108 protein-coding genes and 1 tRNA gene are annotated in these 99,733 nt (G+C 63.1%); 49 read left to right on the top strand and 60 right to left on the bottom strand.

Going from position 1 to position 99,733, the window contains the following annotated elements; translation table 11 throughout:
* Positions 1–108, top strand: a 108-nt coding sequence (locus tag ACQUQO_RS10660) for an aldehyde dehydrogenase family protein (RefSeq protein ID WP_435076700.1), incomplete at its 5' end; no start/stop codon positions are given.
* 438 nt (positions 109–546) lie between these two features.
* Here ACQUQO_RS10660 and ACQUQO_RS10655 read toward each other — a convergent pair.
* Complete coding sequence (locus ACQUQO_RS10655) at positions 547–831, bottom strand: 2Fe-2S iron-sulfur cluster-binding protein (protein WP_435077983.1); 285 nt, start codon at positions 829–831, stop codon at positions 547–549.
* Positions 832–833: 2 nt separating this feature from the next.
* Complete coding sequence (locus ACQUQO_RS10650) at positions 834–1,316, bottom strand: GNAT family N-acetyltransferase (RefSeq protein WP_435077982.1); 483 nt, start codon at positions 1,314–1,316, stop codon at positions 834–836.
* A gap of 173 nt (positions 1,317–1,489) precedes the next feature.
* Between ACQUQO_RS10650 and ACQUQO_RS10645 the strand changes: the two genes are divergently transcribed.
* The 6 genes from ACQUQO_RS10645 to ACQUQO_RS10620 all read left to right on the top strand — a co-directional run bounded on the left by ACQUQO_RS10645 (position 1,490) and on the right by ACQUQO_RS10620 (position 5,069).
* Positions 1,490–2,410: a Phenylacetic acid catabolic protein gene (locus ACQUQO_RS10645; RefSeq protein WP_435077981.1), complete on the top strand. Its 921-nt coding sequence runs from the start codon at positions 1,490–1,492 to the stop codon at positions 2,408–2,410.
* On the top strand, positions 2,407–2,778 hold the full coding sequence (locus ACQUQO_RS10640) for a metal-sulfur cluster assembly factor (RefSeq protein WP_435077980.1): 372 nt from the start codon (positions 2,407–2,409) through the stop codon (positions 2,776–2,778). The genes ACQUQO_RS10645 and ACQUQO_RS10640 overlap by 4 nt, the downstream gene beginning before the upstream one ends.
* Complete coding sequence (locus ACQUQO_RS10635) at positions 2,775–2,984, top strand: phenylacetic acid degradation PaaB family protein (protein WP_435077979.1); 210 nt, start codon at positions 2,775–2,777, stop codon at positions 2,982–2,984. The genes ACQUQO_RS10640 and ACQUQO_RS10635 overlap by 4 nt, the downstream gene beginning before the upstream one ends.
* The gene (locus ACQUQO_RS10630) at positions 2,981–3,748 is read left to right on the top strand and encodes a Phenylacetic acid catabolic protein (RefSeq protein ID WP_435077978.1); all 768 of its coding nucleotides are present in this window, start codon (positions 2,981–2,983) and stop codon (positions 3,746–3,748) included. The genes ACQUQO_RS10635 and ACQUQO_RS10630 overlap by 4 nt, the downstream gene beginning before the upstream one ends.
* The gene (locus ACQUQO_RS10625; RefSeq protein WP_435077977.1) at positions 3,745–3,933 is read left to right on the top strand and encodes a PaaD-like zinc ribbon domain-containing protein; all 189 of its coding nucleotides are present in this window, start codon (positions 3,745–3,747) and stop codon (positions 3,931–3,933) included. The genes ACQUQO_RS10630 and ACQUQO_RS10625 overlap by 4 nt, the downstream gene beginning before the upstream one ends.
* A gap of 296 nt (positions 3,934–4,229) precedes the next feature.
* Positions 4,230–5,069: an enoyl-CoA hydratase/isomerase family protein gene (locus ACQUQO_RS10620; protein WP_435077976.1), complete on the top strand. Its 840-nt coding sequence runs from the start codon at positions 4,230–4,232 to the stop codon at positions 5,067–5,069.
* Positions 5,070–5,281: 212 nt separating this feature from the next.
* Here ACQUQO_RS10620 and ACQUQO_RS10615 read toward each other — a convergent pair whose 3' ends face one another.
* Both ACQUQO_RS10615 and ACQUQO_RS10610 read right to left on the bottom strand, forming a co-directional pair.
* Positions 5,282–6,052, bottom strand: coding sequence for a hypothetical protein (locus tag ACQUQO_RS10615; RefSeq protein ID WP_435077975.1), 771 nt, complete (start codon positions 6,050–6,052; stop codon positions 5,282–5,284).
* 1 nt (position 6,053) lies between these two features.
* On the bottom strand, positions 6,054–6,740 hold the full coding sequence (locus ACQUQO_RS10610; RefSeq protein ID WP_435077984.1) for a DUF5058 family protein: 687 nt from the start codon (positions 6,738–6,740) through the stop codon (positions 6,054–6,056).
* Between the two features lie 309 nt (positions 6,741–7,049).
* On the opposite strand from ACQUQO_RS10610, the gene ACQUQO_RS10605 reads away from it, so the two are divergent.
* Positions 7,050–8,315 carry an amidohydrolase gene (locus ACQUQO_RS10605; protein WP_435077973.1) on the top strand — a complete coding sequence of 422 codons (1,266 nt, stop codon included), beginning with the start codon at positions 7,050–7,052 and terminating at the stop codon, positions 8,313–8,315.
* Between the two features lie 231 nt (positions 8,316–8,546).
* Here the strand turns inward: ACQUQO_RS10605 and ACQUQO_RS10600 are convergent, their stop codons facing one another.
* The 4 genes from ACQUQO_RS10600 to rdfA form a co-directional block, all read right to left on the bottom strand.
* Complete coding sequence (locus tag ACQUQO_RS10600) at positions 8,547–9,218, bottom strand: trimeric intracellular cation channel family protein (RefSeq protein ID WP_435077972.1); 672 nt, start codon at positions 9,216–9,218, stop codon at positions 8,547–8,549.
* Positions 9,219–9,442: 224 nt separating this feature from the next.
* Positions 9,443–10,597 (bottom strand): acyl-CoA dehydrogenase family protein, encoded by a 1,155-nt coding sequence (locus ACQUQO_RS10595; protein WP_435077971.1) that lies wholly within the window; start codon positions 10,595–10,597, stop codon positions 9,443–9,445.
* Between the two features lie 39 nt (positions 10,598–10,636).
* Positions 10,637–12,421, bottom strand: coding sequence for an archaea-specific SMC-related protein (locus tag ACQUQO_RS10590; RefSeq protein WP_435077970.1), 1,785 nt, complete (start codon positions 12,419–12,421; stop codon positions 10,637–10,639).
* Positions 12,422–12,459: 38 nt separating this feature from the next.
* On the bottom strand, positions 12,460–13,113 hold the full coding sequence (gene rdfA / locus ACQUQO_RS10585; RefSeq protein WP_435077969.1) for a rod-determining factor RdfA: 654 nt from the start codon (positions 13,111–13,113) through the stop codon (positions 12,460–12,462).
* Positions 13,114–13,236: 123 nt separating this feature from the next.
* Here rdfA and ACQUQO_RS10580 point away from each other — a divergent pair, with 123 nt between their 5' ends.
* From ACQUQO_RS10580 to ACQUQO_RS10565, 4 genes are read left to right on the top strand one after another with little or no spacing between them, the layout of a single operon-like run.
* The gene (locus ACQUQO_RS10580; protein WP_435077968.1) at positions 13,237–13,734 is read left to right on the top strand and encodes a hypothetical protein; all 498 of its coding nucleotides are present in this window, start codon (positions 13,237–13,239) and stop codon (positions 13,732–13,734) included.
* Positions 13,731–15,218, top strand: coding sequence for a UbiD family decarboxylase (locus ACQUQO_RS10575; RefSeq protein ID WP_435077967.1), 1,488 nt, complete (start codon positions 13,731–13,733; stop codon positions 15,216–15,218). Before ACQUQO_RS10580 ends, ACQUQO_RS10575 begins: the two co-directional genes overlap by 4 nt.
* Positions 15,215–16,600 carry a UbiD family decarboxylase domain-containing protein gene (locus tag ACQUQO_RS10570; RefSeq protein WP_435077966.1) on the top strand — a complete coding sequence of 462 codons (1,386 nt, stop codon included), beginning with the start codon at positions 15,215–15,217 and terminating at the stop codon, positions 16,598–16,600. The genes ACQUQO_RS10575 and ACQUQO_RS10570 overlap by 4 nt, the downstream gene beginning before the upstream one ends.
* Entirely contained in the window at positions 16,597–17,508 is a 912-nt protein-coding gene (locus ACQUQO_RS10565) for an MBL fold metallo-hydrolase (RefSeq protein ID WP_435077965.1), read from the top strand. The genes ACQUQO_RS10570 and ACQUQO_RS10565 overlap by 4 nt, the downstream gene beginning before the upstream one ends.
* A gap of 133 nt (positions 17,509–17,641) precedes the next feature.
* On the opposite strand, the gene ACQUQO_RS10560 is transcribed toward ACQUQO_RS10565, so the two are convergent.
* Genes ACQUQO_RS10560 through ACQUQO_RS10550 form a run of 3 tightly spaced genes read right to left on the bottom strand, consistent with a single transcriptional unit; the run spans position 17,642 to position 20,233 of the window.
* Positions 17,642–18,445, bottom strand: a complete 804-nt coding sequence (locus ACQUQO_RS10560) for an ABC transporter permease subunit (RefSeq protein ID WP_435077964.1) — start codon at positions 18,443–18,445, stop codon at positions 17,642–17,644.
* Positions 18,442–19,227 carry an ABC transporter permease gene (locus ACQUQO_RS10555; protein ID WP_435077963.1) on the bottom strand — a complete coding sequence of 262 codons (786 nt, stop codon included), beginning with the start codon at positions 19,225–19,227 and terminating at the stop codon, positions 18,442–18,444. Before ACQUQO_RS10555 ends, ACQUQO_RS10560 begins: the two co-directional genes overlap by 4 nt.
* Positions 19,220–20,233, bottom strand: coding sequence for an ABC transporter ATP-binding protein (locus tag ACQUQO_RS10550; protein ID WP_435077962.1), 1,014 nt, complete (start codon positions 20,231–20,233; stop codon positions 19,220–19,222). Before ACQUQO_RS10550 ends, ACQUQO_RS10555 begins: the two co-directional genes overlap by 8 nt.
* A gap of 97 nt (positions 20,234–20,330) precedes the next feature.
* Between ACQUQO_RS10550 and ACQUQO_RS10545 the strand changes: the two genes are divergently transcribed.
* On the top strand, positions 20,331–20,969 hold the full coding sequence (locus ACQUQO_RS10545; RefSeq protein ID WP_435077961.1) for a TetR/AcrR family transcriptional regulator: 639 nt from the start codon (positions 20,331–20,333) through the stop codon (positions 20,967–20,969).
* A 146-nt stretch (positions 20,970–21,115) separates the two neighbouring features.
* Here the strand turns inward: ACQUQO_RS10545 and ACQUQO_RS10540 are convergent, their stop codons facing one another.
* From ACQUQO_RS10540 to ACQUQO_RS10510, 7 genes are all read right to left on the bottom strand, one after another.
* Entirely contained in the window at positions 21,116–22,258 is a 1,143-nt protein-coding gene (locus ACQUQO_RS10540; RefSeq protein ID WP_435077960.1) for an XdhC family protein, read from the bottom strand.
* Positions 22,255–23,544: a VWA domain-containing protein gene (locus ACQUQO_RS10535; protein ID WP_435077959.1), complete on the bottom strand. Its 1,290-nt coding sequence runs from the start codon at positions 23,542–23,544 to the stop codon at positions 22,255–22,257. The genes ACQUQO_RS10540 and ACQUQO_RS10535 overlap by 4 nt, the downstream gene beginning before the upstream one ends.
* Positions 23,544–24,446: an AAA family ATPase gene (locus ACQUQO_RS10530; protein WP_435077958.1), complete on the bottom strand. Its 903-nt coding sequence runs from the start codon at positions 24,444–24,446 to the stop codon at positions 23,544–23,546. The genes ACQUQO_RS10535 and ACQUQO_RS10530 overlap by 1 nt, the downstream gene beginning before the upstream one ends.
* 195 nt (positions 24,447–24,641) lie before the next feature.
* Positions 24,642–25,520: an FAD binding domain-containing protein gene (locus ACQUQO_RS10525; RefSeq protein ID WP_435077957.1), complete on the bottom strand. Its 879-nt coding sequence runs from the start codon at positions 25,518–25,520 to the stop codon at positions 24,642–24,644.
* Positions 25,520–28,033: a xanthine dehydrogenase family protein molybdopterin-binding subunit gene (locus ACQUQO_RS10520; RefSeq protein ID WP_435077956.1), complete on the bottom strand. Its 2,514-nt coding sequence runs from the start codon at positions 28,031–28,033 to the stop codon at positions 25,520–25,522. Before ACQUQO_RS10520 ends, ACQUQO_RS10525 begins: the two co-directional genes overlap by 1 nt.
* Positions 28,034–28,035: 2 nt before the next feature.
* Positions 28,036–28,551, bottom strand: a complete 516-nt coding sequence (locus ACQUQO_RS10515) for a (2Fe-2S)-binding protein (RefSeq protein ID WP_435077955.1) — start codon at positions 28,549–28,551, stop codon at positions 28,036–28,038.
* 3 nt (positions 28,552–28,554) lie between these two features.
* A complete protein-coding gene (locus tag ACQUQO_RS10510; RefSeq protein WP_435077954.1) occupies positions 28,555–29,190 on the bottom strand; it encodes a CoxG family protein in 636 nt (211 codons plus the stop codon).
* A gap of 147 nt (positions 29,191–29,337) precedes the next feature.
* Between ACQUQO_RS10510 and ACQUQO_RS10505 the strand changes: the two genes are divergently transcribed.
* Together ACQUQO_RS10505 and ACQUQO_RS10500 are read left to right on the top strand one after the other, a co-directional pair.
* Complete coding sequence (locus tag ACQUQO_RS10505) at positions 29,338–29,796, top strand: ferritin-like domain-containing protein (protein ID WP_435077953.1); 459 nt, start codon at positions 29,338–29,340, stop codon at positions 29,794–29,796.
* Positions 29,797–29,859: 63 nt separating this feature from the next.
* Positions 29,860–31,128, top strand: a complete 1,269-nt coding sequence (locus tag ACQUQO_RS10500; protein ID WP_435077952.1) for a digeranylgeranylglycerophospholipid reductase — start codon at positions 29,860–29,862, stop codon at positions 31,126–31,128.
* 22 nt (positions 31,129–31,150) lie between these two features.
* Here the strand turns inward: ACQUQO_RS10500 and ACQUQO_RS10495 are convergent, their stop codons facing one another.
* On the bottom strand, positions 31,151–31,867 hold the full coding sequence (locus ACQUQO_RS10495; protein WP_435077951.1) for a TOBE domain-containing protein: 717 nt from the start codon (positions 31,865–31,867) through the stop codon (positions 31,151–31,153).
* Between the two features lie 64 nt (positions 31,868–31,931).
* Between ACQUQO_RS10495 and ACQUQO_RS10490 the strand changes: the two genes are divergently transcribed.
* The 3 genes from ACQUQO_RS10490 to ACQUQO_RS10480 are packed head-to-tail and all read left to right on the top strand — an operon-like array spanning position 31,932 to position 34,867.
* Positions 31,932–32,981, top strand: a complete 1,050-nt coding sequence (locus ACQUQO_RS10490; RefSeq protein WP_435077950.1) for an extracellular solute-binding protein — start codon at positions 31,932–31,934, stop codon at positions 32,979–32,981.
* Positions 32,982–32,987: 6 nt separating this feature from the next.
* Positions 32,988–33,803, top strand: a complete 816-nt coding sequence (locus ACQUQO_RS10485; RefSeq protein WP_435077949.1) for an ABC transporter permease — start codon at positions 32,988–32,990, stop codon at positions 33,801–33,803.
* The gene (locus tag ACQUQO_RS10480) at positions 33,800–34,867 is read left to right on the top strand and encodes an ABC transporter ATP-binding protein (RefSeq protein ID WP_435077948.1); all 1,068 of its coding nucleotides are present in this window, start codon (positions 33,800–33,802) and stop codon (positions 34,865–34,867) included. Before ACQUQO_RS10485 ends, ACQUQO_RS10480 begins: the two co-directional genes overlap by 4 nt.
* A 53-nt stretch (positions 34,868–34,920) precedes the next feature.
* Here ACQUQO_RS10480 and eif1A read toward each other — a convergent pair whose 3' ends face one another.
* The 3 genes from eif1A to ACQUQO_RS10465 form a co-directional block, all read right to left on the bottom strand.
* Positions 34,921–35,205, bottom strand: coding sequence for a translation initiation factor eIF-1A (gene eif1A, locus ACQUQO_RS10475; RefSeq protein WP_244699394.1), 285 nt, complete (start codon positions 35,203–35,205; stop codon positions 34,921–34,923).
* Positions 35,206–35,254: 49 nt separating this feature from the next.
* Positions 35,255–35,722, bottom strand: coding sequence for a VOC family protein (locus tag ACQUQO_RS10470; protein WP_435077947.1), 468 nt, complete (start codon positions 35,720–35,722; stop codon positions 35,255–35,257).
* A 69-nt stretch (positions 35,723–35,791) separates the two neighbouring features.
* On the bottom strand, positions 35,792–36,274 hold the full coding sequence (locus ACQUQO_RS10465) for a GNAT family N-acetyltransferase (protein WP_435077946.1): 483 nt from the start codon (positions 36,272–36,274) through the stop codon (positions 35,792–35,794).
* Between the two features lie 130 nt (positions 36,275–36,404).
* Here ACQUQO_RS10465 and ACQUQO_RS10460 point away from each other — a divergent pair, with 130 nt between their 5' ends.
* Positions 36,405–36,593 carry a hypothetical protein gene (locus ACQUQO_RS10460; protein WP_435077945.1) on the top strand — a complete coding sequence of 63 codons (189 nt, stop codon included), beginning with the start codon at positions 36,405–36,407 and terminating at the stop codon, positions 36,591–36,593.
* Positions 36,590–37,678: a hypothetical protein gene (locus ACQUQO_RS10455; protein WP_435077944.1), complete on the top strand. Its 1,089-nt coding sequence runs from the start codon at positions 36,590–36,592 to the stop codon at positions 37,676–37,678. Before ACQUQO_RS10460 ends, ACQUQO_RS10455 begins: the two co-directional genes overlap by 4 nt.
* 17 nt (positions 37,679–37,695) lie before the next feature.
* On the opposite strand, the gene ACQUQO_RS10450 is transcribed toward ACQUQO_RS10455, so the two are convergent.
* Positions 37,696–38,094 (bottom strand): hypothetical protein, encoded by a 399-nt coding sequence (locus tag ACQUQO_RS10450; RefSeq protein WP_435077943.1) that lies wholly within the window; start codon positions 38,092–38,094, stop codon positions 37,696–37,698.
* Between the two features lie 87 nt (positions 38,095–38,181).
* Between ACQUQO_RS10450 and ACQUQO_RS10445 the strand changes: the two genes are divergently transcribed.
* Together ACQUQO_RS10445 and ACQUQO_RS10440 are read left to right on the top strand one after the other, a co-directional pair.
* Positions 38,182–38,364 carry a hypothetical protein gene (locus ACQUQO_RS10445; protein WP_435077942.1) on the top strand — a complete coding sequence of 61 codons (183 nt, stop codon included), beginning with the start codon at positions 38,182–38,184 and terminating at the stop codon, positions 38,362–38,364.
* Positions 38,365–38,417: 53 nt separating this feature from the next.
* A complete protein-coding gene (locus ACQUQO_RS10440) occupies positions 38,418–39,077 on the top strand; it encodes a helix-turn-helix domain-containing protein (protein WP_435077941.1) in 660 nt (219 codons plus the stop codon).
* A 1-nt stretch (position 39,078) separates the two neighbouring features.
* On the opposite strand, the gene ACQUQO_RS10435 is transcribed toward ACQUQO_RS10440, so the two are convergent.
* Both ACQUQO_RS10435 and ACQUQO_RS10430 read right to left on the bottom strand, forming a co-directional pair.
* Positions 39,079–39,465: a DUF2267 domain-containing protein gene (locus tag ACQUQO_RS10435; protein ID WP_435077940.1), complete on the bottom strand. Its 387-nt coding sequence runs from the start codon at positions 39,463–39,465 to the stop codon at positions 39,079–39,081.
* A 55-nt stretch (positions 39,466–39,520) separates the two neighbouring features.
* Entirely contained in the window at positions 39,521–40,393 is an 873-nt protein-coding gene (locus ACQUQO_RS10430) for an amidohydrolase family protein (RefSeq protein WP_435077939.1), read from the bottom strand.
* Positions 40,394–40,474: 81 nt separating this feature from the next.
* Here ACQUQO_RS10430 and ACQUQO_RS10425 point away from each other — a divergent pair, with 81 nt between their 5' ends.
* Together ACQUQO_RS10425 and ACQUQO_RS10420 are read left to right on the top strand one after the other, a co-directional pair.
* On the top strand, positions 40,475–40,909 hold the full coding sequence (locus ACQUQO_RS10425) for a DNA adenine methylase (protein ID WP_435077937.1): 435 nt from the start codon (positions 40,475–40,477) through the stop codon (positions 40,907–40,909).
* 241 nt (positions 40,910–41,150) lie between these two features.
* Positions 41,151–41,366 carry a PadR family transcriptional regulator gene (locus ACQUQO_RS10420; protein ID WP_435077936.1) on the top strand — a complete coding sequence of 72 codons (216 nt, stop codon included), beginning with the start codon at positions 41,151–41,153 and terminating at the stop codon, positions 41,364–41,366.
* A 51-nt stretch (positions 41,367–41,417) separates the two neighbouring features.
* Here the strand turns inward: ACQUQO_RS10420 and ACQUQO_RS10415 are convergent, their stop codons facing one another.
* Together ACQUQO_RS10415 and ACQUQO_RS10410 are read right to left on the bottom strand one after the other, a co-directional pair.
* Positions 41,418–41,879, bottom strand: a complete 462-nt coding sequence (locus ACQUQO_RS10415; protein ID WP_435077935.1) for a MaoC/PaaZ C-terminal domain-containing protein — start codon at positions 41,877–41,879, stop codon at positions 41,418–41,420.
* Positions 41,880–42,241: 362 nt separating this feature from the next.
* Entirely contained in the window at positions 42,242–43,801 is a 1,560-nt protein-coding gene (locus tag ACQUQO_RS10410) for an O-antigen ligase family protein (protein WP_435077934.1), read from the bottom strand.
* 114 nt (positions 43,802–43,915) lie between these two features.
* Here ACQUQO_RS10410 and ACQUQO_RS10405 point away from each other — a divergent pair, with 114 nt between their 5' ends.
* Positions 43,916–44,731, top strand: coding sequence for an undecaprenyl-diphosphate phosphatase (locus ACQUQO_RS10405; RefSeq protein ID WP_435077933.1), 816 nt, complete (start codon positions 43,916–43,918; stop codon positions 44,729–44,731).
* Positions 44,732–44,760: 29 nt separating this feature from the next.
* Here ACQUQO_RS10405 and ACQUQO_RS10400 read toward each other — a convergent pair whose 3' ends face one another.
* Positions 44,761–45,909, bottom strand: coding sequence for an acyl-CoA dehydrogenase family protein (locus ACQUQO_RS10400; protein WP_435077932.1), 1,149 nt, complete (start codon positions 45,907–45,909; stop codon positions 44,761–44,763).
* Between the two features lie 68 nt (positions 45,910–45,977).
* A complete protein-coding gene (locus ACQUQO_RS10395; RefSeq protein WP_435077931.1) occupies positions 45,978–47,624 on the bottom strand; it encodes a long-chain fatty acid--CoA ligase in 1,647 nt (548 codons plus the stop codon).
* A 133-nt stretch (positions 47,625–47,757) separates the two neighbouring features.
* Between ACQUQO_RS10395 and ACQUQO_RS10390 the strand changes: the two genes are divergently transcribed.
* Both ACQUQO_RS10390 and ACQUQO_RS10385 read left to right on the top strand, forming a co-directional pair.
* A complete protein-coding gene (locus ACQUQO_RS10390; protein WP_435077930.1) occupies positions 47,758–49,038 on the top strand; it encodes an RNB domain-containing ribonuclease in 1,281 nt (426 codons plus the stop codon).
* Positions 49,039–49,660: 622 nt separating this feature from the next.
* Complete coding sequence (locus ACQUQO_RS10385; RefSeq protein ID WP_435077929.1) at positions 49,661–52,054, top strand: HsdM family class I SAM-dependent methyltransferase; 2,394 nt, start codon at positions 49,661–49,663, stop codon at positions 52,052–52,054.
* 22 nt (positions 52,055–52,076) lie between these two features.
* On the opposite strand, the gene ACQUQO_RS10380 is transcribed toward ACQUQO_RS10385, so the two are convergent.
* The 7 genes from ACQUQO_RS10380 to ACQUQO_RS10350 form a co-directional block, all read right to left on the bottom strand.
* Positions 52,077–52,412: a DUF433 domain-containing protein gene (locus ACQUQO_RS10380; RefSeq protein WP_435077928.1), complete on the bottom strand. Its 336-nt coding sequence runs from the start codon at positions 52,410–52,412 to the stop codon at positions 52,077–52,079.
* 118 nt (positions 52,413–52,530) lie between these two features.
* Complete coding sequence (locus tag ACQUQO_RS10375) at positions 52,531–52,854, bottom strand: DUF5615 family PIN-like protein (protein WP_435077927.1); 324 nt, start codon at positions 52,852–52,854, stop codon at positions 52,531–52,533.
* Positions 52,855–52,856: 2 nt separating this feature from the next.
* The gene (locus ACQUQO_RS10370; RefSeq protein ID WP_435077926.1) at positions 52,857–53,171 is read right to left on the bottom strand and encodes a DUF433 domain-containing protein; all 315 of its coding nucleotides are present in this window, start codon (positions 53,169–53,171) and stop codon (positions 52,857–52,859) included.
* Positions 53,172–53,237: 66 nt separating this feature from the next.
* Positions 53,238–54,545: an acetamidase/formamidase family protein gene (locus ACQUQO_RS10365; protein WP_435077925.1), complete on the bottom strand. Its 1,308-nt coding sequence runs from the start codon at positions 54,543–54,545 to the stop codon at positions 53,238–53,240.
* 92 nt (positions 54,546–54,637) lie between these two features.
* Entirely contained in the window at positions 54,638–54,805 is a 168-nt protein-coding gene (locus ACQUQO_RS10360; RefSeq protein WP_435077924.1) for a hypothetical protein, read from the bottom strand.
* Positions 54,806–54,887: 82 nt separating this feature from the next.
* Positions 54,888–55,640, bottom strand: coding sequence for a CehA/McbA family metallohydrolase (locus ACQUQO_RS10355; RefSeq protein WP_435077923.1), 753 nt, complete (start codon positions 55,638–55,640; stop codon positions 54,888–54,890).
* 888 nt (positions 55,641–56,528) lie between these two features.
* Positions 56,529–56,600, bottom strand: a tRNA-Ala gene (locus tag ACQUQO_RS10350).
* Positions 56,601–56,778: 178 nt separating this feature from the next.
* Between ACQUQO_RS10350 and ACQUQO_RS10345 the strand changes: the two genes are divergently transcribed.
* The 4 genes from ACQUQO_RS10345 to ACQUQO_RS10330 are packed head-to-tail and all read left to right on the top strand — an operon-like array spanning position 56,779 to position 59,221.
* On the top strand, positions 56,779–57,240 hold the full coding sequence (locus ACQUQO_RS10345) for a 30S ribosomal protein S15 (RefSeq protein WP_435077922.1): 462 nt from the start codon (positions 56,779–56,781) through the stop codon (positions 57,238–57,240).
* On the top strand, positions 57,241–58,347 hold the full coding sequence (locus ACQUQO_RS10340) for an exonuclease RecJ (RefSeq protein WP_435077921.1): 1,107 nt from the start codon (positions 57,241–57,243) through the stop codon (positions 58,345–58,347). It begins immediately after the preceding gene.
* On the top strand, positions 58,344–58,589 hold the full coding sequence (locus ACQUQO_RS10335; RefSeq protein ID WP_435077920.1) for a KEOPS complex subunit Pcc1: 246 nt from the start codon (positions 58,344–58,346) through the stop codon (positions 58,587–58,589). Before ACQUQO_RS10340 ends, ACQUQO_RS10335 begins: the two co-directional genes overlap by 4 nt.
* Complete coding sequence (locus ACQUQO_RS10330) at positions 58,586–59,221, top strand: 30S ribosomal protein S3ae (protein ID WP_435077919.1); 636 nt, start codon at positions 58,586–58,588, stop codon at positions 59,219–59,221. Before ACQUQO_RS10335 ends, ACQUQO_RS10330 begins: the two co-directional genes overlap by 4 nt.
* Before the next feature lies 1 nt (position 59,222).
* On the opposite strand, the gene ACQUQO_RS10325 is transcribed toward ACQUQO_RS10330, so the two are convergent.
* Positions 59,223–59,642, bottom strand: a complete 420-nt coding sequence (locus ACQUQO_RS10325; protein ID WP_435077918.1) for a cupredoxin domain-containing protein — start codon at positions 59,640–59,642, stop codon at positions 59,223–59,225.
* Positions 59,643–60,056: 414 nt separating this feature from the next.
* Here ACQUQO_RS10325 and ACQUQO_RS10320 point away from each other — a divergent pair, with 414 nt between their 5' ends.
* Genes ACQUQO_RS10320 through ACQUQO_RS10310 form a run of 3 tightly spaced genes read left to right on the top strand, consistent with a single transcriptional unit; the run spans position 60,057 to position 63,814 of the window.
* Positions 60,057–60,761 (top strand): protein sorting system archaetidylserine synthase, encoded by a 705-nt coding sequence (locus tag ACQUQO_RS10320; RefSeq protein WP_435077917.1) that lies wholly within the window; start codon positions 60,057–60,059, stop codon positions 60,759–60,761.
* Between the two features lie 23 nt (positions 60,762–60,784).
* The gene (locus tag ACQUQO_RS10315) at positions 60,785–62,125 is read left to right on the top strand and encodes a HEAT repeat domain-containing protein (protein ID WP_435077916.1); all 1,341 of its coding nucleotides are present in this window, start codon (positions 60,785–60,787) and stop codon (positions 62,123–62,125) included.
* Positions 62,126–62,182: 57 nt separating this feature from the next.
* The gene (locus tag ACQUQO_RS10310) at positions 62,183–63,814 is read left to right on the top strand and encodes a phospholipase D-like domain-containing protein (RefSeq protein ID WP_435077915.1); all 1,632 of its coding nucleotides are present in this window, start codon (positions 62,183–62,185) and stop codon (positions 63,812–63,814) included.
* On the opposite strand, the gene ACQUQO_RS10305 is transcribed toward ACQUQO_RS10310, so the two are convergent.
* Positions 63,815–65,707: a DHH family phosphoesterase gene (locus ACQUQO_RS10305; RefSeq protein WP_435077914.1), complete on the bottom strand. Its 1,893-nt coding sequence runs from the start codon at positions 65,705–65,707 to the stop codon at positions 63,815–63,817.
* 96 nt (positions 65,708–65,803) lie between these two features.
* Here ACQUQO_RS10305 and ACQUQO_RS10300 point away from each other — a divergent pair, with 96 nt between their 5' ends.
* The 3 genes from ACQUQO_RS10300 to ACQUQO_RS10290 are packed head-to-tail and all read left to right on the top strand — an operon-like array spanning position 65,804 to position 67,077.
* Positions 65,804–66,286, top strand: a complete 483-nt coding sequence (locus ACQUQO_RS10300) for a Mov34/MPN/PAD-1 family protein (RefSeq protein WP_435077913.1) — start codon at positions 65,804–65,806, stop codon at positions 66,284–66,286.
* Positions 66,283–66,723, top strand: coding sequence for an adenylyltransferase/cytidyltransferase family protein (locus ACQUQO_RS10295; protein WP_435077912.1), 441 nt, complete (start codon positions 66,283–66,285; stop codon positions 66,721–66,723). Before ACQUQO_RS10300 ends, ACQUQO_RS10295 begins: the two co-directional genes overlap by 4 nt.
* Before the next feature lie 54 nt (positions 66,724–66,777).
* Entirely contained in the window at positions 66,778–67,077 is a 300-nt protein-coding gene (locus tag ACQUQO_RS10290) for a hypothetical protein (protein WP_435077911.1), read from the top strand.
* Positions 67,078–67,112: 35 nt separating this feature from the next.
* Here the strand turns inward: ACQUQO_RS10290 and ACQUQO_RS10285 are convergent, their stop codons facing one another.
* Genes ACQUQO_RS10285 through ACQUQO_RS10275 form a run of 3 tightly spaced genes read right to left on the bottom strand, consistent with a single transcriptional unit; the run spans position 67,113 to position 72,944 of the window.
* Positions 67,113–68,807, bottom strand: coding sequence for a hypothetical protein (locus ACQUQO_RS10285; protein ID WP_435077910.1), 1,695 nt, complete (start codon positions 68,805–68,807; stop codon positions 67,113–67,115).
* A gap of 37 nt (positions 68,808–68,844) precedes the next feature.
* Positions 68,845–70,848, bottom strand: a complete 2,004-nt coding sequence (locus ACQUQO_RS10280; RefSeq protein ID WP_435077909.1) for a type II secretion system F family protein — start codon at positions 70,846–70,848, stop codon at positions 68,845–68,847.
* Complete coding sequence (locus ACQUQO_RS10275) at positions 70,845–72,944, bottom strand: type II/IV secretion system ATPase subunit (protein WP_435077908.1); 2,100 nt, start codon at positions 72,942–72,944, stop codon at positions 70,845–70,847. The genes ACQUQO_RS10280 and ACQUQO_RS10275 overlap by 4 nt, the downstream gene beginning before the upstream one ends.
* Positions 72,945–73,032: 88 nt before the next feature.
* Between ACQUQO_RS10275 and ACQUQO_RS10270 the strand changes: the two genes are divergently transcribed.
* Positions 73,033–74,262 (top strand): anion permease, encoded by a 1,230-nt coding sequence (locus tag ACQUQO_RS10270; RefSeq protein ID WP_435077907.1) that lies wholly within the window; start codon positions 73,033–73,035, stop codon positions 74,260–74,262.
* A gap of 13 nt (positions 74,263–74,275) precedes the next feature.
* Here ACQUQO_RS10270 and ACQUQO_RS10265 read toward each other — a convergent pair whose 3' ends face one another.
* The 4 genes from ACQUQO_RS10265 to ACQUQO_RS10250 all read right to left on the bottom strand — a co-directional run bounded on the left by ACQUQO_RS10265 (position 74,276) and on the right by ACQUQO_RS10250 (position 81,124).
* On the bottom strand, positions 74,276–75,415 hold the full coding sequence (locus tag ACQUQO_RS10265) for a pyridoxal phosphate-dependent aminotransferase (RefSeq protein ID WP_435077906.1): 1,140 nt from the start codon (positions 75,413–75,415) through the stop codon (positions 74,276–74,278).
* Positions 75,416–75,470: 55 nt separating this feature from the next.
* Entirely contained in the window at positions 75,471–75,959 is a 489-nt protein-coding gene (locus ACQUQO_RS10260) for an Lrp/AsnC family transcriptional regulator (protein ID WP_435077905.1), read from the bottom strand.
* 40 nt (positions 75,960–75,999) lie between these two features.
* Positions 76,000–77,589 carry a bacterio-opsin activator domain-containing protein gene (locus ACQUQO_RS10255; protein ID WP_435077904.1) on the bottom strand — a complete coding sequence of 530 codons (1,590 nt, stop codon included), beginning with the start codon at positions 77,587–77,589 and terminating at the stop codon, positions 76,000–76,002.
* Between the two features lie 70 nt (positions 77,590–77,659).
* Positions 77,660–81,124 (bottom strand): PAS domain S-box protein, encoded by a 3,465-nt coding sequence (locus ACQUQO_RS10250; protein WP_435077903.1) that lies wholly within the window; start codon positions 81,122–81,124, stop codon positions 77,660–77,662.
* Positions 81,125–81,261: 137 nt separating this feature from the next.
* Here ACQUQO_RS10250 and ACQUQO_RS10245 point away from each other — a divergent pair, with 137 nt between their 5' ends.
* Positions 81,262–81,828, top strand: coding sequence for a thioredoxin family protein (locus tag ACQUQO_RS10245; RefSeq protein WP_435077902.1), 567 nt, complete (start codon positions 81,262–81,264; stop codon positions 81,826–81,828).
* Between the two features lie 67 nt (positions 81,829–81,895).
* Here ACQUQO_RS10245 and ACQUQO_RS10240 read toward each other — a convergent pair whose 3' ends face one another.
* Genes ACQUQO_RS10240 through ACQUQO_RS10220 form a run of 5 tightly spaced genes read right to left on the bottom strand, consistent with a single transcriptional unit; the run spans position 81,896 to position 85,054 of the window.
* Positions 81,896–82,648: a DUF5803 family protein gene (locus ACQUQO_RS10240; protein ID WP_435077901.1), complete on the bottom strand. Its 753-nt coding sequence runs from the start codon at positions 82,646–82,648 to the stop codon at positions 81,896–81,898.
* On the bottom strand, positions 82,645–83,310 hold the full coding sequence (locus ACQUQO_RS10235) for a DUF2110 family protein (RefSeq protein WP_435077900.1): 666 nt from the start codon (positions 83,308–83,310) through the stop codon (positions 82,645–82,647). The genes ACQUQO_RS10240 and ACQUQO_RS10235 overlap by 4 nt, the downstream gene beginning before the upstream one ends.
* A complete protein-coding gene (locus ACQUQO_RS10230; RefSeq protein ID WP_435077898.1) occupies positions 83,310–83,825 on the bottom strand; it encodes a transcription factor in 516 nt (171 codons plus the stop codon). Before ACQUQO_RS10230 ends, ACQUQO_RS10235 begins: the two co-directional genes overlap by 1 nt.
* A 39-nt stretch (positions 83,826–83,864) precedes the next feature.
* Positions 83,865–84,404, bottom strand: coding sequence for a tRNA (cytidine(56)-2'-O)-methyltransferase (locus ACQUQO_RS10225; protein WP_435077897.1), 540 nt, complete (start codon positions 84,402–84,404; stop codon positions 83,865–83,867).
* Positions 84,404–85,054: a DsbA family protein gene (locus ACQUQO_RS10220; RefSeq protein ID WP_435077896.1), complete on the bottom strand. Its 651-nt coding sequence runs from the start codon at positions 85,052–85,054 to the stop codon at positions 84,404–84,406. The genes ACQUQO_RS10225 and ACQUQO_RS10220 overlap by 1 nt, the downstream gene beginning before the upstream one ends.
* Positions 85,055–85,166: 112 nt before the next feature.
* Between ACQUQO_RS10220 and ACQUQO_RS10215 the strand changes: the two genes are divergently transcribed.
* Positions 85,167–86,096, top strand: coding sequence for an NAD-dependent epimerase/dehydratase family protein (locus tag ACQUQO_RS10215; protein WP_435077894.1), 930 nt, complete (start codon positions 85,167–85,169; stop codon positions 86,094–86,096).
* Between the two features lies 1 nt (position 86,097).
* On the opposite strand, the gene ACQUQO_RS10210 is transcribed toward ACQUQO_RS10215, so the two are convergent.
* Positions 86,098–86,430 carry a BsuPI-related putative proteinase inhibitor gene (locus tag ACQUQO_RS10210; protein ID WP_435077893.1) on the bottom strand — a complete coding sequence of 111 codons (333 nt, stop codon included), beginning with the start codon at positions 86,428–86,430 and terminating at the stop codon, positions 86,098–86,100.
* An 80-nt stretch (positions 86,431–86,510) separates the two neighbouring features.
* Here ACQUQO_RS10210 and ACQUQO_RS10205 point away from each other — a divergent pair, with 80 nt between their 5' ends.
* The 3 genes from ACQUQO_RS10205 to ACQUQO_RS10195 are packed head-to-tail and all read left to right on the top strand — an operon-like array spanning position 86,511 to position 88,209.
* Positions 86,511–87,239 carry a DUF2797 domain-containing protein gene (locus tag ACQUQO_RS10205; protein ID WP_435077892.1) on the top strand — a complete coding sequence of 243 codons (729 nt, stop codon included), beginning with the start codon at positions 86,511–86,513 and terminating at the stop codon, positions 87,237–87,239.
* Positions 87,240–87,288: 49 nt separating this feature from the next.
* Positions 87,289–87,720 (top strand): hypothetical protein, encoded by a 432-nt coding sequence (locus ACQUQO_RS10200; RefSeq protein WP_435077891.1) that lies wholly within the window; start codon positions 87,289–87,291, stop codon positions 87,718–87,720.
* A gap of 21 nt (positions 87,721–87,741) precedes the next feature.
* Complete coding sequence (locus ACQUQO_RS10195; protein WP_435077889.1) at positions 87,742–88,209, top strand: hypothetical protein; 468 nt, start codon at positions 87,742–87,744, stop codon at positions 88,207–88,209.
* Positions 88,210–88,217: 8 nt separating this feature from the next.
* Here ACQUQO_RS10195 and cysE read toward each other — a convergent pair whose 3' ends face one another.
* The gene (gene cysE / locus ACQUQO_RS10190) at positions 88,218–88,784 is read right to left on the bottom strand and encodes a serine O-acetyltransferase (RefSeq protein WP_435077888.1); all 567 of its coding nucleotides are present in this window, start codon (positions 88,782–88,784) and stop codon (positions 88,218–88,220) included.
* Between the two features lie 84 nt (positions 88,785–88,868).
* Between cysE and ACQUQO_RS10185 the strand changes: the two genes are divergently transcribed.
* A complete protein-coding gene (locus tag ACQUQO_RS10185; RefSeq protein ID WP_435077887.1) occupies positions 88,869–90,011 on the top strand; it encodes an acyl-CoA dehydrogenase in 1,143 nt (380 codons plus the stop codon).
* 116 nt (positions 90,012–90,127) lie between these two features.
* The gene (locus ACQUQO_RS10180; protein WP_435077885.1) at positions 90,128–90,907 is read left to right on the top strand and encodes a hypothetical protein; all 780 of its coding nucleotides are present in this window, start codon (positions 90,128–90,130) and stop codon (positions 90,905–90,907) included.
* 60 nt (positions 90,908–90,967) lie between these two features.
* On the opposite strand, the gene ACQUQO_RS10175 is transcribed toward ACQUQO_RS10180, so the two are convergent.
* Together ACQUQO_RS10175 and ACQUQO_RS10170 are read right to left on the bottom strand one after the other, a co-directional pair.
* Entirely contained in the window at positions 90,968–91,282 is a 315-nt protein-coding gene (locus ACQUQO_RS10175; protein WP_435077884.1) for an AzlD family protein, read from the bottom strand.
* A complete protein-coding gene (locus tag ACQUQO_RS10170; RefSeq protein WP_435077883.1) occupies positions 91,275–92,030 on the bottom strand; it encodes an AzlC family ABC transporter permease in 756 nt (251 codons plus the stop codon). Before ACQUQO_RS10170 ends, ACQUQO_RS10175 begins: the two co-directional genes overlap by 8 nt.
* Positions 92,031–92,174: 144 nt before the next feature.
* Between ACQUQO_RS10170 and ACQUQO_RS10165 the strand changes: the two genes are divergently transcribed.
* Complete coding sequence (locus ACQUQO_RS10165) at positions 92,175–92,450, top strand: DUF7111 family protein (RefSeq protein WP_435077882.1); 276 nt, start codon at positions 92,175–92,177, stop codon at positions 92,448–92,450.
* Between the two features lies 1 nt (position 92,451).
* Here the strand turns inward: ACQUQO_RS10165 and ACQUQO_RS10160 are convergent, their stop codons facing one another.
* Positions 92,452–92,586: a hypothetical protein gene (locus ACQUQO_RS10160; protein ID WP_435077881.1), complete on the bottom strand. Its 135-nt coding sequence runs from the start codon at positions 92,584–92,586 to the stop codon at positions 92,452–92,454.
* A 35-nt stretch (positions 92,587–92,621) separates the two neighbouring features.
* Positions 92,622–92,819, bottom strand: coding sequence for a DUF5800 family protein (locus ACQUQO_RS10155; protein ID WP_435077880.1), 198 nt, complete (start codon positions 92,817–92,819; stop codon positions 92,622–92,624).
* Between the two features lie 86 nt (positions 92,820–92,905).
* Here ACQUQO_RS10155 and ACQUQO_RS10150 point away from each other — a divergent pair, with 86 nt between their 5' ends.
* From ACQUQO_RS10150 to ACQUQO_RS10140, 3 genes are read left to right on the top strand one after another with little or no spacing between them, the layout of a single operon-like run.
* Positions 92,906–93,904 carry a polymer-forming cytoskeletal protein gene (locus tag ACQUQO_RS10150; protein WP_435077879.1) on the top strand — a complete coding sequence of 333 codons (999 nt, stop codon included), beginning with the start codon at positions 92,906–92,908 and terminating at the stop codon, positions 93,902–93,904.
* Positions 93,905–93,911: 7 nt separating this feature from the next.
* On the top strand, positions 93,912–95,090 hold the full coding sequence (locus tag ACQUQO_RS10145) for a redox-regulated ATPase YchF (RefSeq protein WP_435077878.1): 1,179 nt from the start codon (positions 93,912–93,914) through the stop codon (positions 95,088–95,090).
* Positions 95,090–95,476 carry a histone acetyltransferase gene (locus ACQUQO_RS10140; RefSeq protein WP_435077877.1) on the top strand — a complete coding sequence of 129 codons (387 nt, stop codon included), beginning with the start codon at positions 95,090–95,092 and terminating at the stop codon, positions 95,474–95,476. The genes ACQUQO_RS10145 and ACQUQO_RS10140 overlap by 1 nt, the downstream gene beginning before the upstream one ends.
* Here the strand turns inward: ACQUQO_RS10140 and ACQUQO_RS10135 are convergent.
* The 4 genes from ACQUQO_RS10135 to pstA all read right to left on the bottom strand — a co-directional run.
* Entirely contained in the window at positions 95,473–95,904 is a 432-nt protein-coding gene (locus ACQUQO_RS10135) for a hypothetical protein (protein ID WP_435077876.1), read from the bottom strand. The two genes, ACQUQO_RS10140 and ACQUQO_RS10135, sit on opposite strands and share 4 nt — an antisense overlap.
* Before the next feature lie 73 nt (positions 95,905–95,977).
* A complete protein-coding gene (locus tag ACQUQO_RS10130) occupies positions 95,978–96,829 on the bottom strand; it encodes a UbiA family prenyltransferase (RefSeq protein WP_435077875.1) in 852 nt (283 codons plus the stop codon).
* Positions 96,830–96,877: 48 nt separating this feature from the next.
* Complete coding sequence (locus ACQUQO_RS10125; protein WP_435077874.1) at positions 96,878–98,314, bottom strand: sugar porter family MFS transporter; 1,437 nt, start codon at positions 98,312–98,314, stop codon at positions 96,878–96,880.
* Positions 98,315–98,602: 288 nt separating this feature from the next.
* The coding region (pstA, locus tag ACQUQO_RS10120; protein ID WP_435077873.1) for a phosphate ABC transporter permease PstA at positions 98,603–99,733 on the bottom strand (1,131 nt) is incomplete at its 5' end.

The raw sequence follows: 99,733 nt of genomic DNA, 5'->3' as shown, positions 1-99,733 counted from the left end.
GCGGGCCAGCCCTTCGGCGGCTACAAACAGTCAGGTATCGGCCGCGAGCAGGCCGAGGAGACCCTCGACCACTACTCCCAGACCAAGACTATCAACATGAATCTCTGAGGGCGTCGCAGCTTATCGGGCTATCGGCCCGGAACGAGAGCGAGCCGTTCCACAGTTTTGCGGATTCAGTGATTCGTTCGAGTGAAACTGCCCATCTCCATCTCTGTAAACAGTATCGTTTTCAAGGAATGTTTACACCTCGCCATCGCCATATCGAGCGCGAACACGGTTTTGTGAGTGAAGCAACAGTCAATGAACGGCCGTTGCAGGAAATATAGCGTTGTTCTCTTCAGCCACCACGAAAGGCAAGTCTCTGATAACACACCCTTAGACTGTGTTGGAAATACCGACACACGCTAAGCTTGTGTTAGATAACGCATCTTGTTTACAATTGATGTAAACAGCAGTGGCCCGAGCCAGTGACTGCGGTATGGTCTGTCGTGGATCACATGCCAGTGGCTGGCGACGCCAACCACGACCGAAAATCAGAAGATGCCGTTACGGGCTGGAGTTGGTCTCGATTTCCAAATCCGAGAGCGGACGCCCGATACACGTCAGGGCGTACCCCTCCTCTTTCTCGCTGTCCGAGAGGAACATTCCCTCGATCTGTTCGATATCGCCCTCATCGACTAGCTTGCCACAGCAGACGCCGCAGACGCCCATCCGGCACTGATAGGGAAGGTCGAGACCCGCCTCCTCGCCCGCCTCCAAGATGGATTCGTCTTCGGAGACCTCAAGGGTAACATCCTCGTCAACGAACTCGACCTCGTGTGTCTCCGACATCGTTAGTCGAGCCGTCTTTCGTAGACGTGTTCGACCGGCACACACCCGTTCTCCCGATAGACTTCTTCAGCGGCTTCGTCTCCGTCCATGGCGGTGATGCGGAAGAAGTCGATCTCTCGCGGTGGTTCGGTGAGCCACTCGACGGCTTCGTCGAGGAGGGCGCTTGCGATGCCGTGTCCGCGGTGTTCCTCGACGACGTACAGACCGTGAATCTGTCCATGATTCTCCAGCCGAAAGAGGGGGTGGTTTCCCATCACGCGCGCTTCGAGCACGCCAACAGGTTCATCGTCGGCTTCAGCAACGATGACGGTACCATACTTCGAATCGAGCAGTTGGTTTTCGAAATACGAGACCCATCGCTCGTCGGCGCTGTCTTCGTGACTATAGCGCTCGTCGTACTCCGAGAGATGGGCAGTAAACCCGTGCCAGAGTTCGAGAAGCCGTTCGCCATCATCGCGGTTGGCCTGCCTTATATCGACGTCCATACCCTACGTTTGAGCACGATGATTTAAAGCTTGTTCCGATATCACGTTCGTCGTGACATCAAGACGTTCCAAGGGAGGGAGGTCGACGAAGGCCTCAGTCGGTATCCGTGTTCATGCAAACGGAGTAAAGCTTTTACCCACCGAACCGCAAGAACCGGGTGTGAGATCGAGCCATGGTTAGCGAAAAACAGTTCAAAGAGTCCCTTCAGGACGGCAAGATGATCGAGTCGGTCGACGAGATGACCGAGGGCTACAAGGATGCGCTCACGACGATACTCATCAGTTCCGGCGATACCGAGTACATGAGCGCGCCGGCGTACTACGAGCAGTCGATGCAGGCACCGAGCCTCAACGCGCGCACGTCCTGCGTCAGCGTCATTCAGGACGAGCTCGGCCACGGCCACATCGCCTACCGCCTGCTCGAAGACCTCGGCGTCAGCCGCGAGGAACTCATCTACGGGCGCGAACCCCACGAGTTCAGGAACACGTACGGGTTCGACCAACCCATCGAGAACTTCGCCGAACTCGTGACCGCCCACGGTCTCTGGGACCGCGCCGGTATCGTGCTGTTGGGAGACATCCACGAGAACACCTCGTATGCCCCGTGGAAGCGTGCACTGACGAAGGTGAGCAAGGAAGAGCAGTTCCACCTCCGCCACGGCAAGACGTGGATGAGCCGTCTGGCGAACAAAGGCGGGAAGACGAAACAGGCGATGCAGGAGGCGGTCGACTGGATGTTCCCCATCGGCGTCGAGTGGTTCGGGATGCCCGACGACCAGAAAGAACACGACGACCAGCTCGAATACCGTATCAAGGGCAAGAGCAACGACGAACTCCGGCAGGACTGGCTCTCGCGAACGGTACCGATGCTGGAGGAGATCGGTCTCGACGCCCCGGCTCACTACGACGAGGAGAGCGACGAGTACGTCCCCGAATACGATTGGCCCGTCGCGTTCGTCGAAGAGGACAAGGACTGGCGGTTCGACGACCCCATCTCTGGGTCCGACATGATCGACCGCTGGCGCAGCCGCGGTCCCGCCAACGAAAAGTACGTGAACATGCTCCAATCCGGTGAGGTGAACGTTCCCGCATGAGCACGACTCGATCCGTACTCGGCGACGGAACCCCGTTCGGTCCCGACGAGAACACCTCGGCGTCCGAACAACGCTACTGGAAACTCATCGACGAGATTCCGGACCCGCACATCCCGGTGAGCCTCGTCGAGATGGGGATGATCTACGACATCGAAGCGGACGGCGGCGATGTCACGGTGGAAATGACGTTCCCGTGCATGGGCTGTCCGGCCTACGACATGATTCAGGGCGACATCGAAGGGATGTTGACCGTCGAAGAGGACGTGGATACCGTCGAAATCGACATCGTCTGGGACCCGGTCTGGTCGAAGGAGATGCTCACCCCTGAGGTGCGCGAGAAGATGCGTGAGGCGGGTATCAGTCTATGAAATACGAGGTGTTCGCGCGGCTCAACGCGGGCGACGAGACCATCCACGTCGGGCGGGTCGAGGCCGACACGGACACGCTGGCGCGGTCGTTCGCCCGGACGGCCTACGACGAGGAGGACTGGGACTACATGGCCGTCGTGCGCCGCGAACACGTCCTCGAAGTCGAACAGGACCGAGTCGCTCCGTCGACGGGAGGCTCCTCGTGAGCGACGAGTGGTCCGATTCGACCGTGGAGTTCGTCCAAGCCATCACCGACACGAAACTCGTCCTCTCACACCGCTACGCCGAGTGGATGTTGAACGGCCCATCGCTAGAGGACGACATCGGCGGTGCGAGCGCGGCACAGGACGAGGTGGGTCACGTCCGCCAGTTGATTCGGCTCCTCGAAGGTCAGGGCCGCGAGAGCGACTGGCTCGAAGGCAATCGTGCCCCCGAGGAGTTCCGGAACGCCGCCTGCCTCGACGACACCAGCGAGTCGTGGGTCGAATTTCTGGGTTCGGCCGCCGCGGCCGACCGCGCGACGTGGTATCTGCTGGATTCGATCACCCACGAGGAGTTCGAGGGAATGGTCCAGAAGATCGGTGAGGACGAGTTCTTCCATCTGGAGTACCTCGACGCGCGATTGGAAACGCTCGCCGAGGAGAACCCCGAGGAGTTACAGGACGTGTTGGAGTCCACGATACCGGACGCGCTCGCGTTCATCGGCCCGGCGGACCACGACGAGGAGACGGACCCGCTCGTCGAATCGGGATTCACCGACCGTTCGGCCGCCGACCTCCGCGAGGCGTTCCTCTCGTACTTCGACGAGCGCCTTGATCCGACGGCGGTGTCGCTCGATGGAATCGACCGGGACGCGCCAGCAGCCGAAGAATGGGACGCAACACGACGGCGCGTCGGGAGCGGTGCCATCTCCCAGTCGGTGGTCGATTCGCTCACGGGCGTGGAAAACGAGATGTTCAGGATCCAATGAGTGCCATGACCGAAGAACGGAACGACACGCCACAGCCGGCCTGTCCGTTCTGTGAATCGACCGACGTCACCAGAGAGTCGGCGTTCGGATCAGAAATCTCGAAGAGCAAGTACTACTGTCACAACTGTCGGACGGTGTTCGAGCGGCTGAAATACGACGGCAAACGCCCCGGCACCGGGCGCTAATTCGGGTTTTCGACTCTCTTGGGCTTCGGTAGCGGCGGTTCCTTATCCTGAGACCGCAAATCATGGTACAAATGAGAACCGCAGGCCACACCCTCCCCAGCCGATTCCTTCGCGTCGTTCGCTTCGCTCACTCCGCTCAGTCATCCCTCGCGCGAGTCGCACGCTCCGCGTGCTCCCGCGCGCCACCGCCTTGTGAACGAATTTCGGATTGATAGTAGCGACAACTGTTCTCCGTTGCAGTACCGAGTGGCTTCAACAGGAAGGTTTTTGTAGTAACGTGCTGATTTTCCTCATGCATGGAATCGTTTAGCGAGCTCGACCTAGAGAACTTCAGTGCTAGCATGGACGGGCACGTCGGCATCCTTCGGCTCGACCGAGCGCCCGTGAACGCCCACAACCTCGACATGATCCTCGAACTGCAGCGCGCAGTCGAGGCCGTTCGGTTCGACGACGAGGTTCGCGTCGCCGTCCTCGCGAGCGCCAACGAGGACTTCTTCTCGACGGGCTACGACATCCAAGCCCTGCAGGACGAGACCGGCCGCCACATCGGGAAGGCCAGCCAGACGAGCAAGGAAGTCATCATGAAGATGCGGACGACGGACACCATCTTCATCGCCGCCGTCGACGGCCACTGCATGGGCGGCGGTCTCGAATTCGCCCTCGCCTGTGACTTCCGGTTCGTCGGCGACGATGCGGACTACAACATCGGCATCCCGGAGGTCGACCTCGGTCTCATCCCGGGCGAGGCGGGTACACAACTCCTTCCGCGCACCATCGGTCGGTCGAAAGCCATGCGGATGATGGTCTCTGGCGAGCCGATTGCACCGGAAGAAGCCACGGACGAGGGTCTCTTCGACGAACTGCACCCACCGGAAGAACTCGAAGACGCCGCGCTCGATTTCGCCGAGCAGCTCGTCGAGAAGCCGAATCGCGCAATCGGCTTCAACAAGCTCGCGGTCAACGAGGGCATGGAACTCCCGCTCTGGGACGCCCTCGCCCACGAGCGCGAACTCCAGAACCAGCTCTTCGAAACGCCCGGTGCCGAGGAGGGAATCGGCGCGTTCCTCGAAGACCGCGACCCGGACTTCGTCGAGGCCGAACTCGGCGAGGACGCGAAACCGGAAGACGAGCGCTGACGAGCGACTGAGCAGTGCGGGAAGACATCCGCGTCGTCCCCGCTGTGTTTGGATTGTGGTTTACTGGCCGATATCGTTCGACCGATTTGTCAGTCTCACTCGCCACAGGGGGGGGGGGGGAGGCCGCCCGGACTACAACGTGTTTTTGCGTCTCAACCGGTCTCGATACCCAACGAGGTGGTCAAGGACCTAGACAGTACTGAGCGACAGTATCAGGAGGAGTCGATCATACCGTTCAGCCACATCCAGCGAGCGACGAATATCGTTCCAAACACGGAGACGATGATTATCGCATACAGCGGCACACCAGGGAGGAACGACAGCAGCCCGAATTCCATCAGCAGCGTCATCGCCAATGCGAACGTGAATCCAACACCCGCCACTTTCGGATAGTCTCGTGCGAACTGTGCGAAAATCGCACCGAATATCGACGGCACCAAATAGGATTCGAGTGCGTTTCGCCACAGCTCCGGCAGTGCTTGGAAGGCAGACACGAGGGCAAGCGCCCCCACCGTCAGGATGGTTATATTGACAGCGACTGATGCAGCGATTGCTATCGTCGAGATGACTGACCCCTGTCGTGTCCCGGTCTCGACGCCGGCACTCTCCTGCGCTGCAGCAGCGCACGGCAACCGCAGATTCGAGATATTGCCGGACAGAAACGCCATGTACGTCCCCGGAATCCCCAAGACGGGATAGTACGAAATCGGTTCGACGAACCACATCAGACCGAACGTGACTGCCACTGAGATGAACGCACCGACGATTGCGCCGACGGGAGGATTGATATCGAAAACCGTGAGCAAGACCACTCCAGGAACGAGGGACAACACCACCGCGAGGAGATTGGTTCTCCGCCCCCACTTGTTGATATATGGTATGAAGCTGTTCTCGTAAGCCCCACTACCATCTTCCGTCGTTTCCGCTATCCCACCAGTTTCCGTCGTTTCCGCTATCCCACCAGTTTCCGTCGTTTCTCCCATCTTACCACCAACTCCCAATCGTCAGTTGGATCGCCAGCCCGACGAACAGGCCAACCACCATCGCCGTTCCCAATGCCCACTCCCGAAGCCACTGAATGTCCCGTTCATCAGCGAGACGGAGCAGTCCGAGCATCACCAATCCGCCAGCGGCAACGGAACCGGTCTCCGGAGTACCTGCCGGGATTTCTCCGGTGAGGAAGTAGGCAAAGGCTCCGAGCATCGCTGCGGAACTGATGATTGGAATGAGGTTTTCGTTGTTGCCGCCGATCTTCTGTCTGGCCGTTTCCATATACGGCGTTCCGAGCGCCGAGACGAGCAACCAGCCCGTTCCGCCGAGAATCATCGACCAGACTGCGGTCGCGTACGCCTGTTCAGTGATCCCACTGTCGCCCAACCCGTAGCCGAACTGCGCAAGCCCGAGTTCGGCAGCCGGCAACTCGAACGCTACTGAGCCGATGACGGAGAGACGCATCCATGCGATTGGACCGCCGACAGTTGCTATCAACGCCAACATTCCGGCCAAAACCGCTATCGCCGGCCCGATAGCCGAAATCACGCCGGTTCTCAACCCGCTCTTCAATTGCTCATCCGACAACCCCACATCTCCACCGACGTCCCATGCACGTCGAAGGAACAACCCCGCTTGTAGTAGTACGACTATCACCACTGGTACTGATGCGAACCACATCCACGGACTGTTGGCAACGTCCATGTATGCTGGCACCAGTGGTATGGTTTGCCACTCTATCATGACGGATTATCCATCAGAGAAATGCATGATAAAACTGCCGATGTATTATAAACGTTCTTTCCCAATGGATCGGTGCTGGTCGGTAAAGTCATTGCCATCCGTCCTCCGAAGGGATTCACCACCCTACGAATCACGACCGTGGTCACCGTTCACACCTCGAACGGCCAATGCAAAAACGAGCACGCCGGAAATGTCTGGCTGCAAGGAAGCCACAATTACTATATACTCGACACCTGTGGTACGAACATGCCGGAAGACGACTATTTGACCGAACTACGGCGTGAGTTTCACCAGTACCCGGAACCGGGATGGCGCGAGTTCTGGACCACGGTGAGGATCGTCGAAGAACTCGAACGGATCGGAGCGGACGAGATACACGTCGGGCCTGCCGCAGTGGATACCGATGAGCGATTGGGCGTTCCCGATGACGAAGAGTTGGACCGCTGGTTCGAGAAGGCGAAATCGAAGACGAACCGAACGGATGTCTTGGAGCAGACCGAGGGCGGAAACACGGGCGTCGTCGCCGTCGTTGACCGCGGCGACGGACCGTCCGTCGGTCTGCGTGCCGATATCGATGCGCTCCCGATCAACGAATCGTCCGACGATGGACACGTACCCGCGAGCGAAGGGTTCCGGTCGACCAACGAGGGGTTCATGCACGCGTGCGGGCACGATTCGCACATCACGTTCGGTCTGGGAACCCTCAAAACGGTCGCCGAAAGTGAGTTCGAAGGAACGTTCACGGTGTTCTTTCAGCCCTCCGAGGAACTCCTCGGGGGCGGAAAGGCGATGGCCGCAGGACCGCACATCGACGACATAGACCATCTACTCGGTGCTCATGTCGGACTCGACAACCCGACTGGAACCGTGGTCGCGGGTCTCGACGGGGCGCTCGCCCTCTCCCGACTGGATGTCACGTTCGAGGGAGAATCCGTACACGCCGGTTTGGAACCGAACAACGGTCGCAACGCAGTGCAAGCACTGGTGGCAGCGATAGACAACATCTACGGCATACCTCGCCACGAAGCGGGTGCCACACGCGTGAACGTCGGCAACGTTCGAGCCGACAACGCCACGAACGTGATTGCGGACCACGCAACCGCCCAGGTAGAGGTTCGTGGCGAATCCACCGAACTGATGGAATACATGCGTGATTCGGTGTATCGCTGCCTCGATTCCGCGGCGGAGATGCACGAGTGTACCGTGGACACATCAGTCATCGGCGAGTCGATTCGGCGGGACTCTGACGAGGAGTTGGTCGATCTCGTTAGTTCGATTGGGAATGATATCGATGACATATCGTCGGTCGTCCGGCGAGACACCCTCGGAGCGAGCGAGGACGTCACGTATCTCATGAAGGCCGTGCAGGAAAACGGCGGGCAGGCGACGTTCATCGGTATCGGTGCCAGCAATCCAACCGGCCACCATACGCCCACGTTCGATATCGACGAGGAGAGCCTCCCGATTGGCGTTTCGATTCTCTCGAACACGGCGCTCGAACTCCTCTCCTAACACCTCGACGGACCCGTCGTCAGACCTCTGCGACGGTGCGTCGAGTTCGGAATCACGACACAGCCGCGCATACAGCGATACACAGGACCGTGACGTCCTGACTGAGTCGGGCAGATTCATACTGGCGGTCGGAAACCCATCAGTCATCGGCTCGGTCCACTCGGTCGATTATGAGGCCCCAACGACGCCGATGAAGCATTTCTGACCGACAGTATCAGTCACTACATCGCGTTATCGGTCGTCGCCTTTTTCCCGTGCCAGTCCCAGTATCTGTGCTTCAGGGAGTCCCCAGCCGTAGTTGATTGCAGCCAGTCGTATCCCGACAGTCACCACTGCACACGCTGCCGAGGCGACACTATCGGCCCCGCCAGCAGTAATCACGAGCCAGTATGCGCTCCCGCCCAGCGCGGCACAGCTCGCGTAAAAGTCCTCGAAGAGGATAAACGGGGAACGATCTAGAAGGATATCCGCGAACGCGCCGCCACCGGCCGCGTTGATCGTCGCGACAGCGACGACACCGAACGCGGACACGCCAGCATCCGTTGCGACGGTCGCACCAGTCGTGGCGAACGCCGCAAGCCCGACGGCGTCGGCGAGAACCGAAACCAGATGCTCGTCCGGGGAATCAAGCATGATGCTCAATCCGACCGCTAAGCCAACACCGAGCAGTCCGAGGCTGATCTCGATTGATGATTGGAGTGCCAACGGAACACGATTTACGAGGATGTCTCGCGTCACCCCGCCCACGAACGCCATCGAAAGACCGACGACAGTGATCCCGAACAGATCGAACTTTTCACGAATCGCCTTCGCCGACCCGACGAGCGCGAACGCGACCAGTCCGACCGTGTTCATCACGGCGAATGGGTCACCGAACAGTACTTCACCGAGGGCCGGACTCATCACTTTACCTTCGAAAGCGAGTATATTGAGAGCTACGCATTGATCCTCCACGATAGCACTTCACCGTCCAATGATTGCCTGAGAGCTAGATTCTGAAATCGAGTTGCCTATTTTCATTCCAACCAGAAATCAGATGGGTAGAGTTCCAATACACGGTCGATATGAGTATATGAATAGGCCAAATATCACGTGTATCACGACAGATCTACGTAGCCGACCCCGGTTTACAGGTCGAGCGCCTGCGTTGCGACGGTCGTCTTCTGAATCTCGGTGGTGCCGCCGATGATGCCGAGGATGCGCGCATCGCGGTAGTACCGCTCCAGTGGGAGGTCGGTTCGGTAGCCCTTCCCGCCGTGGACCTGCATCGCGTTGCGGGTGACGAACTCGGCGACGTCGCTGGCGACGAACTTCGCCTTGCTGGACCGGCGGGTGTCCCCATCCCCGTCGGCGATGGTGGCCGCCGAGGCATAGACGAGGTGGCGCGCGGCGTCGAGACGCGCATCCATGTCGGCGACGAGCACCTGCACTGCCTGATAGTTTCCGACGGCCTGTCCGCCCTGTTCGCGTGCGCCCGCGTACTCCACTGCGCGGTCGAACGCCGCCCGCCCAATCCCCACGCCGATAGCTCCCAACCCCGTGCGGGCCATATCGATGGTCCCCATCGCAATCCGAAAACCCTCGCCGATATCGCCAAGTACTGCGCCCTCATCGACGGCTACTCCATCGAGATGCGTGTCACCGGTGACGTGTCCACGCATCCCCATGAACTCCGCGCGGTCGAACGAAAAGCCCACGGCGTCATCGACACTGGGCGCGAGGAACACGCTCACACCGTGAGAATCGTCCGGTTTGGGTTGCTTTCTGGCGACGACGAGGTGGACGTCGGCGACACCGGCGTTGGTTCCGAAGGCCTTCTCGCCCGAAACCGCATAACCTCCGTCGTGTTCTTCGGCGACGGTTTCGAGTTCGGTCGGCGAACTGCCGGCACCGGGTTCGGTGAGCAACATCGCGCCGACCGATTCACCCGTACTCATGGGTTCGAGGTACCGTTCTCGCTGCGCTTCGGTCCCGAAGCGCGCGATTGGCAGCGCGGCGAAGGTGTGGCCCTGAATGCTTTCGGCGACAGCGCCGCTCTCTTCGGCGACGCGTTCGACCGCGAGACAGTACGAGAGGAAGTCCGAATCGAGACCGCCGTGCTCCTCCGGCAGGAGGATTCCCAGCAGTCCATAGTCGCCCGCCGCCTCCATCACGTCGCGCGGGAACTCGTCAGTGTCTTCGATTTCGTTCGCGCGCGGCGCGACGACCTCGGTGGCGAACGCCTCGGCCGTCTCCCGTATCTCGCGGTGCTCCGCCGTCAGCGCCCTCTCGACGAGGCTCATATCTGTGTCCCGCGGGCATGGCTATTAAATCCGACTGAATCAGCGGGGCGACGGATACTCCATGTCGTTCGAGACCACGCGCCACGTTTCGGGGCTGATTTCGTTCGCGTCGAACTCGTCGTACTCGGGGTAGGCAGTGAAGACGAGATACGGGGCACGGTCGCGGAGATACTCGACGAGGAGGTGGAGGTTTTCGTCAGAGAGCGCGCCGAGCCTATCGAGCAGGATGACCGGAACGTCCTCGGCGACGCCGAAGGCCTCGTGGCCGGCGAGCGCGACGAGGATGCCAAGCAGTTCGAGTTCGCCCTCGCTGAGCGCGTCGAGGCTCGCTTCCCGGCCCTCGCGGGCGACGACGAGGTCGAAATCGCTCGTGAGCCGAGCAGTTTCGAAACCGGCGTTGAATTTCGGAAGGATGTCCCGAATCGCCGCATCGAAGGCCTCTCGCGTGCGACGTTTGCGTTCGTCCTTGCGGTTGCGAAGCTGCTCGATGTCGTCCGTCAGCGATTCGTATTCCGATTCGAGATTCGACTGCTGTTCGGCCCGTGCTTCCAGTTTTTCGATGCGCTCTTTCGTTTCCTCGTAGTCGACAGTGAGGAGCCTGATGTCGCTTTCGACCTCGGTGAGACGTTCGTTCTCCGCCGCAACGCTTTCCGAGAGGGTCTCAACCCGGCCTGCGAGCTGTTCGTGCCGTTCGGTTGCACGTTCGAGGCTCTCCTCTCTGTCGGCGAGTTTCGTTTCGAGGTCCGCAATTTCGTCGTCGAGGTCGCGCTTTCGTCGCTCCGCTCGCTCGGCTTCCTGACGTGTCTCCTCCAGTTCCTCGACGCGTTGTTCGTGCTCGGCTACCGTCGAACGGAGTTCCGCAACGCGCTCTCCGAGCGCGACCACGCTGGATTCGATGTCGTCGGTCGTGGCGTCGTTTCCGCATACCCAACAGGAGATGGTATCTTCGACGAGCCCCCGGTCAACGTCGGACACCAGTTCGAGATGGTCCTCGTCGAGGATGCGTTTGTTCGCCGAATAGACCGTCTCCAACAGGTCGAGCTTGCGGCGCACGTCCGACAGCGCCTCCCGCTCGTCCGCGAGGTCGGAGTCGACGTTCGTCTCCGGCACGGTGAGGCTCTCTCGTTCGTCCCGTCGCTCTTCGAGTTTGGCTGCCGTCCGCTCGATGGTGGCTTCGAGCCGTTCGACCCGTTGGGCGGCTTCGTCGCGCTCGGCGCGAGCGTCGGTCAGTTCCTCCTGGCTCTCGTCGGACCCCTCCTCGGGACGTTCGAGTTCGTCACGTTCGTCCCTGAGTTGCTCCTGTCGCGTTTCGAGTCGTGTCAGCTCCTCTTCGAGCGATGGGAGCTCGGTCGCTGCCTCTTTCGCTCGGCCGAGTTCCGCCTCGATCTGTCGTCGTTCGTCCTTTCGGTCGGCGATCTTCTCGTCGATGTTTTCGAGGTCGAGCGGGCGCGTGAGGACTTCCTCTACGTTTTCGTCCCGTCGAACCGCCGCTCGCACCTCGTTGTCCGTCCCGAGAAACGCATACAGGGATGCGCAGGTACGCGTGTAGTCGTCTTCGAGATACGGCTCGCCGGTTTTCGTGACGGTGCCGTTCTCCCGAGCGAGTTCGACGACCGTCGATTCCTCCGGCGTCGAAAGGTCCACCTGCCCATTGGCTTCGCCCTCGGTCAAGGGCTTCTCGGTGCCCATCGCCGTCTCGATGCCGTGGAGCAGGCTCGACTTTCCCTGCCAGTTGGCTCCGCGAACGGCGTTGAGTCCCGGTTCGAGCCTCGTCTCGCCCTCACGAATGCCAGCGATGTTTCGGAGGTGTAGTTCCCATGTCATAGATATGGTCGTGTTTTCCTCTCGCATCTCTATCAGTATTACCCATTCGCTTCCGTTCCGTTCTCGGTGCTCGGCAGATGCTCCTCACAGACGTAGCCCCGTGCGAGCGCCTCGTCGAACGGAACGCGAACGTGACACACCGGGCATTGAAGCTGTACATTGACTGAGATGTCGGCGCGTGAGCCGCCGGGGAGTCGTCCTTTCGAATCGAGCGAGCTGAGTGCGTCATCGACCTTCTCGCTGGTTTGGTTGCGAGCGATATCGACGCTCCGTCGTTCCCACTCCGTGGTCGAGTCGGGGCGGTCCTTTTCGCCTGCCAGACAGCTCTTGAGGTGGTGGCGCATCGTACTCCACGAGATCATATCGTCGAGAACGTCGTCCACGTCGATGCCGTCCATTCTGAGGTCGTCGGCGACCTCCTCTCGAACGAGTTCGTCGTCGCCCGTGAGAGCGTCGTACTCGCTCTGGAGACGAGTGCCGGTCGCATCCCGCCCGCCCTCGTCATAGGCGTACTTGAGCAGTCGCTTGTTGAACCAGTCGGCCAGCGGTCGATAGCCGTCGGCCGAGCGTCCGTCCGTCCCGTTCCATCGGGCGAGCAGGTATTCGTCGGCTGTGTCATATCCCTCGACGGCCAGATCGAGGTCGTACTTCTCCAACGCGCGGTCGACCTTGCAGCGCTGCCGGGAAGTCATCGATTGAACGTATACATTGGAGCCACAAGGCCGCTTCACTTTCGAAGACGACATCGAATGGACCGTAGAAGGGTTTATCCTCCTTCGGCGAGAGTGAACGAACAGACCTATATACTGGAGAGTATGCAAGAATACGTCACCTCCGAAGACGAACTGGCAGAACTGCCGGACGAAGAGGTAACCATCCAGATTACGGACAAGGAAACCAAAGAAATCTTCGAAACGCGCGCGAAAATCGCGGAAGAACCCGACGAGCTGACCGACCCCGCTCCGCTCACCGTCGTTCGCGGCCCGCACGAAAACGTTCAAGAACAGTGGTACGTCGACGTTCTTGACGAAGAGATTACTGGACGGGAGATAGACCGCGAGCTTCTCCGCGACAGCATCGAACGGGGCCGCGACGAATCGAACATCGTCAGTGCGCGGTCGGACGACCTCCGGTCGCTGTTGATATATCTCGTCGAAGTTGGCGAGTACGGGTCGGTTTCGGAGGGCGTTCGTGAAATCCTGCTCGAACGTCTCTCGAAAGAGCACTCGGACCTCATCGAAGCGTACGCGGACGTGCGGGCCGAGCTCGACCGCGAGGACCTGACCGCCATGCTGGACGGTGACCAACAATGACCGCTCACAGCCTCCGCGAGTACCTCGAAACGCTTGACGAACACGACGAGTTGAATCGAATCAGCACGGACGTGTCGTGGAATCTGGAGGCGAGTGCAATCACCATGGCGGCCAACGAGGCGGACGAGCGCATCCCGCTTTTCGAATCCGTCGCGGGCTCGAACGCGCACGCACGTCTCGTCGGCGACCCGTATCGCGGCACGCAGGCCAGGCCGTGGGACCGGTTGGCGATGGCGCTCGGGCTCCCCGGAGACCAGAGCAGCGACGACTACTACGACGAAATCATTCGCCGACTTCAGTCGCCGGTTCAGCCCACGACCATCGCCCGGAGCGACGCATCATGTAAGGAAATCGTTGATACAACGGATCCTGACTTGTTCGCGTTTCCATGGCCATTTATTCACGCCGGTGACGGAGGTCGGTATTCCAATTTACAGACCGTGGTCGCGTCGGACCCGGACTCCTCGTGGCTCGATTGGTCGTATCACCGCGCGATGATACACGACGGGACGAAGGCGAGCCTCCTGTTTCTCGCTGGCGAGCAGACGCCGAACCTCTATTACTACAAATACGAGCGTCGAAACCAAGCGATGCCCGTTGCCATCGCTGTCGGAGCCGAACCGGCCGTCGAGTGTGCCTCGGTCATGTGGATTCCGACTGGAAAAGACGAAGCACAGTACGCAGGCGGGCTGAAAGAGGAACCAGTCGAACTGGTCGAGTGTGAAACCAACGACCTGCTCGTCCCGGCAACCGCGGAACTCGTCATCGAAGGCCACGTCGTTCCCGACACTCGACTAGACGAGGGTCCGTTCGGCGAGTATTTCGGCTACATGCACGGGCCACGCCGGTCGATGCCGGTGCTACAGGTCGATGCAATCACCCACCGAAGCGATCCGATACTCCCGTTCTGTGTCGAGGGCAGCGGCACTGGGTATACAGAAAACACGACGAGTTCCCGCGAGGTGGCGTGTGTCGGTCCGGATGCGACGCTTGGACTCCGAGCGGCCGGCTTCGACGTCACGAAGCTCGCGCCCTGGCCGTTCACTCCGCGAACGGTGTACGTCGTCGCAACCGACGGTACCCGTCCGGGTCACCTCCACGACCTCGCGAACTTCATCTTCACGACGTGGGGAATGCTCCACATCGACTTCTTCATCTTCGTCGACGCGGACGTCGATCCGCTAAACACGCGTGCGGTCCTCGAGGCCATCGCCGTCAGGGCCGATCCGAATGAGGACTTCCATCAGTTCGGCGTCGAAACCATGCCGAAAGTCCCGCTCAACATCTACCAAACGCCGGAGGAAAAAGGGAACGCACAAACCGGCACCTCGAAGGCGAAGACCGCAAAGGCGTATATCGATGCGACGCGGAGCGACGAATCGAACCCGAATGTGACAGCGGGTACGAACCAACGGGCACAGGAAATCCTCCGTGAGGCGGGGATGGAGTCTCATACGTTCGATCTGACGGAGAACGGCCAATGACATCGTTACGTACACACCTCGAAACGCTCGAAACCGTGGACGACCTACTCCACGTGGAACCGCGCGTTCATTGGACGGACGTCGCGGCCGTCGGCCGCGAGGCGGCCGAACACGGCGGACCGGCAGTCGTTTTCGAGGACACGCCGGGTACCGTTCGACTTGCGAGTGGCGTCTATGGCGGCCCGGACCGGATGCAATCTCGGTCGCGGAAACCGTGGTCAAGAATCGTATATGGAATCGGAAAGAGAGACACAGCATACAGCAACTGTCTCGATACTGTTAGTGAGATTGGCCTCGAACGAACGAGCGTCACGGAGACGGAACTCGAAGCGACACCGATAGATACCGAGCTATACTCGCTCGGATTACCCACCATCGGTGACACCGACTGCCCCGCGGTCACGCTCTGCCTGTTGGCGTATCAAACCGAAGATGGCACTGTCTGGGTACCGATGCAAGGAACCGTTCGTGGCGGCGACGAACTTCGCGGTGTCGTTCCCGAATCAGCAGCCGGACGACTCGCCGAGACACCGGTCACGGTGGTCAGCGGGGTCCCGGCTGCGTCGTTGATTACCGCGCACGTACATGCCACAAGTAATCGAACACTGGCGGAGGCTCCCGAGATCGCCGCGGCGGTCGATCCGTTCCCCGTCGCATCGTCTGCTGGCGGTCAGGTGCCAGCGGAGGCGGAACTCGTCATTGACGGAACGGCCACACCGCCCGATACCGAACCAACGGATGACCGCGCAGTATGGGAGTCCGCAGTCGAAACCGCGGCCGTTCACATCGATGTCACGAACGTGGCGGCGCGCGAAGACCCCATCGTTCCGTTCACGCCGGTCCATGCATCGCTCTCCGACGACGTGCAGCTCTCGTCCATCGTCGAGTCGGCACGGCTGCATGCACGTATCAACTCGTACTGGGGCGTCGAACCGGTCGAATGGGTCGCGCTGCCGGCCGAAACCGGGCTCGGGATGTGTCTCGTCGCGAGCGAAATCCTCTATGCAGGTTTCGAATGGCAGCTCGTCAATACGTTGTTTTCGTTTTCGCGGCTGTTCGATAAGGTCGTCGTCCTGGATAAAGGCGTTCGACCAGCCGATCTCTCACGAGCGTTCGACGATATGTGGGTTCGTGCACATCCATCCCACGACTGGGAGTTCAGCGACCCATCGGCTCCGGCGGCGACCATCCCGTCGTATCGGCAGACGGGAGAGACCGGGTCGCGTCTCTACGTCAACGCGACGTGGGACCCCCGGTGGGACGAGACGTACATCGCACCTCGCGTAACGTTCGAGTCGTCCTTCCCGGAAGACGTTCGCGAGACGGTACGCGAGCAGTGGTCGAACCTCGGGTTTGAAAAACCGTTTCGGGGGAACAGATGAGCGTCCACCGCATCGCTCACGACGGTGCGAGCCTCGAAGGAGCGAACAGCACGTATGTCCTTCCTGACCGGGGTGTCGTCATTGATCCCGGTCCACCGGGTGAAACGGCATGGCGGACGCTTCGTGATGGTCTCGGCGATGGGTGTGGTCTCGATGCGGTCGACCACGTCCTAGTCACTCACTGGCATATCGATCACGCTGGGCTCGCACCGAGGCTTGCCGAGGCGGCGGACGCATCGCTCCATCTTCACGAATCCGACGCGGCGCTTGTCGGGGAATACGACCGGGAACGGAAACAACGACTCGTCCGCGACAAGCAGCGTCTAGAACGGTGGGGTGTCCCGTCGGACATCGTAGCGGCAGTTATCGACAATGACCGCCCCTCGCCGCTTCCTGCATCGTTCCCGACGGAATCTCACACCGACGGCGAGGAGATCGCTGGCCTCCGGTTGCTCCACACGCCGGGTCATACGCTCGGTCATGCCGCATTCCACACGGAACGAGCACTCTTCGTTGGCGACGCCGTCCTCCCGACGTACACGCCGAACGTCGGCGGCAGCGATACGCGAGTCGAAAACGCGCTAGCGACGTACGAACGCACACTTGAGCGGTTACGAGAGTACGATATCACTCCGTATCCCGGCCATGGGGCAGATGTCGACCTCTCATCGCGTATCGACGAAATTCGGGACCACAACGCCACTCGGGCGGAAACCATCAAGACTGTTGTCGACGATGCTGGACCCGTTACGCCGTGGGAGATAGCGACGGACCTCTTCGGCGAGATGAACGGTATCCACGCCAAAATGGGCACTGGAGAAGTAGTCGCTCACCTCTCCCATCTCGAATCCGTGGGCGACATCGAACGTGTCGGGACCACTCCGCTTCGGGTTAGCCTACTGCCATAGGTATCCACGAGACGTACACAAACTGTCGTTCAGAACTCCTGGGAAGTCGGGCGACGGGACAGTCTGCATCGCAAGGCCTACAAGAGGAGGTGGAGTCGAATTTGTCAAAAATATCAGCACGAGATTCCTCGGCTTACTGAATATCCATTCTCGTGAAGTGGAACTGACTCACAGCTAGCAATACGAGTGTGGCAGCGAGCAGGATGGCCGCACTCGTGAAGTCGTAGGTCCCTTCGAGCAGGACCTCGTTCGCGTCGAAGTAGGTCATCGGCGCGATGTTCGCCAGCCAGCCGTACTCGGTCACAGGGATGAACGACTGCAACAGGTACAGTGCGAAGAGCACGCCGATAGCCGCGTTCTGGGCGGTGTCCGTGTCGTCGAGAAGCACCGACAAGACCAGCCCGATGGCTCCACAGCACAGCAGATACGGCACTGCGAGCACGTGGACCATGACGAGTTCCTCGATGGCTATCGACGGCCCGATGAACAGCGTGCCGACGTAGATCGCTGCCGGCGTGAGGACGCTGGCGACGAGAATCGGCACCAATAGTGCGAGGAATTTCTCGATGAGGACGCTCGTTCGTGAGACTGGATTCGCAAGCAGCACGTCCATCCGGTCTTCGTCGATATCGCTCCGAATCGACCCCGCCGCGCTGTATGCGAGGTAGAGACCGAAGAACACCGCCCACATCAAGGTGTAAAACTCCCCGGCGAGCAGTCCTTCGAGGCTCGTCATGCTCTCCAAGCCAAAGGCCTCGATGAATGGTTGAGGCAGTTCCGCCATGACCTGTTTGAACTGGGCGCTGGCCGCGACGTTGGTCGTGATCAGCGGAGCGGACGCGACGAACAGCAGGGCCAGCAGCGCGAACGCGACGCTGATGCCGAGCGCACTCTTGAGTCGGTGCTCTCCTTCGTAACGCAGCACGTCGAGGGTCATTGGATGTCCATCCTCCCGAATCGCCACTGACCGGCGAGAACCAGCACGACTGTGGCCACGAGCAGGATTCCTGCGCCCGCGAAGTCGTAGGTGCCGTTGACGAGGATTGCGGTCGGGTCGAAGTAGTTCATCGGCGTGAGAACGCCGAGAAACTCCAGGTCAGTGCCGATGAACACCGTCTCGACGAGAAAGGCCACCACGAGCACGCCGACCGAGGCGTTTTGAGCGAGGCTCTCGTTCCCGAGAAACACCGAGAGTACGAACCCGACCGCCGCACAGCACAGCAGATACGGCACCGCAAGCGCGTGAAGCGCGACGAGATCGACGACATCGAGCGGTTCGTCGATGAGTACCGACCCGACGTAGAGCACGATAGGAGTGACGGCGTTGACCGCGAGGATCGGCACCAGCATGGAGAGGAACTCCTCGCCGACGAGCCTCGTTCGAGAAATCGGCGCGGAAAGGAGGGTATCCATCCGGCCCGTTTCGATGTCACCCGCGACCAGTCCAGCAGCGGTGTAGGCGAGATAGAGACCGAGCACGAGTATCCAACCGAACTGATAGAGTTCGACCGCGAGCAGCCCCGGAAGGGTGTTGAACGCTTCCAGACCGAATCCCTCGGTGAACTGTGGGGGGAAGTCACTGAAGACCGCTTCGAGGTCGAAGTCGGAATAGGCAGGCGAGAGCGCGACGAACATCGCGCCGTAGAAACTCGCCGCGATTGCGATAGTGGTCCCGAGCACCAGTTTCCGCTCGCCCTCGTAGCGTGCGACCTCAAACATTCGCCTGCCCCTCAATACTCGGCTCGCGGTCGGGGTCGACCTCACCGTAGAAACGCATGAACACGTCTTCAAGCGGGGCGTCCTCGATGTCGAGGTCGAGAACGTCGTACCCGATGAGGTGGGAGAGCAGCGCGTTGTAATCGCCGGTGTAGGTGAAGCTCACGCTCGTCCCGTCACGGCCGCCCGACGGGGGGTCCTCGCTCTCCCTCGGTGGGGCGTCTCCGCTGCCATCGGTCGCGGTCGGTTGGGTCGGCTGTTCGTCGCCGGTGACGCTCACGTCGTGTGCGCCGTCGATGGCGAACGCGCCGGCTCCGACGGGTTCGGCGACGCGGACCGAGACGCGCTTGCCGCCGCGTTCGAGCAGCGTCTCGACGTCTTCGAGTTCGACGAGGTGGCCGTTGCGGATGACGCCCACCCGGTCTGCGATCTTCTGGACCTCGCTCAGGATATGTGACGAAAAGAAGAACGTCGTGCCCTTGGCCTGTTCGTTGCGGATAAACTCGTAGAACCGTTCCTGCATCAGCGGGTCGAGTCCCGAGGTGGGTTCGTCCATGATGACGAGATCGGGATCGTGCATGAACGCGAGGACGACTGCGAGCTTGCGCTTGTTGCCGGTCGAATATTCGCCGATTTCGCGGTCCATCGGCGGGTCGAACAGTTCGAGCAGCTCCTCGCTGCGCGTATCGCCCTTAAGCGATGCCTGGTAGCGCAGGAATCGCTCCCCGGTGACGCCCTCGTCGAAGCCCATCTCCGCGGGAATGTACCCGACCTGTCGCTTGGCCTCGATCATCGCACTCCGGTCGGTGATGTCGTGGCCCAACACCGTTGCGTTGCCGCTGGTTGGGGACTGAAACCCCATCAGCGTGCGGATGGTAGTAGACTTGCCCGCGCCGTTCGGTCCGAGAAAGCCGAAGACCTCGCCGTCTTCGATGGCAAACGATAGTGATTCGATTGCACGAACGTTTCCGTAGTCTTTCGTGAGACCGTTCACTTCAATCGCTACCATGCCCGACACTCAGTTCTATAACCAGATATCTGTTTCGGTCATATATTCATACCTGATGACCGAATTGATTATGTATTCACAGACCTGAGGGGGTAGTATGCGTGGTTTCAGCGACGACGAACGGGATCGTATTCGAGAGGAGCTGATCGAGACGGGACGCGAATTATTGCTCACCTACGGGCCGAGGAAAACGACGGTTGCGGACATCACGGACCCAGTCGGGATCGCGAAACCGACGTTCTACCAGTTTTTCGACGCGAAGTCCGACCTCTACATCGTGATTCTGGAACGTGAATTGCAGGAGTACATGGGAACCGTCCGGTCGAAGCTCGAAGGCGTCACCGACCCCCAAGAGGCGCTGAAGCGATTGTTCTGGTGTTATGCCGAGTTCGCCGAAGGGAACGAGTTCATCCAGCAAACGGTCATTCGAGGCAACTACCAAGACATCATTGGAAGCACGTCTTCGGAGCAGTTCGACGAGCTCGTTCGGACCGAGATGGCGGAGTTCGTTCCGCTCATCGAAGACATCCAGAACCGAAGCGATGGTCCACTCTCCGAGATGGACCCGCTCACTGTGCTGGGCATCATGGGCTCATCGATTGGCCTGTTGGTACTCCACAAGGACGAATACGAACAATTCGAGGGACAGTTCGAGGGCATCGAGAAGGGATATTACCACCACATGCAGGACACACTGATTACGACTCTCGCACGAGGACTGACAGTCGAAGGATGAATTCGCTCAATCGAAAACCAACTGTCGGGAAAATTTTCGTGCTCTCGTCTCTGTGGCAGGTTTGTCTCGGTCAGCGAGATGCAATCGGCGTAGCCACTTCTGTCAGTCCCGAGCGCGGTCACTGTCTGTCGGTTTCGCTTGTGGAATCAATCATCCTTCGAAGTTCTGTCGACCCGTCCGGTGGCGTGGCGGTCGTGAATCGGACCGGCACGCTCGGTGAGGTGTTGCGGCGTTCGACCGCTTTCGACTGCAAGCACCTCGGCGACGATGCTGTAGGCGATGCGATAGGGTGAGTCGCCGCCGAGGTCGAGACCGATTGGCGTGTAGATGCGATCCCTGTCGTTTTGGATGAGTGTTCTGCCCTCCTCGGCGAGCTCGTCGACCATCTCCCCGAAGCGCTCGCGCGGTCCCATCAACCCGATGTATGGCACGGAGGTTTCGAGGAGTGTTTCGAGCGCGAGGCGGTCGTCGATGAAGTTGTGCGTCATCACCACTACGTAAGTGTCGTCGTCGAATGCGGCGGTTCCGGGCAGTTCGGACGGAGAGGTCGTCCGAACCGCATCTGCTGCGGGGAAGTCCGCCGCCGACAGCGCACCGCGAAAGGCGACGACCGTCGTCCGGAGGCCGACCCGCGCTGCGAGTTCGACCACCGGATTCACGTCGGGTCCGGAACCGACCACGACGAGTCGTGAGGGCGCTTCGATGCCGTCGACGAACACTTCGATGGTGCCTTCATCGGTCTCGACCGTCGCCGTTTCACTCTGTCCTGCTTCGAGGAGCGTGGTCGTCCGCTCGGCCAGCTCCGTCGTCAGCCACTCGGGCAGGTCGCCCGCAAACCCGATTTCGGGGTCGTAAAGTCCGCGCTCGCCGAACGGGTGGTCGCCGCCGGTGACCGTGACGACCGCACAGTCGGTACCGTTCGTCACGCGCTCGACGACTGGCCGATAGCCTTCACCGAGCGGTTCGAGCAACACGGTGATGACACCGTTACAGCCCATGCCGAGACCCCAAACGTCGTCGTCAGCCATCAGGTCGTAGGTTTCGATGCGCGGCCGGCCTGCGTCGAGCACCTCGCTTGCGAGTCCACGCACCTCGTCTTCGAGGCAGCCGGCGGTGATGCTGCCGGCATCGCCGTCCTCGGTGATGAGCATCTTCGCGCCGGGGCGGCGATACGCGCTGCCCTCAACGTCGACGACGGTCGCAAGCACCGCCTCGCCCTCCCGGTCGAGTGTGTCGCCGATTGCTGCCAATACGTCCGTTTCGGCCATCTCCCAGTTCGTGTCGGTCATGTCGTTGTCATATACGTCGTTCGTCGTCCTGTTCTCCATGTGTCGTGTTCGTAGCCGATGGACCCATGAGAACCCTGCCGGCGGAGCTGCCGGGCGAGGTCGGCGAGGTCATCCGGCCCGGCGAACGCGAACAGCCCATCGAGATACGGGAGCGCAACGGCCATCCCGCGAGCGCTCGGCTCGTACTCCGGCGAGGCCGCGAGCGGATTCAACCAGAGCACTGCGCTCGCCCTCTCCGAAAGTTCCGCCAGTGCCGTTTCGAGCGCCGAGACGTCGCCCATCTCCAGTCCGTCGCTGACGACGACGAGCACCGACCGACGGTCGACGGAGTATGGGAAATCGGTGCGGAGGCGTTCGAGCGACTCGCCGATATGCGTGCCGCCGCCCCACTCGGTCTCGGCACGTTCGAGGGCAGCCAGCGCCGCATCCGAGCTCGGTGCATCGAAGGAGTCGGTGACCTCTCGGAGGTCCTCATCGAAGAAGAACACCCGCGTGTCGCGCCACGCCTCGTGTGCGCGCCGGAGGAATCGCAGCAGAAACGGCCGTTCGATGACGTCGAGCACGGAGCGGCTCACGTCGACGACTACGCGCACCCGCAGCCCCGTCCGCGCTCGCTCGCGCTGTGGGAGGTCCACGACCGTCCCTCCAGTGCCGACGCTCGCCCGGAGCGCACGCCGCACGTCAGGGGTATCCGCGCCGCCGGTCCAGCGCCGACCCGCGAGTTCCGCGAGCGCGCTCGTCAACGCGTCGAACGCATCGTCGAATCCCTCCCCATCGGGGATGGCGAACGGCGAGATTCCCTCCCGATGGCCCGTCGGGCTGTACCGCGCCGTCGTGACTTCCTCGCTCGCCTCGCCCGCACCGCGACCGACGACCGCCCCCAGCCCGTTCCGCGTCCCGCCCTCGCCATCACGCTCATCATTCGATTCGTCCCCGGATTCGGCGCGCTCGCCGGGGGCCACTTCGGCTCCGAGCGGTGCGAGACCACCGTCCGGAGTGTCGTCGGGTCGCTCCGCAGGACCGGTCGGGTCGAGTCCAGCGGTGAGTCGCCGCCAGAATTCGGGAAAGAGGTCGTCGAACGTCGCCTCGTCTCCGTGCTCGGTGATGAGCGACGCCCGGAGGGCGACCTGTGCACGCTCGCGGTCGTCGAATCCGACTGTGGCGAGCGCGCGGGCGGCGGTCGTGGTGGCGTTGGCGGGGACGGAAGCGCCCGCCCGGCGGAGCGAGCGCACGAACCGCACGAGTTCCTCGCGCACGTGGTCGGCGGGGTCGATGGTGTCAGCCATCAGTCGGCCTCCGCGCGGGCGCGCTCGGCAGCCTCGCGCAGTGATGCGAGGAGGTCGTCGTCGACGCGCTCGATGTCCTCGACTTCCTTCAGGAGGCAGCCGAGCGTGCGCTCGACCGTCTCGTCGTCGAGCGTTCCGTCCCGTCCGTCGCGCAGCGCGGCGACCGCCCGCGCCCAGTCGATGGTCTCGGCCGCACCGGGTGGTTTGAGTAGTGGCTCCTCGCGGAGCCGTCCGGCCATCGCACAGAGCTCGGCAGCGACTGCATCATCGAGTTCGGGCACCTTGCGTTCGAGGATGGCACGCTCCTTCTCGAACGTCGGCGGCGCGACGTGCAAGAACAGACACCGACGCTTGAGCGCGTCCGACAGTCCGCGGGTTCGATTCGAGGTGATAATCACCGCTGGCGGCGTCGTCGCGCGCACGGTACCCAGTTCGGGCACGCTCACCTGAAAATCCGACAGCACTTCGAGCAGCAGCGCCTCGAACTCCTCGTCGGCTCTGTCCACCTCGTCGATGAGCAGCACGCGCCGCCCCCCGCCACGAAGCGCGCTCAACAGCGGGCGTTCGAGCAGGTACTCCTCGTCGAACACCGACTCCTCGCCCTCGCTTTGCACGCTCAACAGCTGTTTCGTGTAGTTCCACTCGTAGAGCGCGCTCTCGGCGGTCAACCCTTCATAGCACTGGAGTCTGAGGAGTTCGGCGTCGAACCCTCCTGCGAGGACTTTGGCGAGTTCGGTCTTGCCCGCACCCGGTTCGCCCTCGACGAGCAGCGGCTTGCCGAGCCGCAACGCCAGCTCGACGGTGGTAACGATGTCGTCGTCGGCGACGTACGCCTCGCTCTCGAAGGCCGCCCGGACGTCGGCCTCGGTCACGTCGCCGAACCCGCTGGCTACGTCGTTCATCCCCCCTCCACCATCCGCCGGCAACGACCGGCCAATGACACCGGCCAGCGAACACCGCCCGGCGGGGTCGGAACCGGCGCAGGTGACTCGATATCGAACATCAGTTGTGGCACGGCCACACGTAACGCACCGAAGCGTAAAACCGATTCGTCAGTTCGTCCTCGTTCGTCGGGCAAAGACGACTGAACGGGGACGTCAGTCGGCCGCGGCCGACGACGAACCGCCGTCCATCGCCGCCGTCAGCGCCCGCTCGGTGTAGACTTCGAGCAGTTGGGCACGGAACTCGTTCGAGGCCTGCAAATCGGACATCATCAGGTCCACGTCGAGGTCGTCGGTGGCGTGGCCCGCGGCCGCCTCGATGGCGTCGCCATCGGCGAGTGCGTCCTCCACAGGGGACAGGCGAACGCCGTGGTCCATCACGCCGTTCGCCCCCACCCGCGCCGACGCGACGCCATCGCCGTCGGTTTCGAGCAGGGCAGCGACGCCGACCATCGCGTAGCCCGACGAGGGACTCGGCTTTTTCGCGTAGGCTCCGACTGCGCCCGCGGCCGACGGAATCTCGACGCGCGTGAGCAGTTCGTCGGGACCGACGTCGGTCGTGTACATTCCGAAGAAAAAGTCATCGGCCGGAATCTCGCGTTCGCCGTCGGGACCCTCGACGACGAGGGTCGCATCCGAGGCGAGCGCCGCACCCGGCAGGTCCGCCGCGGGGTCGGCGTGGGCGAGATTGCCCCCGATGGTGCCGCGATTGCGGACCTGCACGTCGCCGACCTGCTCGACCGCTGCCGCGAGCGCCGGGGCGTGTTCGCTCACGTCTTCGGCGTCGAGCAGGTCGCTGTACCGGGTCATCGCACCGACCGAGAGCGTGTCGCCATCGACCGAAATGCCCTGCATCTCCTCGACGCCGCTGATGTCCACCAGCACATCGGGACTCGACAGTCCGGTCTTCATCGCCGGCAGTAGGCTATGGCCACCGGCGAGCAACTCCGTCTCCGAATCTGCGTGTTCGTCGAGCAGCGAGAGCGCTTCCTGCACGCTGCCGGCCTTGTAGTAGTCGAACTCGTCGGGGAACATCAGTTTTCACCCCCGGCAGCCGACTCGTTTCCGGAAGGCTCGCTTCCGGAAGACTCGCTCCGCTCGTCTTCCGACGTTCGCAAAGCTTCACTTTGCTCACCGCCGTCGGCAACCGCCTCGTCGCCAGTTCCACCTTCGGGGCTTGGGGCGTCGTTCACCGCCTGCCAGACCGCTTCGTTCGAAAGCGGCATGTCGATGTGGTCGATTCCGAACGGCTGGAGTGCGTCCGTGACGGCGTTCACCACCGCTTGAGGGGCCGCGATGGTGCCCGCTTCGCCGACGCCCTTGACACCGAGGGGGTTGTGCGGGCTCGGCGTTACGGTCGAATCGGTCTCCATCCGCGGGATGTGCTCGGCCTTCGGCACCACGTAGTCCTGCATCGATCCCGTGATGAGCGTCCCGTTGTCGTCGTATTCGGCACCCTCATAGAGCGCCTGCCCGATGCCCTGCGCGACGCCGCCGTGGACCTGCCCCTCGACGATCTTCGGGTTGATCTGTGGGCCGACGTCGTCGACGGCCACGTAGTTCTCGAACTCGATCTCGCCCGTATCGGGGTCGACCTCGACGACCGCAACGTGCGTTCCGAACGGGAACACGAAGTTGTCGGGGTCGTAAAAGGAGGTCTCTTCGAGTCCCGGCTCGATGCCCTCGGGCATGTCGTGGGCGAGATAGGACTGGGCGGCCACGTCTTGAATGTGCATCGAGCGCTCGGGCGCTCCCGCCACGCTGAACTCGCCGTTTTCGAACTCGATGTCCTCCTCGCTCGCCTCCAACTGGTGGGCGGCGATCTTTTTGGCCTTCTCGACGACCTTCTGGGAACTCGTCGCTAGCGCCGACCCGCCGACGGCCGCAGAGCGCGAGCCGTAGGTACCCATCCCCTGGGGAATCTCGTCGGTGTCGCCCTCGACGATTTCGATGTCGTCGTAGGGGATGCCCAACTCGTCGGAGACGATCTGGGCATACGTGGTCTCGTGGCCCTGTCCGTGGCCCGAGGTGCCACAGAAGGCCGTGACCTTTCCAGTGGGGTGGACTCGCACGAGCCCCGACTCCCAGAGGCCGGCCTGCGCGCCGAGCTGGCCGGCGAGTTCCGAGGGCGCGAGACCACAGGCCTCGATGTAGCTCGACAGCCCGATGCCGAGATACCGACCCTCCTCGCGCAACTCCTCCTGCCGTTCGCGGAGGTCGTCGTAGCCCACGGCTTCGAGAGCCTTGTCGAGCGCCGGCTCGTAATCACCGCTATCGTACTCGACAGCCACTGGAGTCTGATGGGGGAAGTCGTCGCTCGCAACGAAGTTCTGCCGCCGGAACTCGGCGGGGTCCATCCCCATCTCGCGCGCGCCGAGGGTGATGAGGCGCTCGACGAGATACAGCGCCTCCGGTCGTCCCGCGCCGCGATATGCATCCACGGGTGCGCCATTGGTGAACGCCCCGACCACGTTACAGTGGATGGTCGGGATGTCGTACTGGCCCGACAGAAGTGTCCCGTAGAGATACGTGGGGACGGCGGGCGCGAACGTCGAGAGATACGCGCCCATGCCCGCATAGGTCTTCACGCGCATGCCCGTAATCGTCCCCTCGTCGTCCATCGCCAGCTCGGCGTGTGATTCGTGGTCGCGACCGTGGGCGTCGGTGAGATACGTTTCAGTACGCGTGGCGGTCCATTTCACCGGTCTCCCGGTCTCCATCGCACACCACGACGCGAGCGCCTCGTCGGGGTAGTGGTGGATCTTCGAACCGAAGCCGCCGCCGACATCGGGCGCGACGATGTGGATTTTGTGTTCCGGTACGTCGAGCACCCCGGACATCAACTGGCGGTGGAGATGCGGGTTCTGGGAGGTCATGTGGACCTCCAGTTCCTCCGTTCCGGGCTTGTACTCCGCGACGGTCGCCCGTGGCTCCATCGCGTTCGGAATCAGTCGCTGATTGGTCAGGTCGACCTCGGCGGTGTGAGCGGCGTTTGCGAAGGCGTCGTCCGTCTCGTCTGCGTCGCCGATTTCCCAGTCGAAAGCGACGTTGTCCCCGAGGTCGTCGTGGACCACCGGTGCGTCCTCGGTGACGGCCTCTTTGGGGTCGGTGACGGCATCCTGACGGTCGTAATCGACGTCGATGGCATCGACCGCATCACTGGCGATGTAGCGCTCGTCGGCGACGACAACCGCGATGCCGTCGCCCTGATATCGCGCCTCATCGCCCGCCAACAGTGGATGGACCGGCGTTCGGAGGCTATCGAGCAGCCAGCCGACGGGTATCTCGCCGGGGACGTCGAGGTCCTCGGCGGTGTAGACGCCGACAACCCCATCCATTGCCTCGGCTTCGCTGGTGTCTATCCCGTTGATCTTCGCGTGGCCATACTGGCTCCGGAGCACGGCCATGTGGGCCATGTTCGGCCGCTGGATGTCGTCGGTGTATTCGGCCTCACCGGTGATCAGTGAGGGGTCCTCGCGGCGCTCGACGGCCGAGCCGAGCACCGATTCCACGTCGAGTTCGTCCGATGTGATGGTTTCGATACCCATGTTCAGTCGCCCTCCGCTCGCCCCTCGCCACCGTCGGTGGCTACGTCACCGCTCATCTCCTCGGCGGCGAACTCCACGGCGTTGACGATGTTCTGATAGCCCGTACACCGACAGAGGTTGCCCTCGATGGCCTCGCGGATTTCCTCCTCGTCAGGATCGGCGTTGCGTTCGAGCAGGTCGTTCGCCGCGAGCATCATCCCGGGCGTGCAGTAGCCACACTGGAGACCGTGTTCCTTCTGGAACCCTTCCTGAATCGGGGCATAGGTGCCCTCGGCGGCGAGTCCCTCGACGGTCCCGATTTCGCTGCCGTCGGCCTGTACCGCGAGCAGGGTACAGGATTTGATTGCATTGCCGTCCAAGTGGACTGTGCAGGCCCCGCAGGTCGAGCTTTCACACCCGACGTTCGTTCCCGTATAGCCCAACTCGTCGCGGAGGGCGTGGACGAGCAGTGTTCGCGATTCGACGGTGAGTTCGTGTTCCGTGCCGTTGACCGATAGTTCGATATCGTGTTCTGTCATGTGTCAGTTTCCTTCCGACCGACCGAGGATGCGGTCGACGATGCCGCGGTCGTCTTCGTTCGATTCGGCCGCGTCGACCTCGCTGCCTTCGGCGATTTCGCGCTCGCGGATTTCGTCTTGAACGGATGAAAAGAACCGCTTGACGACCTGATTGGCCGCCGGGTTGATGACGCGCTGTCCCATCCCGGCGATGTTGCCGAACACGTCGGCCTCGGTGTTCCAATCGACCTCGACGCCGTCGTCGATGTCGGTGAGGTCCATCCACGAGGTCATCTCGAAGGAGCTGTCGCCGGCCGACCCCTCCCCGGAGGCCTCCATATACGGCTGGTCGCGTTCGTCGATGGTCACCACGGTCTCGAACGTCGGGTTGACAGGCCCAATACTGATGCCGACGATGCCGGCGTAGTGACCTCCCTCTTCGAAGGCGCGCTCGGCGATGACCTCCGGGTCCGAGGTCGGCTCGACGTCCCTGTCCTCGTATTCGTCCCGGAGGGCGTCGAAATCCGGGTCCGGGTCATCGACCTCGACGAGGAACTCACAGCCCGGCAGCGCGTGCTCGATCATCACCGGGTCCGAGAGCGCGAGCCACACCTCATCCGTGGTCGTCTCTTCGAGTTCGAACGTCCCACTGAATTCCATATATCTATGTCTCCTGTGGGAGTGGCTCACTCCCATGTCACACTATCGCTATGCGAACAAAAAGATTGCCATGCAACGGCTTCCGGAGACCAGTGATAAACGTTAGGTGACAAATACTATAAGGCCCTCCCATGCGTATCGCCGCCGATGACGAACGACCAAGTGATCGGGCTGCTGCGCAGCGCCTACAACGACGAGATGGAGACGGTGATGAACTACCTGACCAACGCCTCGGTGCTCGACGGCGTCAGCGCCGCCGAGGTCAAAGACAGCCTCCGCACCGACGCCAAACAGGAGGAGTTGCTTCACGCCGAGCGTCTCGGCGAGCGCCTGAAGGACCTCGACGCCCAGCCGCCGGCGTCCTTTGAGTTCGAACCCGCACAGGAGGCGCTCCAACCGCCCGAGGACACCGCCGACGTCTTGAGTGTAATCGACGGCGTCATCGAGTACGAGGAGGACGCCATCGAGACCTACCGCTCGCTCATCGACGCCGCCCGCGAGGCCGACGACCCCGTGACCGAGGACCTCGCGGTCGACATCCTGAGCGACGAGGAGGCCCACCGCACGGAGTTCCGCAGCTTCCGCAAGGGCTACCGCGAGGACTGACAGCCACGCACGCACGAGGCCCAGCCAGCAAGACTAAATAGCACACCGACCGGAACGATGTCCATGCCCGACCGGTACGACGTCGTCATCGCCGGCGCTGGTCCCGCCGGCGCGCAGTGTGCCAGGGACCTCGCCGAGCGAGGCTACGAGACCCTCGTCCTCGAAACCGAGCCAGAGGAGACGTTCCCCGCCCAGAGCAACAAATCCACGGGTGGCACCTTCCCTTCGATGATGGGGTCGTTCGGCATTCCCGACGACGTGGTGATGAACTACACCGACAGCGTCGTCCTCGAATCGCCGAGCGAGAACTTCCAACTCACTCAGCCCGGTGCAGTCCTGGAATTCGCCGATTTCAAGCGTTATCTCGTCCGTGACGGCCGCGAGCGCGGCGCGACCTACCGCTTCGACGCGCGCGTCTCGAAACCCATCACCGAAGACGGCGAGGTCACTGGCGTGCGCTACGGCGGCGACGAAGAGGTCTACGCCGATATCGTCGTCGATGCAACCGGCCCGTCCGCGCCGCTCGCCAAGGCGCTCGGAGTGAGCGACCTCAAACGAAGCAAGCAGGCCGTCGGTGTCGAATGGGAGTTCGAGGGCGTCGACCTCGATTGCCCCGGCTACGCCGACCTCACGGACGCGATGATGCTCCGGCTCGACCACGACCTCGCGCCCGGCGGCTACGCGTGGATATTCCACACCGGCGCGGACACGGCGAAGGTCGGTCTCTGCTTCATCCAGAACCAGAAATACAGCCCGAACGCCGACCGCATCCGCATCGACGACGCGCTCACGCGCTGGCTCGACGGCGACCCCCGGTTCGCCGACGCCAACCGCATCGAGACCAGCCAGCATCGTGGCTCGGCGCACATCCAACCGCCCGGGGCGCTCAGCACGGACGGGTTCATGGCAGTCGGCGACACTGTCCCCTCAATCGACCCGCTGTGGGGACAGGGCATCGACAAGTGCATGAAGTCCGGGCGGGCCGCGGCCGTCACCGCCGACCGCTGTTTCACCGGTCGGATGGACACCTCGGCCGAGGAGATGACGATCTACGACACCCTCTGGCACCGCGACGTGGCCCCGAAGGCGGCGGTGCGCCTGCTGATGACGCATCTGCTCTACTACGCCCCGACCGAACGCTACGACCGCCTCATCCGGGACCTCCGCCGACTCAGCAGCGACACGCTCACGGCGGCCAACGGCGGCAACCCGCTGGCGCTGGCGAGGCTCTTCCACGCCGGTGATATTTCCCTGTTCCGCGGGTTCGTGGCCGAACACCGTGACCTCATCGGCGAACTGCTGCCCGGTCCCCGCTGGCTGCTGTCGGAGTGACCGCGGCGAAACGTCGATTCGTTCAGCTTTCGGGCTGCTCTTCGAGGACGGACTGGTCCGCGGGAACCGCCCGCGTCGCGGTCGCCTTGAACGAGGCGACCGCATCGTCGCCGGGCGCGAGTGCGAGCGTATCGATGCTCGCCCGCGTCACGAGCGCGGTCAGTTCGGCGTCGGTCCCGATGTCGAGCGCGACGCGGGCGAGCCCATCGCCGTCCTCGATGGCGACGACCGCGCCACGAAACCGGTTGCGGGCGCTGGTCGCGGTTTCGGGGGTTGCTCCCGGCGTGTGGAGCGTGACGGCATCGGCTCGGACGGCGAGGCGAACGTCGTGGGCCGTCGCGGGGACGATTGCCCGAACGATGCCAGCAGCGGTCTCGACGGTGGCGAGTTCGCCGTCACGCTCGACGACCGCGCCTTCGAGCACCGTCTCCTCGGCTTCGGCCACGCCGGTAAATTCCGCGCGGAGGCGGTCGAAGGCGGCGAGGAGGTCCCGGGCGGCCTCGGTCAGCGTGCTGCCGCCACCGCCCGCACCACCGCGCTTGCGGGCGACCAGCGAGCCGAAGGCTCCTTCCAGTTCGACGACACGACGTTGGGAACGCGAGTACGACCGTCCGAGCGCGTTGGCGGCCGCGTTGAGCGAGCCGTGGTCGTCGATAGCTCGAAGCAGGGCCGCGTCGCGCTCGTCGAAGCCCACCCCCGCCCTGTCGAGCTGAGCATCGAAACCCGCATCGAGGTCCATACCGACCAGTTCGGACACGCGGGCAAAGCGCTTATGACGCATCCACGATGAATTGGTTGTGTCCATGCGGGAACAACGACGGCGACCGACCGGCCGCTCGCGCCGTGCGTTCCTGCAAGCGGCCGGCGCGGCGGGTCTCGTGGGTCTCACCGGCTGCGTTGGGAGCGGTGCCGAGCGCGGCGGGAACGATGGAACCGCCCGCGACGCGCCGGTTTCGATCCTCGCGGCCGGTAGCCTCCAGAACGCGCTGTCGAACGGGCTCGAACCTGCCGTCGACGTCCCCATACAGGTCGAGACCCACGGGTCGGCAACGGTCGCCCGCCTTATCGACGAGGGAAAACGCGACCCCGACATCGTGAGCGTCGCCGACGTGGCGCTGTTCGAGAAGCCGCTCTCGCCGCCGTGGCATGCGGTGTTCACGAGCAACGCCGTCGTCATCGCGTACAACCCCGATACGAAAGGCGGCAAGCGCCTCGCCGAGGCGGGCGCGAGAGAGTGGTACAAAACGATGGCCAGCGACGACGTACGCATCGGCCGGACCGACCCCGACCGGGACCCGCTCGGCTACCGGACGCTATTCACCCTCGAACTCGCCTCGCGGTACTACGACGACGCGTCGAACCTCAGGCGGAAACTACTGAAACAGGACCAGATATACCCCGAGACGGCGCTCATCAGCCGGTTCGAGAGCGGTTCAATCGACGCCGCCATCGCCTACCGCAACATGGCCGTCGAGCGCGATTACGACTACATCGACCTGCCCGACGAGGTCGATTTGAGCAACCCCGAACACGAGGATGAGTGGTACTCGACGGTCTCGTACTCGTTGCCGGGCGGCCAGACGGTTCACGGCGGACCCATCAGCTACGGGTCGACCATCCGGAAGACGAGCGACGCCGCCCGCAACGTGTTCGCCGCTCACACGACCGGCGATTACCTCGACGAGTACGGGTTCCTCCTGCGCGAGCGGTTCCCGACATACGAAGGGGACGTGCCACAGCGCGTGAAACGGGCGACCGTTCAGTCCGGTGGAAATCGACCCGCTGGGGCCCAGTCCATGCTCGGCAGTGCCCCAGGAGAACCATCATCGGTGGTATCGGGGGGTCGCTCCTGATCTGCGATGGCGACACGCTCGAACCCGTCCCGGTCGCGAACCACGCCGTTCGGCTTCGACTGGCTCACCGTCGCGCTCGCCCTCGGCGGCGTGTTGTGTCTCTACTACCTCGCGCCGATGGTGTCGCTGTTCCTCTCGGTCTCGCCGGGGGCGGTCCTCACCCGGATGACCGACCCGACGGTCGTGGACGCGGCGACCACGTCGTTGCTGTCGGCGTCGGTCAGCGCGACCGTCGCCACGGTGTTCGGACTGCCGCTTGCGTACTGGCTCGCACGAAGCGAGTCACGCTGGACGAACGCCGTGCTGGCGGTCGTCGTGTTACCACTGGTGCTCCCGCCGACGGTGGGCGGCATCGTCCTGCTCACCGTGTTCGGTCCCGGCGCACCCGTCGGCAGCGCCGCGGCCAGTGTCGGCGTTCCGCTCACGCGCTCGCTCGCCGGCGTGGTGCTCGCCCAGACGTTCGTCGCCTCGCCGTTCGTGGTCGTCACCGCGAAAGCCGCCTTCGAGAGCGTCGACCGCACGCTCGAACACGCCTCGCGCTCGCTCGGAAAGGGGCGGTGGACGACGGCCCGGAACGTCACGCTGCCGCTCGCCATGCCGGGAATTCTCGCCGGTGTGACGCTCACCTTCGCGCGGGCGATGGGCGAGTTCGGCGCGACGATGATGCTGTCGTACTACCCCCGGACGATGCCGGTCCAGATATGGGTCTCGTTCATCGAACTCGGTCTCGACAACGCCTATCCCGTCGCGATTTTACTACTGCTTATCTCGGTCGCGGCGCTCGCCGTGCTCAACACCGTCGCGGCCAACCCGTGGCAATGACGCTCGTCATCGACGGCGTGCGGAAGTCCCACGGCGCGTTCGAACTCGGTCCCATCGACCTCGCCGTCGGCGAGGAGGTGCTCTCGGTGCTCGGGCCGTCGGGCTGTGGCAAGACCACCCTCCTGTCGGCGGTCGCGGGACTAATCGATCCCGACGCCGGGACGGTCTCGCTCGACGGGCTGGATCTCACCGGCCGACCGCCGGAAAAGCGCGGCACGGTACTGGTCTTCCAGGACGGCGCACTCTTTCCCCACATGACCGCCCGCGAGAACGTCGCCTACGCTGCGGACGCGGACCAGCGAGTCGCGGAACTCGCCGCAACGCTCGAAATCGAAGGTGTGCTCGACCAAAAGGCGGACACGCTGTCGGGTGGCGAACGCCAGCGGGTCGCGCTCGCGCGCTCGCTGGCTGCCGACCCCGCCGCACTGCTGCTCGACGAACCGCTCGCCAACCTCGATGCGCCAATCAAGCGCCGACTCCGCGACGAACTCCGGCCGCTGCTATCGTCGTTGGACGTTCCCGTCGTCTACGTCACCCACGACCAGCGCGAGGCGACCGCCATCGGCGACCGACTCGCGGTCATCGCCGACGGCGAACTCCTCCAGCTCGATACGCCCGCCGAAGTGTTCGCCCACCCCGCAACCCCCTTCGTCGCCTCGTTCACTGGGAGCGTCAACCTGTTTTCCGGGCAGGTGGTCGAAACCGAGACGGGCCCCGCACTCGACTGGAACGGGCGAGAACTCGATGCCGCCATCGGCGGCGAACACGTCGGTGACGACGTCCGATTCTGCATCCGGCCCGAATACGTCACGCTTGCGGACGACGAAACGGAAAACGCTCTCGCCGGGACCATCACCCGGCGGGTCTTCGAGGGTGACGGCCATCTGCTCGACGTCGTTCCCGACGGGGACGACGAAGCCGTTCGTCTCGCGCTCTCGCCGCCTGCCTACGAACGCGCGGAACTCGACGCGCGCGACCGGGTCCGGCTGACGCTCCCGGCCGACGCCATCCACGTCATCGGGAACGACGGGGGACCCCACGAGACACCGTCACGCTCGCGGTAAGACTGCCGTTCGGGCGGTGTCCGACGTCGACGGCGTACCGGAGTGAGAAACGATTACTCGATGTGACCTTCGCGGCGGAGCTGGTCGGCGTCCTGGTCGGAGTAGCGCCACTCGATGGTTCCCTTCTCGTCCTGCCAGTCCCACGGCTCGACGAGGACGACGTCGCCCTCGTTGATCCAGACGCGATACTTCATGCGGCCGGGGATTCGGCCCATGCGCTCCTTGCCGTCCATACAGCGGAGTTGGACGTGATTGCCGCCGTTGTGCTGGGTCACGACGGCGAACACCTCGTTGTCGTCGGGCATGCGGAGGTTCTTCCGCCCGGATTCTTCGCTCATGGGTTCGATAGGATTGGGAGACGGTTAAGCCGTTGGGAATCGCCGGCGCTCATTCCCTGTCGAGTCGCCGCCCACCGATATACATCCCGTCCCCTACCGGGCGCTCGTTCGCATATCCTTCGTGATACTCCATGAGCTGGAAGAGCGTGCCCGTCGCGTTCCGCGGCGAGACGAACGCCTCCGTCCACTCGTCGAAGCGCGTGCGGTCGACGACCCGTAATCCGGCCGCCTCACACGTCTCGATGACCCGCTCGATGTCGGCGACTTCGAGGGTCACATGATGCAGTCCCGGTCCGTGCTCGTCGAGGAAGTCGGTCAGAAAGCCGTCCACTTCGGGTTCGATGAGTTCGAGCCGTGAGGCGTTGCCGAGTTCGTAATACGCCCACCGGAAGCGGCCCTCGACCGACTCCTCGGTGAGTCTCTCGCAGCCGAGCGCCGTGAGGACGGGTTCGGCATCGGCAATCGACTCGACCGCGATACCCACGTGGTCGACCCGAATCGGTGTGTCGTGTGTCATCGTCCACCGTTCGACACGGGAGGATAAATCGCTACGGGTCGATTGGCGAACTCGTCAGGTTTGACCCACTCACTCGGTGACGTAGACGTTCTCGCGGTAAGTCTCCTCGCCGATGCGGGTCTCGCTTTGCTCGTCCAACTCGAAGCCGAATCGTCGGTAGAACTCGTTACCCGGGTCGTTTTCGGCGAGCACCATCGCCCGCACCCGCTCAGCACCGCGGTCGGCGAGTTCCTCGCGGACGTGCTCAAGCAGGTCGCTGCCGATACCCTCGTTTCGATGCTCGGGCGCGACGTAGACCCGAAGTATCGTGCCGCCGAGTTCGTCCTCGACGGCGTGAGCGAAGCCCACGACTTTCCCCTCGCGCTCGGCGACCGGCACCACCGCGTCGTCGCTGTCGATTTCGGTCGCAATGGTCTCGGGGGCGTACCACTCCTCGACACCCTGCTCGACCGTATCGCGACTCAAGATGTTCGGATAGTCGTGTTTCCACGACACTCGCGCCACCCCTGCAATCGACTCGGCATCGGTGTTCGTTGCCTCGCGCACTGTCATGAATGACCGTACCACGGCAACCGGGATAGCCGTTTCGACGGCCCTAGCGAGCCAACCACCGCAAAAGGATTGCCGAAAACACAGCCGTTTACTCATCGGCTTCCGATAGGCCGACCGTGACTATCCGACCATGACCGAGTGGGAGTACGAGACGTTGCGCCCGCCGCGCGGGCCAACACAGAAGGAAGCGAGCGACCCGAAGGCGGAGCTGAACGAACTCGGCGCTGCGGGCTGGGAACTCGTCACGAGCGTCGAGTACGCCGGCGGCGGCACGAAATTTCTGCTGTTCAAACGGCCCGTCGAGGAGGGCGCAGAATGAGCGCCGACCCGGACGCGCGAACGAACATCGGTGCCGACCCGGACACCGAGACCGAAATGGACACCGAGGTGGACCCGGACGTCGACATCAGCACCGCGAACACGATGCGCGAGCGCGCGAACGAGAGCCGCATCAAACTCTGGGCGATGCTCGGCGCGAACCGCCTGCTCGTCACCGGCCTGCTGGCGCTGTTCGTCTTCGGTGCGTTCGTCGCCCTCGGGGTGTTCGTCTATCCCCCGTTCGAGGCGAGTCTCAGAAGCGCCGACACCATCGAGACGATGTTCTCGACGATGATCGGGGCCATCGTCACCGCGACGACGCTCGTGCTCACCATCTCCCAGCTCGTCATCTCACAGGAAAACGGCCCACTCGGCGAACAGCACGGCCGCATGAGCGATACGATGGACTTTCGGTCGTACACCCGCGACCTCATCGGCCAGCCGATGCCCGCCGACCCCTCGATGTTCCTGCGGGTCGTCATCGACGCGGCAAAGCGCCGTGCGGTGGCGCTGCGCGGTGCCGTCGCCGACAACGATAACGACCAGCTCCGCGCTGAGGTCGACGAGTTCACCCAGAGCATCATCGACAACGCCGACGAAGTGGACGAGGACCTCGAAGGCGCGACCTTCGGCGAGTTCGACGTGCTCTTCGCCGCGCTGAACTTCAACTACGGCTGGAAGGTGTTCCAGGTCGAGCGCATCGGCGACGACCACGAAGACAGCCTGACCGACGAGGACCACGCGATACTCGACGAACTCCGGACGTCGCTGTCGATGTTCGGCCCGGCGCGCGAGCATATCAAGACGCTGTACTTCGAGTGGGCGCTCATCGACCTCTCGCAGCTCATCCTCTACGTGGCGGTGCCGGCGCTGGTCGTCGCGGGCGCGATGCTCGCGTTCGTCAGCGGGAGCACGCTGACGGGTGCGACGCTCGGCGTTCCCGATATTCTGTGGCTCGTCGCCGGCGGGTTCACCGTCACCACGCTGCCCTTTCTCCTCCTCATCGCCTACATCGCCCGCGTCGCCACAATCGCAAAGCGCACGCTCGCCATCGGGCCGCTCATCCTCCGTGGTTCTCAGCGGTGATTCCCGTGGCCGGCTAATCAGAGCAGTTCGTTGCCGCCGGTCGAGACCGTATGCGTCTCGATGGTCGTCCCGTTGACCGAATCGGTGGCGGTGATGGTCGCGTTCTCGCCCGCGGGTAGATAGAGGGTGAGACCGCTGGTCTGACCGCTTGCGACCGTCGTCGAGTCGAATACCTTCCCGCTCTCGGTCGTTACGGTGAGGTCGGTGACGTCCTGTTCGCTCGTCGCGTTCGGCGCGAGCGTGACCGATGTTTTGATACGGCCGCTGACCCACGGCTCGCTGGTCGATATCTCCTCGAAGACGGCCGAATCGTCGACGTTGGCCGAAACAGTGGGGTCGAGCATGAGACAGCCACCGAGGGTGAGACCGGCGGCGAGCGGGATGGTAGCGAGGAACCGACGACGGGAGCGAGTCATGCGTTCGGTTCGAGCCGTGGGTTCTTGAAGCTATAGCCCGACTGGTGCAGGCAGAGCGCTTTTGCGTCGGCCGCCAACATATCCACCATGCTCGGCAGCACGGTAGTCACGAAAGCCGCGAAGAAGGGATACAAACGCTACGGCGTGCCCGGGGCGCTGGCCGCCGGCGTCGGGACGCTTCTCGGAATCCGGTTCATCAAGCGGAAACTCCGTCCCAGTGGCGGCAACGACGGAGACGACACGAGCGATACGACCACCGACGGACAGTAACTGCGCGTCGATTCCGCTGATTTATCCGTTTGCTCCCGGTAGTACGTCCATCGATGGCGACAGTCGTCAAGGGCCGCGTTCCCGCGGAGGAGTTCGCGCTCTACGAGACGCTCGCGTCGGGTCCTGACATCGAATGCGAGATAGAGCGCATCGTCGAGACCGGCGACGACGTCGTCATGCCGCTGGTCTGGCTCCGCGGTGGGGACCACGACACGTTCGAAGCGGCGCTCGCCGAGGACCCGAGCGTTGACGACCCCTCATTGCTGACTGACCTCGACGCCGAATCGCTCTATCGGATGGAATGGGTCGCGGACATCCAGCTCGTCGTCCAGATGCTCACCGGTGTGGACGCGACCATCCTCGACGCCTACGGGGCCGACGGCTGGTGGTATCTCCGGGTGCTGTATCCGACGCGCGATTCGCTGTCGGCAACCTACGAGTTCTGTGATGAGAACGGGCTTACCTTCGAGGTCGAGACCATCCGCGAGATGGACGGCGACCCAGTGGGTCGCTACGGCCTGACCGAAAAGCAGTACGAGGCGCTCACGCTGGCGACCGAACGGGGCTACTTCGACGTGCCCCGCGACATCGACGTCTCCGACCTCGCCGACGAACTCGACATCTCCCATCAGGCGCTCTCGGAGCGGCTGCGCCGCGCCCAGCGCGTGCTCGTCGAGGACACGCTGCTGATGGGAACGCGCTCGGACGAGTGAGTCAGCCCGCCTGAAAAAGCCGTTCGTACTCGTCGGGGAGTTGGGTGCGGACCGCGTTCCACGTCTCGCCGTCGACCGACTGGGCGAGGCTCTCGAAGACCGCTTGGGTGTGCAATCGGGCGTCATCGGGGTCGATATCCGTCGTCTTCTCGCGTTCGGCCTCGCGCACCCAGTCGACGAACTCGTCGGCGGTGAACCCGGCGGCCTCCGTTCCCGACCCGTCGAGCGCCCCCGCGAGGTTTTCGGGGAGTTCGTCGGCGAGTGTTTCCACCGTATCGAGCCGTTCGCCGAGCACGCCGAGGACCGCCTCGGCGGCCGCGACCGCCTGCTCGGGCGAATCGAGGTCGGCGCGCGATTCGACATCCGAGAAGAACTGTTCGTCGTCCATATTCGTCCACCAACTGGCGAGCGTGTTTGGCGTGCTGCCTGCAAGCGAAGGGATATCAGCAGTCGAGGAACGCTTCGGCGTTCTCCCAGAGGAGCTTTCGCTGGGTTTCCTCGGGGTAGTCGGTGTGTTTCTCGAACGATTCGAGCCACGCCTCGGGGCGAATCATCGGATAGTCGGTGCCGAACATCACCTTGTCCTGCAGGATGGTGCCCGCGTAGTGGAGCACCTGCTCGTCGATGTACTTGGGGAGCCAGCCCGAGAGGTCCATGTAGACGTTGCCTTTCTGCTGGCAGACCGCTAACTGCTCTTTCTCCCACGGGAAGGCCGGATGGGCGAGCAGAATCTGGAGGTCGGGAAAGCGTGCGGCCACGTCGTCGACGAGCAGCGGGTTGCCATGCTGGACGCGCAGCCCACGTCCGCCCGGCGAACCGGCCCCGAGCGTCGAGTTCCCGCCGTGGAAGACGACCGGGACACCGAGGTCCTCGATGGTCCGCCAGAGGTCGTCGTGTTCGGGCGCGCTCGGGTCGAACCCCTGCGCTATCTGCTGAAATTTGAACCCGGAGAGGCCGAGGTCCGAGATGGCGCGTTCGGCCTCTTGCACACAATCGTCCTTCAGCGGATCGACACTGGCGAACCCGGTGAAGAAATCGGGGTACTCGTCGCGCACCGCGGCGACGTAGTCGTTTTCCACTGGGGGATTGCCCGTATTCGTTTCGGCATCCCAGCCCAGAAGGACCGCGTGACGGATGCCGGCCGCGTGGTACTCCTCGCGCATCTCCTCGTAGCCCCACGTTTCGAGTTCGGTGCCGAACTTCCCGGCCGCATCGCGCATCATCTCGCCGCCGGCATCGTGGAGGAACTCGCTCGTCGGTTGATGGGCATGGGTGTCGATGGCGCGTGCCTCGTCGAGCAGGTCGATGTCGGCCATATCTCCCCATTCGGCGGCGGCTCGAAAAACGTGTGGGTGGGGGCCAATCTTTATCAGCGATAGCGAGTAACCATCCCATAGATGAGCAAGACGCTGCCGTTCCGCTGGTACGGTGGGAAATACAGCCATCTCGATTTTGTCCTTCCACAGCTCCCACGTACCAATCAGTACGTCGAGCCGTTCGGCGGGTCCGCCGCGGTCCTCATAAACCGCGAACCCTCGCCTGTTGAAACCGGCAACGACATCGACGGCGACGTGGTGAACTTCTTCGAGGTGCTCCGCGAGAGCCGCGACGAACTCCTCGAAGCAATCGCCCCCACGCCGTTTTCGCGCGAGAAGTTGGCGGACGCGGTCGAACGGCAGCACAACGACGGCCTGACCGACATCGAACGCACCCGCCTCTTTTTCGTCCGCGCGGGACAGACGCGCTCGGGTCTCGCACAGGAGGCGACGCCCGGACGGTGGGCATACTGTAAATCCACGTCCGCTCGAAATCATCCTTCTCGATTCCAATGATCTGCTAAATCTGCTGAAATTCGTCGGCGATGCAGGTCGGATTTCATTCACCGAATCGGTTGGTGAGTCCCTGAACGCGATGCGAGCAAGCACGGTGAACAAAGAGCGCTGGCAGGAACTGGTCGAGAGTTTCGAGAGGATAAATAACTAGCTTCAAGACTGTATATGTGGTACTTACTGTATAAAGTAAAAACGAGTACGATACGAACCGTCAGTAGTGTCGTTGATTGGTGTGACGAAGATGGACATCTTCCGACGGCTCGCCGACGAGCCGAGCCACGGGTATCAGTTGCATAACGAAGTGGGCGTCTCCTCGCCTGTGGTCTATCGTCATCTGAGTGATCTGGAGGACGCCGGTATGGTCGAAGGAATGCCGGTGGCGAACGACAACCGTGGCAAGACTGAGTATTGCATCACCGATGATGGTCGGACCCTCCTCGAACTGCTCGACAGATGATCGATTGAATGCATCGTTCGACGGTAGCGACGTCGGTGTTCGCCGTGGTTCCTACTCTTTCGTTTTGAACAGGAACTTCATGTCGCCAGCGAAGACCGACTCGCCGTCCTGATTGGTCATCTCGGTGTCGATGACCACCAGACCGGCGTCGTCGCGGCTTTCGAGGTCGCGCTTGTCGGTGACCTCGTATTCAGCCGATACCGTGTCGCCGATGACCACCGGATTCGGAATGTCCATGTAGTTCATACCCAAAAACGCCACCACGGTCCGCTCCACCACTCCCGTTCGCTGGAATAACCCTGTGGAGAGGATGAACGTCATCGGGCCGTGGCCAATGCGCTCGCCGAAGGGACCGTCCTCGGAATACTCCTTGTTCGTGTGGAGTTCGGTCCAGTCGCCGGTGAACATCGAGTGGATGGCGAAATCGGCCTCCGTCACCGTTCGCCCGGCGCTCTCGAAGGTCTGACCCACAGCAAGGTCCTCGAAGTGGTGTGGTTCGTAGCTGTATGGCATACCCCACCATCGTCAGTACGATACAAGAAACCCCACGATTCACCGCCCATGGTCGCCGGCTATTCGGCCGGGACGAACTGCACGCCGTAGCGTTCGATTCCTTCCTGTTCGTAGATGCGCCGGATGATAGCACGAACCGTGCCGCCGGTTTTCACCCGCTTCGGCCACACAGTCGTGGGTCGCCGGTGGGGAAATCGGCCACGACGGCGAGTGCCGGCTCGCTCCGGCGTGCGCGCCCGAAGGCCTCGAACAGCGAGCGGTAGGTCTCTCGGGAAACGAACTGAACGGTGACTGGCCCGCGCCAACGACGTTATGCATCGCGCATACGGACCACGACATGGAAGTAAAACGTCCCGCTCGCCTCAGCCCAACAGCCGACCGAGGGCCGACGAGCCGAACCGCGAGCGTCGCGGTCGATTCCGGTATGGGTTGCTTGCCGCACCGACCGTCGCACCGGCGAGCAGCCAGAAGGCCGCGTTGCCGACCGTCCAGTGGTAGGCCGCCATCCACGAGGAGTAGGCGTGGAAGGCGGCCATCGACGCGAGCATGGCGACCCACAGCAGGCGTTCGATGCCGTTCGTCGCCACCGCTAGCCGAAGGGCGACGAACGCCACGGCGAGGACGGCGAGGAGGTAGAAGCCAGCGCCGACGAAGCCGGTCGCGGCGAGATTCGACAGGAGGGTGTTGTGGACGCCGATGTCCGCCGGCAGGCCATACTGGTCGGAGAGCAGGTAGAAGTTCTTCCCGCCGATGCCGAACAGCGGGTATTTGACCGCGACCTGTATCGCCGTGATGTACTCCTCGATTCGCACCGCGAGCGTGTCGGTGCGGAAGATCGGCGTGTCGCCGTCGCCCGATTGGAGGACGAACCACAGCACGCGGGCGATGGTCCCCCAGACCGCGACGGCAACGACGCCAACGACTGCGGTCACGGCGGGCGAGTAGCGCCGCTTCGCCGCGAAGAACAGCCAGACGGTGAGACACGCGCCGAACCCCAACGCGAGGAGAACGAGCGTCGCCCAGCCGGCGTCCGTGTCGGCGACGCGAATCGAGAGCACCGAGGCGGCGATAGCACCCACCACGAACGGCGAGAGCCATGCGCGCCGCACCGCGACGACGACCGCGAGCGGAAGCGCGAGCAACAGGACCATCGCCAGCTCGCGGCCGTGGCCGACGAACCCCCCCGCATAAAAACCGGTCGCGATATCGAACGAGCCGAGCGCGAACGAGCGGAGATAGCGGTCGGGCGGCTCGCCCAAGAAGGGAAAGCCGAGCATTCCCCCATTGGCGATCTGGCCGAGCGAGACGAGCAGGTTGCCGGCGACGGCGATGAGGAACGGGTAGAGCACACAGCGGACGTCCGTGCGGCGGACGACCAGCGCGGCGACGGCGAAGACGACGAGATTTCGTAGCTGCTCGATGGCGTACATGACTGCGGCCGCCGACGAGACGCCGTTGGCGACGACGCCCGCGGCGAACGCCCAGCAGACGAACGCGAACAGGCCGACGGCCGCAAGCGACCGCCCGTTGACTCGGGGCGAAACGCCCCCGCTGACGGTCTCGTACAGCAGGACCAACAGGAGGGGAACGACCACGAGGTCGGCCGCCACGAGGTCGACCGTCGCGATGCCCGGCCCGTCGACGAGCGTCACGGCGATGTCGAACAGCGTGAGGACGACCGCGGCGCTTGCGAGACCGGCACGGACGTGTCCGCTCACGAGGACGACGGCGAAGTAACAGAGACCAGCGACGGCGACGAGCGCCGGCGTCGGGAACCCGCTGGCTGCCGCGGCCACGGGCACACAAACGGCGAGCAGCGTAGTCAGCAACAGCGCGGTCCAGGCGTACACCCGCACCTCGCTCTCGTGGACCGGCAGGGCGTTGTCGGTCGCCCCGAACCGGTCAGTGAGCAACTCTGTCACGTATATCTGCTGACATTATACGTAGTCGTCCCACATACGTGTGTCGGTCTTGCCAGTGGAACGGGCCGACGAATCAATCGAACCGCCTTTATTCGACCGCCGTGGCCGATGGACATGGACCGCTCGGTCGTGCTGGCGCTCATCATCGGAATTTTGCAGGGTGTCTTCGAGTGGCTGCCGATTTCGAGCGAGGGGAACATCACGCTGTATCTGACGGTGGTCGAAAACGTCCCGCCGGCGGTCGCCGTCCAGCTGTCGTTATTTCTCCACGCCGGGACCGCGCTCTCGGCACTCGCCTACTACCGCGAGGAGGTCGCGGACCTACTCGGTGAGATTCCCGACTGGCGACCTCGCCGAGCGTTCGACCGCGAGCGCTCGGAGCTCACCTTCTTTGCCGTCGCCACGCTCATGACCGGCGTGGTCGGACTCCCAGCCCTAGTGGTGCTCGAAGAGCTGGTGAGTCAGCTCGCCGGCGGGGCGTTCGTCGCGCTCATCGGCGGCCTGCTGGTCGTCACAGGACTCCTCCAGCGCGGGGTCGAGGGGCGCGGCGGGCGGCGCGAGACGCCGGACCTCGTCGATGCGGTGCTCGTGGGTGGGCTGCAGGGACTGGCGATATTGCCGGGCGTCTCCCGGTCGGGGACGACCGCGAGCGCGCTGTTGCTGCGGGGTCACGACGGTCCCTCGTCGTTTCGGCTCTCGTTTCTCCTCTCGATTCCGGCGGCACTCGGCGCGGGCGTGGTCACGACACTCAGCGACGGGATTCCGGCGATTTCGCCCGCGATGGCCACCGTTGCGCTCCTGACGAGCGCCCTCGTGGGGTATCTCACCATCGACGCACTGATGCGCCTCGTCGAGCGCGTCTCCTTCTGGCTGGTCTGTGTCGGTCTCGGCGCGCTCGCGGTGGTCGGCGGCGGCGTCTTCTTGCTCTGAGTGGCGACGTGCAATCCGGACGACGCGAGCTACTGGCGCTGGCTGTAGATCAGGTTGCGCTGGACGGCGTTGGCTCCCTCGTAGATGACGGGAATCCGGCAGTCACGGTAGACGCGCGCGATACGGTTTTCGGTCAACACCGAGCGCCCGCCGTGGAGTTGCATCCCTTTCTCGGCACAGTCGACGGCGGTCTCGGTCGAGTTCGCTTTCGCCAACGCGGCCCAGTAGCCGGCGTTGTCCTGATTCGCCACTTTTTCGGCTGCACGCCAGTTGAGCGCGCGGGCACGCTCGAAGTCGATGAGCATGTCGGCGAGGTCGTGTTGGACCGACTGAAACTCGCTGACCTCGCGGCCGAAGGCGTCGCGGTCGTGGACGAAGTCCCACGCCTCTTCGATGGCCGCCGCCGCGAGACCCAACCCATGCCCGCCGACGACCACGCGGCCGTGATTGAAGAAATCGGCGAGCATGTAGAAGCCGGTGCCCTCGTTGCCGATGATGTTTTCCTCGGGAATCCGGCAGTCTTCGAAGAAGATATGACCCTGTTTCGAGGCGCGAAAGCCCATCTTCTCGGGGATGTGTTCGGCCTCGTAGCCCGGCGCGTCCGTGGGAACGATGAACATCGAGAAGTTCGAGTAGCGGTCGTCGGAGTCGCCCGTTTTGGCGTAGACGGTGAGCCAATCGCCCTCGACGGCGTTGCCGACCCAGTATTTCTCACCATTGAGAACCCACTCGTCACCGTCCTTTTCGGCCGCAGTGGTCATCCCAGCGAGGTCGCTGCCGGTCTGGGGTTCCGAAACAGCGAGTCCGGTGATTTGGTCGCACTCCGCCACGGGCCGGAGGTACTCCTCCTTCTGTTCGTCGCTACCATATTTTTCGACGATTTCCGCGCCGAAGCTCGCCAGTTGGAGGGTGAGTGCGATGCCCGCATCCGCCCGGTAGAACTCCTCGGCGATGGCGAGCATCGCTTCGAGTCCGAGGTCGCGCCCGCCGAGGTCCTCGTTGATGTCTTGGGCGACCAGTCCGGCTTCCTGACCGGCTTCGAGGACGTCCCATGGGTACTCGCCGGTTCTGAAATACTCCTCGGCGTTCGGCGCGATGTGTTCGTCGGCGAACTCGCGGGCATCCTGTTTGACCTCGCGAACGTGTTCGGGAACGATGGACTCGTCCAGTAACTCCATGTCCTCGGGTCGGGGGCGCGACGCAAATAACTCGTGTAAACCGGCAACGGATAGTGGGAAGTTGTCGGCTAGTCGCTTTCGGGGGCGGCCTCTGCGGGTGCTTTCCCCTCGACCAGCGACTCGTCGGAATACTCCTCGCGGAGGTCCTTCTTCGAGAACTTCCCGGTGGCGGTCTTCGGTACTTCGTCGATGAACAGCACGTCGTCTGGCACCCACCACTTCGGGTAGTCCTCGCGCACGAGGTCGAGCAACTCCTCTTTGAGCGACTCGCGTTCGTCGCTGGCGACGACGAACGCCACGGGTCGTTCCTGCCACTTCTCGTGGGGCACCCCGACGACGGTGGCTTCGGTCACGTCGTCGTGGGCCATCAGCGCGTTTTCGAGTTCCACGCTCGAAATCCACTCGCCGCCGGATTTGATGACGTCCTTCGCGCGGTCGACGATTTCGATGTAGCCATCGGGGTCGACCGAGACCACGTCGCCGGTTTTGAGCCACCCGTTCTCGAAGTCCTCTTCGTTGGCTTCGGGGCGCTCGAAGTATTCGGTCGTGACCCACGGCCCGCGGACCCAGAGCTCGCCGAAGTCCTCGCCGTCCCACGCGATTTCCTCGCCATCCTCGTCGATGACCTTGAACTCCAGTCCGGGAACCATCAGCCCCTGTTTGGCGCGCTTTGCGTACTGGTCCTCGGCGTCCCACTCGTCCATCCCGTCTTTGAGTCTGGCGACCGAGCCGATGGGACTCATCTCGGTCATCCCCCATGCGTGGAGCACGTCGACCCCATGCTCGTCGAAGCGCCGGATGACCGACTCGGGCGCGGCGCTCCCGCCGATGATTACCTGTTCGAGCGAGGAGAGGTCCACGTCGTGGTCGTTCATGTGTTCGAGCAGCCCGAGCCAGACTGTCGGAACGCCCGCCGTAATCGTGACGCCTTCCTCCTCGATGAGCTGGGCGAGGTCCGCGGGGTCCGGCGAGGGACCAGGATAGACGTGTTTCGCGCCCGCCGCAGTCGTGGTGAAGGGCATCCCCCACGCGTTGACGTGGAACATCGGGACGACCGGCATCACCACGTCGGAATCATCGATGTCGAGTCCCTGTGGCGTGATGGTCGCCATCGTGTGTGACCAGAGCATCTGCTGGGTGTACTCGACGCCTTTGGGCTTGCCGGTGGTCCCCGAGGTGTAACACATCCCGGCCGGGCGGTCCTCGGAGAGTGCCGGCCAGTCGTACTCCTCGCTTTGGTCGGCAATGAACGACTCGTAATCGACCGCATCGAGGTTCGTTTCGGGTACCGACTCGCCCATCACGACGAACTGCTTGATGGAGGAGAACGCCTCCTCGTCGGCCGCGCCGGCGAGCTTCTCCAGGAGGGACGGGTCGACGAACAGGAGTTCGTCGCTCGCGTTCTCGACGATGAACTGGATGTGGTCGTCGGGCAACAGCGGATTGATGGTGTGGAGTTGCCGGCCGGAATCGGGCACGCCGAAGTACGTCTCGAAGTGGCGGTGGTGGTTCCAACAGAAGGTTCCGACGCGGGCGTCGTCGCTGATGCCGGCGTCGTCGAGGGCGTTCGCCAGCTGAGCGACGCGCGTGCCGAATCTCTCGTAATCGTAGCGCTCGATTCCCTCGTGGGTGCGCGAGACGATTTCGACATCGGAGTACATTCGCTCTGCGCGCCACAGGAACGGTCGAAGGGTCTGGTCGGTGCCTCCGGGCATACTCGTTCCTACGGCCGATAGGTAATGATTCTTCCCCACGATTCGGCGGCGGTGAATGCTGGGGACTCGAAACGGGTTCGGCCAGCCAGTCGAACGCCAGAACGACTAATTGGCACCCGCTCGTAGCCACACCATGAGCGACCAGGCAGCCGCCGGGACCGCAGACGCACAGGGTCCCGTCGAAATCGACGAGGAACTCGCCCGCCATCTCGAAAACAAGCGTGAAGAGCTGTGCGAGAAGTTCGGCATCCACGACGAGTTTCCCGACACGGTGCTCGATGAAGCGGAGGAGCGAACCGAGGACACCCAGCGCGAAATCGACGACGAACTCGACCGTCGAGACGACCTCCGTGAACTGACGACGTGGACGACCGACCCGGTCGATGCGCGCGACTTCGACGACGCGCTGAGCATCGAAAAACACGACGACGAGTACGTCCTCCATGTGCACATCGCCGACGTGACTCATTACGTCGATCCCGACAGCGAGATGTGGGCCGAGGCGGTCCGGCGGGCCAATACCGTCTATCTCCCCGATTACACCATCCACATGCTGCCCGCGAAGCTCGCCGAGACCGTCTGTTCGCTCGTGCCCGGCGAGGACAGACTCGCCCACACCGTCGAGATGCATCTCGACCGCGAGACGCTCTCCTACGAGACCATCGACATCTACAAGTCGGTGATTCGAAGCGACGAACGGCTGACCTACACGCAGGCCGAAAATCGTCTCGACGACCCCGACAGCGACCTTCACGAGGAGAGTAGTTTAGTATTCGAACTTGCCGACCGACTGCACGAACAGCGCAAGGAAGACGGCTCGCTGGTGCTGAACCCGCGCCGCGACCGCGCCCACACCATCATCGAGGAGTGTATGCTGAAGGCGAACAAGGCCGTGACCCACGAACTGATGTGGAATCGGGGTGTCGAGGCGATGTATCGAGTGCATCCACAGCCCAGCCCCGAGCAGTGGGACGAGGCGTTGCAGGAGATTCAGGAGTTGGATGGCGTCTCGATTCCCGGCGACGCATGGGGCGATGACCCGCGGATTGCCGTGAACGCCACCCTCGAAGAAGCACCCGAGCGCCAGTTGGGCAAGATTCAGTTTGCCGTGATGAAGGTCATGCCGCGCGCGCGATACATGAACGACCCCTTTGGGGGGCATCATGCGCTCAACTTCGATATCTACGGGCACTTCACGAGTCCGATTCGTCGGCTGTCGGACCTCGTGAACCACTGGATAGTCCACGAAAACGACGTGCCAGAGGACCTGCTGGGTCTCTGTGACCATGCCTCCGACCAGCAGCAGGCCGCCGAGAAGTGCGAACGCGAGTATAAGCAGTTCTTGGAGGAAGTCGGGTTGGATGCGGATGCGGTGAACAACCGGAGTATCGAGGTCGTCGAAGAAGGAGAATAAACGCGACCCGTGGTATTATATCTCTCCTCTGTCTCAATCTGATTAGTCCATGACTGAGGCAAAAGAAGCGAAGTTCCACGGAATTTTCTACACTCGACTCTATGACTACCTTGAAAACAATGATACTATTTTCGATGAACCTGTATCTGAAAAGACAACGACAAATGGCTTTGCGGATGTCTACCTACCGAGCCATTGAGATGGCTCGGTAGTTATCGAAGTCAAGCGCGATAACATCTATCCACGCGATCATGAAGTAGTTAAGCAGGCCCGCGATTATACGTCTGACCTTGATGCGGAGTTCTTCGCAACCTGCAACTCCAATGACTTATTTCTATACCATTACCAAGGAGAATACAGTATCGAGGAAATCGATTTTTACTACTTCAACCTGCGAGAGAATACGCTTGAAGAAGTTATCCCCCAGTTCCTCAGCGTTGTTGAGCACGTTTACGAAAACAAAGAACTTCCTGACCAAAACGAACGAGAGCGTATCGTTGGAATCCTCAGAAGCTTTCACTCCTCCGTCTGGCCGACGTACAAGGCATTAGCGGAGGAAAAACACGGAAGTAACGAGCAATTTATCGAGAATTTCGATGAGTGGGCGCGCGAAAACGACTATATGCGGCTCGAACCGGACGAGCGGTTCGAAATCGCCGCGAAACAGTATTCATATCTTCTCACGAATAAGGTGCTGTTCTACGAAGTCGTTCGAGAGAAGACCAAAGCGAGATACGACCCACAGGCAGGTGACACGATAACGCCAATTGAGACGAAGAGCGGCTTCGAACTCGATCCGCTTGCCGACTACACGACTATAGAGAATCTAGAAAATCACCTAAACAACCAGTTTGAGACGATTGTTGAAGAGATCGATTATGAACCGATATTCAACCACGGGGCGAGCCTCTTTGCAGAATTTCCGCAGAACACGAAGACACTCCGTACGCTCGATGATTTCATTTCCAACATCGAGAGTGAATCCATTACGAAGCTCGATGAGGACTTCCTCGGGGCCGTGTACGAGGAATTGATTCCTGTTCAAGAACGAAAAGAACTCGGCCAATTCTATACACATCCGAAAATCGCAGAGACGATTTCTCGATGGGCTATCCGAGATGTCGATACGGAGGAAAACGGAAATAGCCAGCCACCCCGAGTTCTTGACCCGGCATCCGGGAGTGGTACGTTCGTCGTCGAAGCGTACAACACGATTGAGCGGCTCATGGATTCCGTCGAGCATCAGACAATTGTAGACCATTTGACCGCTATCGACATCAATCGATTTCCGCTCCATCTCACCGCACTCAACCTCTCTGCCCGGAGCATCTCCAAGAAAACGGAGCGTCTGTACGCATACAACGACAGTTTCTTCGACATTGACCCAGAGACGGACAGATTCCGCGACGGACGCATCGAAGGCACGCAAAACGACCTGAACGAAGTCGGCCATTTCGACGCCGCCGTTGGCAATCCGCCGTACATTCAGCAGGCCAATCTGTACCCGAACAAGGACCATTTTCGGAACCATCTCTCGACGTTCGGCCGCTCTGGAACCTCACCGTACAAAGATGGGAACAAGAAACTGAGCGGGCGGAGCGACGCATACATCTATTTCGTCACGCATGCGACTCAGTTCCTCCGTGACGGCGGGCGGCTGGGGTACATTATGCCGACGAAGTGGCTGATGACTCGGTACGGCGAATCATTTCAGGAATTCCTCTACGATCACTACAAGGTGAATGCCGTCGTTGGGTTCTCGGTCCGGGCGTTTGAAGATGCGCTCGTGGATACGGCTCTCCTGCTCATCGAAAAGTGCGAAGACGAGCAGGAGCGCCGCGACAACACGGTGAATTTCGTCCAGATACGGGAGTCGATGGAGCCGGAAGACATCATCAGCACCGTCGATTTCGACTACCCGATTGATGAGGACGAATACATGGTCGTCCGCAATCGGAATTCCTACCGAACCGTTGCGGTCGAACAGTCTTATCTGACGGATGAGGGCGGACAGAAACTCAACTACTACCTGAGTGCTCCTGTCGAATTCATCAAGCTACTGGAGAATGAAAAGCTCGTACCGTTAGACGATTTGGCGGATGTCACGTACGGGAAGAAGACCGGCGCAAATGACTTCTTCTTCATCAGCGACGACGACCTCGAAACATGGTCAATCGACGAGCGCTTTCTGAAACCGGCAATCAAGAGTATCAAAGAAGCCGACGAGCAGGTGCTTTCCGAAGAAGACACCGGAAAGTACCTCTTCGATATGTACGAGTTCGTCGAAGAGGTGAAACGCGACACGACCGGTGTTGCAGCGAATTCGGACCTCAGACAGAGAGTCAAGGACGCGCTGGAGAGGGGTGGCTATACCACGACGAAGCAGTACATCGAATGGGGCGAGTCGGAGGAGTTCCACACTCGGCGGTCGTGTGAGGGACGTGATGCGTGGTTCAATCTCGGTCAGTTGGATGGCCCGGAGATTCTGCATCCGAAGTTCTTCAACGAGCGGGTGTTCGCCATTTGGAACCGCGACCGACTCATGCCGAGCAACGCAATCGACTGCATCAACCTCGATGACGATGTGGATGAAACGGTAGTGATGGGCATTCTCAACTCTACCGTTCACAAGGCGCTGCTGGAGTGTTGGGGCCGGGCAGAGGGAGGTGGTGCCCTGCAACTCATGACATACGAGTTGTCGAGTTTGCCCGTGCTCGACGTTCGCGGTCTTGCTGGAGAGGTTACTGGGAAGATAGCAGATGCCAACCAAGCGCTCATCGACGGAGAAGACGATGCCCAGGAAAGGCTCGACCAAATCATACTCGATGCTCTCGACGTGGATATCGATACAGAACGATTGCAGGAGTTACAGGAGACGATGATGCAAAAGCGGGTTTCAAGTGGCGCGGAAGTTGAGGTGCTCGTGGAACATATGGAGGGGCTAGAAGAGGGTGGTACGCAAGCGTTCGTAAAAAATCCAGATGGAAACCAGAGTCTAAGCGATTATATGAGTTGATGAAAGCAGACCATCTTGTGAGTCACCACACTGATTCTGGAGTGTCGTGGCTACTGAGTGGCTCCTCGTCGGGTCGTAGGTCCGCCGGCAAGTCCTCAGGTCCCGTAATCGCCTTCTCTCGATGCTCACGCACGCGCTCGGCGATCTCCTCACGGAGTTCACGCATCTCCTCGGGGTGTTCGTGGTAGTACGCGAGCGCGGTGTGGACCTCACCGAGCGTGAGGTCGAATTGGGTAGTGATTTCTTCGGGCGTGCGACCGCTCTGGACTTGGTCTACGACGTGGAGTACGCTGATTCGCCGGCCCTCGATTCTGGGTTTCCCACCCAGCACCTCCGGCGTCGAGACGATTTCGGCCATGCAGGTACTATGGGTGTCATCGGATAAAAACTCGGTGCGAACGACCACAACGGGCTACTCGGCGATTGGCTACGTGATGAGGCGTCCGTTTCGAAGCACACCGACGAATCAGCCTCGACTAGGCCCATCCATCGGGAACGAAGAACTCGCTGTCGGTCAGGTCAATTCCATAGTCTTCCAGCCGGTTGACCGCACCGACGACCCGCGCCACCGACGGGGAATCCTCCGGCATGAACAGGACAGGCGCATGTGGTGCGTCCAGTCCGACGAAATCGTCGTCGTGGGTCAGCACCGCTCGACCGTCCTCGCTGGCTCTGCTCTCGATTTCTATATCGTCAGTTCCCGTTCCGTACGTGTCACGAACGAGTTCGAGTTCGTGACCTGCCGCACGGACCGCGTTGACGACCGCATCCGAAACGTTCTCGTCGACAACGATTCGCACGGTCAATCGTCCGATTTCGGCTTCGGGTCGGCGGTGTCCCGTGGCTCGATACCGAGGTCTTCGGGCCGGGTCGGGTCCGCGTTCTCGATTTTCTCCCGGCGGCGCTGCTGTACCGCTCTGATTTCCTCGGGGTTGTCGTAGTAGTAGGCAATCGCTCGGTGGATGTCCGCGAGTTCGAGGTCGTACCGGACGGCCATCTCCTCCGGTGTGAGGCCGCCATCGACGACTAGTGAGACGACCTGATGGACGCCGATGCGCCGGCCCCCGATTCTGGGTTTCCCGCCCAGCACCTCCGGTGTCGAGACGATTTCGGCCATACGGATAGTACGCGCGCCAGCGGATAAAACCCATCGTGGCAGCCAGCGATGCTCGATGTCTGCCCGTTAGAGGTCGTACTGCTCACTGACGAGTTTCCCGATGCCGCGCTCTTCGAGGCGGTCCATCGGCGCGAGCATGGTCAGTTGCACGACGCCGGGCAGGCGACCGATCTCGACCCCACCGGTGAACGTACACCGGCCGCGGACCTCGCCCTCGGACATGTCGAGCAGGTCGCCCGCGCGGTCGAAGGCGTTCTCGGTCGCGGCGTTGACCGTCTCGCCGCTGCCGATGACCTGTATCGGTCCCATTTCCGACTGCATCTCGACGCCGTGTTCGTCGGCGAGCGCGTGGCCGGTCTCTCGCTCCATCTCGGTGTAGGGCGCTGCGATGTGCGGCAGGTCCTCTTCGTTCGGGAGTAAGAGCGGCCCGTCGATGTCGAGACCCTTGATGACCTCGATGCCGAGTTCGGTGCGCCCGCTCACGTCGGTCGTGTGTAACGATAGCTCGCCGTCGCCCTGATTGGCGTGGAGGTCGCCGACGTAGATACCACCACCGTCGACCTTGACCGGGCAGATGAGCACCGCGCCCTCGCGGACGGCGTTGATGTCCATGTGACCATCCGTTCGCTCGCCGAGGGCCTCCTCGTCCGGAAGCCCCCAGTCGTGGTCGGCCCCGATGAGGAACTGCCCGAAGTCACCAGCGTTGTGCGAATCGGGCAGTTCAATGGGTGGTGTGGTGCCGACGTTGCCGATGAAGGGGCGGAGATGGCCGAGCGTGCCGGCCATCTCGGAGGGCTTGTAGAGGAGAATCGGATGCTGGCGGGAGTTCTCGGGCAGCGCCATCGCCTCGCGGGCATCCTCGGCGAGTTCCTCCGCAGCCGCGTCGTCCATGGTCAGTCCCACACTTCTCTCCTCGTCGAAGGCCACAGTGTACCCGAACTCGAAGCCAAAGGACGACGCGTTCGCGCCACACTCGGCGCACCTGATGGCGTCTTCGCCCGTGCCCTCGACGATGCTTTCGGGCCACTCGGTGCCGCATTCGGGACAGCGGTGGTCCACGAACGGGTCGTCGCCGAACGCACCCTCACGCTCGGCCATGCTGCCGGTGCTCGTTGCGACGCTCGTCACCTCGACATCCCTGATGGTGAGCGCGATTGCATCGCCGACGTCGGCGTTCTCGACGGCGATTGGACGAGTGACCTCGTGGCCACCCCTGAAATCGGGCGTTATCATCGGACCCCAGCACGCTGGCGGCGTGTGCGTGCGAATCGTGCCGCCGTCGGCGACGGTGCCGGCCCATTCCTGTTCGGGACCGACCAGCCCGAGGGTGTACTGGTCGACCGTGAGTTCCTGTCGAATTTCGTGTTGTGCCATAGCCGAGTGAAGTCTATGGTATGTGGCAACATAAGTTCCCCTCTCGGAACGGCTGTGGCGGGTCTCGAACGAATCCTCTCGGTGGCTCGTCGCTACTCGGCGATTGCCTGTGCGACGAGTGCGATGATGATGACCGGAATGCCGATACCCGAGGCGATGAGCACCACGAGAATCAGGATTCTGCCGGCGGTACTCGCCTCGCCCCAGATGGAGCGGCGTGCGTCGTTGATGCTTTCGGCGAGGTCGGTAATTGCACCCATACCGACTCATCGAAGCGCCGTACCCGTCACGGTTTGGCCGTCTCACGCAAGCTTGCTCTCATCCACCGCCAAACCGTTCGGTTCACGGTTCGCCCATCGAGGCCGGGACGGTCGGCAGAAATGGCAGCTGCGAGGTGGCGAGGTACGTGCCCTTGCGGAGTGCACCTTTGGCGTACTGGCGCGCGCTGCGGTGAATCGGCGTTCGTCGACCCCGGATGTCGGTCGCACCCTGCCGAATGGCGTCGATGACCGCACGACCGTCGATGTCACCCATCCGCAGTGCGGCCGCGTCGAGGTCGATACGGAGTTCGGTGTACGCCCGGCCCACGTTCGGCAGGACGTGGGCGTCGCTCGCGCCGACCTTCGGGTACTCCTGTGCGGTGGCAAAGGCTCTGGCGCGGCGGTTCCGATAACCCGTGAAGACCATCGAGTTGTAGACCTCGATGGCATCGCAGTCGGTCAGGTTTCGCTTTCTGACGCCGTGGCGACTCCGCTGGAACGGATGAGGAACGACCGCGACGCCGCCAACCTCACGGACACACTCGACGGTCTCTTCGAGCGATTTCCCCCGCTCCGGGCGCGTCTCGACGCCGATGGCGAGCAGGTGTCCCGCCCGGGTCGATACCTCGACACCAGGGATTCCAAGCAGACCGTAGTCGGCGGCGAGGTCGGCCGCACGCAGCGACTCCCCGATAGTATCGTGGTCGGTGACGACGATGCCGTCGAGACCGATGTCGCGGGCGTGTTCGAGCAGGAGTTCGACCGGTTCGTGACCATCGTACGACCCCTCCGAGTGGACGTGCGGGTCGATGGCGACCGTGGCCGTCCGTGTCATCGGTGGTTCGTTATCTCGTCCACCGGTGATAAATCCATCTCCTGACAGAGGATGCCAGTTGGTGGGATGGAAAATACCGATATAAACTACAATTCAAAAATAGACAAATAATTGTTGCTTGCTCCGCCATCAAAACTGGAATAGACAGTCAATCGCTTCGCCGTATTGTTACACCAGATATATCGAGATTGTCCGGGTTGTTAGCTGTCCTAATGACATACTGGTGTTCCCGATCCTCAATTCGGATGTGGATATGAAAGGTTGCAGTATCGTGTGTCCTTGTTAACTCGAAAATATCTGATTGAGGTCCCATTTCAGGGATAATTGTCAGTGGGACAGTCGAATTCTTAGGTATAATCATGCTGTTCTGCGTGGGAAACTCAAACCTCACGCGACTTCCCGGAAATTCATCAACAATGCGTGACCTTTTTCCACTTTTTGTAAATTCAATTTTGCTTACTTCACCTCCGATTAACCACCCATCAATATCGCCGTGATTGATCGCGTTGAAATGGAGATTATACGCCACTCGGTTACCTTTGTTATTCAGCGTTCCGTGTCGTTCTTCAAGAGGACGAAGCTCCACCTCAGATATTGCAGATTTAATATGAGAGAAATAGAAATCGATGAGTGATATAGACAAGATTAGAATGCTGATAATAAGCGCACCCTCCTGTATAGAAATGCGCAAATGGGGAATCACAATCTTCTATATCAGCTGCAAGAGTATTTTTCCTACGATGGATGGCGTTGCAACTGCGCCGCGAATGAGGCCGAAGGCCGAGTGAGCGGGCGCGAGGGCGACCGGAGGGAGTCCGAAGCGCTTTTTCACTACGTTTTTGCCCGACTGAGCGAGCACCGCGAGCGAAGGAGGTGCAAAAAGTAGCATGGACTCGTCGGGATTTGAACCCGAGGCCTTCCCCGTGCCAGGGGGATGATCTACCACTGATCTACGAGCCCTCACCCTCTGCTATCGCCGTCGATTTGATAAACCCATCGTCATCGAGTCGAAACGGTTTACTGGGGTGCGGAACGTGTTGGAGACGGGAACAGCACGGCCGCAAATCCGACTCGTCCGCGTGGACTCCGAGATTGCGGTAGTGTTCGGTAGCGTTTCGTGTGATTCCTATCCTCACCAATGGCACGAATGCACACACGACGCCGCGGCTCGTCCGATTCGGACAAGCCCGTGGCAGACGACCCACCGGAGTGGAGCGACGTCGATGGCGACACTATCGAAGACCGTGTCGTCGAACTGGCAGAACAGGGCCACAGCCCGAGCGAGATCGGTCTCAAGCTCCGTGACGAGGGCGTACAAGGTACACCAGTACCGAACGTCCAGCTGGCGACCGGCAAGAAGGTCACCGAAATCCTCGACGAACACGACGCGGCGTCGGGGCTGCCCGAGGACCTCCGGAACCTGATGGAGCAGGCCGTCGGGCTGCGCGAGCACATGGCCGACAACCCGAACGACGCCCAGAACAAGCGCGCGCTCCAGAACACGGAGGCGAAGGTCCGCCGGCTCGCCGACTACTACCGCGGCGACGAACTCGGTGCGGACTTCGAGTACACTCCCGAGCGCGCACGGGAACTCCTGTAGATGGCCGTCGCCGGTCGTCCCGACGAATCGCCCGCGACCGACAGCGCCGCCGACGTACTCCGAGAGGCCGCGTTCGTGCGGCTACTCGCCAGGGATGGTAGCGATTCGCTCGCGGCGGCCGGTCTGCTCGGGCGCGCACTCGCAGACCGGGGAACGCCGTTTCAGGCGCGCGTCACCGGGCAAGACGAGACGGCAGCCGAGGACGCGACGACCGTCCACATCGGCTGTGAAGGGGGCGACCTCACGCTTCACGGGAGGACGCCGGCGAGCGAGACGGCCTTCGGGATAGCCCGCGACCTCGATACCGACCCCGACTCCGTGCTCGCACTCGCGGGCATGGCCGGGGGATTCGAGGGCAGCGCCGCCTTCGACTGCGCACGTGAGCGCGACCGTATCGAACGGCGTCCCGGCGTCGCGGTGCCGGTTGCCGACCTCGCCGACGGGCTGGCGCACACGACGCTCGTCCGTGCGCCCTTCTCGGGTGACCGTGAGGCAACCGCCGCAGCGCTCGACGGGTATGAAGACCCGCGAGAGGTCGCCTCGCTGCTCGCGCTGTCGGTGGCAGACATGGACGGGGCGACGCCGCGGGCCGCCGAGTCGGTGGCGCGTGCGCTCAGGCCATACGCCATCACCGCGGATGGCGAGCACGCCGTCAGCGGGCGCTGTGCGACCGTCGGCGGCTACGCCGACGTGCTCCAGGCGTGCGCCCGTGAGCGACCCGGCGTCGGTCTCGCGCTGGCGCTCGGCCACGACGTGTGGGACGCCGCGCTCGCGGCGTGGCGCACACACGGCAAGCGGGCACACGCGGCGCTCGATGCGGCGACGACCGAACGCCATCGAGGCGTGTTCGTCGCTCGCGTCGACGACGCGCCGCTCGCCACGGTTGCCCGTCTTCTCCGTGACTTTCGCTCGCCGGAGCCGGTCACGCTCGCCGTCTCGGAGACGTGCGCGGCGGCCGTGGCGAGCGAGGACGTACATCTCGGCGAGCGCATGCACGAGGCGGGGGCGGCCGCTGACGGTGACGGCGACGGCAGTGCCCGGCGCGGACGCGCACGCTTCGATGACCGCGACGAGTTCGTCGAAGCGTTTCGGGAGGCGTCATCGTGAAGCGCGCCCGGCTGCGGACGGATTCGGCGAACGGTGCAATCGTCGCGGCGGCGCTCGAACCGGACAACACGCCGGAGATGGAAACCACAGTCGAGGGCGACACCATCGAGACGACGCTCGAACGTGAGCGCACAGGAGGACTGCGCTCGACGGTCGATGATTACGTCGTCAACCTCTCGGTGGCCGAACGAATCGTACGGATAGCAAACGACCACGACACACAGCACAACGACACAGCATGAGCGAACGTTCAGTATCACGACAGCAGCAGACGAAGCGGTGGTACACCGTCTTCGCGCCCGAGTCTTTCGACCGGGCCGAACTCGGTGAGACCCTCGCGGACGAACCGAACGCGGTGCTCGACCGCACCATCGAAACGACCCTCGGAGAGCTGACCGACGACGCCGGCGCGAACAACGTCAAGCTCACCTTCCGCATCACCGACGTCGGCAGCGATGCGGCCTACACCGAGTTCATCAAACACGAACTCACGCGCGATTACCTCGGCAGTCTGGTGCGTCGCGGAGCCTCGAAGGTCGAGGCCTATCTCACAGTCAGGACGAGCGACGACTACCGCGTGCGCATTCAGCCCGTGGCCTTCACCACCAAGAAGGCCGACGAGAGCCAAGAGAAGGCGATTCGCAAGCGGATGGTCGAACTCGTCGAGGAAGCTGCCAGCGAGCGCACCTTCGAGGAACTCACCGACAGCGTGACCCAAGGTCGCCTGTCGAGCGCCGTCTACGGCGAGGCGCGAACCATCTACCCGCTGCGCCGCGTCGAAATCGGCAAGCTCGCGCTCGATGCCCACCCCGACGAAGTCGCCGAAGAAGAGGAGACCGCCGTCGACGTCGACGAGACCGACGTCGAAGTCTGAGCTACTCGGTAACTCGAAGCTTGCCGACCATTCCTGCGGGTTCGTGGGGAATACAGAAGTAGTTGTACGTCCCCGGTACCTCGAAGGTGTGTTCGAAGGTCTGACCGCTTTCGATGGCTCCCCCTGTACTGGAGGTCCACGCCTCGCGGGCGGCCCCCTCATTCTCGAATCCGCCGGAGGCGAAGTACGTCGCCGCCTCTGGAATCCGTGACTGGTAGGCGGTTACGGTGTGGCTGCGCGAGCCCGTATTGCGCCAGACGACCCTCTCCCCGACGCGCGGCTCGAAGTCCTCCTGCGGGAGGAAGTCACTTGAGCTCATCCCGATGTCGTAGTCGGGTTGCTCGCGCGAGGAGCCGACACAGCCGGCGAGACCGACGGCGATTCCCGTGGTGGTGGTGGTGAGAAACGCGCGGCGATGCATGAGTCGTATTTCGAGCGTGGGGGGTATAGGTTCCGCGATACGTATCCTACCACGGAAAGGCGAAGCCCGTCCCGGAATGGCCGGCCCAGTATCACGCGAGCCGAAGACGAGTAGCAGGAGATATAGCCCGATTAGCGTTAGAGCCATCCCCGAAAGTCGCATGTTGTACACTCGCTTCACCGGAAGCCGGTACGAAGCCCAGATGCAGGCGATACCGACCATCAGCGGAAAGAGCGCGATGAAGAGGCCAACCGATGACGCCCAGATGCCGAGGAGAACGGACGATACAATCAGACAACTGCTCGACAGTGAGGGATGAACCCCACTTCGTCTTGTAGGCTTTTCGTGGGTAGGGGTGGCTCTGGAGGGAAGCGAGGATAAACGCCTAAACCGCCGGTCGGCGATGGCGCTGACATGGCTTCCCGGCCCCGCGTCGTCGCCGCCCTCAGCCTCGCCGACGGCGTCACCGCGGCCAACGCCGCCCTCGGCTTTCTCGCGGCCGCACTCGCGCCGCTATCGCCCGCTCTCGCTTCCCGCCTCGTCCTGCTTGCGGCGGTCGCCGACGGACTCGACGGCGTGCTCGCGGCACGAGTGGGGGCCACGCCGGTCGGCGAGTTCCTCGATTCGCTGGCCGACGTGGCTTCCTTTTGTGTCGCGCCCGCACTCCTCGTCTTCTCGGCAGCGCAGAGCGGGTGGGGGCTCTCGGCAATCCCCGGGGAGTTTGCGCTCGCGCTCGCCGTACCGGCGCTGTTCGTCGTCAGCGGCGTGGTTCGGCTGGGACTCTACACCGCCTACGACACCCATCGCGGGCGGACGGAGGGTGTCCAGACCACGCTCGCGGCGACGGTGCTTGCGGCCGGCTATCTGGTTGGCATGCGGATGCCAACCGTGCTGCTCGCGGCGAGCGCGCTCTTCGCCGGGTTGATGGTTGCTCCAGCCACGTACCCCGACCTCCGCGTGCGAGATGCGCTCGTCATGGGCGTCGTGCAGGTCGGTGCAATTCTCGCACCGACGGCCTTCTTCCATGTGTTTCCGCGCCTTCTGCTCGCCTGTGCGCTTGCGTATCTCGTCTTCGCACCGTGGCTGTACCCGTCGGCCGGCGAAGGGAAACGCACTTAGGCGATTCGAGCGAAATTCCGTCCATGAGCGACGGGGACGAGCCTGCGGACGAAACTGATCAAGAAACCGAAAAGACCCCGGCCGAGTCCGAGGAAACCGAGCAGGAGGCGGACGAGCTGGAGGCACGAACACCAGAGGCACTCGACGAACGCCTCGACGAGGTCGAGACCGCTCTCGACGAGGCCGACACCGAAGCGGACCTCGATGCAGTGGAGGGCGACCTCGATAGCGCCGAGGAGGACATCGAGGCGGCCGACCTGCCCGAACCCGACGAGGACGAGGAGGACGCCGAAGACCCGCGCGAGGAACTCGAATCCAGAGTGACGGAACTGCGCGAGGCACTCGACGGCCAGCGCGGGCCGTACGCCGAGGACGCCGTCGAGGAGATCGAGGGCTCACAATCGACGCTCACCGAGACGCGTTGGACCGAGCAGGGCGAAGGTGAGGTGGCCAAGACTGTCCAGTCGTTCCTCGATAGCGCCGGCGAGAGCCTCGGCGAGGAGTTCTCGGCAGCGGACGACGACCCCGAGTCCCTCGCGACGGCGCTCGGCGAGGTGAACGAGACCATCGAAAATCGGGAGTTGGACCCCGACGAGGACGCCGAGACCGTCGGCGAACTCGTCGAGGCGGCCGACGAACTCACGACAGGTCTCGACGACGCCGAGGAGTGGGACGACCTCACAGTTCGGGAGAAACTCACTGTCGAGGGGTTTTACGACGTGCTCACGCCCGATGCCAGAAAGGACTTCCCGCCGGAGTGGAACGCCATCAAGATCTACGAGAAACGGAACGAACCCGAACCCATTCTGCGGGGTCTCGACATGTTCGGCTCGGACTTCATGGAGGCACACTGCATCGAGTCGCTGAAGCGAATGGGAACGCCCGCAGCCTACGACGAAATGGAACAACGCGCCCAGAAGCGCAACAAGCCGCCCATCGAGGTGCTCGGGAAGATCGGCGACGAGCGCGCGCTCGATACGCTCCACGAGTACATCGAGGGCGAGAGCGACCCGGCGCTCCAGAAGGTCACCATCAAGGCCATCGGCGAGATCGGCTCGTCGGATTCGACACAGCCGGTCGCGGATAGGTTGGTAGCCGATAACGAGACCGTGCGCTCGAACGCGGCGCGCGCGCTCGGACTCATCGGTGACACGCGTGCCATCGTGCCGCTTGCGGATGTGCTCTCCGACGACGAGTCGAACTCGGTGCGCGCGAGCGCGGCGTGGGCGCTCAATCAGATCGGCACCGAAGACGCGCTCGACGCCGCCCGCGAGCACGCCGACGACCGCTCGTTTCTCGTCCAGAGCGAAGCCGAGAAGGCAGACCGCGCGATGACCGAAGACACACCCGAAACGGCCGCCTGAATCCCGCTCGGCCGGCGGCGCGAGAGTTTATATATCCGGACGGAACCATCCCCGCGCGTGACGTTCCGTGCTGCCGTACTCGCGGCCGTTCTCGTCGTCGCATCGCTGAGCGGGTCGGCGATAGCCGCGGACAACGAATCGGCCGAGCAACAGCCCGACGGACCACACATCGAGGCAATTTATCCGAACCCGCTTGCCGAGGACGACGCGGGCGAGTACGTCCTGCTCGATGTTCCACGAGAGACGAACCTCTCGGGGTGGACGCTCAGCGACGGCGAGACGACGGTTGCGCTTTCGAACACGACCGTCGAGGGACAGGTGGCGGTGACGGACGACCCGAACGCCACCAACCTCTCCGTGCCGGTGCTGGCGGTGAACGAATCGCCGAGCCTCGCCAATGGCGGCGAGGAACTCGCGCTCACCGACGGTGGAGAAGTCGTCGATACAACGACCTACGAGGACGCGCCGGACGCCGAGGTGTGGAATCGGACCGCTGGCGGTTGGGCGTGGGAGCACCGCGGCGCGACGGATTTCCGGGCGGTACGGTCCAACGCTTCGACCGCGCGGGCGTTCGTGTTGCCCGACGCGCCCGGCGTTCCCATCGACGTGCTCGATTCCGCACAGGAACGCATCCTGCTCGCGGGGTACTCCTTTGCCTCCGAACGCGCCGCGCGTGCGCTAAAACGGGCCGCCGAACGTGGCGTCGAGGTGCGGGTACTGCTCGACGACGCGCCCGTCGGTGGCATCAGCGAGCGCCAGGGACGGGTACTCGATAACCTCACGCGTGCCGGTGTCCCCGTCGAGGTCATCGGCGGCGACTGGGCACGATACGATTTCCACCATCCGAAGTACGCGGTCGTCGATGACCGCGCGCTCGTCATGACCGAGAACTGGAAACCGTCCGGTACCGGCGGGCGGTCGAGTCGTGGCTGGGGTGCGGTCGTCGAGGGAAAGATTGCCGACCGACTCGCCGCGGTGTTCCGTGCGGACGCCGACTGGCGCGACACCGCCTCGTGGAGCACCTTCCGCGCGAACCGCACGTTCGAGGAAGACGAAACCGCAAACGAGAGCTATCCGACGACCTTCGAGCCACAGAACGTGAGTATCGAGAGCACACAGCTGCTCGCCGCGCCCGACAACGCCGAGAGCGCTCTCATCGAACGACTCGACGGAGCCGATGAATCAATCGATATCGTGCAGGCCTCCATCGGCAGCCGAAAACAGCCGTTCCTCAGAGCAGCAATTCGGGCGGCCGAACGTGGTGTCGATGTTCGCATCCTGCTCGGCGGTGCGTGGTACTCCGAAGAGGACAACGGCGCGCTCGCCGAGTGGTTGAATCGAAAGGCCAATGCCGAGAACCTCCCGCTCGAAGCCAAGGTCGCCGAGTCGGGGTCACGCTTCGAGAAGATCCACGCCAAGGGCGTCATCATCGACGGCGAGGAGGTGGTCGTGGGAAGCATGAACTGGAACAACAACTCCGCCCGCCAGAATCGGGAGGTCGCGCTCGTACTCGACGGCGAGGAGGCAGGAAAGTACTACGGCCGGGTGTTCGATGCCGACTGGACGGGCGGCGAGGAGCGCGGTCTCGACACCAGCATCGAGACGCCGCTGCCGGTGGGCGTGGTTGCGGCGGTGATCGGCGTGGCGCTGCTCGCCGCCGTCGTCGCGCGCCGTATCGACTTCGAGTAATCAGTCCTCGAAGCCGGCGACCGAGGCACTACCGAGTTCCTCGTCGAGTTCGGCTGCACCCATCTTCGTTTCGAGCGCGTCGAGGACCTCCTCGCGCATTCCCTTCACGAACTTGATGGAGCCAACCACGAGATGGCCGCCGCCGCTGACGCCGCCGTCGGTTTCGGCTTCGAGCTCCTCGACCATCTGCGGGATATCGAGACGCACGCCATCGCTCCGGAGCACGGCGAAGTCGGGACCGTAGCCGACAGTGATAACGGGACCATCGCTGTCGGCTACCTTGCGGTCGTGAATCGCGCCCGTGGTCTTGCCGGGGGCGGGGTAGGTAAACCGGTGGGCGTAGCGTTCGACGTCGATGCGATAGAGGTCCGCGCCGTTGTCGAGACTCGTGCTCTCGACGTGGGGCATGGCGGCATCGAGCTGTTCGTCGGTGTCGCGTTCGGCTCGCTCGGCGAAGAACTCGACGAGTTCGGTATGTCGGGAACCGTCGGCGGCATCGACGCCGAGCACGTCCGTGAGGAGTGATTCGCCGGCACTATAGCGCAGCCAGTGCGCTGCATAGTCGAGTGCGTCGCCGACTGCTTGCAGGTCGTCCTCGTCATAGCCCGCCTCGTGCGCGAGGGCGAGGTAATCGGCCATTGCATCGGCTTCCGAGCGGTCGGTGAGACCGGCGACCGCCGGCACGTGGGTGAGCTCGTCGGTGATGTCCGGATGAATCATCCGGGCGAGTTCCACACACAACATCCCAGTCGTAATTCGATAATCCTCGCCGTGGAGGTAGGGGTTGACGTGTTCTGTGAGCAACCCCCCGACCGCATCGGGGTCGGGATGGTGGTGGTCGACGGCCACGATGGGGATGTCGTACTGGGCGAGCGCCTCGTAGGCCGGCACGTCCTCCTCGGTCGAGCCGTTGTCGAGCATCACCAGCAGCGGGAGCTGCTGGCCGTGGCGCTCGCGGTCGCCGAGCGCGAAATTCAAATCGCGGGTGACGTCCTCCATCTCGTAATAGGGAGCCTTGCTCGGCAGGCGCTTGAGCAGGTGGCGCGCCGCCGACGGGTCGCCGTGGACTTCCTCGATGAACTGTTCGAGCGCGAGCGTCACGGGAATCGACGCACACATCCCGTCGCCGTCGGCGTGATGGCGGATGCGAATCGGCCGGTTTTCGAGGACCGCCCGGCGCAGGCGGGTCGCCACGGCTTCAAGGTCGGCGTGAAGCTTGTCGAGTGCGGGCCAGTCGATGAGCGGCTGCACGTCGTGGGGCGCTGCCCGCCGTTCGAGCGCGCTGTCGAGGCGCTCGCGGATCTCTCCACTGTCGTCGAGCGCTTCGAGCGATTCGACCTCTATCTGGAGTGCTCCCTCGCGGCGCTCGACCGTGCCAGCGATTCTGACGATATCGCCGAGGTCGAAGTCGGGATAAGCGCGGACGCCAGCAGATTCGAAGGCTGCACACGGGACGATGCCGCTACCGTCGCGCAGCGTGAACACGGTCGGCCCGCCGGTTTGTTTGATCTGAACGAGCTCGCCCTCGACGGTGACCGTCTCTCCTTCTCGACGACCGAGTTCGTCGGCAGCCGTGACGTCGGGGTCGTGTTCGACGCGGGTCGTCTCGGGGTCTTCGATGGAAACCGACTCGAACCCGAGGTCGCCGTTCGCCCTGACCTCGACGAGTCGTACAGTCAGGTCGTCGTCGACGGCGTAGCTTCCATCGAGGTTCGATTCGTGGACGAGTCCCGAGACCGACTCCGAGAGGTCGACGAAGATTCCGTACTCGACGACGCCGTTGACGGTCGCGCGGTAGCACGCGCCCTCCTCGATGTCCTCGACGGTACAGTCGGGAGCGAGGTCGTAGACGGGGACGTCCCCGGATGTTTCGGAGCGGGATGGAGTAGACATTCTTGGCAGTCGTTTGCCGCGACCGACTTTAACGCTTGGCAAACGCGTCCGTCGGCTTCGGAACGCTTAGATGGACGCCGGGCGACGTGTCCATATATGGGGTTGTTCCGGTCACGCGACCTGCTCGGCATTGCCGCCGACACTCTGGAGTTCGCCCGCTCGGCGGCCGAAGAGACCCATCCGAACGAGTACATGGGTCTCCTGCGCAGCCAACCGGCCGGCGAACTCGGAGTCGACGACGCCGGTAGGGTGATCACCGACGTGCTGGTCATCCCCGGCACGGAGTCGAATCCGGTCAGCGCCACGGTGAAGACGAGCCTCGTGCCAAACGACATGCGCGCCGCTGGCTCGATTCACTCCCATCCAAACGGCGTCCTCCGGCCGAGCGCCGCCGACCGCACTACGTTCGGGAAGGGCGACGCACACATCATTCTCGGTGCACCCTACGGTCCCGACGACTGGCGCGCGTTCGACCGCGAGGGCGACGAGCGCGACCTGCCGGTGCTCGACGTCTCGCTGCCCGACCCCGGGGACTTCTTCGATTTCACACAGGCGGACATCGACGAGGAACTCCGATGAACGACGAACCCACGACGGCCGTTGCACAGGGTACCTTCGATATCCTGCATCCGGGTCACCTCCACTACCTCCGCGAAGCGGCGGCGATGGGTGACGTTCTGCACGTGATAATCGCCCGCCGGGAGAACGTCACACACAAGCAAACACCGATTCTCCCCGACCGCCAACGCCGGGACATGGTCGCCGCGCTCGACCCCGTCGATAGCGCTCTCCTCGGGGACAGGGAGGACATCTTCGTGCCAATCGAGCGCATCGACCCCGACGTCATCGTGCTCGGCCACGACCAGCACCACGACGAGGCGGGTATCGAGAGCGCACTCGTCGAACGCGGCATCGACTGTGCGGTCGAGCGTGCGTCGGACCGCGGGCCGGGCTTCGACGGCGAGGTGCTCTCCACGGGTGAAATCATCGAGCGCATCCGCGAGCAGCGCTGTTGACGTCCGACGCGCGTCTGACTGACGCTTTTTGTGTAGCGCCAAATCGGTGAGAGCATGTCGAGCACCACCCACCGGACGGACACGCGAGCGGTCGTCGAGGCGCTCTCCTATCGGCACTGTCCGCTCGACCGGACACCCACCCGCGACGACGCCGTCCTCGCCGCCTACAAACACCTCCTCACCCACCGCACGGTCTCGCGGCTCGCGCTGGTAGGGAACGTCTATCCGCGGTGCGATGCGGGACTCGACGCCGACACGTGGTATGAGAGCCTCGTCATGCCGCTGTTGGGCGAACTCCCCGGCGTCTCGCCGCCCGGGCCCGGTACCGCGGTCTGGCGGTACGCGCCCGAGTGAGTAAGTCTCGATGCCCTATATCTGGTCGTCGCTGGCTACGACAATACGGGGACGGAGTATGTCGCAGTATCTGTCTTCGTCTCTCCATCCACCGTGTATTCGTACTTGACGCTGGTGGTCAATAGACCAGTCTTGACATTATTTACGTCAAGACCACTCAGCGTGGCTGTTGTCGTGTCGTCAGTCGTTGTTCTGTTCTCGATAGAGACCGGACTGTTCAATGTTACTGTCTCGCCATTGAGTTCGACAGCAGTATCCCCGAACGTGCCAGTTGTAGCGAAGTCCGAACTTGGGAAGTGACCCACGTAGCCGTGGAACTGTATCTCCGTGATCGTCATGTCCACGTCACCCCTGTTGATAAACTCGAACTCGACTGAATTGCTTCCCTTGGCGGTGGCGCTGTCGATTGTGACGCGCCGCGAGTCGGGGAGCGCGTAGCCGTTGTCAATATCGCCACCGATGTCGTCCGAATTGTCGCTGTTGTCGTCTGCGACATTAAATTTATACGTAGCTTTCAAGTTCGAGCCTGCTTTCGGTAAACTGACAACGATGGTCTTCGTACCGCTCGCTCCCGATTTCGGTGTGTAGGTGAAATTTACCTTTCCCTGATCGTTTGTGGTCGAAGAATCCTCAACTGTTCCGGAAGCCACGTCTGTTCCAGAATTGTCTGTGCTGACCGTTGCATCGCTGACTGGGTTGCCGTATTTGTCTCGGACGAGCACGGTGAACGACTTTTTCTTTCCGGGCGTCGCGCTGAGTTCGGCTGTCGTGTCGTCCATCCGAGGGTCCGAGTCTGACGGGTCTTCATCCGTATTTTCCGTCGGAATGACCTCGTGTGCATCAGCAGCACTGGAAAGCCCACTGGTATCCCCGAAGCCAATTTTCGAAATACGGAGCGTGTAATCCTCGTCTTTTTCGAGCGTCATGATAGGATCGCCTCCTGAACAATCGATAGCTGAGTTGGGACTGTTGTCGTCCTTATTATCGCCATCACTCGAACCATCGATTTCGTTGTAGTCTTCCCCGATCAGGTCGGACCATTTGTCCTTGCACTCAGATTCCGAAAGGCTGGTGCCGAGTTCGATCTCTGTGCTATCTTTTGCTGTAAAGTCCAGATACTGCGTCGAGGTGCTAATCGGTTTAACCGTCGGATTCGCCGTCAACCCGTTCTTCTGGTAGTCGCCGCCGAGCAGTGTCAGGTCGATTTGATGCTGGGTTCCTGGAAGCACCGCAGTCGAATCGCCAACGGCGAGCGTTCCAGAGTCATAGCTCTTCGACACTACGCCGTTGGCAATCGTGAACTTTGGGCTACTCTGCAACACGTTGTAATTGATAGCATAGGAGAGTGACCGCGTTTTGAAATCATTAGAATTATCCGAACCATCCCAGTATTTGCTGCCCTTGACGTTGACACCAGTAATGTTGATTGTGTGTGATTTACTCGTTCGCAACGTCCCCGCTGGCGACCCCGGATTAATAGCGAGTGCGCGTGTCGGGTAGTTCATTCCGATAGCAACGGTCTGTGAGCGGGATGCACCGTCGGCGCTGGCCGATTGGATCGCACCGCTCAACTTGCTCATCTGCCCCTCGACAGTCTGAGAGTGCTTGAACTCGACTTCCTCGTTCTGTGCCGGGACGACGCTCGACTGATAGAGCGTGAAGACGATCATCACCAGCGCGAACATCAACACGAATCCCACAACCGGCGAGACCGCGCGCTCGTCGTCCACGAACCGTTTCAGTCGCTGTTTGAGTGTATCCCTCATTTTATACCACCGCGAAGATGACGAGCGCAAAGGTTGGCAACACCACGGCGAACTTCGCGCCCGTGAGCAGGTCGCCGCTGCGGATGTAGCCCGCGATGAACCCCGACATGATGCCCTGAATCGTCACCGCGTGGAAGAAGAGCATCCCCATCAGTTCGACGTCGATGCTCGCCCCGAGTCCGGCCGACGCCGCACCGCTCGTGTCGAGACCCGCAATCGTATCGAGGAAGTTCACCTTCAGGATAGCCATCACCGCGAGCAGCGTGAAAAAGGTCATCACGATGATGACGACCTGCATCCGAGCCTGCGAGCGCTGCTCGCGCTCGATGTCGTCCTGGTTTTCGCTCGCGCGCGCGGCCGTCGAGAGCACCTCCGTTATCTGGCTCGATGCTTCCTGTGCCTTGCCGACGACGTTCACCGTGCGCGCGAGCCGCGGGATGTGATACTTGTTGTTGAACTCGACCAGCGCCGTCGTCAGGCTCGTCCCGTAATTCACCTTGGTATGCATCGTGCGGAACTCCTCGGCAAGCCGACCCGAGGAGGTATCGGCGACGAGTTTCAACGATTCCAAGAGGGTGAGTCCCGTGCTGTTCGCGCTCGACAGTTTACGGAGGTTCTCCGAAAGCTTGCCCGTGATGTGTCGTCGAGTCCGAACGTTCCACTCGTAGAACACCGCTACCGGCAGGCAGTTCACGTAGAGCGGAACGTACACCCAGACGAAGGTGCCACCGACGGAGTTCGCGATAAACCCGTCAATCGAGGTCGGCGCACGCCCCGAAATGACACCGAAGGCGACCAGCACGGCCGAGGCCGGCAGCGTGAGCGCGAGCACGGCAAGCGGATGGTCACGGAAGAAGTAGTGGGGCTTCGTGAGCAGTTCCGCCGTTCGGTACGTCCCCTCACGACTCTCGATGCGGTCGAAGACCCCGTACGAACCGGTGTAGCGCTCGACGAGTCCGAGGTCGGTGATGCGCTCGATACCCGTCTTCGCCCCGCGCTCGTCGCCGCCGTCGGGGCGGAGATAGCCGTCGCCGACCTCGTCCTGTTTGACCGTCGAAACCAATACTGTGAAGCCGATACCGATGAGCGGCACCAGTCCATAGACGGTCATATACAGCAGCGCGGTCTGTGAGCCGCCGATCATGCTCATAACCACCAAAATGATGATGAGAAGGAGCGGAAACACCGAGAGGGTGATGTACATTTCCCCAAAGAGTTCGAGCGTTTCGAGAACGAGCGACTGCTCCTGTTTGGTGGTTCGGAGGTGCTTGTCCTTCTTGTCGTTCAGAAAACCGGTCATGTCGCCGCCGGAGTCGATAATCGAGAGCATGTCCGTCAGGAACTGGCTCAGCTCCTCGCTCGGGGTTCTGAGCGCCTGTTTCCTGATGGCTGTTCGATAATCGGTGTCGAAGTATTCGGTTTCTAAGTGGATGCTCTCGAACTCCTTTGCGACCGCGCCGTAGGTGTCGTCGGCCCGCGCCATCGCCTCGAAGATTTCGAGCTGGTTCAGCCCACCAATCGACAGCGCGTACATAAAGGAGACCGAATCAGCGAGCAGCATGTTGATTTCGCGCTTGCGCGAACTCGCCCGGAAGTAGGGCACGGCGACGAGCGTGCCGAAGCCGGCGACGAAGCCGACCAGCCCACAGACCAACCCCGAGACCAATACGAGCAGCGGTAGCTTCACCGCCTCGAAGACATCCAATGCCGTGCCGTGAAGCACCCGGAGGTCGGTGAGTTTCGGCGTTCCCGTCACGAAGAGCTCGACGGCCAGATAGCCCGACAGCGTGGCGACTAGCCACAGCACCGCGCCGGCGATGACGCCGACCGCGAGCGCCCGCGAGAGGTACATTTCCACCGTATCGGGCATGCGCGCCGCGGCCAGTTTCCGCTCCATGTCGTCGGCGAAATCTCCGTCCTCGTCGAACAACCACCGATACAGCGGATAGAACCGGTCGCCGAGCGTCCGCGAGCGGTTTCCAAATCCGTCGGTTCCGTAGCTCACTCCATCTCCTCCGTGCCGTTGGAGTCGGCCCCTGTTCGTCCGCCATCGGCGATGGCGGCAGCCAGCCCCGGCGTTTCGCGGTCGTCGTACTCGGCGAACAGGCGGTCTTCGGCTTCATCGAGAATCGATGCGGTGTGCTCGCGCAACTCCTCGCTCGGGTCCGGCCGTGGCACCATCGCCTCCTTTGCCGGGTCGGTGTCGATGAGGACGCTCTCCATACCTCGGAGATCGTCCAGACTCTCCTCCAGTCGGTTGTTCGCGATGAGGGTCAAGATCGCATCGGGGTCGTTGATGAACCCCTGCAGGGTGGCGGCGGCCTGCGTGTACGTGTTGAGACCGCGGTCGACGAGGTAGGCGAGCACGACCTTCCGCCGGAACAGTTCCTCTGAGAGGCGCTCCTGACTCCAGCCGCGGTCGAACTTTATCTCTTCGAGCGTGCTCGACGTGCCCATTCGGAGGTAGTCGTCGGTCTCGGCTTGCCACTGATAGACGTCTTGGACGTTGATTTCGTCGTTTTCGGCGTCGTAGTAGTTGATTTCGGTCAGTGCCGTGTTCCGGCGGACCTTCGTGCCTCGAACCCGGGTCGCGGTCTGGACGCTCACCAAATCGAGGGCAGTGAACATCGTCTTCGAGACGTTGATGGGATCCGTTGTAAAGCGCTTGATGACCTCTCCCACGTTGTCGGCGTGGAAGGTCGTGAGCGAGGTGTGACCCGTGGACATCACTTGGAACAGCGTCCGGCCCTCTTCGCCACGGATTTCGCCCATCACGATGTATTCTGGCCGCTGGCGAAGCGATGCTTCCAAGAGCTTGAACTCGTCGATATCGCCGGCGTCGTCGCCGGTGAAGGAGGGCCGTGTCACCGAGGCGACCCAGTTGCGCTGGGGAATCTCCAGCTCTCTGGTGTCCTCGATGGAGACGATCTTCGCCTTGCTCGGGATGAAGAGTGAAACGGCGTTCAGACTCGTGGTCTTGCCCGACGCGGTGCCGCCGGCGAAGAGCATCGATTTGTTGTTCTGGATGCAGAGCCAGATGTAGGCCATCTCCTCCAGACTGAAGGTATGCCAGTTGATGAGGTCCACAGGAGTAAAGGGAACGTCTTTGAACTGCCGAATCGTGTAATTGGTGCCGTGGTCCGAGACCTCGTAGCCGAGGGTGAGCTGAGCGCGCGAGCCATCCGGCAGGGTGGCATCGACCTGTGGCTGGCGTTTCGAGATGCCCTTGCCCGAGCGCTGGGCGAGCTTCACCACGAAATCGTCGAGGTCACGCTCGCCGTGATGGACGTTGGTGATGAGCTGCTCGCGGTCGGCGTGATAGACGAATACTGGAGAGTTGTACCCATCACACGAGATGTCCTCGACATTGACGTCGTGCTTGATGCCGTCGATGCGCTCGTAGCCGGTGAAATCGCGTTTGAGGTAGTACAGTAGCTTCTCGACCTGATACTCGGTGAGCGTCGCCGCGTCCTCGTCGAGCACCGCCGACTCCGGTCGGGCTGCAATACCCGAAGTCCCTCGCCCGCCGTCAGTATCGTTCGTGCTGTCGCCGAACAGCCCTTTCAGTTTCCCAAACAGTCCCGAACTTCCCGCGCCGGCGATGGAGCCCTCGTAGAGGTCATACCGGTCGAGCAGGCGACCGGTCTCGGCTTCGATGACGTTCGTCCGCTCGGCGTCGTCGTCCCCCACGGCGCTGTCGTCGCCCGAGTACGTGATGGCGGTCTTGAGTTTTCCAGTGAGAAATTCCTGTAGCTCCGCCTCGATGGGCGTGAGATGCGGCTCGACGAGGTAGTATTTCTCCTCGTTTTCGCGCATCGAATGGAAGATGACCACGAACGAATAGGGTTCGTTGACCCAGTAGCGCGTCACTTCCCGGAAATGTGGTTTGCGGTCGGTCGGAACGGCCTTTTCGAGGTCGTAGCGGTTTGCAATCGTCGTCCGCCCGTTCGTTCCGGCGAAAAATTCGTCCTCGTCGAGGTCGGCGCTCGTGTCCACAGTCCGGGTATCGACGACGCCGGCGAGGGCGTGGGCGGTCTCGGCCGCGTCCGCGAGGCGACTCCTCGTTTCCCCGCCGCCGACCTCGTTCGCGCCATCCGACATTGGGGATGCTGGCTGCGGTATCGTACAAAAACCCTTGCATGCCGGTCGAGAACGATACCGTTTACCCATCCCCGAAAGTATCGACGATATGATCACGGTCCTCCTTCTCGTCGGTCTCGCGGTCGCGGTCTTCGTCGGGTTCAACATCGGCGGTTCCTCCACAGGAGTGGCGTTCGGGCCGGCGGTCGGCAGCCACCTCGTCTCGAAGACCGGTGCGGCCGGACTGTTCGCGCTGTTCGCGCTCATCGGCGGCTGGACGGTCGGACGGGGCGTCATCGACACGATGAGCCAAGGTATCATTCCACAGAACTATTTCACGCTCGCGGCGAGCGTCGGCGTGCTCTTTTTCGTTGGTCTCGCGCTGCTCATCTCGAATCTCTTCGGTGTCCCCGCTTCGACATCGATGACGGCAGTCGGAGCTATCGCGGGACTCGGCCTCGCAAGCGGGAGCCTCAACTGGGGCGTGATGGGACGAATCGTCTCGTGGTGGCTCGTTTCCCCCGTGCTTGCGTTTTGGATCTGTGCGGTCATCGGCCGCTACTTCTATCCCTATCTCAGTGAGTGGTTCGCGCTCGACCAGTCCGAGAGTTCTCCTATCCGGATCGATAGTTCCGGACGGGTTCCGGTCCCACGCCTCGCCGAGGATGCGACCCGGAAAGAGCTGTTCTGGAGTCTCGTCGTGCTGGTGATCAGTTGTTACATGGCGTTCAGCGCCGGCGCATCGAACGTCGCAAACGCGGTCGCGCCACTCGTCGGCGGCGGAACGATTACCGCCAGCCAGGGCGTGATTCTCGCGGCGGCAGCTATCGCCATCGGTTCGTTCACCATTGCCCGGCGCACGCTCGATACGGTCGGCAACGACCTCACCGACCTCCCATTGCTAGCGTCGCTCATCGTCGCAACCGTGAGCGCCACCATCATCACCGGTCTCTCGGCGTTGGACATCCCGGCGAGCCTCGCGGTCAGCGCGACGATGTGTATCGTGGGACTCGGCTGGGGGCGGGCGACGCGGACGACGACCATCGCCGACGCCGCCTCGGCGGCCATCCAGGGCGAGGAGAGCGCGACGCTCTCGACGGGCGCGCTCGCCGCCGAGACACCAGACCGGACGAGCGGTGTCCGCGCCGCCGACGGCGACAGGGCAGGCGAGCGCGTGCAACCAATCGGTGACGAGGAGCCGACCGACCTCACCTCGCAGGACCTCTTCGACCCGTCTGCCACGGGGCGGGTCGTGATGCTCTGGATTCTCACGCCCTCGCTGTCGGCGATTGCCTCCTATCTGCTCTTTCGAATCTTCCCCGTCTACGGCGGGGCGTAGCCGAAAACGAGCTTCAGTCGAGAAACCGTTCGATTCTGTCCATCGCCTCGCGCAGCTCGCTCATGCCCGTGGCGTAGGAGACTCGGAGATGGCCCTCGCCGCCAGCGCCGAAGACGCCACCGGGAACGACCGCCACGCTCTCGGCTTCGAGCAACGCCTCGGCGAACGCCTCCGCATCCGCCCACGGACTCTCGGGAAAGACGTAGAAGGCTCCCTTGGCCGTGAAGCAGTCGATGCCCATTTCGTCGAACCGCGAGAGCACGAACCGGCGGCGGCGGTCGTACTGGTTACGCATCTCAGCCACCGCGTCCTCGCAGTTGGCGAGCGCGTCGATGGCGGCGTACTGGGCAGTCGTGGGTGCCGACAGCATCGAATACTGGTGGACGCGGTTCATCGCCGTGATGGCTTCGGGCGGGGCGAGCGCGTAGCCGAGTCGCAGGCCGGTCATCGCATACGCCTTCGAGAAGCCGTTGAACACGACCGTGCGCTCGCGCATTCCCGGCAGGGTCGCTATCGAGGTGTGTTCACCCTCGTAGGTCAGGTCGGCATAGATTTCGTCGGCGAGCACAGTCAAATCGTGTTCACGGGCGAACGCGGCGATGGGTTCGAGTTCGTGCTCGCTCATCGTCGCACCCGTGGGATTGTTCGGATAGCAAAAGACGAGCGCCTCGGCGTCGCCGGCCCCATGCTCTTCGAGTACCTCGACGGTGAGTTCGAAGTCGTCCGTCTCGCGGGTCGGCACCGGCACCGGCTCGCCGCCGGCGAAGGTCACGCCGGGAACGTACGAGACGTAGGATGGCTGGGCGATTGCCACCCGGTCGCCGGGGTCGACGAGCGCGCGGAAGGCCACGTCGATGGCCTCGCTCGCGCCGGCGGTCACGAGTACCTCCTCGTCGGGGTCGTAATCGAGGTCGTAGCGCTCGCGTGAGCGCTCGGCGATGGCCTCCCTGAGGTCCGCCATCCCGCGATTGGCGGTATAGGAGGTTCGACCCCGCTCCAGTGAATCGATGGCCGCCTCGCGCGCGCTCCATGGCGCGGTGAAATCCGGCTCGCCGACGCCCAGCGAAATCACGTCGTCCATCTCCTCGGCGAGTTCGAAAAAGCGCCGAATCCCCGAGGGTGGAACACGCTCGACGCGCTCTGCCACCTTCACGCGAGCCACCTCCGGTGGCGAGGGTGAGCTCGAAACGGCTTCGCCGTTTCGGCGTTCATGGCGAGACCGACAGCCGGTCGTCGTCCCTATCACTACTGAACTCGAAGCCACGCTCCTTGTACGACTCCATCAGGTAGTGGGTCACCGTCTGGGTGATTTCGGGGACGGGTGCGACCTTCTCGGAGACGAATCTGGATACCTCGCCCATCGAATCGGCCTCCACAGTTAGTGAGAAATCGTACTCGCCGCTGACGAGCCTGAGTGACTGGATTTCCGGAAAGCCGACGAGCCGGTCGGCGATGTCGTCATAGCCCGTCTCGCGGTCGAGCGTGACGTTACACTCGACCAGCGCGCGCACCGGCTCGCGGTCGGTTCGTCGCCAGTCGACGACCGCCTGATAACCCCGGACGACGCCCTCGGCTTCGAGGTCCTCGATACCCTCGACGACCTCGCCCTCGTCGACGCCGAGCATCCGCGCGAGGTCGGCGGTCGTATAGCGCGCGTTCTCACGGAGAAGTGCCAGCAGTTCCGCGCGAGTGTCCATACAGCGACGCCAGCGCGGCGAACCAAAAGCGTTCCGTCGATTAACTCTCGTCGAGAAAGCCGACCAGCAGTTTCTGCTGGGCCTTCCGGAGGTGGTTGTGCAGCGTCGGCGAGGAGACGCCCATCGAGGCGGCGATATCCTCGGCCGTCGAGCGTCGCGGCCAGTCGTAGTAGCCCGCGAAATACGCCGCCCGCAGCGCCGCCCGCTGTTTGTCAGTCAGGCGTTCCTCGACCGACCGCCGAGCGTTCGCGTCGTCGAGCGACCGTTCGACGGTGTGTTTCGACAGCAGCTCCGAACCCGGATGGCTGCGCTCGAACGCATCGACCACCGCCCGCACGTCGGTTTCGGGGGCGACCTCGACGAGCATGTTCCCGACGCCGTCCGTGACGTCGTACTCGCCGACCGTCCCGCCGATGTTGACGACGGTGTTGACCGGCGATTGCCGGGTGACGACCTCGAAGACACCGCCCTCGTCGTGGGTGCTGACGAGCCGACAGTCCTCGACGACCGACGACGCCGCGGCGAGGTCGAGCACGCCCTCGGGGTCTGCACCCTCGATGGTGACGTACTGGACCACGGCGCTGTCGGCCGCGGGAACCACGCCATCGATGACGTACCGGCAGTCGAGGCGCTCGGTCAGCGTCGTGGAGAACGCCGACGCGTCGGTGACACGGAGTTCGAGCGCGACCGCCGTGTCCGACAGCAGCAGCTTCATGTTCTGGGCGGCGTTGATGGCGAAGCCCGCCACCTCGCCGAGCACGGCGAAGGCAGCCCGTTCGCGCTCGGAGAAGGCGTTCGGGCGCGTCGCCGCGACGACGAGCACGCCGTAGACCACTTCGTTGTACGACAGCGGCACGGCCGCCATCGATTCGGCATCGTTGGCGTCGGCCTGCCACGGTCCCGCACCGCTCTCGTAGACCTCTACCACCCCTGTTTCGGGCAGCTCGTCGGCCGTCGCCGCCACGCCACCGTCGGCGGTGGCGACCTCCACAGCACCGGTATCGATGCCGGCCCCCGTCCGGATGGCGAACTCGCCGCTGGCGTCGCGTTCGGCTATCCACGCGAACTCGTACAGCTCGGCGGCCGCAATGTGCTCACAGACCGTGGCCGCTATCTCCTCGCGCGTCGCCGCCGCGACCAATCCCCGGATGATGTCCTGGATGACGACGTTGATGCGGTCGAGCGTCGCCAGTTCGTCGCGCTGGCTTTCGAGGCGACGCTCGGCACGGTGTTTCGCCACCGCGTTCTCGATGCGGTTTGCGAGCACCGTGTACTGGTCGAGACCGCCACCTTTCTGGAGGTAGTCGGTGACGCCCGCCGAGATGGCGTCGCTCGCCACGTCCTCGCTTCCCTTTCCCGTCGAGAGGATGACCGGGAGGTTGGGATGGCGCTCGCGCACCGCTTCGAGCAGTTCGAGACCGTCCATGCCCGGCATCCGGTAGTCACTGACGACGCAGTCGACCCGCTCGGCGTCGAGACGGGAAAGCGCCGCGTCGCCGCTCGTCTCGGTGTGGACGACGAACCCCTCGCTCACCCGTTCGAGCGCCATCGCTGCCGTCTCGACGACGTGGCGCTCGTCGTCGACGAAGAGCACGTGAACCGTCTCGGCGCTGTCAATCCGTTCACTCACGACCTGTGATATCACAGGGAACCCATGAACAAAAAACAGTATGCCGGCGAATCGATAGTTTTCCAGCGTATCACTGCGTCGTCGGCGTTCGGTGCTTCCAGTGTTGGTCGATGCGGACCTCGAATCGGGCACCATCCCCGGAATCGGCGGCCGAGACCGTCCAGCCGTGTGCGCTGGCGATCTTTCGAACGATCATCAGCCCCAGTCCGGTGCCGGACTCGCTCGTCGAGTAGCCGTGTTCGAACACGCGCTCGCGCTCGCTCTCGGGGATGCCGGGACCGTCGTCGGCGACGAAAAACCCCGCTTCGGTCGGGCCGACGGTGACGTGGACGTCCGTGCCGGCGTGGTCGATGGCGTTGCGAAAGAGGTTCTCGAACAATCGTATCAACCTGTCGGGGTCGCCCGCGAGCGTCCCGGAAACGTCGACGTCGATGGTCGCGTCGTCGGTGGCGACCGTCCGCCACGCCCGCTCGGCGACGTCCGAAAGCGAGACGGGTTCGGTGTCGTCGATGATTCGTCCCTGTCGGGCGAGCGCGAGCACGTCCTCGATGAGCGTGTCCATCCGGTCGATGGCCCACAGTGCCGCCTCGTGGTGCTCGGAGTGGTGGTCGTCTTCGGCGAGTTCGAGCCGGCCGCGCGCGACGCTCATCGGGGTGCGGAGGTCGTGGGAGATGACGCTCGCGAACTCGTCCAGCAGTTCGTTTTGGCGTTCGAGGTCGCGCTCGCGGCGCTTCTGGTCGGTGATGTCCGTATAGATGGCGTAGCCGCCGCCGTTTCGCTCGCCGGGGTCGAACGGCGCGACGTGCAACAGGAAATCCCGCACGCCGTTGGCCGTCCGCCGTCGGGCGGTCGTCTGGCAGCTCTCGCCGCGTGCGAGCGCCGCGTTGAACACGTCGGCGCTCTCCTCGTGGCCGGCCGGGACGATGTACTCGTCGATGTTCTCGCCGCGGACCTCCTCGACGTCGTAGCCGAAGACCGTCTCGAAGCGTGCGTTCGCCCGTCTGGTTATCGGTCTGCCATCGACGAGTTCGTAGCGCAGCGCCGCGTCGGGAACGTTCTCGAAGAGGGCTGTCAGGCGGTCGCGCTCGACGACGAGGTCGCGCTCGCGTGCGGCGCGTTCGAGGGCCGCCTCGGTGTTCGCCGCGAGCAACTTCGCCAGCGAGACGTCGCGGTCGTCGAACGCATCCGGCTCGGTCGCCCCGACAGTCAGGACGCCATGTTCGCCAAGCGGCAGCAGTAGCTCGCTTCGAATCGGCGTTTCGGGGTTGTGAACGTTCGGCTCGCGGTCGACGCGGTCGTGGCGTTGCATCTCGCCGGATTCGAAGCTCTCCCACGCGAGGCTCCCGCCGCCATCGTAGGTCGGGACCGACTCGAACAGTTCGTCCCCGGCGTCCGAAATCGCCACCGGACGGAGCGCTCCCCCTTGTTCGAGCCAGACGCCGTTCAGCTCCATGTCGAGGACGTCCTCGGTGGTCGTGACGGCGACCTCGGCGACCGCCTGCCGTGTGGTGGCGACCATCATCTTCCGGGTGGCGTCGTGGAGCGCTTCGAGCAGCCGTTCGTGGCGCTTGCGGGCCGTGATATCCCTGATGACGCCGACGGTGCCCTCGAATCCCGCGTCGGTCTCCAATACCGTGAGCTGGATTTCACACGGGATGGTCCCCCCATTCGCACCCCGGACGGTCGCCTCGTAGGAGTCGCTGACGGCGCTCGGTCCCTCCGAAAGCAGCCGTTGAATCAGCGACCGCCCGATGGCGACGTCCTCGGCTTCGAGCAACACCGAGGCATGCTCGCCGATGAGGTCCTCGCGGGGATAGCCCGTTTCGGCGACGAGCGTGTCGTTGACCGTTCTGAATCGCCCGTCGGCGTCGAGCGTGTATATCATGTCGCCGGCGGCGTCGAGCATCCGCCCGTAGCGGCGCAGCCGCCCCTCGCGTTCGAGGCGGTCGAGCGCCGCCGTCGCGTTCGCCGCGAGCACGCGCGCGAGCCTGATGGTCGTATCGTCGAACGGCTCGTCCGGCGAGGCGACGGTAATCGTCCCGTAGCTCCCGAGCGGGAGGTACAGGCGGTGACGGAGCGGGATGTCGTCGTCGGGGGTGGTCACCTCGCCGACGACGACCGCCTCGTCGGCACGGAACGCCCGCCACGGGAACCCCTCGCCGCGCGCGTAGCTCGGCCGGTCGCCGAGCAGTTCCTGCGTCGCGTCGGTCACGGAAACGGGGTCGAGGGTGTCCCGGTCCTCGTCGTAGAAACGGACCACGGCGATGGGGAAGTCGAGGATTTCCTCGATGGTCGCCGTGACGCTTGCGGCGATGCCTCTCCTGTCCTCGGCGGCGACGAATCGGCGTGTCGCCTCGTGCAGCGCCGCGATGACCTGCTCGCGTCGCCGGTGTTCGCTGACGTTGCGCCCGACGCCGACGATGCCGTTCGTGTCGCCCCCACGGAAGCGCGCGCCGCTGAACTCGTGGGGGATGGTCTCGCCGGCGTTCGTCACGAGCGCCGACTCGATGATGGCGCTTTCGCCCGTCTCGATGACGCTCTCGATGCGGTCGTCGATGCGGTCGTGGTCCTCGCCGGGGACGAACTCGTGGTAGTTCATCTCCGCGATTTCGGCGTCGGTGTAGCCGACGACCGACGCGAACTCCTCGTTCCAGCGAACCATCGTGCCGTCGACCCCGACGGCGTACGCCGGGTCCGGCAGCGCCTCGAAGATGGCCTCGGTGAACGCCCGCTCCTCGTCGAGTGCCTGCTCGCGCTCGCGGCGCGCGGAGACGTCCCTGAACACACCGTGCAGCAGCGTTCGCTCGCCGACTTCGACGACGGTTGCACGGATTTCGACCGGCACCGTCCCGCCGTCGGCAGTCTCCACCAGGACGTCAGAGCCGTCGGGAAACCGAACGACGTCGTTCCCCGGCGCGCCGATATGCCGTTCGAAGAACTCGCGGTAGCGCTCCCCCTCCCCGTCGGGATGGAGGGCCGTCTGGTGGGTTCCGACGATGTCCTCGCGCGGCCGGTCGAGCAGCGCCTCGGCGGCGGCGTTCGCCTCGACGATCCGTCCAGTGTCGGCGTCGGCCACCAACACCGCATCCGGGGCGGCGTCGATGAGCGAGCGGTACTTCCGCTCGGAGCGTTCGAGCGCACGCTCGGCGCGATAGCTCTCGACGGCGTTTCCGATGCGGTTGGCGAGCAGCTCGTACCCCTCGCTGCCCGTCCCTTTCGGGAGGTAGTCGGTGACGCCGGCCGAGATGGCCTCGCTGGCGACACCCTCACCACCCTCGCCAGTGAAGAGGACAAAGGGGAGGTTTGGATGGCGCTCGCGCACCGCTTCGAGCAGTTCGAGACCGTCCATGCCCGGCATCCGGTAGTCGCTGACGACGCAGTCGATGTCCGCGTCCGCGATGCGGTCGAGCGCCGCCGTTGCCGACGTCTCGGTTACGACGGTCATCCCCTTCTCGATGCGTTCGAGATACGTGGCCGCAAGGTCGGCGACCGCCGACTCGTCGTCGACCACCAACACCGAAATCGACTCGGTCATTCTCGTTGTGTCCGAATGCCACCGGAATGAGAAAAGCTTGTCTCCGCTCACCGTTCGGGAGGGGCGTACGGGCGCTGGCTGCCGACCGGCCGCGACACCGAGTAAGGCATATCAGCCGCCCGGGTGTGACAGGGGATATGGTCCTCGAAGAATCCACACAGGAACTCGACCGCGGCGACCCGGCCCCCGACTTCGAACTTCCGGGGACGGATGGCGAGACGTACACGCTCGCGGATTTCGACGACTGTCGGGCGCTGCTCGTCGTCTTCACCTGCAACCACTGCCCGTACGCACAGGCGAAAATCGACGCGCTCAACGGGCTTGCCGCGGCCTACGACGACGTGGCCGTCGTCGGCATCAACCCCAACGACAGCGAGGCGTATCCCGACGACTCCTTCGAACAGATGCAGGAACTCGTCGCCGATAGTACTGTCCAGTACGACGCCTACCTGCGCGACGAATCGCAGGACGTCGCGCGGGCCTACGGCGCGGTCTGTACGCCCGACCCGTTCTTGTTCGAAAACGGCGACGAGTTTTCCCTCGCCTACCACGGCCGCCTCGACGACGCCCACGGACCCGACGAGTCCCCGTCCGGCGAACCCGGTTTCGAGATGGCCGGAGCCATCGAGTCGGTGCTTGCAGGAGTGCCGGTCGACCAGCAGTTCCGGCCCTCGCGCGGCTGTTCGATAAAGTGGAACGGATAGGAGCCGACGACAGCGAGGAGCGGCCCGACCACCAGCCATCGACAGAGCGTCGTCGCGTGCCGACCGTTCAGAGTCCGGGACCGTCCTCGCCGGTATCGACGTCCGGCCCGGCCTGCTCGCGGCGGCGCTCCAGTTCACGTATCTGGCGGAGGTAGTAGAGCGCGCCGACGAGCGCGACCACGACGAGTACAGCGGCCCCGGCGGCGAAGAGATAGAGGTCGCGCTGGAGGTAATACCGCACGATGACCGCGTTGCTCTGGACGTCCGGCCAGCGAATCTGCACCCGCCCGGTGTCGGTGCGTGTCGTCCGGTAGTCGCCGGGCGAGACGCGTGCGAGCGGCGTGTAGGCGACGCGCATCCCCTTCGGAATCGTCACCTCGTAGGTTCCCGTGACGAACGTTTGCGTCGCAAAGCGCTTGCCCTGTGCGGACGCGCTGAAGGCGAGCTTGCCGTTCCGTGCGGGCAGGGAAATCACCGTCCGTTTCTCCTGATTGGTCGCGTTCAGTGCCGGTGAGGCCGCCCCGACGACCGTTCCGTCCGGATACCGAAACTTGAGCGCCGAGATGGCGAGCGGTCCCTCGCGACCGAGACCGTCGCGGCTGTGGACGGCGAACTGCGAACGGTTGTTGATCTCGTAAACGGCCTCGTACTCACCCCCAGTAACGTTGATCGAGGCGTTCGCATCGCTTCCCCACTCGTAGGTTTCGTTTTCCGCGAGCGCGCGTTTATCAACCGGATCCGGCCCGAGAACGGACGAACAGCCGGCGAGAACGAGGAGGGCGACCAGCACGAGGCCGGCGAGCGCTCGCTTGTGGTTCATGGCACGACACAGAGCAGTTCGGCCGGGAGATATCCCCCAATGGCCGACAGCAGTCCGGGCGGGTCGGTGCCCTCGCCACAGACGATGCTCTGCTCCAGCAGTCCAAGCCGCTCGACAGTAACGATGTCGTTGGCGTGGCCCGCGCGGTTGACGGTCGCCCGCACCTCGCCGCGCGTCGCGCTGTTGGCGTTCACTCGACCGGTGCCACGCGACCACTCGTACAGCCGGTCGCGTTCGGCGTCGGCCAGCCGGTGTGGCTCGCCGTAGACGAAGGTCATGGGCACGTGCTGGACGAGTCCAAAGCGCGTGCGGACCTGTTCGGGCGTGCCCGGCCCGAGGCCGAGTTCGGCGCTCGGCACATGGATATCCTCGCCAGCGTCGAGGACGAACCCCGATGCGTCCCACGATTCCAGAGTACCAGTATAGGTTTCACCCGCCTCGAAATCCGACGTGATGGTGCCCCACTGCTCGTCGAGGACGTTTCTGGCGATGACGCTGTCTTCGCCCTCGACGGTGACGCTCGGGAAGTCGTCGTGACGGATACCGATATCGTACTCGACGGCGAGGTCGCCGATGGCGTTGTCGACCAGCGAGCGTAGCCCGTCGAGCGCGCGCTCGCGGGCGTCACCCTCGACGTAACATTTGGTGGCGAGGACGACCATCAGGCGACGTTGAGTTCGGCCTGGAGGTCGTCGATGCGCTCGTCCATCGCCTCGACGAGGTGGTCGTTGTCGAGCGATTCGAGCTCGGAGCCACACTGCGGGCACTCGAAGCCGAACTCCATCGCCTCCTCGAACTCGAAGCGTATCGAATCGACCTCACAGAGGAAGAACTCGTGGTTGCGCTCGTACTCGCGGCGGTCTTCGAGCGCGTCGAGCAGCCGGTGCATCTCCTCGCGGAGGTTCTCGGGGATGGAGCCGTATTCGAGCGTCCAGAGGTAGGTCAGCCAGCCCGAGTCCTCGTCGCGCAGCCGTCGGTAGTCCGCGAGGTCGTTCTCGTAGAGGATGAAGAGTGCGCGCCGGACGTCGTTGAGTTCGAGGTCGAGCTCCTCGGCGAGCTCTTCGTCCGTGACCTCGCCGTCTGGCGGCGCTGCGGCGACGGGCATCCCACGCGGACCGACGAGTTCGTGGAGATAGGTTTGGACGACGGGGTCTTCGAGAAGCTCCTCAAACGCCATTTATCGTATGCGGGCGACCCAGCGGTGTAAACCCATCGTTCACCGCTCGGTCCCCTCCACGCGCTTGCCGCGCTCTTTGGGAACCACGTGCCGGTCCGCACCGTGCCACTCGCGGTCGAGTTCGCGGCCCCCGTGGAGTCTGTCGAGAAAGACCGCGAGCGAGGCGACCTCCGAGTGGGGCTGGTTGGTGACGGCGACGTTGTAATCTGCGGCCTCGTAGACGTCGAACGGAACTTTCTCGGCCCCGACGACGACGAGCAGCGGTTCGTTTCGATGAGCGGTTCGAATATCGTCCTCGACGTCCTGAATGGGCAGTCCGTACATCGTGAGGTGGACGACCGGCCCCGCCCAGTCTTCGAGCAGCGGCCGATAGGACTCGCTCACCTCGGTCTCGAACGGGCCGCCGAAGCGGTCGGTGATGTCGGCGACGGTCTCGCGGGGACCCTCGGCGCTGCCGGCGAACACCACTCGGTCGGCACCGAGCGCGCGGGCGGTCAGGCCCACGTGAGTGCTCATGCGCTCGTCGCGACCGGGGCGGTGGCCGAGTCTGAGCACACAGAGTTCGGGGTCGTCCTCCATCAGGCCGACTCGATGGCCGAACTGATGGCGTCGACCGTCGCCTCCACAGTCTTATCGCCGACGAAGACGGTCGGTGTGGCCCGCACACCGCGGTCCCGTCCCGTCTGCTTGTTCGCCTCGACGGTCTGTCTGTAGGTCTGGTTTTCGGCGGCCTTCCGGACGGCCCCTCCTTTGAGACCCATGTCGTTGGCCAGCGAGGCGTAGGTGTCCGGACCGAGCCGTGATTGGTTCTGGTAGAGCGCTTTCGCGTAGGTGAAAAACTGCTTCGCGCCGGCCCGTTTTTGGACCGCACGGGCGGCGCTCGCCGCGCGCCACGAGGTCTCGTTGACCACCGGGAAGTCGTAGTGTTCGTAGCGAATTTTTCCGGGGTCGATGTATCGAGAGGCGATGGTCGGCAGCACCTCCAGATTATATGTCTGGCAGTGCGGACACGCGAAGTCCTCGAAGACGGTCACGGTCGTGTCCGCGTCGGGATCGCCCTGCACCGGTGTCGGGAGCGTATCGCCACTTTGACTGCCGGAACCGCTCGACGCCCCGCCGAGACAGCCGGCCAGCGTGCTCGCGGCCAGCCCACCCATGCCGAGCAACGCCCGCCGCCGGTCGATGCGTGACGAACCGGACGCATCCGACGGCTCGCGGTTCGATGTCATTGGATGATTTCACAGCGCAGCGTGCATAAACCCCGCGACCGCCAGTCGAACACGGCCGTCGACGCACGACGGCAACCGGAAAACACATACCCCGAGCCTCGGCATCTGAGACATGCAACTTTCCGGCAAGCGCGTGCTCGTCACCGGCGGGGCGGGTCTCGTCGGCTCGCATCTCACGGCGCAGCTCCTCGACGGGAACGAAGTCGTGGTCGCCGACGACCTCTCGAAAGGCTCCCGCGAACGGGTTCCCGACGGCGCGACGTTCGTCGAAGCTGATATGACCGATTCTGACGACGTGGCGCGCGTTCTCACCGCGGACCTCGACTGTGTGTTCCACTTCGCTGCCTACACCGACACCAACTACGCAAATCCTCGAAAACTGTTCGAGGAGAACTCCGCGATGACCTACAACGTGCTCGAACGCGCCCACGAGGTCGGCGTCTCGAACGTCGCCTTCACTTCCTCGTCGACGGTCTATGGCGAAGCGCCGATGCCGACCCCCGAGGACTACGCCCCGCTCGAACCTATCTCCATCTACGGCGCGAGCAAGCTCGCCGACGAGGGGATTCTCTCGACGTACGCCCATTCCCACGACTTCACCGTGTGGCTCTTCCGCTTCGCCAACATCGTCGGCCCGCACCAACGCGGGAACGTCGTGCCCGATTTCATCGAAAAGCTCGCTGACGACCCGAACGAACTGGAAATCCTTGGCGACGGTCGTCAGGAGAAATCGTATCTCCACGTTGACGACTGCGTCGAGGCCATCCAGCATATCGTCGAACACACCGACCAGTCGATGAACACCTACAATCTCGGGACCCGAACGACGACCTCGGTGACGGGAATCGCGGACATCGTGGCCGACGAGATGGGTCTCGACCCCGAATACGAATACACCGGCGGCGACCGTGGCTGGACCGGCGACGTGCCGCGAATGCGTCTCTCAATCGAGAAACTCACCGCGCTCGGCTGGTCGCCCGGCCTGTCGAGCGATGCGGCGGTCCGTCGCGGGGCGCGCGAACTCATCGCGGAGCTGACCTGAGTTACACCGCAATCTCGACTCGGGCTTCACAGTCGTGATTTTCGGCTTCGAGCGTCGCCACCGCCGTATGGGTGCCCGCATCCGGGTTCTGCCACTTGCCCTCGTAGGTCACCGACTCGCCGGGGTCAAGCGATTCCGATTGGAGCGCCTGCGTGAACATCCGGCCCCGCGACCACCGCCAGCGTTCGTCCTCACCATCGAGCACCGCGAAATCCGCGCTACAGGAGTCTCGAAAGGAGAGTGTCACGGGGTCGTCGCCGTCGTTTGCGACCGTGAACGAAAACGAGACGCGGTCGGTTTCGACCCGTGTATCGAGGCTGCCAGTGAGTGTCATACCGTGTATCGAACGAGGACGGAAAAAAGCGTGCGGGCCGAGGGCGGTGGGGTTTTGCCCCATCGCCGCCGACCACTGGTGTGCAAATCGTCGGCTATCGGAGCGACGACCCCGCCCTGCTGGTCGCCGAGGGAGGGGCTGTGTGCCGGCAATCGCTCGCTCCCGGGACCGGACTCGCCTATACGCTCGGTGAACGCCACTGTGCCGGGACGATAGAGAGCGAGAGGCACGTCGCCTGCGAGCGCGAGCGCGCGCCGCACTGCGAAATCCATACCACGCCGTGGGCGGTGGCGAACAACCGCGATTCCGACGAGGAACACGCCATCTACCTCGCCGCCTTCGCGCCGGCGGTGTTCAAGGTCGGCGTCACCAGACTGGAGCGTCTCGAAACCCGCCTGCACGAACAGGGTGCCGACCGCGCCGCCCACGTCCATACCGTTCCGGATGGTCGCATCGCCCGTGAGCGCGAAACGTCGATTGCCAGAGAGCATAACATCACCGAGCGGGTGCGCGCCACAACGAAAATCCGCGGGCTGGGTGAAACGGTCGACGAACGCCGATGGGAAACGCTACTCGCCGGGTTCGACGTCCGCGAGGAGTTCACCTTCGAGTACGGACTCGCCCTCAACGGGCGACCGGTCGCCGAGACGCTTTTGAGTGGTGTCGTCCGCGGCGTCAAGGGTCGGGTGCTGGTGCTCGACCATCGAGATACGACCTACGCGGTCGATATGCGTGACCTCGTGGGTTACGAACTTCACGAGGGCGCGACAGACCGGGAACTACAGGCGAGTCTGGCTGGCTTCTCGTGACTCGACTGGGTACCGAACGCTTTTCCGGCGGGCTAGCCAACCGGGGCGCATGGCAGACGACGAACCCGAACCCACCGACGAGGAGTCGAGCGAGGAAGTCGAGAGTACCGACGACGAGGAACAGTCCTTCCGCGAGCGCGTCGAGGAGATCAGAGAACAGCGCGACGAGGAGGGCGAAGGCGACGGGCAGAGCCGCGAGGAGCGCATGGAGGAGATGATGGGCGGCGGCGGTCCCGGCGGCGGCATGGGCGGTGGCGGCAACCCCTTCGCCCAGATGATGGGCGGCATGATGGGTGGTGGCGGTCCCGGCGGCGGCATGGGCGGCCCGGGAGGCATGGGCGGCGGTCCGGGTGCGGGTCCCGGCGGCCCGGCCGAAGAGGGGAGCAACGAGGAGATGGTGCGCGAGGTGCGCCAGCTCCGCGACGAGGTCCACGACGTCCGACGGACGCTCGAACGCATCGCCGACGCGCTCGAAGACTGAGCGGGTGACTCTTTTCGACGGATGACCGAGTGGCGAGCTGTCGTCGCCGGCAGCGGGGTGGCGCTCGCCGCGGCCGTCGTCGGACTCACGGTGGCCGTGCCGGAAGCGCTGTGGCCGCTCGCGGTCGGCGCGGTGCTCGCCGTCGGTCTCGGCTGTGGTTTCGTCGCCGGCCGCCGGTCGACCGGCCGATGGCGCTCGCGGGCGCGAACCGGTGCGTTGGCTGGCTTTCTCGGCGGTGTCGTGCTGGCGAGCGTTCTCTGGGCGAGCATGAGCAACGCACTCCCATGGATCGACTATAGTACGTTCTGGCTACTGAACAGCCTCATCGCGGCCAATCCGGTCGGCATCGAGCGCGTGCCGTGGCTGTACACCGGAAACACGCTGTTCTGGCCGATACTGGGGAGTTTCGTCTGTCTGTTCGCCATCGAGGGCTACGTCGCCGGTGGCGTCACGACGAGCCAAAGAACGGGTTCGGTACGTGTTCGGTGACGGCGTGCCTACTCGACGAACTCGCTGCCGAGTTCGATCCCCTCGTCGTCGAGACACTCGCCGACGAGTTTCGCGGGGTTGCCGACGACGGTGCAGTTCGGCGGGACGGATTCCAATACGACTGAGCCGGCCCCGACGCTCGCGCCCTCGCCGATGGTGATCGGTCCGAGCAGGGTAGCGTTCGCTCCCACCGTTGCCCCGTGCTCAAGTGTAGGGTGGCGCTTTTCGTCTTCGAGCGTGTCGCCGCCCAGCGTCACGCCCTGATAGAGCATCACGTCGTCGCCGATATCCGTGGTCTCACCGACGACGACGCCCGCACCGTGGTCGATGAAACACCGCCGACCGACCTCGGCTCCGGGATGGATTTCGACGCCGGTGAGCAGTCGGGTGAGGTGTGAGAGGACTCTGGCAGTGAGTCGAAAGCCGCGGTTCCAGCAGGCGTGAGTGACTCGATGTGCCCAGAGGGCGTGCACACCCGGGTAGGCGACGAGGACTTCGAGCGCGCTTTTTGCCGCCGGGTCTTTCGCCAGTGCGGTCCGGATGTCCTCCCTAACCCGCTCGACTATCGATGGCATGGGTGTACCACTCAGGATTCAGCGACCATAAACAGCGCGACGAGCGGGCGCAACAGTAAAGAAACGCCGCCCGGATGAACGGTTATGGACTTCAGTCTCTCGGCCGAGCAACAACAGATCGAGGAGATGGTCACGGAGTTCGTCGACAAGGAAATCAAACCCCGTGCCGCCGATATCGACCACGACGACGAGTTCCCCCACGACCTCGTGACCGAGATGGGCGACCTCGGACTCATGGGCATGCCCTTTCCCGAGGAGTACGGCGGTGCGGGACTGGATTATCACTCCTACGCCATCGGTCTCGAACACATCGCGCGCGGCTCGGGCGGTCTCGGCACCGTCGTCGCCGCCCACATCAGCCTCGCGGGCAACATGCTCTACGAGTTCGGCACCGAATCCCAGAAAGAGGAGTTCCTGACGCCGCTCGCCGAAGGGGAGGACATCGGCGCGTTCGCGCTCTCGGAAGCGGGTGCAGGAAGCGACGTGCCGGCGATGGAGACGGTAGCCAAGAAGGAGGGCGACGAGTACGTCATCGACGGCGGGAAGCTCTGGATTTCGAACGGCTCGGTCGCGGATACGGTCACGCTGTTTGCAAAGACCGACCCCGACGCCGGCAACAAGGGCATCTCCTCGTTCATCGTCCGACCCGACGAGGACGACGGGTTCCACGTCGAAGGGACCGAGGACAAACTCGGCGACAAGGGTTGTCCCACGGCGGAGTTGCGATTTTCCGGGATGCACATTCCCGAGGAGCGACGGCTTGGCGAGGAAGGGAGGGGCTTCGTCCACGCCCTGAAGACTCTCAACGGCGGGCGCATCACCATCGCCGCCCGTGGCGTGGGTATCGCACAGGCGGCCCTCGACGAGGCGCTCGACTACGCCCAAGACCGCGAGCAGTTCGACCAGCCCATTGCGGAGTTCCAGACCATCCAGCACAAACTCGCCGACATGGACACCAAGCTACAGGCCGCTCGCCTGCTGATGCATCGAGCAGCGGACCTGAAGATTCGCGGTGAGGAATTCAGAAAAGAATCCGCACAGGCGAAACTCTATGCGAGCGAGATCTCGCGCGAGGTCGCCAACGAGGGCATCCAGATTCACGGCGGCTACGGCTACACCAAGGACTTCCCCGCCGAGCGATTCTATCGGGATGCGAAACTCAACGAGATCTACGAGGGGACGAGCGAAATCCTGCGCAACACCATCGCGCAGAACTTACTGGAGTGAGTCTTAGCCGTTTCCTATACAGGGAGATCGACTAGCAAGTGTTTGAATGAAAATATTTCATGACTAAAGTGGGGGAATTAAATACACTTATATATTTTCAGTACGTGTTTGTCAGTATGGCCAGCACAACGCCACCACATAGGGCAGCACCGGAGACACTACAGGCTCTTTGTCTCGCGTTAAAGGATGGCCCGTTAAATAAATCGAAGCTATCTTCAACAGCGGGTGTCAGCAGAAGAAAGCTGGATAAGACAATCGATTACGGCCGCCAGATTGGATTTCTGTCGTCCGACCATGGAGAAATCAAGGTTGTCGGGAAAGGCAACGCACTCAGTTATGCTGGAAACAGCAACAGTGAGGAAGTAAGTCAGATTTTCTATGATGCGGTTGAGGAATTCACACCATACCGGACCATACTAGTCCGAATATTCAATGAAGACAAAACAGAAGGAATCCGGGGCAAGACTAGTATCACTCGTGAAGCTGTTGAGGAAGAACTCAGGATTGTATTCGAATTTGATGGAAAGAGCAGAACAGTCGAAGATGCAGCAAACACATGCCTAAAAACTCTAGATGCTGCTGGACTCGGAACGTACAAGCAGGGACGAAAAGGGTATCCCACCCGACTCTCAGGGAACTCAAAACTGGAAGAGACGGGGGAGAAGTGGACCAAGAAATATGAATCGAAAGTGAACGCAAAAACAGTATCAAAACCATCAGGCACGAATGCGGATGCCCGTTCAGAAGAGTCACGGCAGGATACCATGAATCCGGGTATTGATGACGTAGCGGGAGCTGTCTCTGGTGCTCCAATCGTTCTTCAACTGAACCTCTCCAATGGTGATTGGTCAAAGAGTGACGTCTTAGAAATACTCGATAAGGCCCAATATTCATAGCCAATTCACACCATACTCGTGCTGGAATCGAGAAATCCGAAACTATTCTATCAACCATAATTAAACTGCTTGTCTGACCGCCACTACTGTGCCGACACCGACGCCGAGCGACAGCAGCAGGCTCCCGGTTTTGTGGGCAACGGCGACAGTCGCGCCAGCAGCGACCCACTCGGGAACGCCGCCGTCGGCGAGCGCGGGCGCGATGAACGCGACGACGACCGCACCCGGCAGCACGTCCAGCCCCGCCTCGGCGCGCTCCGAGAGATCGACGCGACCGACCAGCCAGAGACCGCCGGCCTTGGTGGCGTATGTGACGAGCGCCATGCCGAGGATGAGGGCGACGACGGCGGGGTTGAGCGCGAGCGCGCTACTCATGGCTCACCATCTCCACGCCGGCCCCCGCGAGCGCACCGACGATGACGTACCACTCGCCGGGGAGCACGTGATTGATGACGAGCGCGACGCCGGCGGCGGCGAGCCACGGCCGAATCGATTCGCGTCCCTCCCAGAGACCGACGGCAAGGGTGAGGAACAGGGCGGTGAGCACGAAATCCAATCCGTACTGTTCGGGCGCGCCGAGGAAGCCGCCGGCGGTCACGCCGAGCACGGTCGAAACGACCCACAGCAGCCAGAGCACGAGACCGCTGCCGAGCAAGAACGCGCCCCGCCGGCTGCCCGACCGGAGTTCGCCGATGGTGAGCGCCCAGTTCTCGTCGGCGGTGAAGAAGACACTGCCATATGCCGCCCGCGGCGAGAGCTGGCGAAACCACGGCCTGAGTGCAGCCCCCATCAGGAGATAGCGGAGGTTGACGATGCCGACGGTGGCGACGACGGTCGCGGCCGGGACCGAATCGGCCCAAAGCTCGACGCCGATGAGTTGGGCCGCCCCGGCGAGCACGGTCGCGCTCATCAGCGCGGCCTCGGCGACGCTCAGCCCCGCCTGGTCGGCGATGACGCCGAAGACGACCCCGTAACCCGCGACGCCGACCGCGACCGGCAACCCAGTAACGAATCCCTCGCGGACGCCCGCGAGCGTGAACGTTACCGTTTCGTCGGCGGTTTCTGGGTCCGCCGCCGCGGTTTCGGTCGCCGCGCACTCGGTTGCCGACTTCGCTTCAGCCACTGCCCTCACTCCGACTTGCGCACATCACGAGAACCGATGACGGTCGCGCCCATAACGGTTCTGAGAGCGGTCATCAGGGTCCCCCGCCGAAATTCCCACAGACGACCCGTCGCGCTTTTGCGGTGGCTCATCCAATGTACGGCAATGACCGACGAAATCACCGAAGTCAACGGTATCACCGCCCGATACACCGAAACCGACACCGAGCGCGTGCTCGCCTTCGAGTCGGATGGGGCGAGCGCCGCCATCGCACAGAACCGGGATGGATACGCGATGCTCAAGGTTCGACCCACGGCAGAGGGCGACGAACTCGAACGGTACTATGGCTTCGAGATGGCGCTCGACCACGCTGCCGAGTTGTTGAGAACCTCCCCACACGACCTTCCCGTCCCCGAACCGGCTGCCGACATGGGGATGTAACTCAGAGCGCCACGAAGATCAGATACGGTAGCAAAAAGAGGACGAGAGTCATCACGAGCAAAATCGCGCCGTATCCGGCGACCGTGCCGGCAATCGTCAGCCACGCGGGGTGGTCGTACTCCGAGAGCGCGCTCATGGTTCGAACAGTTCGCGCGCGGACTTAAATCCCACTCAGGCGGTGATGTCGCCGATGCGCTTCGGTTCGCCCGAGAGGGTGGGATTCGGCTCGACGATTTGGAGCACTTCGTGGTCGGTGACCTCGGGGTAGGATTTATCGATGGCGTCCTCGACGAGCGCGCGTTCGAGGCGGAATTCCGTTCCTTCGTAGACGACATCGACACCCTGCTCGTCGAACGACAGCGCAGTCATACCCGGACTACGTGCGTCGCGGATAAAAGCCGCTCGCGTTCGCGGCGGGAGGCTGGATTTATTAGCGATGGCCACCGAGCGTCGGTGTGTCGTTTCGCTCGGACCCGCTTGCCGAACTCGTCGTTCCCGACGGGACGACGGTCGAGGAGCACGCCATCGTGACCGATTCGGCTGTGATCATCGGTACCCAGAGCACGATAGCGCTCGGCGTGCGCGGCCGGAACGTCATCGCTGGCGAGCAGGTCGCCTTCGAGGGCGACATCGAGGCGAGTTCGGACTGCCGGCTCGACATGTGGTGTACGGTCGACGGCAACGTCCTCGTCGGCGAGAACGCCTATATCGGCGAACGGGTCGAAATCGACGGCCAGCTCGTCGTTGCTGGAGATTTGGATATCGGCGACGACGTCGAAATCACCGAGGGCTTCGACGCCAACGGCTGGATCGTCATCCGCAATCCGGTCCCGACGCTGGTCTTCCTGTTCACGTATCTCACCCACCTCCTCCATCTCGGTGAAGAGGACATGGCCGAGGACGTGCTCTCCGAAGTGTTCGAGGGCCACGACGAACAGCCATTGGTGATTCCGAAAAACGCCACCGTCGGCGACGACGCGTGGCGCGTCTCGACGCCCGCCCGCGTCGGCGAGGACTGTCGGCTCCACGGCAACCTCCGCGCCGAATCGATTTCCGTGGGCGAGGACAGCGAATGCTTCGGCAGCCTCCGGGCGCGCGAGTCCATCACCATCGAGCGCGGGACAACCATTCATGGGGATGTGACGACCCGCGGCGGGTCGGTCGAAATCGCAACGGGAGCACACGTCCGCGGCGACATCGCCTGTGAACAGCTGCGCCTCCACGAGGGCGCGGTCGTCGAGGGGGCGATGCGCGCCCGCGGCGAGATGACAATCGTCCAGGAGCGAAATCGTTCCGAACCAGACCGCTCGGCGGACGGGCAGCGCGACGACCGCTCCGAGGGGTCGTCCGAACGCACTTTCGAGCAATCGAGCACGGGCGAGCAGCGGGCGCAATCGACCGGCGAGCGGGCCGAATCCGACGAATCGAAAGGCAGTTTCACCTCGCTCGAATAGGCGAGCCATGCTCTCGCTCGCGCTCGCCGGCAAGCCAAACGCCGGCAAATCGACCTTTTTCGCCGCGGCGACGATGGCCGACGTCGACGTCGCGAGCTATCCCTTCACGACCATCGACCCCAATCGCGGAATCTCTCATGTGCGCACCGACTGCCCCTGTCTCGCGCGTGAGGAGCGCTGTGGCGACGAGCACTGTCACGACGGCACACGCTACGTCCCCATCGAACTGCTCGATGTTGCCGGGCTGGTGCCGGGTGCACACGAGGGGAGAGGACTGGGCAATCAGTTCCTCGACGAACTCATAAGCGCCGACGTCATCCTCAATGTCGTCGATGCCTCGGGCGGCACGAACGCCGAAGGTGAACCCGTCGAAGTCGGTGCTCACGACCCCGCCGAGGACGTGGATTTCGTTACCGAGGAAATCGAGTGCTGGCTCGCGGGCATCATCGCGCGCAACTGGGAATCCGTCGAACGCCAGTCCCGTTCGCCGGGGTTCGATATCGACGAATCGCTCGCTGAGATGCTCACCGGCGTGGGCGCAAGCGAGGCAGCAGTCGCCGCGACGCTGCGCGAGATAGACTATCCCGCTGACCCCCGCGAGTGGACCGACGAGCATCGGCGAGACCTCGCCCGCGACATCCGCGCGCGCACCAAACCGCTCGTCGTCGTGGCGAACAAGGCCGACAGCGCACCCGCAGGCAACGTCGAGCGCCTCCAGGAGATGGGCGAGACGATTCCGGCCAGCGCCGAGGGCGAACTCGCGCTCCGCCGTGGTGTCGAGAGCGGGGCCATCGACTACGACCCCGGCGATGCCGACTTCTCCATCGCTGGTGACCTCACCGACGACCAGCACGCACGGCTCGACGAGCTGCGGGCCCTCATGAGTTCTTATGGAGGAACCGGCGTCCAGCGCGCGCTCGATACCGCCGTCTACGACCTGCTCGATTTCATGACCGTCTATCCCGTCCAGAACGAGACGAAGTGGACCGACGGACAGGGCAACGTCCTGCCCGACGCCTTTTTGCTGCCGAGCGGTGCGACGCCACTGGATTTGGCGTACGCCGTCCACTCCGACATCGGCGATGGCTACCTCCATGCCGTCGACGCGCGTTCGGACCGGCGCATCGGCGACGACCACGAGTTGGAGGAAGGCGACGTGGTGAAGATCGTGAGCACGGCCAACTGATGGCGTTTCATGTGCCTATCGAGGAGCCACAGCCGAGCCAACTGTTTCTCAGCGGGCGCAAACTCCACGCGGCGACCGAATGGTTCGACTTCGACGAACCGCGCTACGAGCCGATTTCGGTCCTCCGGCTCGACGGCGAGTGGGTCTGTATCGACGGTCACACCCGCGCCTATCTCGCATATCTCGCCGGTGCGGAGGAGTTGCTCGTCGCCGAGGCGACCGACGAAAGCCATCCGGTGGCGCTGTACGCCGACTGCATTGGGTGGTGTGAGGCGAAAAGTCTCACTTCGGTCGCGGGTTTCGCCGGCCGAGTCGTGAGCCACGAGACCTACGAACGTCGGTGGGTGGACCGGTGTCGGCGCGTGGCTGCCGTGCTCGCCGATTAGTTCATCACTTCGGCCGTATCGATACCGATGACGACGCCCGCATCGATGTCTTTTCGCGGCTTGTCGGCGGCCGAAAGCAGTCGTTCCGTCTGTTCGGTGTGTGTCCGCTGGACGGCCCCTGCGAGTCGGTCCTCGAAGTCGTGTTCGTCACGCAGCCGCTCCCAGACTTCCGTATCGACGAGGTATGCACGAACCCCCTCGACGCTCACGTAGTCGTAGTCGTCTTCGTACCGCGAATGTTCGCCGATGAGTGCGGCGTTGAGCACCACGAGCGCGTCCGCGAGGTCCTCGCGCGGCACGTTTTCGTCCGCTGCGACGCTCTCGATGACGTCGTTCTCGATGGGCGTTTCGGCCGCTTCGTCCGTGCCGCCGTCGGTCGCCGCTCGCTCGGCGTGGGTCGTCGGGTCGTCGTGCTGGTCGTTGGTCATACACAGGTGGTTCGCGTGGCGTACGTTTCGGCGTTGTGGTCCTCCGTGAGCGAGATGGTTGCTGTCCGCCGAATCACGACAGCGGTCGAACGAGCACGGCGAGAAACAGGAGTGCCAGAAACAGATACGACCCGCGCATGAGCAGTTCGGTCGCACGCCGAGGCTCGAACCGCCGGGTGGCGAGCGCGACGACGGCGAACGCGACGGCGGCGAGCGCGGTGCTTGGCGGGAACAGTTCGACGAACGCGCCGACGAGCACGCCGACGAGTGCCACTCCAATGAGCAGGTGGGCGCTCCGACGGGCACGGTCACGGCCGAGCACCACCGCGACGGTGCGCTTGCGGATCGAGCGGTCGTAGTCGTAGTCCGTCGCGTCATCGATGACCTTGATGCCCGACAGCAACACGAGAAAGACGGCTGCGAAGGCGAGCGCCGACGCGGTGAGTTGGCCCGTCTGGACGTAGTACCCGCCGAGGATGGCGAGCGCGATGCCCAGCGGGTAGCCGAGCGTCGCACCGACGGGATGCATGTCGAGTTGCGGCGCGTGGAGGTAGGCGACCAGCCACGTCGGCAGGGTAACGACCGCTGCGCCCGGCCCGACGGCGAGCCAGAGCCAGCCGGTACAGAGCGCAAATCCGCCTGTCGAGAGCACGAGTCCGAACCGGCAGCCCGCCATCGTGAGCGGGTGGTCGTCGTCCTCGCTGCGGACGTAGAAATCGACGTAGCCGTCCTTGACGTGGGCAGTATAGACCGCGAAGAACATCGCTACCATATGGACGAGCGCCACTCGCGGCACGAGCGTCGGCGCGAGCACCGCGCCGAACCACGAGGCCGCCAAGGGTGGCAGCATGAACACCGGATGGACCTGCGAGGCGAGTGCGGCGAACTCGTCGCGAATCCCGTGCCCGTGGCGTGCGATAGCCATGTCGACCGATAGAACCGTGGGTCACATAGGTGTGTGGTCGATGACGGCTCAGTCGGACCGTTCACCCGCCGGCGACTCGACGCTCCCGCTATCGGGACCCATCATCGCGTTCTCCCGGAGGTCGGCCTCGATGTCTTCGAGCGAGCGCCCCATCGTCTCGGGAACGCGCGAGTAGATGAACACGAACGCGAGGAGGCAGAACCCGCCGAGCAGCCAGAACGAGGGACCCTCGCCGAGACGGTTGATGAGCGGGAGAAAGGCCAGCGCGACGACGAAGTTCGCGCCCCAGTTGCAGACGCTGGCGACGCCCTCGGCGGTCCCGCGGATGCGAAGCGGATAGATTTCGGAGATGAGCAGCCAGAACACCGGCCCGAGGCTGATGGCGTAGAAGGCGACGTACAGAATCATGCTCGCGAGCGTCACGTAGCCGACGACGCCAGAGAGACCAGGCAGGAAGAAGCCAAGCCCCAAAATCCCGAGCATGACGGTCATTCCTCCGGTTCCGACGAGCAACAGCGGTCGCCGGCCCACGCGGTCGACGAGGAGGATAGCGACGACTGTCAAGAGGACGTTGACGATGCCGACGCCGATTGTGCCGACGAGGGAGGCGATGTTACCGAACCCGATGTTGTTGAGGATCGTCGGCGCGTAGTAGATGATGGTGTTGATGCCGCTTACCTGCTGGATGACCGCGAGACCGACGCCGGCGATGAGCGCCGGACGGACCCACGGTTCGAGCAGGTCCGAGAGGTCGCCCTTTTCTTCGATTTCGCTCACCTCGCGGATGTCCTCGATTTCCTCGTCGACGTCGTCCGCATCACGAATGCACGAGAGAACGGTTCTAGCCTCGTCGATTCGGTCGTGTTCGATGAGCCAGCGCGGGCTTTCGGGCAGGTAGTACGTCCCGAGCGCGAGCACGGCCGCGGGGACCGCACCGAACCATAGCATCCAGCGCCAGCCGATGATGCCGAGGAACTCGGGCGCGAAGACGTAGTTGATGAGGTACGCAAGCAAGATTCCGACCGTTATCATCAGTTGCTGGAAGAACCCGAGCGCGCCCCGGATGTCCGATGGAGCCGTCTCGGATATCAACAACGGGCCGACAATCGAGGCGACGCCGACGGCGACGCCCTCGACGACGCGCCAGCCGATGAGCCACGCCAGCGTCGGCGACAGCGCCATCCCGAACGAGCCGACGAAGAACACGACCGCACCCCCGAGCGTCAGTCGGCGGCGGCCGAATCGGTCGGCCAACGTTCCGCCGGTCGCTGCACCGATCATCGCCCCGACGAGCACGCTACTCGTGACGACGCCTTCGAGGAACGGCGACAGCGCGAACGACTCGTTGATGTACAGCAAGGCCCCGGAGATGACGCCGACATCGAAACCGAACAGCAGCCCGTTGAGCGCGGCGATGGCGGCGATGACGTAGACGAACCGAGAGTGCTCGCGCTCGGCGTTTGCCAGCCTGTCGAGCACGCTCACCGTTCATCTCCATCAGGTCGTCGTCGGTCGCCGATTCGGTTCGGTCGCTTTCGGTCGGTATAATTCACTCGCCACTCACCCGAAGGGAGTCCATAAACGCCCGACGCCGAGCGGTCGTGAATATATTTTGTTTGCCGTATCCGGTATCATCGACCGATATGCTTTTGCCGCTCGACGTGTCTCGCACTGGGATGGTCACCGGCCAATGGCGGGCGATTCGGCCATCAGCTCGACCCACCCGACGAACGATGGCGGACCGGCGATGGTTCGTCTCGATTGGTGGTCCGCTCAGTCGTGATGGAGCTTCCCTCTGAAGTACTTGCGCAGCGCGATACCGACCGCATAGAACGATAAGACGACCAACAGCAGAACAAGCGCTGTCCCCCAGCCGAACGCTTGTGCGTCCTGTGCACCGACACCCGCGGAGATGGTTGCGTACAGCTGATAGGGGAGCGCGCTGGCGGCGGTCAGCAGCGCGTCATTGGTTACAAAAGGTGGCGTCGCGCTGAACTCGAACGACGAGAACACACCGGGTGTACTGCTCGGAAACGGCGACCCGGCCATCACGAGCAACAGTGGTGCAGTCTCACCCGCAATGCGACCTACTCCGAGAATGATGCCCGTGATGACACCGGGCAGCGCCGCCGGGAGGACGACGCTTCGAATCGTCTGCCACTGGCTCACCCCGAGCGCCGCGCTCGCATCACGATATTCATCGGGAACGCTCTGCAGGGCCTCCCGGCTCGTGATGAGCACCAGCGGCAACAGCATGAACCCCAATACGAGAATCCCCGACAGCAGCGAATTTGTGTTGCCGAAACGCGGTACCAGAAAGGCAGCGCCGAACAGTCCGAAGACGATGCTCGGCGTACTCCAGAGACCGTTCGTCGTGACTTCCACGATACGAGTGAATCGGCCCTGTTCGGCGTACTCAGTGAGGAACACTGCCGCCCCGACACCGAGCGGCACCGCGAATAGGACTGTGCCGATGACGATCCAGACCGTTCCCATGATCGCCGGTAGCACACCCGGGATGTCGACGTAGATACCCTGCGAGACGTTCATCACGAACGGCCAGTCGATGGGCAGCGCCACCCCGAAGATTTCCGGCCCGACTCCCAATCCCGCCTTAATTCCTTGTAGAACCTTCGAAGCGCCTTTGATAGCGACGAATGCGACCAACGCTACCATGACCGTGACCATCGCCAGCGCGTTCAGTCCCATCAGGAGGTACGCACCGCTCTGTCGTCCGCGACTACCGAACCCGACGCTCGCCTTTGCACCCGCCCACGTGACCAGCAAACTCGACAGTGCGACCATCGCACCCATGACCAGCGGGGCGTGAAACGTCGCTTCGAGATTCCCAGGGTCCCACGCCCACTCTGGAGTGATGATCCCCGCGAGCAACACGACACCAAC

This window comes from Halococcus sp. AFM35 (assembly GCF_051195015.1).
Taxonomy (GTDB): domain Archaea; phylum Halobacteriota; class Halobacteria; order Halobacteriales; family Halococcaceae; genus Halococcus.
The sequence above is the reverse complement of the archived record's forward strand: the minus strand, read 5'-3'. Positions and strand labels throughout refer to the sequence as shown.

What these genes read in the sequence shown, in the direction of transcription:
- ACQUQO_RS10655 (WP_435077983.1), bottom strand. Translation starts at nt 831, where the DNA reads ATGTCGGAGACACACGAGGTCGAGTTCGTTGACGAGGATGTTACCCTT.
- ACQUQO_RS10650 (WP_435077982.1), bottom strand. Translation starts at nt 1,316, where the DNA reads ATGGACGTCGATATAAGGCAGGCCAACCGCGATGATGGCGAACGGCTT.
- ACQUQO_RS10645 (WP_435077981.1), top strand. Translation starts at nt 1,490, where the DNA reads ATGGTTAGCGAAAAACAGTTCAAAGAGTCCCTTCAGGACGGCAAGATG.
- ACQUQO_RS10640 (WP_435077980.1), top strand. Translation starts at nt 2,407, where the DNA reads ATGAGCACGACTCGATCCGTACTCGGCGACGGAACCCCGTTCGGTCCC.
- ACQUQO_RS10635 (WP_435077979.1), top strand. Translation starts at nt 2,775, where the DNA reads ATGAAATACGAGGTGTTCGCGCGGCTCAACGCGGGCGACGAGACCATC.
- ACQUQO_RS10625 (WP_435077977.1), top strand. Translation starts at nt 3,745, where the DNA reads ATGAGTGCCATGACCGAAGAACGGAACGACACGCCACAGCCGGCCTGT.
- ACQUQO_RS10620 (WP_435077976.1), top strand. Translation starts at nt 4,230, where the DNA reads ATGGAATCGTTTAGCGAGCTCGACCTAGAGAACTTCAGTGCTAGCATG.
- ACQUQO_RS10615 (WP_435077975.1), bottom strand. Translation starts at nt 6,052, where the DNA reads ATGGGAGAAACGACGGAAACTGGTGGGATAGCGGAAACGACGGAAACT.
- ACQUQO_RS10610 (WP_435077984.1), bottom strand. Translation starts at nt 6,740, where the DNA reads ATGTGGTTCGCATCAGTACCAGTGGTGATAGTCGTACTACTACAAGCG.
- ACQUQO_RS10605 (WP_435077973.1), top strand. Translation starts at nt 7,050, where the DNA reads ATGCCGGAAGACGACTATTTGACCGAACTACGGCGTGAGTTTCACCAG.
- ACQUQO_RS10600 (WP_435077972.1), bottom strand. Translation starts at nt 9,218, where the DNA reads ATGAGTCCGGCCCTCGGTGAAGTACTGTTCGGTGACCCATTCGCCGTG.
- ACQUQO_RS10595 (WP_435077971.1), bottom strand. Translation starts at nt 10,597, where the DNA reads ATGAGCCTCGTCGAGAGGGCGCTGACGGCGGAGCACCGCGAGATACGG.
- ACQUQO_RS10590 (WP_435077970.1), bottom strand. Translation starts at nt 12,421, where the DNA reads ATGACATGGGAACTACACCTCCGAAACATCGCTGGCATTCGTGAGGGC.
- rdfA (WP_435077969.1), bottom strand. Translation starts at nt 13,113, where the DNA reads ATGACTTCCCGGCAGCGCTGCAAGGTCGACCGCGCGTTGGAGAAGTAC.
- ACQUQO_RS10580 (WP_435077968.1), top strand. Translation starts at nt 13,237, where the DNA reads ATGCAAGAATACGTCACCTCCGAAGACGAACTGGCAGAACTGCCGGAC.
- ACQUQO_RS10575 (WP_435077967.1), top strand. Translation starts at nt 13,731, where the DNA reads ATGACCGCTCACAGCCTCCGCGAGTACCTCGAAACGCTTGACGAACAC.
- ACQUQO_RS10570 (WP_435077966.1), top strand. Translation starts at nt 15,215, where the DNA reads ATGACATCGTTACGTACACACCTCGAAACGCTCGAAACCGTGGACGAC.
- ACQUQO_RS10565 (WP_435077965.1), top strand. Translation starts at nt 16,597, where the DNA reads ATGAGCGTCCACCGCATCGCTCACGACGGTGCGAGCCTCGAAGGAGCG.
- ACQUQO_RS10560 (WP_435077964.1), bottom strand. Translation starts at nt 18,445, where the DNA reads ATGACCCTCGACGTGCTGCGTTACGAAGGAGAGCACCGACTCAAGAGT.
- ACQUQO_RS10555 (WP_435077963.1), bottom strand. Translation starts at nt 19,227, where the DNA reads ATGTTTGAGGTCGCACGCTACGAGGGCGAGCGGAAACTGGTGCTCGGG.
- ACQUQO_RS10550 (WP_435077962.1), bottom strand. Translation starts at nt 20,233, where the DNA reads ATGGTAGCGATTGAAGTGAACGGTCTCACGAAAGACTACGGAAACGTT.
- ACQUQO_RS10545 (WP_435077961.1), top strand. Translation starts at nt 20,331, where the DNA reads ATGCGTGGTTTCAGCGACGACGAACGGGATCGTATTCGAGAGGAGCTG.
- ACQUQO_RS10540 (WP_435077960.1), bottom strand. Translation starts at nt 22,258, where the DNA reads ATGACCGACACGAACTGGGAGATGGCCGAAACGGACGTATTGGCAGCA.
- ACQUQO_RS10535 (WP_435077959.1), bottom strand. Translation starts at nt 23,544, where the DNA reads ATGGCTGACACCATCGACCCCGCCGACCACGTGCGCGAGGAACTCGTG.
- ACQUQO_RS10530 (WP_435077958.1), bottom strand. Translation starts at nt 24,446, where the DNA reads ATGAACGACGTAGCCAGCGGGTTCGGCGACGTGACCGAGGCCGACGTC.
- ACQUQO_RS10525 (WP_435077957.1), bottom strand. Translation starts at nt 25,520, where the DNA reads ATGTTCCCCGACGAGTTCGACTACTACAAGGCCGGCAGCGTGCAGGAA.
- ACQUQO_RS10520 (WP_435077956.1), bottom strand. Translation starts at nt 28,033, where the DNA reads ATGGGTATCGAAACCATCACATCGGACGAACTCGACGTGGAATCGGTG.
- ACQUQO_RS10515 (WP_435077955.1), bottom strand. Translation starts at nt 28,551, where the DNA reads ATGACAGAACACGATATCGAACTATCGGTCAACGGCACGGAACACGAA.
- ACQUQO_RS10510 (WP_435077954.1), bottom strand. Translation starts at nt 29,190, where the DNA reads ATGGAATTCAGTGGGACGTTCGAACTCGAAGAGACGACCACGGATGAG.
- ACQUQO_RS10505 (WP_435077953.1), top strand. Translation starts at nt 29,338, where the DNA reads ATGACGAACGACCAAGTGATCGGGCTGCTGCGCAGCGCCTACAACGAC.
- ACQUQO_RS10500 (WP_435077952.1), top strand. Translation starts at nt 29,860, where the DNA reads ATGCCCGACCGGTACGACGTCGTCATCGCCGGCGCTGGTCCCGCCGGC.
- ACQUQO_RS10495 (WP_435077951.1), bottom strand. Translation starts at nt 31,867, where the DNA reads ATGGACCTCGATGCGGGTTTCGATGCTCAGCTCGACAGGGCGGGGGTG.
- ACQUQO_RS10490 (WP_435077950.1), top strand. Translation starts at nt 31,932, where the DNA reads ATGCGGGAACAACGACGGCGACCGACCGGCCGCTCGCGCCGTGCGTTC.
- ACQUQO_RS10485 (WP_435077949.1), top strand. Translation starts at nt 32,988, where the DNA reads ATGGCGACACGCTCGAACCCGTCCCGGTCGCGAACCACGCCGTTCGGC.
- ACQUQO_RS10480 (WP_435077948.1), top strand. Translation starts at nt 33,800, where the DNA reads ATGACGCTCGTCATCGACGGCGTGCGGAAGTCCCACGGCGCGTTCGAA.
- eif1A (WP_244699394.1), bottom strand. Translation starts at nt 35,205, where the DNA reads ATGAGCGAAGAATCCGGGCGGAAGAACCTCCGCATGCCCGACGACAAC.
- ACQUQO_RS10470 (WP_435077947.1), bottom strand. Translation starts at nt 35,722, where the DNA reads ATGACACACGACACACCGATTCGGGTCGACCACGTGGGTATCGCGGTC.
- ACQUQO_RS10465 (WP_435077946.1), bottom strand. Translation starts at nt 36,274, where the DNA reads ATGACAGTGCGCGAGGCAACGAACACCGATGCCGAGTCGATTGCAGGG.
- ACQUQO_RS10460 (WP_435077945.1), top strand. Translation starts at nt 36,405, where the DNA reads ATGACCGAGTGGGAGTACGAGACGTTGCGCCCGCCGCGCGGGCCAACA.
- ACQUQO_RS10455 (WP_435077944.1), top strand. Translation starts at nt 36,590, where the DNA reads ATGAGCGCCGACCCGGACGCGCGAACGAACATCGGTGCCGACCCGGAC.
- ACQUQO_RS10450 (WP_435077943.1), bottom strand. Translation starts at nt 38,094, where the DNA reads ATGACTCGCTCCCGTCGTCGGTTCCTCGCTACCATCCCGCTCGCCGCC.
- ACQUQO_RS10445 (WP_435077942.1), top strand. Translation starts at nt 38,182, where the DNA reads ATGCTCGGCAGCACGGTAGTCACGAAAGCCGCGAAGAAGGGATACAAA.
- ACQUQO_RS10440 (WP_435077941.1), top strand. Translation starts at nt 38,418, where the DNA reads ATGGCGACAGTCGTCAAGGGCCGCGTTCCCGCGGAGGAGTTCGCGCTC.
- ACQUQO_RS10435 (WP_435077940.1), bottom strand. Translation starts at nt 39,465, where the DNA reads ATGGACGACGAACAGTTCTTCTCGGATGTCGAATCGCGCGCCGACCTC.
- ACQUQO_RS10430 (WP_435077939.1), bottom strand. Translation starts at nt 40,393, where the DNA reads ATGGCCGACATCGACCTGCTCGACGAGGCACGCGCCATCGACACCCAT.
- ACQUQO_RS10425 (WP_435077937.1), top strand. Translation starts at nt 40,475, where the DNA reads ATGAGCAAGACGCTGCCGTTCCGCTGGTACGGTGGGAAATACAGCCAT.
- ACQUQO_RS10420 (WP_435077936.1), top strand. Translation starts at nt 41,151, where the DNA reads ATGGACATCTTCCGACGGCTCGCCGACGAGCCGAGCCACGGGTATCAG.
- ACQUQO_RS10415 (WP_435077935.1), bottom strand. Translation starts at nt 41,879, where the DNA reads ATGCCATACAGCTACGAACCACACCACTTCGAGGACCTTGCTGTGGGT.
- ACQUQO_RS10405 (WP_435077933.1), top strand. Translation starts at nt 43,916, where the DNA reads ATGGACCGCTCGGTCGTGCTGGCGCTCATCATCGGAATTTTGCAGGGT.
- ACQUQO_RS10400 (WP_435077932.1), bottom strand. Translation starts at nt 45,909, where the DNA reads ATGGAGTTACTGGACGAGTCCATCGTTCCCGAACACGTTCGCGAGGTC.
- ACQUQO_RS10395 (WP_435077931.1), bottom strand. Translation starts at nt 47,624, where the DNA reads ATGCCCGGAGGCACCGACCAGACCCTTCGACCGTTCCTGTGGCGCGCA.
- ACQUQO_RS10390 (WP_435077930.1), top strand. Translation starts at nt 47,758, where the DNA reads ATGAGCGACCAGGCAGCCGCCGGGACCGCAGACGCACAGGGTCCCGTC.
- ACQUQO_RS10385 (WP_435077929.1), top strand. Translation starts at nt 49,661, where the DNA reads ATGCGGCTCGAACCGGACGAGCGGTTCGAAATCGCCGCGAAACAGTAT.
- ACQUQO_RS10380 (WP_435077928.1), bottom strand. Translation starts at nt 52,412, where the DNA reads ATGGCCGAAATCGTCTCGACGCCGGAGGTGCTGGGTGGGAAACCCAGA.
- ACQUQO_RS10370 (WP_435077926.1), bottom strand. Translation starts at nt 53,171, where the DNA reads ATGGCCGAAATCGTCTCGACACCGGAGGTGCTGGGCGGGAAACCCAGA.
- ACQUQO_RS10365 (WP_435077925.1), bottom strand. Translation starts at nt 54,545, where the DNA reads ATGGCACAACACGAAATTCGACAGGAACTCACGGTCGACCAGTACACC.
- ACQUQO_RS10360 (WP_435077924.1), bottom strand. Translation starts at nt 54,805, where the DNA reads ATGGGTGCAATTACCGACCTCGCCGAAAGCATCAACGACGCACGCCGC.
- ACQUQO_RS10355 (WP_435077923.1), bottom strand. Translation starts at nt 55,640, where the DNA reads ATGACACGGACGGCCACGGTCGCCATCGACCCGCACGTCCACTCGGAG.
- ACQUQO_RS10345 (WP_435077922.1), top strand. Translation starts at nt 56,779, where the DNA reads ATGGCACGAATGCACACACGACGCCGCGGCTCGTCCGATTCGGACAAG.
- ACQUQO_RS10340 (WP_435077921.1), top strand. Translation starts at nt 57,241, where the DNA reads ATGGCCGTCGCCGGTCGTCCCGACGAATCGCCCGCGACCGACAGCGCC.
- ACQUQO_RS10330 (WP_435077919.1), top strand. Translation starts at nt 58,586, where the DNA reads ATGAGCGAACGTTCAGTATCACGACAGCAGCAGACGAAGCGGTGGTAC.
- ACQUQO_RS10325 (WP_435077918.1), bottom strand. Translation starts at nt 59,642, where the DNA reads ATGCATCGCCGCGCGTTTCTCACCACCACCACCACGGGAATCGCCGTC.
- ACQUQO_RS10320 (WP_435077917.1), top strand. Translation starts at nt 60,057, where the DNA reads ATGGCTTCCCGGCCCCGCGTCGTCGCCGCCCTCAGCCTCGCCGACGGC.
- ACQUQO_RS10315 (WP_435077916.1), top strand. Translation starts at nt 60,785, where the DNA reads ATGAGCGACGGGGACGAGCCTGCGGACGAAACTGATCAAGAAACCGAA.
- ACQUQO_RS10305 (WP_435077914.1), bottom strand. Translation starts at nt 65,707, where the DNA reads ATGTCTACTCCATCCCGCTCCGAAACATCCGGGGACGTCCCCGTCTAC.
- ACQUQO_RS10300 (WP_435077913.1), top strand. Translation starts at nt 65,804, where the DNA reads ATGGGGTTGTTCCGGTCACGCGACCTGCTCGGCATTGCCGCCGACACT.
- ACQUQO_RS10295 (WP_435077912.1), top strand. Translation starts at nt 66,283, where the DNA reads ATGAACGACGAACCCACGACGGCCGTTGCACAGGGTACCTTCGATATC.
- ACQUQO_RS10290 (WP_435077911.1), top strand. Translation starts at nt 66,778, where the DNA reads ATGTCGAGCACCACCCACCGGACGGACACGCGAGCGGTCGTCGAGGCG.
- ACQUQO_RS10275 (WP_435077908.1), bottom strand. Translation starts at nt 72,944, where the DNA reads ATGTCGGATGGCGCGAACGAGGTCGGCGGCGGGGAAACGAGGAGTCGC.
- ACQUQO_RS10270 (WP_435077907.1), top strand. Translation starts at nt 73,033, where the DNA reads ATGATCACGGTCCTCCTTCTCGTCGGTCTCGCGGTCGCGGTCTTCGTC.
- ACQUQO_RS10260 (WP_435077905.1), bottom strand. Translation starts at nt 75,959, where the DNA reads ATGGACACTCGCGCGGAACTGCTGGCACTTCTCCGTGAGAACGCGCGC.
- ACQUQO_RS10250 (WP_435077903.1), bottom strand. Translation starts at nt 81,124, where the DNA reads ATGACCGAGTCGATTTCGGTGTTGGTGGTCGACGACGAGTCGGCGGTC.
- ACQUQO_RS10245 (WP_435077902.1), top strand. Translation starts at nt 81,262, where the DNA reads ATGGTCCTCGAAGAATCCACACAGGAACTCGACCGCGGCGACCCGGCC.
- ACQUQO_RS10240 (WP_435077901.1), bottom strand. Translation starts at nt 82,648, where the DNA reads ATGAACCACAAGCGAGCGCTCGCCGGCCTCGTGCTGGTCGCCCTCCTC.
- ACQUQO_RS10235 (WP_435077900.1), bottom strand. Translation starts at nt 83,310, where the DNA reads ATGGTCGTCCTCGCCACCAAATGTTACGTCGAGGGTGACGCCCGCGAG.
- ACQUQO_RS10230 (WP_435077898.1), bottom strand. Translation starts at nt 83,825, where the DNA reads ATGGCGTTTGAGGAGCTTCTCGAAGACCCCGTCGTCCAAACCTATCTC.
- ACQUQO_RS10225 (WP_435077897.1), bottom strand. Translation starts at nt 84,404, where the DNA reads ATGGAGGACGACCCCGAACTCTGTGTGCTCAGACTCGGCCACCGCCCC.
- ACQUQO_RS10220 (WP_435077896.1), bottom strand. Translation starts at nt 85,054, where the DNA reads ATGACATCGAACCGCGAGCCGTCGGATGCGTCCGGTTCGTCACGCATC.
- ACQUQO_RS10215 (WP_435077894.1), top strand. Translation starts at nt 85,167, where the DNA reads ATGCAACTTTCCGGCAAGCGCGTGCTCGTCACCGGCGGGGCGGGTCTC.
- ACQUQO_RS10210 (WP_435077893.1), bottom strand. Translation starts at nt 86,430, where the DNA reads ATGACACTCACTGGCAGCCTCGATACACGGGTCGAAACCGACCGCGTC.
- ACQUQO_RS10200 (WP_435077891.1), top strand. Translation starts at nt 87,289, where the DNA reads ATGGCAGACGACGAACCCGAACCCACCGACGAGGAGTCGAGCGAGGAA.
- ACQUQO_RS10195 (WP_435077889.1), top strand. Translation starts at nt 87,742, where the DNA reads ATGACCGAGTGGCGAGCTGTCGTCGCCGGCAGCGGGGTGGCGCTCGCC.
- cysE (WP_435077888.1), bottom strand. Translation starts at nt 88,784, where the DNA reads ATGCCATCGATAGTCGAGCGGGTTAGGGAGGACATCCGGACCGCACTG.
- ACQUQO_RS10185 (WP_435077887.1), top strand. Translation starts at nt 88,869, where the DNA reads ATGGACTTCAGTCTCTCGGCCGAGCAACAACAGATCGAGGAGATGGTC.
- ACQUQO_RS10180 (WP_435077885.1), top strand. Translation starts at nt 90,128, where the DNA reads ATGGCCAGCACAACGCCACCACATAGGGCAGCACCGGAGACACTACAG.
- ACQUQO_RS10175 (WP_435077884.1), bottom strand. Translation starts at nt 91,282, where the DNA reads ATGAGTAGCGCGCTCGCGCTCAACCCCGCCGTCGTCGCCCTCATCCTC.
- ACQUQO_RS10165 (WP_435077882.1), top strand. Translation starts at nt 92,175, where the DNA reads ATGACCGACGAAATCACCGAAGTCAACGGTATCACCGCCCGATACACC.
- ACQUQO_RS10160 (WP_435077881.1), bottom strand. Translation starts at nt 92,586, where the DNA reads ATGAGCGCGCTCTCGGAGTACGACCACCCCGCGTGGCTGACGATTGCC.
- ACQUQO_RS10155 (WP_435077880.1), bottom strand. Translation starts at nt 92,819, where the DNA reads ATGACTGCGCTGTCGTTCGACGAGCAGGGTGTCGATGTCGTCTACGAA.
- ACQUQO_RS10145 (WP_435077878.1), top strand. Translation starts at nt 93,912, where the DNA reads ATGCTCTCGCTCGCGCTCGCCGGCAAGCCAAACGCCGGCAAATCGACC.
- ACQUQO_RS10140 (WP_435077877.1), top strand. Translation starts at nt 95,090, where the DNA reads ATGGCGTTTCATGTGCCTATCGAGGAGCCACAGCCGAGCCAACTGTTT.
- ACQUQO_RS10135 (WP_435077876.1), bottom strand. Translation starts at nt 95,904, where the DNA reads ATGACCAACGACCAGCACGACGACCCGACGACCCACGCCGAGCGAGCG.
- ACQUQO_RS10130 (WP_435077875.1), bottom strand. Translation starts at nt 96,829, where the DNA reads ATGGCTATCGCACGCCACGGGCACGGGATTCGCGACGAGTTCGCCGCA.